109 protein-coding genes (2 of these 109 running past the window's edge) are annotated in these 115,343 nt (G+C 35.8%); 50 read left to right on the top strand and 59 right to left on the bottom strand.

The features are described from left to right. Window positions 1–561, bottom strand: the beginning of a protein-coding gene (locus tag FLAVO9AF_RS12890; RefSeq protein ID WP_159689518.1) for an 8-amino-7-oxononanoate synthase. Its footprint begins 594 nt before the window's first position; the window shows 561 of its 1,155 coding nt (coding positions 1–561); the start codon lies at window positions 559–561; its stop codon lies beyond the left edge, outside the window. Window positions 562–759: 198 nt separating this feature from the next. On the opposite strand from FLAVO9AF_RS12890, the gene FLAVO9AF_RS12885 reads away from it, so the two are divergent. From FLAVO9AF_RS12885 to FLAVO9AF_RS12865, 5 genes are all read left to right on the top strand, one after another. Continuing rightward, window positions 760–1,302, top strand: coding sequence for a hypothetical protein (locus tag FLAVO9AF_RS12885; RefSeq protein ID WP_159689515.1), 543 nt, complete (start codon window positions 760–762; stop codon window positions 1,300–1,302). Window positions 1,303–1,558: 256 nt separating this feature from the next. After that, complete coding sequence (locus tag FLAVO9AF_RS12880) at window positions 1,559–2,761, top strand: hypothetical protein (protein WP_159689511.1); 1,203 nt, start codon at window positions 1,559–1,561, stop codon at window positions 2,759–2,761. 59 nt (window positions 2,762–2,820) lie between these two features. Next, the gene (locus FLAVO9AF_RS12875; protein WP_236552322.1) at window positions 2,821–3,717 is read left to right on the top strand and encodes a hypothetical protein; all 897 of its coding nucleotides are present in this window, start codon (window positions 2,821–2,823) and stop codon (window positions 3,715–3,717) included. Beyond that, entirely contained in the window at window positions 3,707–5,263 is a 1,557-nt protein-coding gene (locus FLAVO9AF_RS12870; RefSeq protein ID WP_159689504.1) for a phosphatase PAP2 family protein, read from the top strand. The genes FLAVO9AF_RS12875 and FLAVO9AF_RS12870 overlap by 11 nt, the downstream gene beginning before the upstream one ends. Window positions 5,264–5,370: 107 nt before the next feature. Then, a complete protein-coding gene (locus FLAVO9AF_RS12865; RefSeq protein ID WP_159689498.1) occupies window positions 5,371–5,814 on the top strand; it encodes a DoxX family membrane protein in 444 nt (147 codons plus the stop codon). A 50-nt stretch (window positions 5,815–5,864) separates the two neighbouring features. Here FLAVO9AF_RS12865 and FLAVO9AF_RS12860 read toward each other — a convergent pair whose 3' ends face one another. The 7 genes from FLAVO9AF_RS12860 to FLAVO9AF_RS12830 form a co-directional block, all read right to left on the bottom strand. Further along, on the bottom strand, window positions 5,865–6,146 hold the full coding sequence (locus FLAVO9AF_RS12860) for a F0F1 ATP synthase subunit epsilon (RefSeq protein WP_024979835.1): 282 nt from the start codon (window positions 6,144–6,146) through the stop codon (window positions 5,865–5,867). Window positions 6,147–6,222: 76 nt separating this feature from the next. Then, on the bottom strand, window positions 6,223–7,734 hold the full coding sequence (gene atpD / locus FLAVO9AF_RS12855) for a F0F1 ATP synthase subunit beta (protein ID WP_159689493.1): 1,512 nt from the start codon (window positions 7,732–7,734) through the stop codon (window positions 6,223–6,225). A 255-nt stretch (window positions 7,735–7,989) separates the two neighbouring features. Beyond that, on the bottom strand, window positions 7,990–9,543 hold the full coding sequence (locus tag FLAVO9AF_RS12850; RefSeq protein WP_159689489.1) for a G-D-S-L family lipolytic protein: 1,554 nt from the start codon (window positions 9,541–9,543) through the stop codon (window positions 7,990–7,992). A gap of 29 nt (window positions 9,544–9,572) precedes the next feature. Continuing rightward, on the bottom strand, window positions 9,573–12,392 hold the full coding sequence (locus tag FLAVO9AF_RS12845) for a TonB-dependent receptor (RefSeq protein WP_159689486.1): 2,820 nt from the start codon (window positions 12,390–12,392) through the stop codon (window positions 9,573–9,575). Window positions 12,393–12,727: 335 nt separating this feature from the next. Beyond that, window positions 12,728–14,575, bottom strand: coding sequence for a glutamine--fructose-6-phosphate transaminase (isomerizing) (gene glmS / locus FLAVO9AF_RS12840; protein ID WP_159689479.1), 1,848 nt, complete (start codon window positions 14,573–14,575; stop codon window positions 12,728–12,730). Between the two features lie 13 nt (window positions 14,576–14,588). Next, window positions 14,589–16,202, bottom strand: coding sequence for a DUF4270 domain-containing protein (locus FLAVO9AF_RS12835; protein ID WP_159689476.1), 1,614 nt, complete (start codon window positions 16,200–16,202; stop codon window positions 14,589–14,591). Between the two features lie 18 nt (window positions 16,203–16,220). Next, a complete protein-coding gene (locus FLAVO9AF_RS12830; protein ID WP_159689473.1) occupies window positions 16,221–17,027 on the bottom strand; it encodes a glycogen/starch synthase in 807 nt (268 codons plus the stop codon). 108 nt (window positions 17,028–17,135) lie between these two features. Between FLAVO9AF_RS12830 and panC the strand changes: the two genes are divergently transcribed. The 4 genes from panC (at window position 17,136) to radA (ending at window position 21,018) form a co-directional block, all read left to right on the top strand. Next, a complete protein-coding gene (panC, locus tag FLAVO9AF_RS12825; RefSeq protein WP_159689470.1) occupies window positions 17,136–17,984 on the top strand; it encodes a pantoate--beta-alanine ligase in 849 nt (282 codons plus the stop codon). Between the two features lie 13 nt (window positions 17,985–17,997). After that, a complete protein-coding gene (gene panD, locus FLAVO9AF_RS12820; protein ID WP_159689466.1) occupies window positions 17,998–18,348 on the top strand; it encodes an aspartate 1-decarboxylase in 351 nt (116 codons plus the stop codon). Window positions 18,349–18,505: 157 nt separating this feature from the next. Further along, a complete protein-coding gene (locus tag FLAVO9AF_RS12815; protein WP_159689463.1) occupies window positions 18,506–19,657 on the top strand; it encodes an alpha/beta hydrolase in 1,152 nt (383 codons plus the stop codon). After that, window positions 19,657–21,018, top strand: coding sequence for a DNA repair protein RadA (radA, locus tag FLAVO9AF_RS12810; protein WP_159689460.1), 1,362 nt, complete (start codon window positions 19,657–19,659; stop codon window positions 21,016–21,018). Before FLAVO9AF_RS12815 ends, radA begins: the two co-directional genes overlap by 1 nt. Window positions 21,019–21,140: 122 nt before the next feature. Here the strand turns inward: radA and FLAVO9AF_RS12805 are convergent, their stop codons facing one another. The 6 genes from FLAVO9AF_RS12805 to gdhA form a co-directional block, all read right to left on the bottom strand. After that, window positions 21,141–21,749 (bottom strand): lipoprotein signal peptidase, encoded by a 609-nt coding sequence (locus FLAVO9AF_RS12805; RefSeq protein WP_159689457.1) that lies wholly within the window; start codon window positions 21,747–21,749, stop codon window positions 21,141–21,143. Window positions 21,750–21,889: 140 nt separating this feature from the next. After that, window positions 21,890–22,270: a TraR/DksA C4-type zinc finger protein gene (locus FLAVO9AF_RS12800; protein ID WP_159689452.1), complete on the bottom strand. Its 381-nt coding sequence runs from the start codon at window positions 22,268–22,270 to the stop codon at window positions 21,890–21,892. 45 nt (window positions 22,271–22,315) lie between these two features. Further along, window positions 22,316–25,717 carry an isoleucine--tRNA ligase gene (gene ileS, locus FLAVO9AF_RS12795; protein WP_159689449.1) on the bottom strand — a complete coding sequence of 1,134 codons (3,402 nt, stop codon included), beginning with the start codon at window positions 25,715–25,717 and terminating at the stop codon, window positions 22,316–22,318. A gap of 90 nt (window positions 25,718–25,807) precedes the next feature. Next, the gene (gene recO, locus FLAVO9AF_RS12790; protein ID WP_159689447.1) at window positions 25,808–26,521 is read right to left on the bottom strand and encodes a DNA repair protein RecO; all 714 of its coding nucleotides are present in this window, start codon (window positions 26,519–26,521) and stop codon (window positions 25,808–25,810) included. A 94-nt stretch (window positions 26,522–26,615) separates the two neighbouring features. Next, window positions 26,616–28,916: a two-component regulator propeller domain-containing protein gene (locus FLAVO9AF_RS12785; protein ID WP_159689444.1), complete on the bottom strand. Its 2,301-nt coding sequence runs from the start codon at window positions 28,914–28,916 to the stop codon at window positions 26,616–26,618. A 122-nt stretch (window positions 28,917–29,038) separates the two neighbouring features. Further along, window positions 29,039–30,382, bottom strand: a complete 1,344-nt coding sequence (gene gdhA / locus FLAVO9AF_RS12780; protein WP_159689440.1) for an NADP-specific glutamate dehydrogenase — start codon at window positions 30,380–30,382, stop codon at window positions 29,039–29,041. Window positions 30,383–30,660: 278 nt separating this feature from the next. Here gdhA and FLAVO9AF_RS12775 point away from each other — a divergent pair, with 278 nt between their 5' ends. After that, entirely contained in the window at window positions 30,661–31,452 is a 792-nt protein-coding gene (locus FLAVO9AF_RS12775) for a glutamate dehydrogenase (RefSeq protein WP_159689437.1), read from the top strand. A gap of 72 nt (window positions 31,453–31,524) precedes the next feature. Here FLAVO9AF_RS12775 and FLAVO9AF_RS12770 read toward each other — a convergent pair whose 3' ends face one another. Further along, window positions 31,525–32,670 (bottom strand): cystathionine gamma-synthase, encoded by a 1,146-nt coding sequence (locus FLAVO9AF_RS12770; protein WP_159689433.1) that lies wholly within the window; start codon window positions 32,668–32,670, stop codon window positions 31,525–31,527. A 113-nt stretch (window positions 32,671–32,783) separates the two neighbouring features. Here FLAVO9AF_RS12770 and FLAVO9AF_RS12765 point away from each other — a divergent pair, with 113 nt between their 5' ends. Beyond that, window positions 32,784–33,527, top strand: a complete 744-nt coding sequence (locus tag FLAVO9AF_RS12765; protein ID WP_159689430.1) for a DUF3298 and DUF4163 domain-containing protein — start codon at window positions 32,784–32,786, stop codon at window positions 33,525–33,527. 59 nt (window positions 33,528–33,586) lie between these two features. Here the strand turns inward: FLAVO9AF_RS12765 and FLAVO9AF_RS12760 are convergent, their stop codons facing one another. Then, complete coding sequence (locus tag FLAVO9AF_RS12760; RefSeq protein ID WP_159689428.1) at window positions 33,587–34,042, bottom strand: DinB family protein; 456 nt, start codon at window positions 34,040–34,042, stop codon at window positions 33,587–33,589. 76 nt (window positions 34,043–34,118) lie between these two features. Between FLAVO9AF_RS12760 and FLAVO9AF_RS12755 the strand changes: the two genes are divergently transcribed. The 6 genes from FLAVO9AF_RS12755 to nadD all read left to right on the top strand — a co-directional run bounded on the left by FLAVO9AF_RS12755 (window position 34,119) and on the right by nadD (window position 37,964). Next, window positions 34,119–34,475: an arsenate reductase family protein gene (locus tag FLAVO9AF_RS12755; RefSeq protein WP_159689425.1), complete on the top strand. Its 357-nt coding sequence runs from the start codon at window positions 34,119–34,121 to the stop codon at window positions 34,473–34,475. Beyond that, window positions 34,468–35,361, top strand: coding sequence for a DMT family transporter (locus FLAVO9AF_RS12750; protein ID WP_159689422.1), 894 nt, complete (start codon window positions 34,468–34,470; stop codon window positions 35,359–35,361). Before FLAVO9AF_RS12755 ends, FLAVO9AF_RS12750 begins: the two co-directional genes overlap by 8 nt. Before the next feature lie 85 nt (window positions 35,362–35,446). Further along, window positions 35,447–36,307: a YicC/YloC family endoribonuclease gene (locus FLAVO9AF_RS12745; RefSeq protein WP_159689420.1), complete on the top strand. Its 861-nt coding sequence runs from the start codon at window positions 35,447–35,449 to the stop codon at window positions 36,305–36,307. 25 nt (window positions 36,308–36,332) lie between these two features. Further along, window positions 36,333–36,905 carry a guanylate kinase gene (gene gmk / locus FLAVO9AF_RS12740; RefSeq protein WP_159689417.1) on the top strand — a complete coding sequence of 191 codons (573 nt, stop codon included), beginning with the start codon at window positions 36,333–36,335 and terminating at the stop codon, window positions 36,903–36,905. 48 nt (window positions 36,906–36,953) lie between these two features. Further along, the gene (locus FLAVO9AF_RS12735; protein WP_159689414.1) at window positions 36,954–37,319 is read left to right on the top strand and encodes a four helix bundle protein; all 366 of its coding nucleotides are present in this window, start codon (window positions 36,954–36,956) and stop codon (window positions 37,317–37,319) included. 33 nt (window positions 37,320–37,352) lie between these two features. After that, window positions 37,353–37,964, top strand: a complete 612-nt coding sequence (gene nadD / locus FLAVO9AF_RS12730) for a nicotinate (nicotinamide) nucleotide adenylyltransferase (RefSeq protein WP_159689412.1) — start codon at window positions 37,353–37,355, stop codon at window positions 37,962–37,964. Here nadD and FLAVO9AF_RS12725 read toward each other — a convergent pair whose 3' ends face one another. Further along, window positions 37,965–38,861 (bottom strand): LysR family transcriptional regulator, encoded by an 897-nt coding sequence (locus FLAVO9AF_RS12725; protein ID WP_159689409.1) that lies wholly within the window; start codon window positions 38,859–38,861, stop codon window positions 37,965–37,967. Window positions 38,862–38,953: 92 nt separating this feature from the next. On the opposite strand from FLAVO9AF_RS12725, the gene FLAVO9AF_RS12720 reads away from it, so the two are divergent. The 4 genes from FLAVO9AF_RS12720 to FLAVO9AF_RS12705 all read left to right on the top strand — a co-directional run bounded on the left by FLAVO9AF_RS12720 (window position 38,954) and on the right by FLAVO9AF_RS12705 (window position 42,910). Then, window positions 38,954–39,721 carry a type 1 glutamine amidotransferase domain-containing protein gene (locus tag FLAVO9AF_RS12720; RefSeq protein WP_201296296.1) on the top strand — a complete coding sequence of 256 codons (768 nt, stop codon included), beginning with the start codon at window positions 38,954–38,956 and terminating at the stop codon, window positions 39,719–39,721. Window positions 39,722–39,825: 104 nt separating this feature from the next. Next, window positions 39,826–40,989: an iron-containing alcohol dehydrogenase gene (locus FLAVO9AF_RS12715; protein WP_159689404.1), complete on the top strand. Its 1,164-nt coding sequence runs from the start codon at window positions 39,826–39,828 to the stop codon at window positions 40,987–40,989. A gap of 291 nt (window positions 40,990–41,280) precedes the next feature. Beyond that, window positions 41,281–42,276, top strand: a complete 996-nt coding sequence (locus FLAVO9AF_RS12710; RefSeq protein ID WP_159689402.1) for an NAD(P)H-dependent glycerol-3-phosphate dehydrogenase — start codon at window positions 41,281–41,283, stop codon at window positions 42,274–42,276. Window positions 42,277–42,343: 67 nt separating this feature from the next. Next, the gene (locus FLAVO9AF_RS12705; RefSeq protein WP_159689398.1) at window positions 42,344–42,910 is read left to right on the top strand and encodes a hypothetical protein; all 567 of its coding nucleotides are present in this window, start codon (window positions 42,344–42,346) and stop codon (window positions 42,908–42,910) included. Between the two features lie 273 nt (window positions 42,911–43,183). Here the strand turns inward: FLAVO9AF_RS12705 and FLAVO9AF_RS12700 are convergent, their stop codons facing one another. Further along, window positions 43,184–43,591, bottom strand: a complete 408-nt coding sequence (locus tag FLAVO9AF_RS12700) for a hypothetical protein (RefSeq protein ID WP_159689396.1) — start codon at window positions 43,589–43,591, stop codon at window positions 43,184–43,186. 90 nt (window positions 43,592–43,681) lie between these two features. Further along, window positions 43,682–44,701, bottom strand: coding sequence for a phenylalanine--tRNA ligase subunit alpha (gene pheS, locus FLAVO9AF_RS12695; protein WP_159689393.1), 1,020 nt, complete (start codon window positions 44,699–44,701; stop codon window positions 43,682–43,684). An 862-nt stretch (window positions 44,702–45,563) separates the two neighbouring features. Here pheS and FLAVO9AF_RS12690 point away from each other — a divergent pair. Further along, window positions 45,564–46,202 carry a hypothetical protein gene (locus FLAVO9AF_RS12690; protein ID WP_159689391.1) on the top strand — a complete coding sequence of 213 codons (639 nt, stop codon included), beginning with the start codon at window positions 45,564–45,566 and terminating at the stop codon, window positions 46,200–46,202. Between the two features lie 273 nt (window positions 46,203–46,475). Here the strand turns inward: FLAVO9AF_RS12690 and FLAVO9AF_RS12685 are convergent, their stop codons facing one another. The 3 genes from FLAVO9AF_RS12685 to FLAVO9AF_RS12675 form a co-directional block, all read right to left on the bottom strand. After that, entirely contained in the window at window positions 46,476–47,513 is a 1,038-nt protein-coding gene (locus FLAVO9AF_RS12685; RefSeq protein WP_159689387.1) for an aldo/keto reductase, read from the bottom strand. Between the two features lie 424 nt (window positions 47,514–47,937). Beyond that, entirely contained in the window at window positions 47,938–48,876 is a 939-nt protein-coding gene (locus FLAVO9AF_RS12680) for an OmpA family protein (protein ID WP_159689384.1), read from the bottom strand. 140 nt (window positions 48,877–49,016) lie between these two features. Beyond that, window positions 49,017–49,778, bottom strand: coding sequence for an exodeoxyribonuclease III (locus FLAVO9AF_RS12675; protein WP_159689381.1), 762 nt, complete (start codon window positions 49,776–49,778; stop codon window positions 49,017–49,019). A gap of 198 nt (window positions 49,779–49,976) precedes the next feature. On the opposite strand from FLAVO9AF_RS12675, the gene FLAVO9AF_RS12670 reads away from it, so the two are divergent. After that, on the top strand, window positions 49,977–51,779 hold the full coding sequence (locus FLAVO9AF_RS12670) for a lysophospholipid acyltransferase family protein (RefSeq protein WP_159689378.1): 1,803 nt from the start codon (window positions 49,977–49,979) through the stop codon (window positions 51,777–51,779). A gap of 52 nt (window positions 51,780–51,831) precedes the next feature. Here the strand turns inward: FLAVO9AF_RS12670 and FLAVO9AF_RS12665 are convergent, their stop codons facing one another. The 4 genes from FLAVO9AF_RS12665 to FLAVO9AF_RS12650 form a co-directional block, all read right to left on the bottom strand. Next, window positions 51,832–52,518, bottom strand: coding sequence for a response regulator (locus tag FLAVO9AF_RS12665; protein ID WP_159689375.1), 687 nt, complete (start codon window positions 52,516–52,518; stop codon window positions 51,832–51,834). Between the two features lie 12 nt (window positions 52,519–52,530). Next, complete coding sequence (locus tag FLAVO9AF_RS12660; RefSeq protein WP_236552321.1) at window positions 52,531–54,465, bottom strand: tetratricopeptide repeat-containing sensor histidine kinase; 1,935 nt, start codon at window positions 54,463–54,465, stop codon at window positions 52,531–52,533. 209 nt (window positions 54,466–54,674) lie between these two features. Then, entirely contained in the window at window positions 54,675–54,911 is a 237-nt protein-coding gene (locus tag FLAVO9AF_RS12655) for a 3-oxoacyl-ACP reductase (protein WP_159689369.1), read from the bottom strand. A gap of 175 nt (window positions 54,912–55,086) precedes the next feature. Further along, the gene (locus tag FLAVO9AF_RS12650) at window positions 55,087–55,890 is read right to left on the bottom strand and encodes a LytTR family DNA-binding domain-containing protein (protein ID WP_159689366.1); all 804 of its coding nucleotides are present in this window, start codon (window positions 55,888–55,890) and stop codon (window positions 55,087–55,089) included. A 294-nt stretch (window positions 55,891–56,184) separates the two neighbouring features. Here FLAVO9AF_RS12650 and FLAVO9AF_RS12645 point away from each other — a divergent pair, with 294 nt between their 5' ends. The 4 genes from FLAVO9AF_RS12645 (at window position 56,185) to FLAVO9AF_RS12630 (ending at window position 60,169) form a co-directional block, all read left to right on the top strand. Continuing rightward, window positions 56,185–56,712, top strand: a complete 528-nt coding sequence (locus tag FLAVO9AF_RS12645; RefSeq protein WP_159689363.1) for a DUF3575 domain-containing protein — start codon at window positions 56,185–56,187, stop codon at window positions 56,710–56,712. A gap of 25 nt (window positions 56,713–56,737) precedes the next feature. Beyond that, entirely contained in the window at window positions 56,738–57,619 is an 882-nt protein-coding gene (locus tag FLAVO9AF_RS12640) for a sugar phosphate nucleotidyltransferase (RefSeq protein ID WP_159689360.1), read from the top strand. Next, a complete protein-coding gene (locus FLAVO9AF_RS12635; RefSeq protein WP_159689357.1) occupies window positions 57,607–58,644 on the top strand; it encodes a phosphotransferase enzyme family protein in 1,038 nt (345 codons plus the stop codon). Before FLAVO9AF_RS12640 ends, FLAVO9AF_RS12635 begins: the two co-directional genes overlap by 13 nt. A gap of 190 nt (window positions 58,645–58,834) precedes the next feature. Further along, a complete protein-coding gene (locus tag FLAVO9AF_RS12630; RefSeq protein ID WP_236552343.1) occupies window positions 58,835–60,169 on the top strand; it encodes a Gfo/Idh/MocA family protein in 1,335 nt (444 codons plus the stop codon). A gap of 56 nt (window positions 60,170–60,225) precedes the next feature. Here FLAVO9AF_RS12630 and FLAVO9AF_RS12625 read toward each other — a convergent pair whose 3' ends face one another. From FLAVO9AF_RS12625 to FLAVO9AF_RS12590, 8 genes are all read right to left on the bottom strand, one after another. Next, window positions 60,226–60,882, bottom strand: a complete 657-nt coding sequence (locus FLAVO9AF_RS12625) for a CoA transferase subunit B (RefSeq protein WP_159689351.1) — start codon at window positions 60,880–60,882, stop codon at window positions 60,226–60,228. Window positions 60,883–60,998: 116 nt separating this feature from the next. Continuing rightward, window positions 60,999–61,697 (bottom strand): CoA transferase subunit A, encoded by a 699-nt coding sequence (locus tag FLAVO9AF_RS12620; RefSeq protein WP_159689348.1) that lies wholly within the window; start codon window positions 61,695–61,697, stop codon window positions 60,999–61,001. Window positions 61,698–61,914: 217 nt separating this feature from the next. Beyond that, on the bottom strand, window positions 61,915–64,230 hold the full coding sequence (locus tag FLAVO9AF_RS12615) for a penicillin-binding protein 1A (RefSeq protein ID WP_159689344.1): 2,316 nt from the start codon (window positions 64,228–64,230) through the stop codon (window positions 61,915–61,917). 4 nt (window positions 64,231–64,234) lie between these two features. Continuing rightward, window positions 64,235–64,714, bottom strand: a complete 480-nt coding sequence (locus tag FLAVO9AF_RS12610) for a gliding motility lipoprotein GldH (protein ID WP_159689341.1) — start codon at window positions 64,712–64,714, stop codon at window positions 64,235–64,237. Next, window positions 64,698–66,020 carry a regulatory iron-sulfur-containing complex subunit RicT gene (locus tag FLAVO9AF_RS12605; protein WP_159689338.1) on the bottom strand — a complete coding sequence of 441 codons (1,323 nt, stop codon included), beginning with the start codon at window positions 66,018–66,020 and terminating at the stop codon, window positions 64,698–64,700. Before FLAVO9AF_RS12605 ends, FLAVO9AF_RS12610 begins: the two co-directional genes overlap by 17 nt. A gap of 505 nt (window positions 66,021–66,525) precedes the next feature. Further along, on the bottom strand, window positions 66,526–66,756 hold the full coding sequence (locus tag FLAVO9AF_RS12600) for a ferredoxin (RefSeq protein WP_024980634.1): 231 nt from the start codon (window positions 66,754–66,756) through the stop codon (window positions 66,526–66,528). Continuing rightward, on the bottom strand, window positions 66,756–67,997 hold the full coding sequence (locus FLAVO9AF_RS12595; protein ID WP_159689335.1) for a peptidase U32 family protein: 1,242 nt from the start codon (window positions 67,995–67,997) through the stop codon (window positions 66,756–66,758). The genes FLAVO9AF_RS12600 and FLAVO9AF_RS12595 overlap by 1 nt, the downstream gene beginning before the upstream one ends. Before the next feature lie 127 nt (window positions 67,998–68,124). Beyond that, window positions 68,125–69,483, bottom strand: a complete 1,359-nt coding sequence (locus FLAVO9AF_RS12590) for a rhodanese-related sulfurtransferase (protein ID WP_159689332.1) — start codon at window positions 69,481–69,483, stop codon at window positions 68,125–68,127. Between the two features lie 202 nt (window positions 69,484–69,685). Here FLAVO9AF_RS12590 and FLAVO9AF_RS12585 point away from each other — a divergent pair, with 202 nt between their 5' ends. The 3 genes from FLAVO9AF_RS12585 to FLAVO9AF_RS12575 are packed head-to-tail and all read left to right on the top strand — an operon-like array spanning window position 69,686 to window position 75,340. Then, window positions 69,686–70,825: an efflux RND transporter periplasmic adaptor subunit gene (locus FLAVO9AF_RS12585; RefSeq protein WP_159689329.1), complete on the top strand. Its 1,140-nt coding sequence runs from the start codon at window positions 69,686–69,688 to the stop codon at window positions 70,823–70,825. 2 nt (window positions 70,826–70,827) lie between these two features. Continuing rightward, entirely contained in the window at window positions 70,828–73,986 is a 3,159-nt protein-coding gene (locus FLAVO9AF_RS12580; protein WP_159689326.1) for an efflux RND transporter permease subunit, read from the top strand. Beyond that, window positions 73,976–75,340 carry an efflux transporter outer membrane subunit gene (locus tag FLAVO9AF_RS12575; protein ID WP_159689323.1) on the top strand — a complete coding sequence of 455 codons (1,365 nt, stop codon included), beginning with the start codon at window positions 73,976–73,978 and terminating at the stop codon, window positions 75,338–75,340. The genes FLAVO9AF_RS12580 and FLAVO9AF_RS12575 overlap by 11 nt, the downstream gene beginning before the upstream one ends. Window positions 75,341–75,405: 65 nt before the next feature. Here FLAVO9AF_RS12575 and FLAVO9AF_RS12570 read toward each other — a convergent pair whose 3' ends face one another. Together FLAVO9AF_RS12570 and metG are read right to left on the bottom strand one after the other, a co-directional pair. Then, the gene (locus FLAVO9AF_RS12570; RefSeq protein WP_159689320.1) at window positions 75,406–75,816 is read right to left on the bottom strand and encodes a BrxA/BrxB family bacilliredoxin; all 411 of its coding nucleotides are present in this window, start codon (window positions 75,814–75,816) and stop codon (window positions 75,406–75,408) included. 99 nt (window positions 75,817–75,915) lie between these two features. Continuing rightward, a complete protein-coding gene (gene metG, locus FLAVO9AF_RS12565; protein WP_159689317.1) occupies window positions 75,916–77,970 on the bottom strand; it encodes a methionine--tRNA ligase in 2,055 nt (684 codons plus the stop codon). A gap of 154 nt (window positions 77,971–78,124) precedes the next feature. Between metG and FLAVO9AF_RS12560 the strand changes: the two genes are divergently transcribed. The 3 genes from FLAVO9AF_RS12560 (at window position 78,125) to FLAVO9AF_RS12550 (ending at window position 79,169) form a co-directional block, all read left to right on the top strand. After that, on the top strand, window positions 78,125–78,352 hold the full coding sequence (locus FLAVO9AF_RS12560; protein WP_159689314.1) for a CDGSH iron-sulfur domain-containing protein: 228 nt from the start codon (window positions 78,125–78,127) through the stop codon (window positions 78,350–78,352). A gap of 20 nt (window positions 78,353–78,372) precedes the next feature. Beyond that, window positions 78,373–78,552, top strand: a complete 180-nt coding sequence (locus FLAVO9AF_RS12555; protein ID WP_159689311.1) for a hypothetical protein — start codon at window positions 78,373–78,375, stop codon at window positions 78,550–78,552. 77 nt (window positions 78,553–78,629) lie between these two features. Continuing rightward, window positions 78,630–79,169, top strand: coding sequence for a DUF4375 domain-containing protein (locus FLAVO9AF_RS12550; protein WP_159689308.1), 540 nt, complete (start codon window positions 78,630–78,632; stop codon window positions 79,167–79,169). Between the two features lie 53 nt (window positions 79,170–79,222). Here FLAVO9AF_RS12550 and FLAVO9AF_RS12545 read toward each other — a convergent pair whose 3' ends face one another. Next, a complete protein-coding gene (locus tag FLAVO9AF_RS12545) occupies window positions 79,223–79,726 on the bottom strand; it encodes an outer membrane beta-barrel protein (protein ID WP_159689305.1) in 504 nt (167 codons plus the stop codon). 309 nt (window positions 79,727–80,035) lie between these two features. On the opposite strand from FLAVO9AF_RS12545, the gene FLAVO9AF_RS12540 reads away from it, so the two are divergent. The 8 genes from FLAVO9AF_RS12540 (at window position 80,036) to FLAVO9AF_RS12505 (ending at window position 88,894) form a co-directional block, all read left to right on the top strand. Beyond that, entirely contained in the window at window positions 80,036–81,166 is a 1,131-nt protein-coding gene (locus FLAVO9AF_RS12540) for a DinB family protein (protein ID WP_159689302.1), read from the top strand. Window positions 81,167–81,339: 173 nt separating this feature from the next. Next, window positions 81,340–82,611: a serine--tRNA ligase gene (gene serS, locus FLAVO9AF_RS12535; RefSeq protein ID WP_159689299.1), complete on the top strand. Its 1,272-nt coding sequence runs from the start codon at window positions 81,340–81,342 to the stop codon at window positions 82,609–82,611. Between the two features lie 124 nt (window positions 82,612–82,735). Next, window positions 82,736–84,514 (top strand): tetratricopeptide repeat protein, encoded by a 1,779-nt coding sequence (locus FLAVO9AF_RS12530; protein ID WP_159689296.1) that lies wholly within the window; start codon window positions 82,736–82,738, stop codon window positions 84,512–84,514. Window positions 84,515–84,586: 72 nt separating this feature from the next. Next, window positions 84,587–84,898 carry a DUF4286 family protein gene (locus FLAVO9AF_RS12525; RefSeq protein WP_159689293.1) on the top strand — a complete coding sequence of 104 codons (312 nt, stop codon included), beginning with the start codon at window positions 84,587–84,589 and terminating at the stop codon, window positions 84,896–84,898. A gap of 132 nt (window positions 84,899–85,030) precedes the next feature. Next, on the top strand, window positions 85,031–85,810 hold the full coding sequence (gene rsmA / locus FLAVO9AF_RS12520) for a 16S rRNA (adenine(1518)-N(6)/adenine(1519)-N(6))-dimethyltransferase RsmA (protein WP_159689290.1): 780 nt from the start codon (window positions 85,031–85,033) through the stop codon (window positions 85,808–85,810). Continuing rightward, complete coding sequence (mgtE, locus tag FLAVO9AF_RS12515) at window positions 85,800–87,152, top strand: magnesium transporter (RefSeq protein ID WP_159689287.1); 1,353 nt, start codon at window positions 85,800–85,802, stop codon at window positions 87,150–87,152. The genes rsmA and mgtE overlap by 11 nt, the downstream gene beginning before the upstream one ends. 42 nt (window positions 87,153–87,194) lie before the next feature. Further along, window positions 87,195–87,971 (top strand): pyrroline-5-carboxylate reductase, encoded by a 777-nt coding sequence (proC, locus tag FLAVO9AF_RS12510; protein ID WP_159689284.1) that lies wholly within the window; start codon window positions 87,195–87,197, stop codon window positions 87,969–87,971. 257 nt (window positions 87,972–88,228) lie between these two features. Further along, entirely contained in the window at window positions 88,229–88,894 is a 666-nt protein-coding gene (locus tag FLAVO9AF_RS12505) for a PEGA domain-containing protein (protein ID WP_159689281.1), read from the top strand. Between the two features lie 36 nt (window positions 88,895–88,930). Here the strand turns inward: FLAVO9AF_RS12505 and nhaA are convergent, their stop codons facing one another. Then, window positions 88,931–90,100, bottom strand: a complete 1,170-nt coding sequence (gene nhaA, locus FLAVO9AF_RS12500; protein ID WP_159691100.1) for a Na+/H+ antiporter NhaA — start codon at window positions 90,098–90,100, stop codon at window positions 88,931–88,933. Window positions 90,101–90,216: 116 nt separating this feature from the next. Here nhaA and FLAVO9AF_RS12495 point away from each other — a divergent pair, with 116 nt between their 5' ends. Continuing rightward, window positions 90,217–91,164: a 2-hydroxyacid dehydrogenase gene (locus FLAVO9AF_RS12495; protein ID WP_201296295.1), complete on the top strand. Its 948-nt coding sequence runs from the start codon at window positions 90,217–90,219 to the stop codon at window positions 91,162–91,164. A 79-nt stretch (window positions 91,165–91,243) separates the two neighbouring features. Beyond that, complete coding sequence (locus FLAVO9AF_RS12490; protein ID WP_159689278.1) at window positions 91,244–91,519, top strand: TM2 domain-containing protein; 276 nt, start codon at window positions 91,244–91,246, stop codon at window positions 91,517–91,519. A 65-nt stretch (window positions 91,520–91,584) separates the two neighbouring features. On the opposite strand, the gene FLAVO9AF_RS12485 is transcribed toward FLAVO9AF_RS12490, so the two are convergent. Both FLAVO9AF_RS12485 and FLAVO9AF_RS12480 read right to left on the bottom strand, forming a co-directional pair. After that, window positions 91,585–92,193: a superoxide dismutase gene (locus FLAVO9AF_RS12485; protein WP_159689273.1), complete on the bottom strand. Its 609-nt coding sequence runs from the start codon at window positions 92,191–92,193 to the stop codon at window positions 91,585–91,587. A 171-nt stretch (window positions 92,194–92,364) separates the two neighbouring features. Further along, the gene (locus FLAVO9AF_RS12480) at window positions 92,365–93,048 is read right to left on the bottom strand and encodes a ComF family protein (protein ID WP_159689269.1); all 684 of its coding nucleotides are present in this window, start codon (window positions 93,046–93,048) and stop codon (window positions 92,365–92,367) included. 97 nt (window positions 93,049–93,145) lie between these two features. On the opposite strand from FLAVO9AF_RS12480, the gene FLAVO9AF_RS12475 reads away from it, so the two are divergent. Then, on the top strand, window positions 93,146–94,687 hold the full coding sequence (locus FLAVO9AF_RS12475) for a glycine--tRNA ligase (RefSeq protein WP_159689264.1): 1,542 nt from the start codon (window positions 93,146–93,148) through the stop codon (window positions 94,685–94,687). 222 nt (window positions 94,688–94,909) lie between these two features. Here FLAVO9AF_RS12475 and FLAVO9AF_RS12470 read toward each other — a convergent pair whose 3' ends face one another. From FLAVO9AF_RS12470 to FLAVO9AF_RS12450, 5 genes are all read right to left on the bottom strand, one after another. Then, window positions 94,910–96,511, bottom strand: coding sequence for a fumarate hydratase (locus tag FLAVO9AF_RS12470; RefSeq protein ID WP_159689259.1), 1,602 nt, complete (start codon window positions 96,509–96,511; stop codon window positions 94,910–94,912). A 266-nt stretch (window positions 96,512–96,777) separates the two neighbouring features. Further along, window positions 96,778–98,217: a nucleoside recognition domain-containing protein gene (locus FLAVO9AF_RS12465; protein ID WP_024980599.1), complete on the bottom strand. Its 1,440-nt coding sequence runs from the start codon at window positions 98,215–98,217 to the stop codon at window positions 96,778–96,780. Between the two features lie 71 nt (window positions 98,218–98,288). After that, window positions 98,289–98,765 (bottom strand): four helix bundle protein, encoded by a 477-nt coding sequence (locus tag FLAVO9AF_RS12460; protein WP_236552320.1) that lies wholly within the window; start codon window positions 98,763–98,765, stop codon window positions 98,289–98,291. Beyond that, window positions 98,758–99,471, bottom strand: a complete 714-nt coding sequence (locus FLAVO9AF_RS12455; protein WP_159689255.1) for a 3'-5' exonuclease — start codon at window positions 99,469–99,471, stop codon at window positions 98,758–98,760. Before FLAVO9AF_RS12455 ends, FLAVO9AF_RS12460 begins: the two co-directional genes overlap by 8 nt. Before the next feature lie 66 nt (window positions 99,472–99,537). Further along, complete coding sequence (locus FLAVO9AF_RS12450) at window positions 99,538–100,008, bottom strand: methylated-DNA--[protein]-cysteine S-methyltransferase (RefSeq protein WP_159689252.1); 471 nt, start codon at window positions 100,006–100,008, stop codon at window positions 99,538–99,540. 42 nt (window positions 100,009–100,050) lie between these two features. Between FLAVO9AF_RS12450 and FLAVO9AF_RS15725 the strand changes: the two genes are divergently transcribed. After that, entirely contained in the window at window positions 100,051–100,185 is a 135-nt protein-coding gene (locus FLAVO9AF_RS15725; protein WP_255478101.1) for a hypothetical protein, read from the top strand. A gap of 286 nt (window positions 100,186–100,471) precedes the next feature. On the opposite strand, the gene FLAVO9AF_RS12445 is transcribed toward FLAVO9AF_RS15725, so the two are convergent. From FLAVO9AF_RS12445 to FLAVO9AF_RS12380, 14 genes are all read right to left on the bottom strand, one after another. Further along, on the bottom strand, window positions 100,472–100,876 hold the full coding sequence (locus tag FLAVO9AF_RS12445) for a c-type cytochrome (protein WP_159689248.1): 405 nt from the start codon (window positions 100,874–100,876) through the stop codon (window positions 100,472–100,474). Window positions 100,877–100,888: 12 nt separating this feature from the next. After that, complete coding sequence (locus tag FLAVO9AF_RS12440; RefSeq protein WP_159689245.1) at window positions 100,889–101,398, bottom strand: DinB family protein; 510 nt, start codon at window positions 101,396–101,398, stop codon at window positions 100,889–100,891. A 3-nt stretch (window positions 101,399–101,401) separates the two neighbouring features. Further along, a complete protein-coding gene (gene hemB / locus FLAVO9AF_RS12435) occupies window positions 101,402–102,397 on the bottom strand; it encodes a porphobilinogen synthase (protein WP_159689242.1) in 996 nt (331 codons plus the stop codon). A 33-nt stretch (window positions 102,398–102,430) separates the two neighbouring features. Continuing rightward, a complete protein-coding gene (locus tag FLAVO9AF_RS12430) occupies window positions 102,431–103,372 on the bottom strand; it encodes a DUF4421 family protein (RefSeq protein ID WP_159689237.1) in 942 nt (313 codons plus the stop codon). Further along, entirely contained in the window at window positions 103,363–104,265 is a 903-nt protein-coding gene (hemF, locus tag FLAVO9AF_RS12425; protein ID WP_159689234.1) for an oxygen-dependent coproporphyrinogen oxidase, read from the bottom strand. Before hemF ends, FLAVO9AF_RS12430 begins: the two co-directional genes overlap by 10 nt. 46 nt (window positions 104,266–104,311) lie before the next feature. Then, window positions 104,312–104,704 (bottom strand): hypothetical protein, encoded by a 393-nt coding sequence (locus FLAVO9AF_RS12420; RefSeq protein WP_159689231.1) that lies wholly within the window; start codon window positions 104,702–104,704, stop codon window positions 104,312–104,314. A 123-nt stretch (window positions 104,705–104,827) separates the two neighbouring features. After that, complete coding sequence (hemE, locus tag FLAVO9AF_RS12415; protein ID WP_159689228.1) at window positions 104,828–105,856, bottom strand: uroporphyrinogen decarboxylase; 1,029 nt, start codon at window positions 105,854–105,856, stop codon at window positions 104,828–104,830. An 83-nt stretch (window positions 105,857–105,939) separates the two neighbouring features. Next, window positions 105,940–106,611, bottom strand: a complete 672-nt coding sequence (locus FLAVO9AF_RS12410) for a uroporphyrinogen-III synthase (RefSeq protein WP_159689224.1) — start codon at window positions 106,609–106,611, stop codon at window positions 105,940–105,942. A 148-nt stretch (window positions 106,612–106,759) separates the two neighbouring features. Beyond that, window positions 106,760–107,686 (bottom strand): hydroxymethylbilane synthase, encoded by a 927-nt coding sequence (hemC, locus tag FLAVO9AF_RS12405; protein ID WP_159689221.1) that lies wholly within the window; start codon window positions 107,684–107,686, stop codon window positions 106,760–106,762. A gap of 48 nt (window positions 107,687–107,734) precedes the next feature. Then, window positions 107,735–109,039, bottom strand: coding sequence for a glutamyl-tRNA reductase (gene hemA, locus FLAVO9AF_RS12400; protein WP_159689218.1), 1,305 nt, complete (start codon window positions 109,037–109,039; stop codon window positions 107,735–107,737). Between the two features lie 304 nt (window positions 109,040–109,343). Then, window positions 109,344–109,934: a hypothetical protein gene (locus FLAVO9AF_RS12395; RefSeq protein WP_159689213.1), complete on the bottom strand. Its 591-nt coding sequence runs from the start codon at window positions 109,932–109,934 to the stop codon at window positions 109,344–109,346. Between the two features lie 17 nt (window positions 109,935–109,951). Then, complete coding sequence (locus FLAVO9AF_RS12390) at window positions 109,952–110,386, bottom strand: hypothetical protein (protein WP_159689210.1); 435 nt, start codon at window positions 110,384–110,386, stop codon at window positions 109,952–109,954. Between the two features lie 147 nt (window positions 110,387–110,533). Further along, a complete protein-coding gene (locus FLAVO9AF_RS12385; protein ID WP_159689207.1) occupies window positions 110,534–111,373 on the bottom strand; it encodes a DUF5777 family beta-barrel protein in 840 nt (279 codons plus the stop codon). Window positions 111,374–111,399: 26 nt separating this feature from the next. Then, window positions 111,400–111,765 (bottom strand): hypothetical protein, encoded by a 366-nt coding sequence (locus FLAVO9AF_RS12380; RefSeq protein WP_159689202.1) that lies wholly within the window; start codon window positions 111,763–111,765, stop codon window positions 111,400–111,402. A 180-nt stretch (window positions 111,766–111,945) separates the two neighbouring features. Between FLAVO9AF_RS12380 and FLAVO9AF_RS12375 the strand changes: the two genes are divergently transcribed. From FLAVO9AF_RS12375 to hemH, 5 genes are all read left to right on the top strand, one after another. Next, entirely contained in the window at window positions 111,946–112,314 is a 369-nt protein-coding gene (locus FLAVO9AF_RS12375; RefSeq protein WP_159689199.1) for a hypothetical protein, read from the top strand. A gap of 14 nt (window positions 112,315–112,328) precedes the next feature. Continuing rightward, entirely contained in the window at window positions 112,329–112,880 is a 552-nt protein-coding gene (locus tag FLAVO9AF_RS12370; RefSeq protein ID WP_159689195.1) for a YceI family protein, read from the top strand. A gap of 16 nt (window positions 112,881–112,896) precedes the next feature. Beyond that, the gene (locus FLAVO9AF_RS12365) at window positions 112,897–113,436 is read left to right on the top strand and encodes a YceI family protein (protein ID WP_159689189.1); all 540 of its coding nucleotides are present in this window, start codon (window positions 112,897–112,899) and stop codon (window positions 113,434–113,436) included. Window positions 113,437–113,572: 136 nt separating this feature from the next. Then, window positions 113,573–114,442 (top strand): AraC family transcriptional regulator, encoded by an 870-nt coding sequence (locus tag FLAVO9AF_RS12360; protein WP_159689186.1) that lies wholly within the window; start codon window positions 113,573–113,575, stop codon window positions 114,440–114,442. Between the two features lie 139 nt (window positions 114,443–114,581). Further along, window positions 114,582–115,343: the 5' portion of a ferrochelatase gene (hemH, locus tag FLAVO9AF_RS12355; protein WP_159689184.1), read on the top strand. It continues 255 nt past the right edge of the window; only the first 762 of its 1,017 coding nucleotides appear in the window; it begins with the start codon at window positions 114,582–114,584; the stop codon falls past the right edge of the window.

Below are 115,343 nucleotides of genomic sequence, written 5' to 3'. Positions count from 1 at the left end.
TTCTTCTAAATTTGGACAGTCTCCATCCATAGAAAAAACACTTTCCGTAACTACATAAATGGTAGTGGAATGCTGATTTTCCGGAGACTGGAACTTCAAAATAAGTCGTTCCAAATCTTCAAAATCATTATGTTTGAATTTATACCTTTTGGCATGAGATAATTGAATTCCATCTCGTATAGAAGCATGGCACAATTCATCATACAAAATATAATCTCCTTTTTGAGGTACAGCACTAAAAAAACCAACATTGGCATCATAGCCTGAGTTAAAAAGTAAAGCAGATGGTGCTTGATGAAAAGCGGCTACAAAAGTTTCTGTAGTAGGATACAAAGTATGATTCCCAGAAAGCAATCGCGAACCTGTTGCTCCATTAATTATGCAATTATGATTAACTAAATATTGGTGAGTGGCAGTAAAAATAGCTTCCGATTTTGCAAAACCTAAATAATCATTTGATGCAAAATCGATTAATTGGTTAGCCAAAGGCAATTTTCTAAGCGCATTTTGCTCTTGTCTGGCGGCTAACTTTTGTTCAAGAGGCTGAGGAAGCTGTTTCATAGTCAACAAAAATAAGGACTTTTTTAAAAACACAATTCGCTTTGGTCATTTAATAAAAACAAGTAATTAGAAAAAATTACTGAAATATTCTTAACTTTTTAATAATAAAAATTTACTATAAATTTTTTTAATGTTAAAAAAAACTTAAAAAACACTAAACAACACGAAATCAATCATTTTGTTTTTTACTTTCGGAGCATGATGAAACGCTTGGCATCGGTATTTCTAATTGCCTCCTTATTTTACAATGTAATAGGGTACTATCTTCTATTTCATCAAAAAGAAGAACACCAATGGGTCTCAAGTATGCAAGAAAAAGCAACTACTGAATACCAAGTTCTTGAAGTAAACGCTTCCATTTATTCTTTTGTACAAGACACAGACTTTGAATACGTAAACCAAAACATAGAAATCAACAATACATATTATCATGTTTTTAAAAAACGTATAAAAAACAACATCCTGTACTTGTATTATTTACCAAACACGCATCAAGACAAGATAAGTTCTGAGCTCACAAACCTTGTAAATCAACAATTATTTGATGATTCCCCTTCAAAAGAATCGCCTGCAAAAAAACTATTAAAAACGGTTGTAACTGATTATTTGGTTACAAAACCTTTATCAATTAGTACACCTTCTACGCATCAGATAGCCAAAGTTTCTTTTCAAAAAACACAAATCACGAAACCAGTTTGTGGCTATTTCAATTTACCTTTTTCTCCTCCAGACTTAGTTTAATTCGTTTTATTTTATTCGATTCAAAACAAATTAAGATTACTCGATAGTGGTCATAATCTCACTGGCTACAACTTATTCAGTGCCGTGTTTTGACATCAATAAATAAAAAAGAGCTCTTCAGTTCAAAACATTTCAAATTAAACTAATCCAATCTCTATTTTCAAAAAAGTAGAGCACAGAAAACGAGACTATTATGAAAATTGTTCTTTCAAGAATGATTGCATAAAAGTTATGTTTTGCTGTAAAACAAATCATTATGCCAATACTATTACGCAAATTACATAGCTACATAACCATAATCAGTTTATTGCTGATTTCTAAAGTCGCTGCACAAGGCTGTGTTGCCGTAAGACAAATGGGGGGACAAAATATGAATGCTACCAATTCATATAACCTTGAAGAAGGAGAATTTCAAGTAGGTACGAACTATAGGTATTTTCATTCTTGGCGCCATTTTGTTGGAAAGGAAGAACAACTAGAGAGACAAACTACCGGTGGCGGACACGATGCTAACGGCAAAGAACTTGGAAACGCTGTAAACATTTATTCGCACGCCATAGATTTGAATTTTTCGTATGGACTAACCAATAGAATCCAATTAAACGCAACAATTCCATACGTACACAACGAACGATCACAAGTTTTGAGACAAACCGCTCCAACAAAAGACACCCTAAGATATAGTGTTTTTGCTGATGGTTTAGCCGATGTACGTTTAAGCGCCAATTTTTGGGCATTCGACCCTACCAAAGTAACCAAAGGAAATGTTATGATTGGATTAGGGATAAAACTTAACAACGGCAGTCACGACCGCAGAGATGATGCCCCACAAGCCAACGGCACTACTCAAAACGTAGTCATGGACCAAGCCATTCAACCTGGTGATGGCGGAGTAGGGTATACCGTTGAAATACAAGCATTCCGAAAACTATCGGGAAGACTTTATGGCTTTTTGAACGGCTATTACTTATTCAATCCTCAAGAATCAAATGGCACGTTCAAATCTGCACCAAAAGTAGGACTAGAAGGCTACGAAATTTACGCCTCACCCGATCAATATTTTGGCCGTTTAGGAGTAGTAGCTGCCGTAGATAAGAAAGAAAATCTATCCATTTCATTAGCAGGAAGATTTGAAGGAATACCTGCCTATGATGCCTTTGGAGGTCAAGTAGCTTATAGAAGACCTGGTTATGTTATTGCCATTGAATACGGAATTTCCTATCGCCTAGGAAAGCACGGCTTTAGTTTATTTATACCTTATAACATAGTTAAAAACCGCATTCAAAGTGCGGCAGACATCGCTAGTCAAAACTTACAAAATTCGGTAATCACGGACCCAAGTAAATATGTTCACGTTCAAGGAGATGCAGCATTTGCAGATTACTCCATTAACATTGGCTATTCGTATCGTTTTAATTTGAACAAAAAGTTTAGTGTTACACCCACTCCCCACTCGTAAAAATAGTACTAACCCTTTTGATTATTTAAATGAAAAAAATCATTTTAAGTTGTCTCTTAATGACATTCTTACACATAAAAGCTCAAACCGAAATTGACGGGATAATGATGAGTAAAAACAACTTTTGCACAGGAGCAATATACCAATACAGCAGTTGGGATAACTACTGGGAAGGTAATTTCAAAAGAACCAATTTAAATCTTGGAACTGTAAGCACAAAATCATTAGCAGTAATGGGTAATTACGGAATTTCGGACAAATTGAATCTATTGTTTAGTTTGCCATATGTAAAAACAAATACTTCTGAAGGAACAATGAAAGGTCAAAAAGGAATACAAGACCTTACTTTAACTTTAAAATACATGCCAATTGAAAAAACAATTGGAAAAAACACCTATTCCATTTATTTTATTGGGAGCTATTCTACTCCACTATCCAATTATGCTGTCGATTATTTACCCTTGAGCTTGGGCCTTGGAAGCAAAACAGGGACATTACGAGTTATGGGAGATTTTCAAAGAGGTAATTTTTTCAGTACCCTTTCTGGAGCTTATATAAAAAGAGCAAACGTTACAATTGAAAGAAATTCCTATTTAACGAATGACGAAATCATCTATTCAAATAAAGTGAATATGCCAGATGCTATTTCGGTTAATTTTAGAACAGGCTATCGCTCTAATCGATTAATAGCCGAATTTATAATTGATAACTGGGTAACACAAAAAGGAGGTTTTGACATTACCAAAAACAATATGCCTTTCCCAAGCAACACTATGAATGCCATACGATATGGCATAAACACAAAATACACACTCAAAAACATACCCGAGTTATCCTTTATAGGAGGCTATAATTATGTAGCTGAAGGTAAAAATGTTGGACAATCCAAAACCGTTTATGGAGGCTTATTTTATATTATCAATTTTGAAAAAAAATCTACGGAAAATGAAAACTAAACTATACCACTCTCTTTTAAATAGTCTTATTATCTGTCTGTCTTTATTTGTTTTTTCTTGTAGTGAAGAGGTTACAGAACATAATGATAATTTTCAGGCTTTAAACCCAACCAATATCGATGCAAACGGCGGCACTTGGAAACCAATTTTACTAACAGCGCCTGATGAATTCTCTATCGATGTTCCAGCAGCAACAAATACAGCTGCCTACACTCGAGAAATTAACGAAATCAAAAGCTACCAAGCAGCTATAACCGAAGAACAAAAAAAGATCATTGCCTATTGGCGAGTGGGCGGTGTTTTACGCTGGAATGAAATTATGCGCACCTTGGTTGCTAGGTACAATCGTCCACCCTATCAAAACGAAGACGGAACGTATCCTGCGCCTTCTGCTGCAAATCCATTCGGGTACCCGCAATTTCCCTTTTCAAATCCACCTTATGCAGCAAGAGCCTATGCGTATGTAAGTGCCGCACAATATGACGCATTAATTTCAGCTTGGCATTACAAAAAATTATACAATAGAGCCGCTCCCTACACTGTAGATGCAACCTTACAAGTATTAGTTCCTAAAAGTACTTTACCCGCCTACCCTTCCGAAGACGGTGTACTGTCTGGAGTAACCGTAGAATTACTAAAATTGCTATTCCCAACAGAGATCGCTTACATACAAGAAAAAGCAGATGAAGAAAAACTATACCGAATCATTAGCGGAGCCAACGTTCGAAGTGATGTGGAAGCTGGAATTGCTCTAGGAAGAAAAATTGCTGCCAAATTCATAACAAGAGCCGCTGGCGATGGAGCAGGTGTAGCAATAGGAACACCAGCAATATGGGCTCAATTAGAATCCAATACTATTGCGAAAGGAGAAACGCCTTGGATCTCTCTTGATGCTCCAAAACGTCCACCGATGCTTCCATTGTTTGGAAATGTAAAATCGTTCTTAATGACGTCAGCTGATGTAGTAGCGAGCCGTCCTGTACCACCTCCATCCACAAAATCTGAGGCTTTTGCAAAAGAACTGGCCGAGATAAAAAAATTTAGCACCAGCAGCACTAAAGAACAACAACGAATTGTGACTTTTTGGGCAGATGGGGTTGGTACTTACACGCCTCCAGGACATTGGAATGCCATTGCAACAGAACATTTTGCACAACAGAATTACAGTGAAATCCGCTGGGCAAGAAATATGGCATTACTTAATCTTGCTATGATGGATGCCGCCATTAGTTGTTGGGATGCCAAGTACTTCTATTTTAACCCAAGACCTTCACAAATGGACACATCGATAAAAACTACAACAGGAATACCTAATTTCCCTGCTTACGTTTCTGGTCATTCTACCTTTAGCGCAGCTGCAGCAACAGTATTGTCACATCTCTTACCTGAATCAAAAGAAAAATTCAATGCCTTCGCCAAAGAGGCATCTAATTCAAGACTATATGGAGCCATTCACTATAGAAGCGATTGTGAAAAAGGATTACTACTAGGTGAAACTGTTGGTGCATTCGCAGTTTCAAGAGCCAAAACAGATGGTGCTGAATAAAGAACAAAAATAAAAAGTTGGTAATATAACAATTGGTTATTGCTTTTATTATCAATGCAGCCTAACAGGATTGAGCCCCTGTTAGGTTTTTAATTCAATCAAATACTATGGAAACACAACTCAACACCTTTTATAGTCAATTCAGTAGAAAAATAGACATTTACAGCGCAATACTACTGAGAGTATCATTAGCTATTGTATACATATGGTTTGGCGCTTTAAAAGTCTTCGAAACAAGCCCTGCAGAACAATTAGTTCAAGAAACCGTATATTGGTTTGAACCCTCCATTTTTGTGCCTATATTAGGAATAGCAGAAATGATGATTGGGGTTGGCCTTTTAATAAAAAAATGGACGCCAATAGTGATACTACTTTTGTTGCTACATATGCTCGTAACCTTTTTTCCAATAGTTATCGTTCCAAAATTATGCTTTGACACCACGCTTTTTTGCCCAACATTAATTGGACAATATATTGTCAAGAATTTAGTGCTAATAGCAGCGGCCTTGACCATAATTGGGAAACATCACCAACAGCAATCAAGCATATAAAACAAGAAAGCCCAACAATTGTTGGGCTTTCTTTTCTATTCTATATTCTCTTAGTCTGCTAAAAGAATTAATTTATTGTCTTTCATTTCAATTGTTCCAGACTCGATATCAAGTGTGTATAATTGATTAGAAACTTTTTTAAATTTAGTTTCTCCTTCGCTTATAAAATCAAAACTATTTGCTGCAATTTTTACAGTTCCTTGTTTTAGTAACGAGACAATTGGCGCGTGATTATTTAAGATTTGAAAACTTCCGTCTACACCTGGAAGGGTGATAGAAGTAATTTCCCCATTAAATAATTTTGCTTCTGCTGATACAATTTCTAAAATCATTTTTTTAGTGATTAGTAATTAGTAATTAGTAATTAGCACCATTTGCATACTGCCACCTTCTAATTGCTAACTGATTTTATGCTTCGGCTAACATTTTCTCTCCTGCTTCGATCGCTTGCTCGATAGTACCTTTAAGGTTGAAAGCAGATTCTGGCAAGTGATCCAATTCACCATCAATAATCATATTAAATCCTTTGATGGTATCTTTAATATCAACCAAAACTCCAGGAATACCCGTAAATTGCTCCGCTACGTGGAAAGGTTGAGATAAGAAACGTTGTACACGACGTGCTCTTGCAACTGCTAATTTATCATCTTCTGACAACTCTTCCATACCAAGGATAGCGATGATATCTTGTAATTGTTTGTATTTTTGAAGAATTTCTTTAACTCTTTGTGCACAATCGTAATGCTCATTTCCTAAGATATGAGGAGTCAAAATTCTTGAAGTAGAATCCAATGGATCTACCGCAGGATAAATACCTAACTCAGCAATTTTACGAGACAATACTGTTGTAGCATCTAAGTGAGCAAATGTAGTTGCGGGAGCAGGGTCAGTTAAGTCATCCGCAGGAACGTAAACCGCTTGTACAGATGTAATAGATCCTTTGTTTGTAGAAGTAATACGCTCTTGCATCGCACCCATCTCAGTTGCCAATGTTGGTTGGTAACCTACCGCAGATGGCATACGTCCTAAAAGTGCTGACACCTCAGAACCTGCTTGCGTAAAACGGAAGATGTTATCCACGAAGAACAATACATCTTTTCCTTGATCAGATCCAGCTCCATCACGGAAATACTCAGCGATAGATAATCCAGAAAGTGCCACACGTGCACGAGCTCCTGGAGGCTCATTCATTTGTCCGAAAACGAAAGTAGCTTTAGACTCTCTCATTCCTGGCATATCAACTTTAGATAAATCCCATCCTCCATTTTCCATAGAGTGCATGAAATCTTCACCATATTTAATAATTCCTGACTCTAACATCTCACGAAGCAAGTCATTTCCTTCACGAGTTCTTTCTCCTACTCCTGCGAATACAGAAAGACCACCGTGACCTTTTGCAATATTGTTAATCAACTCCTGAATCAATACTGTCTTACCAACACCAGCACCACCAAACAATCCAATTTTACCACCTTTTGCATAAGGCTCAATCAAATCGATTACTTTAATACCTGTGAATAAAACTTCAGAAGAAGTAGATAAATCTTCGAATTTCGGAGCTGGTCTGTGGATTGGCAATCCGTTTTCACCTGTTTTAGGCAATTCACCTAAACCATCAATTGCATCTCCAACCACATTAAACAAACGTCCGTAAACGTCTGGACCAATTGGCATTTGAATTGGACTTCCTGTACCAACTACTTCATAACCTCTGCTTAAACCATCTGTAGAGTCCATCGAAATGGTACGAACGGTATTTTCACCAATGTGAGATTGCACTTCTAGTACCAATAAAGTACCATCTTTTCTAGTGACTTCTAATGAGTCATAAATTTTTGGAAGTTCAACATCCTTACCGTTGAAAACTACGTCCACTACTGGGCCAATGATTTGGGCAACTTTTCCTATTACTTTAGACATTACTTATGTATTTATTAAATAGCTATTTAGGTTTGTGAAATTCATCTTCAAAAATCAGGTCTTTCAGATGCTTTTTTCCGTGTGCAAAGATATATTTTTTAAAATACATAATCAACACCTTTTTTTTAAAAAAAATGATATTTTTTATCAAAGTCACAAAAGCCCCCCTCCACTTTCATCAAATTCATTTTTCAAAACAAAAAAACCACCTGCATTATATACAGGTGGTTCATTTGGTTATTGTCCATTTGGTTTTTATAGTGATGCTGGATATAAAATACGATATTGACCGGCATTTACATCTTTAAAGTTCGAACCATATTTTGCATTAATAGCTTGTGCAAAATAATTAGATATGATAGCATAACCTCGAGGGCTTGGATGCACACCATCTAATGAAAACATACCACCAAATATAAAGGCTGAAGTTGTATTGTAACCATTAAACACTAATCCAGGTCCTGCGATTTGATCCATAATTGGGCGCAAATCTACAAAAGCCAATCCCTTTGCATCCGCTACAGCCTTAATGGTAGCATTATATGAATCGGTTGCTGCTTTAATTTCCAAAAACTCTGTAGCAGTTAACGCTGTGCCATCACCCATTGGAAACGTTACACCAATAGTATTAAAACCAGCAGGCGCTCCAGCTTGAGGGGTACCAATAACTCCTCTTGCCGTTAATAGAATGAAATCTTGTTTACCGACAGCACTACTTGCGTGTCTTGCTTGACCATAAAGACCTCCTAAAGCAGCTGCAGTTCCAGCTCCTAAACTAGGAGTTAAGGCAGCTGTAATTTGTGCAGATATATTTGGTAAAGATTCATCCAAAATAAGCAAAGGATTACTTTCTGTCGTCTTTGGATTACCATCATCAGCAACAATTGTAGCAAAACGAGCAGGCAAACTTGCTCCAGCTAATGCCATATTTATTCCTCCAAACAACTGATTAAGTTGACCAGCTTGCGAGGGACTCAATCCAGGAATTGCATTTGTAGGCACCGTTGTGAAAAATGGCAAAGCAGTTACGTATGGCAAATTAGCCACAATACCTTTTGCACCTTTGGCTGTCATTGCATTAACGATATTAGAATATACATTTGCAAAAACAGATGGATCCGTAATATCATTCGCTGCATATGTAGCAGGATTTAAATTCCCTTTTTGATCTTTACCAGTCCCTCCAGAAGTTGCATAACCCAAAACATCATTACCTCCAATCCACAAAGAAAAGAAAGTAGGATCTTGAGCAACAGCATCAGCAACTACGGTTGTTGAGGCAGTTGTTGCAAATCTTGCAAAGTAAGGATTAGCTGAACCAGCAGCTACTCCAGCTACATTTCCATAACCAGGAGCTACCAAATGGTAACTTTTGGCACCTGGAACACTTAAATTATTGAATGGTCCAGTTAATTTAGTCGTTACTTCAGTAGTTGGTTTTCCTGAAACCGGAGCCGGACCAGCTCCGTTAAAAAACAACCTAGGTCCCGAAATCACGTTTCCACCCAAAAGTAAACCTCCAACATTATCTGCCATAAATGGCGTTTTAAAATCGCCTCCACCTGCTAATGCAAATTGGTTGGCCAACAAATTGGCATACGATCCTTCTTGAGCTAATTTAAACAAAGCATTATCACTAAAACCAGCCCCGTAAGAATCTCCTAAAGCAACATATTTTGTTACCACAGCAGTACCTGCTGTTAAAGGCTTTCCATCTGATGAATTCGAATCAATCGTTACTTCATCATCATTATTACAAGCTACAAATGCCAAAGAAGCAATAAGTAACCATTTGAAATTTTTTATCATTGTTCTAATTTTTTTTGATTAATGAATAATTACGGGTTGATTGTCCAAGAAGCAAAGTACTGTTGCCCGATTAATCCAGCCCCCAATACTTGACCATACTCTCTACTACCAATATTAGAAGCTCCAATCTTAATAGTAGATCTCAATGATGGGATTAAATAGTTCAATTGAGCATCAATTACTGTTGCAGCTTCAATTACACCGTCAGCAAAAGAAGATTGCCATAAGTATTCACTGTTCCATCTACCGCTAACATTAAATCCGAAGTTTTTGAATAATTTTTCGTTACCAATAGTCGCTTTAACACGATGCTTCGGTGTATTGAAACCAGCTTCAAAACTTGGGTCCTGAGCTTGATCGAAACTAAACTCTGCATAGTTGTAGTTTACGCCTACTTCGAAATCTTGGTATACTTTTCTAGATAATCCAATTCCAAATCCTAATGATTTGATCTCTAAAGCTGTATTAGTATACAATTGAAATGTTCTAGTATTTCCTGTTCCTAAAGCATGAACTGACTGCCATCCAAGATCAGCTGGATTAGGAGTAGCATTTGGCGTATCTTGAGCAGTACCATACAATGGCGCTACTACATTTAAATTCCCAATAAAATTATTATAGATATTATAATATCCATTAATATCAATAGAAGTATTATTAACAAAAGAACGGTATCCTAATTCAAACGCTTTCACTTCCTCAGGCTTAACAAAGTCAACATTCGTTTTTCTTAATAAAGCAGTATTACCACCCGCTGCAGCAAAAGCAAGTACAGATGAAGCTGTGTAAGAATTGTTGTAGGCATTCAACCCATTAATAGTGGCTGATGTTCCGCCTGCAAATGATTGTCCAAGTGCAGTAGCAACAGGCAAAGTTTCAGAATATCTAGTTAAGTTATCTGGAGCAGATCCTAATAAAATAGCACTACCTACGTTAAATCCGATATATTGATCTTGTGTAGATGGGTTTCTGAAACCTGTTTGAAAAGACCCTCTAAAATTATGATTCTTATTTTGACCTGCAGAATACACTAAGGAAACTCTAGGAGAGTAATTTCCTTTAAAATTTTGTGACTTATCATAACGAATAGATCCAGTAAACTTCAAACGGTCGTCCATCATCTTTTTAGTCGCTTGTGTGTATAATCCATATTCGTTGTAATATATAGGACCATCTGCATCAGTGTAAATACGCCCACCAGAATCCAATTGGTATTGTCTGAATGAGCCACCAACTTGTATTTCAGCAAAAGAAATTAAATCTTTTAGATTATAATTGGCATCAGAGTGATAAATTCTTGAATTGTCAAACAATTTTGAACCTGTTAAAACATCAGGATCCGCAATAACTTGATTAAATGCATTTTTAAAAGCAGCAGTTCCAGGAATTAGTCTACCTGTATCCGCAATTTTTCTTGCGTTGGTATGCGCTTGATCTGGTGTCAAACCTCCTAAGGTACCGGAAACATATGCTCCAGCATATTGACCAAACCAAGTTGTATCGCTTTTCCATTTTCTGTTTACATTAATACCTGTAAACAACATGTCATAAGAAGAACCACCATCCTCAGTAGTAAAATAACCTCTTACAAAGAAATTTTTTCCTTTAAACTCAATTTTATGCTGTTGCATAAAGAAATTATTCAAATAATAACGATTTGCTCCCTGGTATATGGTGTTACCAAAACCAAATTTACTTTGCCAAATCACTTCTAATTTTTCATCACCAAATGGGCGGTAATGTAAAGAGAAATCTATCTTAGTATTCGCAACTTTATTATCGGTCAAATCCACCTCATTGTAACCCGTTCTACTTACAGTAGTGTTTGGCAACAAATTCACTGCAGATGCAGGAATCAATCCTTGTGCAGCTAATGCAGTACCTACATTTCTAATATTGGTCGCTACTTCATCACCATACACATTGATACCATCATAATTTATAGTATTTCTATCTATACCAGCTCTCGTCTTATCATCATAATTTACCGCATGCCACTCTGTACCTCTCATAACTGAGAAATTAGCCTTTGCTGCAAAATAAGGACTAAACACTCCTGCCATTCTCACACCATAATCATAATAATCATTAGTCCCCGCAGCTTGTTGGCTTGTTTGACCAAACTTAGCATAGGCAGTAATTCCAGGAGAAGAAAACGGATTTTTACTATTCATAAACAAAATTCCATTGAAAGCATTAGCTCCATATAATGCAGAAGATGCTCCTGGCAATAGCTCAACACTTTGTACATCAATCTCCGAAAGACCTATAAGGTTACCCAATGGAAAGTTTAACAGCGGTGAAGAGTTATCCATTCCATCTACCAACTGCATAAATCTTGTATTTGCAACAGAAGCAAATCCACGAGTATTGATAGACTTAAATGACATACTTGAAGTATTCATTTGCACTTCTTTCATATTCTCTAATCCATCATAAAAAGATGGCGATGCTGTTTTCTTAACATCAGCAATACCCATTCTTTCAATAGTTACCGGAGATTCTAAAACTCGCTCTGGAGTTCTTGAGGCAGAAACTACAATTTCATCCAATTTAGTTTCTTCATCTAATAATTTTACTGTTATCTTTTCACTATAAGATTTTACAGTCAGAATTTGAGTTGTAAAACCCAAACTTGAAATTTCAATCTTTGCAGGCAGAGATTGAACAGACTTCAAGATAAACTTACCGTCAAAATCGGTAGCAGTACTTGCATCTTGCCCGATGACTTTAACATTGACACCAGGAATTGGCTGGCCATTACGGTCGGAAACAGACCCTGAAATTGAATTTTGAGCAAAAGTTAAGCCACAAAAAAACAATGACAAAAAAAGTAAATAAATTCTCATTAGGTTCGAGTTAATTGGTTTAGGTCGTAAATGTAAAAATATTTTTGATATTAATAAAAATAGGCATAAAAAACTGCCGAAATAGCATTAAAAAGGGCTTAAAAAAACCAATTTATTGTTGCGTACTTTTTAATAAAAACAGATTTTTAGGTTAAATGGATAAATAAAAAATTATGCATGCATAATAAATTGTATTAATCGTACTTTTTATGGTGTTTTTTTAAATTTTTAATAAAAATGATTTTATCAACGAAATCGATTGAAAAAAGCAACAAAAAAGCATAAAAAAACCCCAAATACCTACGTATTTGGGGTCTTTATTATGGTCAAAAAAATTATTCTACCGTAACGGATTTAGCTAAATTTCTAGGTTGATCTACATTACAACCTCTCAATACAGCTATATGATACGACAATAACTGAAGCGGGATTGTAGTAATTAGAGGCGATAACGCATCTGACGTCTCTGGAATTTCAATTACAAAATCAGCCAAATCTCTAACTTGCGTATCACCTTTTGTAACAACAGCGATAATACGACCACTTCTGGATTTTATTTCTTGAATATTACTTACAATCTTATCATAATGCCCTTGCTTAGGTGCAATAACGATAACTGGCATTTGCTCATCAATCAAAGCAATTGGACCATGTTTCATCTCAGCCGCAGGATATCCCTCAGCATGAATATATGATATTTCCTTTAACTTTAAAGCGCCTTCTAATGCTACAGGAAAATTATAACCACGACCTAAATACAAACAATTTGGAGCATCTTTAAACGTAGCAGCGATAACTTTTGCCTGTTCGTTAGTTTCTAAAGCTTCTAAGACTTTGCTTGGAATAAACTCCAATTCTTGCAAATACGTTCTATAGTCAGACTGCGTTAAAGTTCCTTTCGCTTTTGCCAAACGCAAGGCGATCATATTTAAAACTGTAATTTGAGTGGTAAACGCTTTAGTAGAAGCAACCCCAATTTCAGGTCCTGCATGCGTGTAAGCTCCTGCATGTGTCTCTCTCGAAATTGAAGATCCAACAACATTACAAACACCAAAAACGAAAGCTCCGTGCTCTTTGGCTAATTTAATAGCCGCCATCGTGTCTGCAGTTTCTCCAGATTGCGAAATAGCAATCACAACATCTTTACTTGTAATAATTGGATTACGGTATCTAAATTCAGATGCATACTCTACCTCTACAGGTATCCTAGTAAACTCTTCAAATACATATTCAGCAACCAAACCAGCATGCCAAGAAGTACCACAAGCGACAATAATAATACGATCTGCATTTAAAAATTTTTCTAAATTATCTTCAACACCAGCCATTTGAATAATACCATCATTAGCATGAAGTCTTCCTCTATAGGTATCTTTTATAACACTAGGTTGCTCATAAATTTCTTTTAGCATAAAATGCTCATAACCTCCTTTTTCAATTTGCTCCAAATTCATTTGAAGCTCTTGAATATAAGGATCAACCAAAGAATCGTCCATTATTTTTCGAACTTTCATTGGCCTATGCAAACGAATATTAGCCATCTCACCATCTTCTAAATAAACAGCATTAGAAGTGTATTCAATAAATGGTGAAGCGTCAGATGCAATAAAGTACTCTCCTTCACCAACACCAATAGCCAAAGGACTACCTAAACGCGCTGCAACAATTTCATTAGGATTTTTTTTGTCAAAAACAGCAATAGCATAAGCACCTACAACTTGATTTAAAGCCAATTGAACTGCTTTTCCAAGTTTTAATTTTTCCTTTTTTTGAACTTCTTCAATTAGATTTACTAAAACTTCGGTATCTGTATCTGAGTGAAAAACATACCCTCTTTTAATTAACTCTTGTTTTAAAGGAGCATAATTTTCAATAATACCATTGTGAATTATTGTAAGATCACCAGAATTAGAAACATGTGGATGCGAATTCACATCATTTGGAACACCATGAGTAGCCCAACGTGTATGCCCCATACCAATAGTCCCATTTACAGCAATCTCTGAATTCGATTTAATCTCTAAATCAGATACTTTACCCTTAGTCTTACTAAGCTTGATATCATGCCCATCATATACCATGATTCCAGCACTATCATAACCTCTATACTCTAAACGCTTTAACCCTTTTATAACTATCGGGTAAGCCTCTCTGTAGCCTATATATCCAACAATTCCACACATACTATATTTTATATTAATTAGGTTTGGTATAAATTATCTCTAAACGTAGGCGTTTGTTTTCTGGCACAGCAGGATTCGAACCAAAAAGAACAGTACCTAAAGGATTAAAAATTGATGCTGTTGGTACTACAGAAAAAAGACTATTAGGCGTCTTTAGCTTGTTGAATGATGCAACAGCAATATTTTCTGTAACAACAACACCTAATTTAACATTCGTAGAATCCGCATTCTTTATCAAGTTTTTTATTTGATTCGTAATACGAACTTTATAAGTCAAACCTCTACCATTAGTAATCGCTTCCTTCCTTAAGATACCATCAAAAATAAATTTATTGAATTTTTCTTTACCGCCACCTGCCGTAGTATTATCTGTTAAATAATCTAAAACAGCAGTTTTATTGGTCAAATTGTATACATAAATCCTATTGGGCTCTACAGAGTTTTTCATCGCATCAGTATCTATATTAAATACTAAATTTGCTTCATTGATTAACCATCCACTTTTTCTTAATGTTTCAAGTTCATCTGCAACTCCATTATTATTGTTGTCTGGTCCAAACAATTCAATAACGGCATTTGAACCTACTCCACCTTTTAAGTATAATTTAGAGTCCCCTAAAGTACTATTTGGACTGCTTATCGCTGATAAATAAGCAGCATTTGTATTTGATTCTTCGAAAAAATTAACTGTATTCCCTTTTAAATTAAGGTCTAACGTTTTATTGACTCTCTTTACAGTAGTAACACCATTTGCAGTAGTCGACTGATCTTCTTTGTAATACAATCTAATAACTCCTTTTGCAAAGTTGATACTAGCCATATTTTCAGCTGCTGCTGTCTTTTCTACTTTAAAATACAAACCTCTAAAGTAGTCCTTCAATGCTGAATTTGTAGTTAACTTACCACTAGGAGCATTCAAAATTTTAGAAGTAAAAAAAGAGTTATTCAACTTCAATCGCATTGCTGGAGCTGTACGAGTAGTGGTTGTTTTTTTGGTATCCTCGTCAGTTGTCTTTTCAGCAATTTCTGTTGGATCAAAATAAAAAGCATCATTCTCTTTGGCGTCAGCAGCATCGTTTAGTCTGCTACCTATTTTCAAGCCATCAAAATCATTTTTTTGATTACTGTAATAAGCTTGTTTTTCTTTAAAATTAGTTGCAGGATCTAAATCTCGCATAAAATAACCGGATTCATAAATACTTAATCTAAAAGGCGCTTTGGAGGTTCCATAAATAGAATCTAATTCATAGGTTTTAATGCCGTTTGTAGTATTGGTATTTGTAACGGTATTGAAGTAAGGAATATTCAAAACAACACTGTCCATAACTGCATTTGCACCAATAGTAGGATCTACAGATGCTAACTCTAATTGAGTCGCAAAACTTGCGGTAGTGGTACCAAAAGCGGCATTCGTATAAATCCCTAAAGTATTAATAGGTAAATTGTCTGATTGAATAGCACCTGTACTTTGATTATATGCTTTTACAGCATAATATTCTTTCCCTAATTCAAAATTATTATCACCAATCAAATCTTCTCCAACAACATTGTAGTCTTTGTCACAAGAAAAAAACATAAAAAAACTACAAATAAAAATTAACTTCTTTAAGAAAGCCGTATTGTACATAAATTGCGTAAAGTTAAATTAAATCACCTCATTTGAATAGAAATTGGTGTACGCCTCAGCGAAACCATCTTTCGGTGCGAAAGGTAAAAAAGGTTTATTGGAAGATTCTATAAATTTTGTTAAACTTGGAGACAAACTATCTGAAGCAATTATTACAGCATCTGAGTTAAGAATTGCTGTCTTTAAAATATTTTCATAATTTGGAAGTTCTAAATCTGCTATGGCTTCGTGCGGAACCCCATCAAACTTCACTTTATTAATCATTTCAACATCTAAAGTCTCAGAAAAAGATTCAGCATAAACCGAAGTAACGATTTTTGTCTCAGAAAATAACGCCTCGTTTTTATAATAGTGTTTCATATAAACCGGCAACATTGATGCCAACCAACCGTGAACATGGATAATATCTGGAACCCAATTTAATTTCTTAACGGTTTCTACAACGCCTTTGGCAAAAAAGATTGCGCGTTCATCATTATCAGGATACATCACACCATCTTCATCAGCAAAAGTTGCTTTTCGCTTGAAGTATTCATCATTATCAATAAAATAAACCTGAATTCTCTCTTTTGGTATAGACGCAACTTTTATAATCAATGGCATATCGAGATCGTTGACCACTAAATTCATCCCAGAGAGACGAATTACCTCATGCAATTGATGTCTTCTCTCATTAATATTTCCATATCTCGGCATGAATATTCTTATCTGTCCACCCTGATCATTAATCATTTTTGGAACGTCGTAAGACATTAAAGAGACCTCATTCTCAGCAAGATAAGGAACAACTTCAGATGACACGTATAATATCCTCTTATCTTTCATAGTAGTATTTACTTTTTGTATTGGCAATAAAAACGTTGCAAAATTACAAAATTTTATGCAGTTATGGACTAAAATATTAAGTTTGCACCTAATTTTAATAAAATAACCATGCAAATCTTCAATAAAAACATCGCTTTAAGAGAATTCTTGGCAACAGTTAAGACCAACAATTCTACTATTGGTTTTGTACCAACGATGGGAGCATTGCATGATGGCCATTTGGCGCTAATGAAACAGTCTTTGCTAGAAAACGATTTTACCGTTGTTAGTATTTTTGTAAATCCAACACAATTCAATAATCCAGAAGACTTAGCCAAATACCCAAGAACACTTGAGGCTGATGTTAAAAAAATGAGTGCTTTGAACGATAACATAATTGTCTTCGCACCAACAGTTGAGGATATTTATGAAGGAAAAACAACCTCACAATCATTTGATTATGATGGATTAGAACATCAAATGGAAGGACAGTTTAGACCTGGTCATTTTGATGGTGTAGGAACTATTGTAAAACGACTGTTTGATATAGTTTCACCAACAAGAGCTTATTTTGGAGAGAAGGATTTTCAACAACTTCAGATAGTAAAAAAATTAGTGGCTAAATACCACATTCCCGTTGAAATTGTTGGATGTCCAATACACAGAGAACCAAGTGGTTTAGCCATGAGTTCTCGTAACGAGAGGTTAAGCAGTAATGAAAGAAAAGAAGCAGCCATAATTTACGCTATTTTAAAAGAGGCCAAAGAAAGATTTCAAACACAAGAAGCTGATTTAGTGGAAGATTGGGTAAAAAAAGAATTCAAAAAACACCCTTTATTCGAATTAGAATATTTCGTAATTGCTGACGAATCGACACTTTTACCTATCACTTTTAGAGAAAAATCCAAAAATTATCGCGCTTTTATCGCAGTTTTTGTTAACAACATCCGTTTGATTGACACAATTACATTAAATTAATTACCTTTGCCGCATGCAAATTCAAGTAGTAAAATCTAAGATTCATCGTGTAAAAGTTACAGGCGCCGATTTAAATTATATCGGTAGCATTACTATTGATGAAGCCTTGTTAGACGCCTCCAACATTATTGAAGGCGAAAAAGTTTCAATTGTAAACATCAATAACGGCGAGCGTTTTGAGACCTATGCCATCAAAGGTGAAAGAAACTCTGGAACCATCACTCTAAATGGTCCAGCTGCCAGAAAAGTTCAAAAAGACGATATCATCATTATCATCTCTTACGCAACTTTAGAATTTGAAGAAGCCAAAACTTTTAAACCTTGGATTGTTTTCCCTAACGAAAACGACAATTCTCTTACCTAGTTCCTTTTTTATTTGTCTAAAGACTAACTTTCAAGACGCTATTGCATTTGCTTTTATGACTTTAAAAGCAACTAATCTATGCTATTTATTCATAAAATAAATTAAAATAGTATCTTGCTCTGTTTTTAATTCAAACCTAATTTAGACTCCCCAAATCATGAAAAAGGTCCTTTTTATGCTATTCTTTTCGATAGCCCTTTATGCTCAAAACAAAACCGAATCTTTTGATTCTGAAAAGTTAGCCGAAAAACGAGAAATCACCATAAGTTTATCTCCTTCTTACGAAAAAAATACGGCTAAAAAATATCCACTTTTGATATTATTAGATGGCGATTTTTTGTTCGATCCCTTTTATGGCGCACTTTCTTATGGTAGTTATTGGGATGATTTTCCTGAGACAATAATCGTTGGTATTCATCAAAATCATAACGATGAGCGGGTTGACGATAGCGAATTTGAAGATGCACAAGGTCTTCCTGCCGAAAAAGGTGCTGCATTTTATGAGTTTATAGGTCAAGAATTGCTTCCTTATATTGAAAAAAAATACCGCGTAGCCCCATTCCGAATGATTGCTGGACTTGATACTACGGCTGGTTATTTGAACTTTTTTCTGTACAAAGAAAATCCGCTTTTTAACGCTTACATTTCATTAAATCCCGAACTAGCACCACTAATGGAAAAAAGAGTGGCTGAGCAATTAAGCGCAGCAAAAGGCCCCGTTTTTTATTACTTATCAACTAGTGAAGACGAGATAAAACAATTGTCAGAACCTATCAAAATGCTGAATGAAAACATCAAAAAAGACAACAATCCATTAGTCAATTACAAATTTGAATCATTCAAAGGTGCGGGACATTATTCACAAACCTTATATGCTATTCCAAGTGCCTTGCATCAAATTTTTGAATCTTACAAGCCCATTACTTCTTTAGAGTTTAGTAATAAAATCGCCTTATTACCTTCTGGCTACGTAGATTATTTAGAAAAAAAATATAGCACTTTAAACGAAGCTTTACATCTTGAAATTCCGATTAGAATTAATGATTTCAAAGCTATTGAAGCTGCTATTTTAAAAAACAATGCTTTTAGCGAATTGGATCAATTGGCAATTTTGGCCGATAAGTATTATCCAAAATCAATGCTTGCGGAATATGAATTAGGCTTAATGTATGAAAAGCAAGAAGACTTCAAAAAAGCGATGAAGCGCTACCAAAATGCCTCACAAATGCAAGAAATAGGAGCATTAACAAAAACAATGATGCTAGAGAAATACGACTTAATGTTGAGTAAAATTGCACCTAAAAAATAATGACCAAAGTAAAAACTACCTTTTTTTGTCAAAATTGTGGCGCTCAATATGCCAAATGGCAAGGACAATGTAATTCCTGCAAAGAATGGAACACCATTGCAGAAGAAATTATACAAAAACAAGAAAAAGTAGCTTGGAAAAGCGAACCTGTTTCTTTGAGTAAAGCGCCACGTCCATTGCGCATAAACGAAATTGATTCAACAGCTGAAATTAGACTAGACACCACCGATGCCGAACTGAATCGTGTTTTAGGAGGTGGAATTGTTCCTGGTTCACTGATTTTGTTAGGCGGAGAACCGGGGATTGGAAAAAGTACACTGCTACTCCAAATTTCGTTAAAACTGCCTTACAAAACCTTGTATGTTTCTGGGGAAGAAAGTCAAAAGCAAATCAAGATGCGTGCAGAACGCATTACTCCCAATGGAGACAATTGCTATATTTTGACCGAAACCAAAACACAAAACATCTTTAAGCAAATCGAAACGATGCAGCCTGAGATTGTAATCATCGATTCGATTCAAACACTGCATACGGATTATATTGAATCAACTGCTGGAAGCATTTCTCAAATTAGAGAAACCACCGCAGAGTTGATTAAATTTGCCAAAGAAACCAACGTTCCCGTGATTCTTATTGGCCACATCACCAAAGATGGCACAATTGCCGGCCCAAAGATTCTGGAACATATGGTGGACACTGTTTTGCAATTTGAAGGCGACCGAAACCACGTGTACCGCATTCTTCGTTCACTTAAAAACCGTTTTGGCTCCACTGCTGAAATAGGTATTTATGAAATGTTGGGCAGCGGCTTACGCGAAGTTTCAAATCCGTCTGAAATATTGATTTCGCATAAAGACGAACAACTCTCAGGAACTGCTATTGCCACTACATTAGAAGGTATGCGACCTTTAATGATAGAAATACAAGCGCTTGTAAGTACCGCTGTTTACGGAACACCTCAACGAAGCACAACAGGTTACAACGCCAAACGACTAAATATGATTTTGGCTGTTTTAGAAAAAAGGGCTGGTTTCCGATTAGGGGCCAAAGATGTCTTCTTGAACGTAACAGGTGGTCTATCAGTGGATGACCCAGCGATTGATTTGGCTGTCGTTGCCGCCATCTTATCTTCAAACGAAGACATTCCTATCCATAAAGATTTTTGTTTTGCTGGAGAAGTTGGACTTTCAGGAGAAATTCGTCCTGTGAATCGAGTTGACCAACGCATACAAGAAGCCGAAAAACTGGGTTTCTCTACCATATTCGTTTCAAAATACAACAAGATTGCAATTAAAAATACCGGGATTCAAATTCGGTTAGTCACAAAAATTGAAGATGTAGCAGCCGAACTCTTTGGGTAACTCAAACCCCTAGCCCTGATGGGAGCGGCATCCTTTTATACTAGAAACCCTTTCAGTTTTACTAACTGAAAGGGTTTCTAGTATAAAAGATATAGCGTACAGCAGGAAAAAGCTCCTAAAAATTAAGCATCTCCTTTATGAAAAGCTTTTTTATTGAAAACAATTAAGATTCCCACTCCCGTTGAAATCGCCACATCTGCTACGTTGAAAATAGCATTGAAGAAAGTGAAAGGTCTCCCTCCGATGAAAGGCACCCATTCTGGCATTGGAAAATCTTTGATGATAGGAAAGTAAAACATATCGACCACTTGTCCGTGAAACCAAGTTCCGTAAGGCTCTTCAGAGAACATAACGGCCAATTGCTGATAACTGTCGTTAAAAATAACACCGTAAAAAACAGAATCTATAATATTTCCTAATGCTCCCGCAAAAATCAAGGCAATCGCCACGATAAGATAATTAGAGCTTTTGTGATTACGCACGGAATCCCATAACCAATAACCAATTCCTGCAACTGCAAAAATGCGAAAAACGGTTAAAAACAACTTGCCATATTCGCCTGGAAGTTTGGTCCCCCAAGCCATTCCTTCGTTTTCTATAAAATGAATTTTGAACCAATTGAAAACGGTGACCTCTTGACCTAATTCAAAATTTGTTTTGACATATATTTTAGAAACTTGGTCAACAAGTAACAGAATAAAAATAAGGAAATAAGCTTTGCGTAATGACATTATAGTATTTTTAGTGGGGCAAAAATAGACAAATTCAAAAAAAGAACTCTAAAATAAAAATTAAATTCCAAAAAAAAGAAATTCCAAATTCCAAAAGATAAACTTGGAATTTGGAATTTGAAATTTACTATTTTAAATAATTATCGTTGCAAATTCTTAGCTTCGATACTCATAGTTGCATGAGGAACGATTTTTAGTCTTTCTTTGCCAATTAATTTTCCTGTTACTCTACAAATACCGTAGGTTTTGTTTTCAACACGGAAAAGAGCATTTTTTAAATCACGCAAGAACTTTTCTTGACGAATGGCCAATTGTGAATTGGCTTCTTTAGACATTGTTTCGCTTCCTTCTTCAAAAGCTTTGAAAGTAGGCGAAGTGTCATCAGTACCATTATTTAAATCATTCATATAGGCACTTTTTATCAAGTCAAGATCAGCTTGTGCTTTTTCTATCTTTTCTTTGATTATCTGTTTGAACTCTGCTAAATCAGCGTCTGAGTATCGTGTCATTTCCTCGATCATAGCCTAAATTAATTTAATGGGTTGGTTAATTCTTTTTTGGTTGGTTTATTTTGTTATCGTTAATTTTGTTTTAATGTCGTCGAATTCAATTTCTGTGCCATTTTCTAAGTTTTCTGCAAATAGCAATTGTTCTGTCAATGTTTCTGACTTAATGTAGCTTTCATTGGCTAGAATTGCTTCTTGTAAAACAGCGTGATTTTGAACGTAAACCTTCACTTTATCAGTAACCTCGAAACCAGAATCTTTACGGATATTCTGAATACGATTTACTAGCTCCCTAGCAATTCCTTCTTTTCTTAACTCTTCAGAGATGGTGATGTCTAATGCTACCGTAATTCCGTTAGCATTGGCCACTAGCCAACCTTCAATGTCTTGCGAAGAAATTTCTACATCCTCTAATGATAAAATTACATCTTTTCCTGAAATTACCATACTTAAGCTTCCTTCCTTGTCTAATTGATTGATTTGATCAGGCGTAAAAGACTGTATCTCTTTGGAAATCAGACCCATATCTTTTCCGAAACGTGGTCCAAGAGCCTTAAAATTAGGTTTAATTTGTTTAACCAATATGCCTGAAGCATCGTCTAAAAGCTCGATTTCTTTGACGTTAACTTCGGCTTTTATGAGGTCGGCAACAGCTTCGATTTCAGCCTTCTGAACCGCGTCAAGTACTGGAATCATTACCTTTTGCAGAGGTTGACGCACTTTGATCATTTCCTTTTTACGTAGTGACAAAACCAATGAAGATATTGTCTGCGCCTTCTGCATTTTACTCTCTAGCGATTTATCAACAAACTTTTCAACTGAAACGGGGAATTGTGCCAAGTGTACTGACTCGAAATTCTCTGTTCCTGTTGCTTGAGTCAAGTCTTTATACAACTTATCCATAAAGAAAGGAGCGATAGGTGCACTCAATTTTGCTATGCTTAACAAACAAGTATAAAGCGTTTGATAAGCAGCAATTTTATCTTGAGCATACTCGCCTTTCCAGAAACGACGTCTACACAAACGCACGTACCAGTTACTCAGATTTTCTTGAACAAAATCAGAAATAGCACGAGCGGCACGAGTTGGTTCATATTCGGCATAAAATACATCCACTTCTTTGACCAACGTGTTCAACTCTGAAATAATCCATTGATCAATCTCTGGGCGTTCTTCTAGAGGTACCTCAGCTTCTGCATAACTAAAGCCATCGATATTCGCATATAATGCAAAGAAAGAATACGTATTGTACAACGTTCCAAAGAACTTACGACGCACCTCAGCAATTCCTTCAATGTCAAACTTCAAGTTATCCCAAGGATTGGCATTCGAAATCATATACCAACGCGTTGCATCAGGACCATACTCTTCTAATGTAGTAAAAGGATCAACCGCATTACCTAAACGCTTGGACATTTTTTGTCCATTTTTATCCAAAACCAAACCGTTGGATACTACGTTTTTGTAAGCTATACGATCAAAAACCAAAGCACCAATAGCGTGTAAAGTATAAAACCATCCACGAGTTTGATCGACACCTTCAGCAATAAAATCAGCTGGAAAATCGGTATTTTGATCTATTTTTTCTTTATTTTCAAACGGATAATGCCATTGCGCATAAGGCATAGCACCTGAGTCAAACCAAACGTCAATCAAATCGGATTCGCGTTTCATTGGTTTTCCTGAAGCAGAAACTAAGGTGATTTGGTCTACCACATTTTTGTGTAAATCAATCAAATCGTAATTAGTTTCAGACATATTTCCAATTTCAAAACCAGCAAACGGATTATTGGTTTGAACACCAGCGGCAATAGCTTTTTCTATCTCGTTGTATAATTCTTCAACAGAACCAATTAAAATTTCCTCTTGTTTGTCTTCTGTTCTCCAAATAGGCAAAGGAATTCCCCAATAACGAGAGCGTGATAAGTTCCAATCATTAGCATTTTTCAACCAATTACCAAAACGTCCCTCACCAGTAGCTTTTGGCTTCCAGTTGATGCTGTCGTTCAGGTCGAACATACGGTCTCTCACCTCGGTAATTTTGATAAACCAAGAGTCTAATGGATAATACAATATTGGCTTATCCGTTCTCCAACAGTGTGGATAACTGTGCACGTATTTCTCTACTTTGAAGGCTTTGTTTTCTTCTTTTAAACGAATAGCGATTTCAACATCTACAGAACGCTCTGGTGCTTCTCCTTCGTTATAATATTCGTTTTTAACGTATTTCCCTGAATAATCTCCAAGACCTTGAATGAATCTTCCTTGCAAATCTACCAAAGGAACTGGAGTACCATTTTCATCTAAAACCAACATTGGCGGCACTTCTGGAGTAGCTTCTTTGGCTACTTTAGCATCATCTGCACCAAATGTAGGCGCAGTATGTACAATACCCGTACCGTCTTCAGTAGTTACAAAATCACCAGCAATCACTCTAAACGCATTTTCTGCATTTTGATATGGCAATACAAAAGGCAATAATTGTTCGTAACGAATATCCACTAAATCTTGACCTTTACATTCGGCTACGATTTGGTACGGTATTTTTTTATCACCTACTTTGAAATTTTCGAAATCAGTTGCATCTTCAGAAGCGAAAAATCCTTTTGCAAATTGTTTCCCTACTAAATTTTTGGCCAAAACCACAAAAATTGGCTCAAATGTATACTGATTGAAGGTTTTTACTAAAACATAATCGATTTTAGGTCCAACTGTCAAAGCGGTATTCGATGGCAAAGTCCAAGGTGTCGTCGTCCAAGCCAAAATGTGAATAGCTCCAAAACCTTGTAAAAATGAAGGTAATGTTTCTGGTAATGTCTTGAATTGAGCCACAATGGTCGTATCCGTTACATCACGGTAACTTCCTGGCTGATTCACTTCGTGAGAAGACAAACCTGTTCCTGCTTTTGGTGAATAGGGCTGTATGGTGTAGCCTTTGTACATCAAATCTTTGTTATAGATTTGTTTTAGCAACCACCAAACCGATTCCATATACTTGGGTTTATAGGTCACATAGGGGTCTTCCATATCTACCCAATAGCCCATTTTTTCAGTCAAATCGTTCCAAACATCGGTATAACGCATTACGGTTTTTTTACACGCTTCGTTATAATCCTCGATGGAAATGGTTTTTCCAATATCTTCTTTGGTAATTCCCAATTCTTTCTCAGTTCCCAATTCCACCGGTAGACCGTGAGTGTCCCAGCCCGCTTTACGCTTTACTTGGAAACCTTTTTGGGTTTTATAGCGGCAAAAAATATCTTTAATGGCACGTGCCATCACGTGGTGAATTCCTGGCAATCCGTTGGCCGAAGGAGGTCCTTCAAAAAACACAAAAGGCGTATTGCCTTCGCGCGTAGTTACACTCTTTTCAAATATATTTTCGTTCTTCCAAAAATCAAGCACTTCGGATGCCGCTTTTGGCAAGTCAAGTCCTTTGTATTCAGTAAATTTTGTACTCATTGTATCCTTTTCTTAATCGAGGTGCGAAAGTAATAAAATTAAGTCGAAAGTTGAAAGTTGAGCGTCAAAAGTTAGCAGAGAGCATAAAATTTAAGAAAAAACTTCTTTAAGAATCTCCAAAGACTTTGGTTTTTTAAAACCATCCAAATGAAAACTGTAATAATCAATTAGTATTTTGAGCAGAATTTGGCGTTCTATAACGTGAAAAACTTTTTGATCCGAGTCTAATCTCAAATCAATTAATTTTTTTAGCAAAAAAGATTCGTGTTCAGACAAACAACTAATTGCCTGAAAGAGGGAAAAAACCCCTTCGTTCATTTCAAAAAAAGGCAAATCTTGATCGGAAGTATCTGGATAAAACCCTAAGAACTTGGTAATTTCAAGCAGTAAAATCAGATGGAAGTTACTCGTTTCATTATGCGTGTCTAGCCATTGGAGCGCTGTTTCGAGGTACTGAAACAAATCATCGTTTTTTTCTTCTTCGTGAATAGCGTGATGTAAAATTTCAGAAAGAAACAACACCATAGTACTTTTTACAATATCCAAAGGAATGGTTTGAAACGGTATAGCCGTTTTGATTTCTTTAAAATGCTCTAAAGTTCCTTTATTTTTATGCACTGCTTCAATTTCTAAAATTGATAAAGGCTGAAAATAGGCGATTTTTTGATTGTTCTTTTTTCCAGAAAATGCGTCTCTGACAAAATAGGATTTTAGACCATGAGATTGCGTAAAGCACTTCACAATCAAGCTTTTTTCTTGAAATTTTAAAGTAGAAATTACGATGGCTTTGGTTTTTACCAACATGTGGATTGGAATTTGGGATTTAGAATTTTGAGATTTGGGATTTGGGATTTGGGATTTGGGATTTTTGAGATATGGCTTTTAAAAATTGAAATCTTTATCTAATAATCATCACCTTCTTCACCTTGGTTTCGATGCCATCTTCAGCAGAAATAAAAATCATATACACGCCTGAAGCAACTTTGTATTTTCCAAAAGCAGTAGTGTCCCACTCTATAGTTCCTCCTTCAGAAACTGCTTCGTGCACTAAATTGCCTTCGATATCGGTTATTTTTATATTCGCCCGATCCAAAAGACCCGCTATTTTTACCGTTCCACTAAATTCAGGGCGCACTGGATTGGGATAAACATAAACATTATTCAAAGAATCACTAGCTCCCGTAGCCACACCCTTAAACGAAATCATCCCTTTGGTCGTAGCAATATAGACTTCACCAGTAACCGAATTGATTCCAATATCGTTTATAGTGTTACTCGGTAATGGTGAATTATTGGTGGTAAAATGATACAGCGTTTTTTGCCCATTGGATGACAATAAAAAAACACCTGAATCTGCCGTTCCTACCCATTTATTGTTGGCTCCATCTACTACAATCGCATTGATAAATTGCTCAAAGAGCAACTCCTGAGCAACTTCATCCTCTAGAATGATAATTGGTTTGGTAGTAAGTGCTGTTGTATTTTGAAAATTATTCACATTCGACAACACTCGAAGTCCTTTGTTCGTTCCTATCCAAAGTTGATTATTTGTATCTATAGCCAAAGCTCGTACATCTGTTGTAGGCAGGTTTCCCTTGTCAGCTCCAAAAGTTATTTTCTTAAATGTGGGTGTACCCGATTCGTTAAAAGCGATTACTCCATCAGTATTAGAAGCAATCCATTTGGTATTGTTTTTATCGATGACCATTCTTCCCATGCTCACATCAATACTTTTTTCGGCGATGGAATTCAAGGAATAACTTTGCCATTGTCCATTACTTCTCAAGACTTTTAAGCCATTTTCGATTCGGGAATTGGTCACCCAAAGATTCCCTGATTTGTCAAACGCTGTTCCGTTGATACGAACATCGATATAAGTTGGTCCTAGAAAAGCAATCGATTCCAAACCCGAATTGGTTTGATTATACAACAAATTTGGCACTTCATTTTCTATGCGTAATAATCCCGAAAAGAAAGAACTCACATAAACTTTAGTCTCGTCATTTGGATTAATCGTTACTCTCGAAATAGATTTGGCTCCCAAAACCTCATTTGCAGGAATTGATAACCAACTCTGAGTGCTGAGTCGGCTTATACCATATAAATTAGGACCGCTGTTGTTATAAGAATAAGGATTATAGTCACCTGTATAACCTCCATAAACCGCCCAAAGCGCAGTTGGAGTAACTTGAAATGAAAAAATTGCATTTCTGAGTGGTCCTGGAGGTGTACTATCGGTTATTGGTGCGCCAACAGACAGTGTAGTTGTTAGCAAACCATTTTCTTTGGTGCCCAAAAACAAATTAGTATTGACAATAGTCGCACAAGTAAAAACTGGATTTTTATCCAAAATTTGATTGCTATTTATTTGTTTTATTAAAAGCAAGCCCGACCCAAAGACCGAAATTTGACTGGGAGTTGTAACTAGTAAATTGTTTGCATCAGAACGCAAATCAACTATAGGCGCACCAAAACTTTGAACGACAGAGAATGAACTCAGCCCATATTTGTAAATCGTACCAGCTGTGGTTGAAGCATACAAATCTGCCCCAAAAGCAGTAATTCCCGACCAATTATCAGACAAAAGCGTTGTCCATTGCTGATAATCGATTAAGTTTGGATTCGTAATAGCTGCTCTTCGAATTCCATTTTCTGTTGCAGCATAAAAATTTCCTTCAAAAACAGCCGTTTGCTTCACCGAAATCTCCTTTCCTAAATCGCCTATAAAGTAAGTATCTCCAAAAAGTTGCGTATTCAAATTGAATTGTACAATACCAAAATCACAAGAAACATAAAGAATGCCCTGATGTTCCAAAAAGTGATTGATTTTTTTGATATTGGCAGGCAATTGTTTGTTGATAATATCGACCACTTTCAGCAGGGAACCGTCAGCTTCATTAATCACAATTAAAAGGCCGTTTTCATAACCCACAATAGTTTTGTTGAAAGCGGTACTATGATACAAAGCTGATATCGTTAAACCCGAAAGACCATCGATAGTCGTGGTAGTTTTTAATGTGTTTGAAAGTGTATTTTTTGAGAACAAAGCATTCTCTGAAGCAGCAAAAAGATTGGAATTGGATTGCGCTACATCTTTAATTTCGTTATAAGAAAAATAACCTTGCCAAGACAATTGGCTTTGTGAAAAACCAACATTAAGGGCTAATAAACAACAAAAAAACAAGGCAATTCTCTTCATGGTTTTTTAAAATCAAATACAAATATAGTACAAACGAAAGTTTTTGATTTTTGTTCTTAAGGAATAAAAAAAAGCCTTCTTCTGTTTCCAGAAGAAGGCCTTTACTAATTAACTTACTACTACTATACTACTCCTTGAGCTAACATAGCATCCGCTACTTTAACAAATCCAGCAATATTAGCACCTTTAACATAATCAACATATCCTGTTTCATCTGTACCATATTGTACACAAGAAGCATGAATATTCAACATGATATTGTATAATTTCTCATCTACTTCTTCAGAAGTCCAGCTTAAACGCAATGAGTTTTGAGACATTTCTAAACCTGAAGTAGCTACACCACCTGCATTAGAAGCTTTTCCTGGTGCGAACAAAATTTTAGCTTTGTGGAACGCAATAACAGCTTCTGGTGTTGAAGGCATATTAGCACCCTCAGCCACAGCAATACAACCGTTAGCTAATAAAAGAGCCGCTTCTTCTCCGTTCAACTCATTTTGAGTTGCACAAGGCAATGCGATATCACATTTTACTTCCCATGGACGTTTACCTGCAACATATTTAGCATTTGGATACTTAGTAACATACTCACTAATTCTTCCACGTAATTCGTTTTTCAATTCCATTACGAAAGCTAATTTTTCAGCGTCAATTCCGTCTGCATCATAAATATACCCCGCAGAATCAGATAAAGTAACTACTTTACCACCTAATTGAGTCGCTTTTTGAGTAGCGTATTGTGCTACGTTTCCTGAACCTGAAATAACAACCGTTTTTCCTTCAAAAGAATCACCTTTTGTTTTCAACATACTTTGTGCGAAGTATACTGTTCCGTAACCAGTTGCTTCTGGGCGGATTAAAGAACCTCCGAAAGAAATTCCTTTACCAGTTAATACTCCTGTAAATTCATTTCTTAATCTTTTGTATTGACCAAATAAATAACCTACTTCTCTTCCTCCAACACCTATATCTCCCGCAGGAACATCCGTATCAGCACCAATATGCTTTGACAATTCGACCATAAAACTTTGGCAAAATTTCATGATTTCGTTATCTGATTTTCCTTTAGGATCAAAATCAGAACCTCCTTTTCCACCGCCCATTGGCAAAGTAGTTAAGCTATTTTTGAAAGTTTGTTCGAAAGCTAAGAATTTCAAAATACTTAGATTTACAGATGGATGAAAACGCAATCCACCTTTATATGGGCCTATAGCTGAGTTCATTTGTATACGGTATCCTCTATTTACTTGAGTTTGACCTTGATCGTCAATCCAAGTAACTCTAAACATGATAACGCGTTCTGGCTCTACCATACGCTCTAAAAGCATTTTGTTTTGGTATTTTTTATTTTCTTCTATAAAAGGAATTACCGTTTCGGCAACTTCTAATACTGCTTGCAAAAATTCTGTTTCGTTCGGATTTTTTTTAGTTACCGAATCAATAAAATTAGTAATACTTTGTGACATGATCTTAATGATTATAAAAACGTTAGAAACGCACTGTTAATTGCTCACAAATATACGTTTTAAACGTTAATTTGACCTATTTTTTTACAATAAAAAGAAAAATTATCTTTTATTTAACCATTTACAAAGAAATACCAACATTAAACAATAAAAGTTACGAAAACGTTATAGTATCTGTAATAAAATTCAATTTTGAATAATAATAATTGGATAAGCTTTTTGGGCATATTTTGTGTAATTTGTTTTTATATATTTGCGCGCAATAAATAGACACCCAAATGTTTAAAAAATTCTTACCTACCCTAATAGCATTGTTTTCTTTAATCAATGTTTCCAATGCCCAATTCAACCTAGCACATGAGATAGGAATTACCTTTGGTCCTTTGGCTTTTCAATCAGATTATGGCGAAAGACACGACATTGAAACAAACGCTGGTAATGCAGGATTTGGAGTTGGTCTCGTGCATTATATCAATTTTTCATCAAGGGCTAATTACGGTAATTATTTTAATGATCATTTTAAAGTTCGAACGGAGCTTTCTTATAACTCTACAAGTTTCAGGCACTTTGGGAAATGGGTTGAAGAAGGATCTACCTCATTAGGAAAGCAGCAATTACGTGCCATGAGAGGCTCTTCAAAAATGGTAAATCTAGGATTTCAAGGTGAATTTCACCTTGTAAAAATACATGATTTTGAGAACACTATAGGTGCATTTGGTCCTTATGCGAGTTTGGGTGTTCTTTACAGTTTTTATGACGCTCAAGCTACTTCAACTTTAGGTCCTTTGGGAACATCGGCAACCACAATACCTAAATACCTAACACCATCAGATGGTCGTCCAAATGGATTTTCAAATGAATCCAAAGGAGTGCTCTCTGTTGTTGCAGGATTTGGTACTAGATACAAGCTTACTACTATGAGTGATTTATTGGTGGATATGCGCTTTCAGTACTTTTCTTCGGACTGGGTAGATGGTTTAAATCCTAACAAGCAGATATATAAAGAAAATAAAGCTAATGATTGGATGGTATGGTTCAATATAGGCTACATTCAATATTTAGAGTTTTAATACTTTAGCTAAAATTCATAAAAAGGGCTCAATGTAAACTATTGAGCCCTTTTTTATGATTATACTTTTTTTCTAAGATAAAGCTTGTTCTAAGTCAGCTATCAAGTCGGCAGCGTCCTCTACTCCAACACTTAATCGCACTAAATCATCAGTAATTCCGACTTCTTTTCTTTTGTCTTCTGGGATAGAAGCGTGCGTCATCAAAGCAGGATGATTGGCTAAAGATTCTACTCCTCCTAAAGATTCAGCTAAAGTAAACACCTTTAACTTTTCTAAAAAAGCAATAGCATCCGCCTTTTCACCTGATTTAAAAGTAAAAGAAACCATTCCACCAAAACCACTCATTTGCTTTTTGGCAATTTCATGAAACGGATGTTCAGGCAATCCAGGATAATAAACAATTTGAATCTTTGGATGTGAATTTAAAAAAGCGACTACTTTCTCTCCATTTTCACAATGTCTTTGCACACGTAAATGCAAAGTTTTAATCCCTCTTAACACCAAAAAACTATCCATTGGGCCTAAGGTTGCACCGGTTGCAAATTGCTGAAAATGCAATTGATTACCTAATGCTTCGTCTTTTACAATTAAAGCCCCAGCAATAACATCAGAGTGACCACCTAAATACTTGGTTGCAGAATGCATTACAATATCAGCACCTAAATCTAAAGGTTTTTGCAAGTAGGGAGTGGCAAAAGTATTGTCTACCGCAAAAAGAATATTATTTGCTTTCGTTATTTGAGCAATAGCAGCAATATCAGCTAGTTTCATTAATGGATTCGTAGGTGTTTCAACCCAAACCAACTTAGTATTTTCGTTGATTAAAGATTGGAATTTTTCCAAATCATTCATATCAACAAAATGAAATTTAATGCCAGACTCTTTATAAATCCTAGTAAACATTCTATAAGTTCCTCCATACAAATCATCCATAGCGATAATTTCGTCACCAGCTTTAAAAGAACGCAAAACGCAATCTGTTGCCGCTAATCCAGACGAAAATGCCAATCCTCTGGTTCCATTTTCAATACTTGCTAAAGCATTTTCAAGCGCAGTTCGAGTTGGATTTGCAGCTCTGCTATATTCATAATCAGGATTCAAAGGCTGACCTGGACTCGTTTGTACAAAAGTGGATGTTTGATAAACAGGAGGCATTACAGCTCCAGTACTTGCATCATGGTGTTGTCCTCCATGGATAACTTTAGTATTAAATTTCATGTGTATCGTTTTTTTGAATGACTACATTTATTGGAAATGCAAATTTACCGTTAAATATTGATAAAGCAACGTTTGTCTAGGCTACCTTTGTATACAATTAACACATTTGAGTTATGAAACGATACATCCAAAGCCTATTTTTGCTCGTAGTATTGAGTAGTTGTTCCAATGAAATACGCTTTGAAAATAAAGAATTCAGTAAAAAAAGCAACTTACTTTGCAAAGAAAACTGTCCAGAAATAAAAGTGAGTATTCCTTATGCCACAAACAACAGTACTTCGGCAGATAGCATCAATAAAAAAGTGTTTTCTAGAATAAAAGAATTGGTCTATCTTGATGAAAAACCATTAGAAACCGAGGATTATCAAGTCCTTCTTTCATCATTTATAAACTCTTATGAAACTACCAAAGAAGAAATACCTGATGCCACTTTTGGATGGGAAGCTGCAATAGAAGGAACGGTTAAATATCAATCTGAACATATTATCAATTTAGAAATTGACCATTACACTTTTACTGGGGGCGCTCACGGTTATGAAGGCCTTCAATCCCTAATATTTGACTCAAAAACTGGAAAAAACATTTCGAATGAATCGCTTTTCAAAGATATTTCTGGGTTGAAAAAAATGCTAGAAATCAAGTTCCGAAAAAAATATCAAATACCACTAAAAGGCAATATCAATCAAACGGGTTATTTATTTGAAAATGATGAGTTCCAATTACCCAAAAACATCTTTTTTACCAATGACGGCCTTTTATTTTATTACAATCAATACGAAGCGGCTGCTTATGTAGAAGGGCCTAAAACTCTTTTTATTCCTTACGCTTCCCTAAAAAACTACCTTGTTTTGAAATAAAAAAGTGCTTCAAAATAAAATCAGATTTCGAAGCACTTTTTCTATTTGTATTATGTTTTTTAAACGAACTTACGAAGACTCATCAAAATCCCCATATGTAATCCTTCATGAAAAGCATTGAATTGGATTGCTTCTTCAACAGTATGCAATGTAAAACCTGTAGAAGTTGGGTATTCAGTAAAATTTTGAAAAACCTTATTATCGTAGTCGCTTTTCATTTGTTCTACCGTTGAAAAAAGCAAACTCTTAATCAAATCAACTTCTTCTTGTGTAGCATCTTGTTCAGGCTTGGTTCCTTTTCGGTATTTTTCTACCAAATCATCTGAAACCTGCATTGGTAGACCTGATAATTTGTATACTAATAACTGTTGCGTCACCACGATATGAGCAATGTTCCAAAATATAGTATTAGAAAAACCTTCAGGAATTGTATTCAATTGTTCTAGAGTATATTTTTCAAGATAAGGAGCGGCCATTTTTCGGCTTGTTGCTGTGAGTTCAAATATTGCGTTCATTATTTTTATTTTTTGGATAAAAATACTCATTTTCCGTCTAAATGAATTTTCTTTGCAGCACAAAAAAGCAATCCAAATGAACAAAATATATTACTTAGCTTCTTGCGATACCTGCAGAAAAATCATAAAAGGACTACCTTCCAACCATAATCTGGCTTTCCATGACATTAAACAAGACCCAATTACTGTTGATGAATTAGAAAAAATGGCAGAATTATCAGGAAGTTACGAAGCTCTGTTTAGCAAAAAAGCCCAATTGTACAAATCGATGGATTTAAAAAATCAATCGCTTACAGAAGCCGATTTTAAAAAATACATTTTGGAACATTACACCTTTTTGAGCCGACCTGTTTTTATCATTAATGACAAAATCTATATCGGTAATAGCCAACAAAACATTCATCAAGTTCATTTAGCATTGGCCCATGTCTAAAAGAAAGCTTGCCTTAATTGGTGCAACCATCGTTTCGATTATTTATGGTGTAACTTTTACCATTGCCAAAGACGTAATGCCTGCATACATTGATGCTTTCGGGTTTATCTTACTTCGAGTGGGCGGTTCAGTGCTGCTTTTTTGGCTAACGTGGCTTTTTATGCCCAAAGAAAAAATTGCCTTGGGAGATTTTCCTAGAATTATTGCTGCTGCTTTTTTTGGAGTAGCATTCAATATGCTCACTTTTTTTAAAGGATTAAGCCTAACTTCACCTATCTCTGCTGCAGTAATTATGGTTTCAACACCAATGATTGTGCTGGTTTTATCAGCAATAATAATGAAAGAGCGCCTGAAAAAAAGAAAGGTTTTTGGAATTATCCTAGGCCTGTTCGGTACTGCTTTATTGATTCTTTACGGCAAATCGATTGGTAGTGCTAGCAATGCTGGATTGGGTAATTTCTTAGTATTGGTCAATGCAATTTCTTATGGTTTTTATCTCATCATTGTAAAAAAATTAATGCATACCTATAATGCATTTACCTTTGTAAAATGGATTTATCTTTTTGGTTTCTTGATGGTTCTACCATTTGGATGGAGTGAGTTTAATGCTGTCAATTGGTCTTTAGTGCCTACTTTAATCTACTGGAAAATAAGTTTTGTTGTAGTTGTTTCGACTTTCTTAACTTATTTATTAAATTTACTTTCGATGAAAGAATTAAAACCTACTACGGTGGCGGTTTTTATTTATTTACAACCTCTTTTTGCGACGATTTTTGCTATTAGTTTAGGGAAAGACGAGCTGAATTGGGTCAAAATAGGAGCTGCTATTTTAATTTTTTCGGGCGTTTATTTGGTAACACAAAAAAGCCATAAAAGTCATAACTAATCATTGATATTCCACTTATTGCGTTAATTTGTATTCTTTAAGTACAAATTACTTTACTTATCTTTACAGCTTTTTATACAAACATATGATACAATCCATGACCGGTTTTGGTAAAGCAACACTTCAATTGCCAACCAAAAAAATAACAATAGAAGTAAAATCCCTAAACAGTAAGGGGTTAGATTTGAATGTAAGAATGCCCTCTTTATACCGCGAAATGGAATTGGGACTGCGCAATCTAATTGCTTCAAAATTGGAAAGAGGAAAAATTGATTTCTCGATTTACATTGAAAGTACAGCTGAGCAAACCTCTACTCGAGTGAATGTTCCAATTGTAAAAGCTTATATCAATCAATTACTTGAGGTATATCCTGACGCCGACACAACTGAATTGATGAAGATGGCCGTTCGTATGCCGGATACTATGAAAGTAGAACGCGAAGAAATTGACGAAAGTGAATGGGCTACTATACAAACTGTAATCGAAGAGGCACTTCAAAACATCTTGAATTTCCGTAAAGACGAAGGCGAGTCTCTCGAAAAAGAATTCCAATTGCGCATCGGAAATATTCGTCAATTCATGAACGAAGCTTTGGCCTTAGACCCTGAGCGTGTTCAAGCTATCAAAGAACGCTTACAAACCGCTATTGCTGAACTTCAAGTAAATATTGACGAAAATCGTTTTGAACAAGAACTCATTTACTATTTGGAAAAACTAGATATTACTGAAGAAAAAGTACGTTTAACCAACCATTTGGATTATTTCCTAGACACCATCAAAGGAACGGAAGCTAATGGTAGAAAACTAGGTTTTATTACTCAAGAAATGGGTAGAGAAATCAACACTATGGGTTCTAAATCCAATCATGCTCAAATGCAAAAGTTAGTCGTTCAAATGAAAGATGAATTGGAAAAAATTAAAGAGCAAGTGTTGAATGTATTGTAGCTCTTAGGAAAATTATAGTATAAAAATGAAAAAAGGAAAATTAATAGTTTTTTCAGCTCCATCTGGTTCGGGAAAAACAACAATCGTTAGGCATTTATTAGGAAAAGAAGATTTGAATTTAGAATTTTCTATTTCGGCAGCTACCCGTTTGCCTCGTGGTGAAGAAGTAGATGGCAAGGATTACTATTTTATGTCATTGGAACAATTCAAAAAACACATCAAAGCAGAAGAGTTTGTTGAATGGGAAGAAGTGTATCGCGATAATTTCTATGGCACACTAAAAAGCGAAGTGGAACGCATTTGGGCTATGGGCAAAAATGTGATTTTTGATATTGATGTGGCTGGAGGATTGCGTATTAAACACAAATTTCCAGAAGAAACCTTGGCTGTTTTTGTGAAACCTCCAAGCGTTGATGAATTGAAAAGAAGACTCAAAGAACGCTCAACCGAAAGCGAAGACAAAATCAACATGCGCATTGCCAAAGCCTCAGTAGAATTGGCTACCGCTCCACAATTTGATGTGATTATCAAAAATTACGATTTGCCTGTTGCACTTGAAGAAGCGTATCAATTGGTGAAGGATTTTGTTTCTAAATAGTGATTAGTAAAAAGTGATTAGTGATTAGTAAAAAGTAATTAGCTTGAAATGGGTGAAATAAAATCATATAAAGATTTATTGATTTGGCAAAAAGGCATTAAAATAGTCTGCTTAGTTTATCAGTTAGTAAAATCATTTCCTCAGGAAGAATTATATGCTCTGACAAGTCAGATAAAAAGAGCTTCGATATCTATTCCTTCTAATATTGCTGAAGGTTATGGAAGAAATACAGATAAATCATTTAGTCATTTTTTAGATATTTCAAGAGGCTCACTATTCGAAATTGAAACTCAATTACTAATTGCTAATGAACTTGGTTTTATAACAAATGAAACTTTGTACACAGAAATTCTAAGCCAAATAGAGGAAGAATCTAAAATGATTAATGCATTTTCAAAAACCCTCAAAAACTAATTACTTTTTACTAATCACTAGTTACTAAGTTAAATGAAAATCGGACTATATTTCGGTACTTTTAATCCCATTCATGTGGGCCATTTGATTATTGCCAATCATATGGCAGAACATACCGATTTGGACCAAATCTGGATGGTCGTAACGCCACACAACCCGTTAAAAAAGAAAAGTACGCTGCTTGATGATTATCATCGGTTACATATGGTGCATTTGGCTACTGATACTTATACAAAAATAAAGCCTTCGGATATCGAATTTAAATTACCGCAACCCAATTATACGATTACTACACTAGTACATTTACAAGAGAAATATCCAGAAAATGAGTTTGCTTTAATCATGGGCGAAGACAACTTAAAATCCTTGCACAAATGGAAAAACTACGAAGCCATTTTAGAACATTATTCCATTTATGTCTATCCGAGAATCGAAGCCATAGAAAACAATCAAAAAACAATTGATACTGGAGCAGAAAACACTTCTTTTGCCAACCATCCCAAAATCAAAATCATAGATGCCCCAGTAGTTGAAATATCAGCTACTTTTATTCGCAATAGCATCAAAAAAGGCAAAAACATTCGCCCTTTATTACCACATAATGTTTGGGAGTATTTGGATCATAATAATTTTTACAAAAAATAATTAGTACAATACCTCTTTTACAACAGCAACTATTTCTTCAGCAATAGCACTTAAATTATCATTCTTACCTGATAATAAAAACACTGGTGTTGCAGGCATTTTTGGGCTATCCCATACCAATTGTAACACTTTATTGCGAATCTTAGATGCAACATTACAATTCCAAACTACACTAATACCCGTGTTTTGAGCAAGAATTGCAATCATTTCATTTTCTGATGGAATGATATAATTGGCTATAATCGCTGGCCTTTTTTTATTAAAAACATGCAACCAAAATAACTTAATGTGGGGTATACCCGAATCATGACTGTACCACCGCTGATCGTTCATCCATTGTTCTATAGCAACTAAATCATTGGTAGAAATGTTTTCTTTTATGATTTGAAGATCAATATCTGGAGTAGCGACAACGACTTGTTTTATTTCACCAATTCGCTGCTGTAGGGTATCAAAAGTATCGTACTGTTTGGTTACTATCGCAAAATCTATTTTCTTGGAATTTACTAAATCAAATAACTCCTCGTTGGTCCCAAAAGTGAAGTCAATAAAATCAAATTTAGACACCAATGAACTACCAAAACATCCCATCAAATGCTTTGAAATCCCAATAGACAATAATCGATTAGTATTGAACGCCTTAGCTCTAAAACCGTTTTCTACATTTTCTAAACGATCCAAAGCATCAATGATTAAGTTATTGAGTAACTTTGCGTATTCCGTAGGCACCACCCCTTTTGATTTACGGTTGAATAATGTATATCCTACATGGGCTTCAAGCATAGCAATTTGCTGACTGACTGCAGGCTGACTAATGAACAACTCCTTAGCGGCTAACGAAAAATTTCCGTTTTTGTATACTGATTTAAAAGTGCGATACCATTCTAAATTTACCATTGCTATAAATATATTTATCACAAACATAATTTAAATTATTTTTACTAATACCATATTCGCCATAAATTTGCAGTCTCAAATTAAAACAAGCGATGAAAAAAACTTCCTTATTAACGATTCTAGTAATAACCTTGAGTTGCTTTGTTGCAACTGCACAAAAACAAAATAAAAAAATGAAAAAAGTATTATTTGTAGTTACCAGCCACGACCAATTAGGTAACACAGGAGAAAAAACAGGATTTTGGACAGAAGAATTTGCCGCTCCCTACTATGCTTTGGCCGACAAGGGAATTCAAATCGACATTGCATCACCTCTTGGAGGTCAGCCTCCAATCGATCCAAAAAGTGCTGATCCAGCATCAGCAACTGAGGATACTAAACGTTTTGATGCAGATACCGCATTGTTAGCAAAACTTAAAAACACCAAAAAAATATCAGAAGTTTCTCCATCTGATTACGATGCTGTTTTTTATCCTGGAGGTCACGGTCCATTATGGGATTTGGCCGAGGATACAACTTCTTCAGACTTAATTGCTACTTTTTACACACAAAATAAACCAGTAGCATTTGTATGTCATGCACCTGCTGCCTTAAAAAATGTAAAAGTAAATGGAGATTTCTTGGTTAAAGGTAAAAAAGTAACTGGTTTTACGAACTCCGAAGAAGCAGCTGTGGGATTGACCAATATCGTACCTTTTTTGGTGGAAGATATGTTGCAAAAAAATGGTGGTTTTTACAGTAAAGCTGGCGATTGGCAATCCTACGCCGTAGAAGATGGTTTATTGATTACAGGACAAAATCCTGCTTCATCAAAATTAGTTGCCGAAAAATTATTGGCTCAATTGCATTCAAAAAAATAAGAGAACGTCTCTAAAACGCTGAGAAGCTAAGTTGCTAAGGTTTAAATGTGCATTAAAAACTCAGAATCTTAGTATCTTAGTAACTCTTTTAAAAAAAAAACATCATGTTAAACTTCGAATTATACAATCCTACGAATTTAATTTTCGGAAAAGGACAAATAGAAAAAATAGCGACCTTGATTCCTGCAGAAGCAAAAATCCTGATTGCTTACGGAGGAGGCAGTATCTTCAAAAACGGTATTTATGATCAAGTAAAAGCAGCGCTTCCAGATCGTAATATTGTTGAATTTGGTGGTATTGAACCCAATCCTCATTACGAAACATTGATGAAAGCGGTAGCGGTAATCAAAGAACAAAATATCGATTTTATTTTGGCAGTAGGTGGCGGTAGCGTCATTGATGGCGTGAAATTCATATCGGCAGCTGTACATTTTGAAGGCAACCCAATGGATATTTTACAGAAACGCTTACTCATCAAAGACCTTAGCAAAGTAGTTCCTTTCGGTACGGTCCTAACAATTCCTGCTACAGGATCAGAAATGAATTCAGGATCTGTTGTAACTATTGAAGCTACACAAGAAAAATTGGCTTTTGGCGGAAGCGCTTTGTTTCCTAAATTTTCTATTTGTGATCCAACAGTTATTGTTTCATTGCCAAAGCGTCAATTACAAAACGGCGTTGTAGATGCTTACACACACGTATTGGAGCAATACTTGACCTATCCACATGAAGGTTATTTACAAGACCGAATTTCCGAAAGTATTTTGCAAACCCTAATCGAAATTGGACCAAAAGTAGTAGAGGATCCTACAAATTATGCTTTGGCTTCTAACTTTATGTGGAGCTGTACTATGGCGCTCAACGGACTAATCCAAAAAGGAGTTCCTAGTGACTGGGCTACACACATGATTGGACACGAATTAACGGCTTTGTATGGAATTGATCACGCTAGAACATTGGCGATAATTGGTCCTAACTTATACAAGGTAATGTTTGAAACGAAAAAAGCCAAATTGGCCCAATATGGTCAACGTATTTTTAATCTAACTGGAAGCGAAGACGAAATTGCAAAAGAAGCTATCAACAAAACTGTTGCCTTCTTTCATACAATGGGAATGCAAACCCAATTGTCTGACTACACCAAAGATTTCGAAAAAACAGCCGATTTTATTGCAAAAAGATTTGAAGAAAGAGGTTGGAAGGGCTTAGGAGAAAAACAAAACATAACTCCTGCGAAAGTTAGAGAAATAGTTGCTGCTAGTTATTAATTCAAAAAAGCATTCATAAAAAAAGGCGTTTTACCAATGGTAGAGCGCCTTTTTCAATTACTAAAAAACAAAACTAACTAAACCAAACATAATTTTTAATCAATAAAAATCTAATTATTAATAACTTACAACGTTCAGCTTACCTATTTATTGTGTAAAAAATATTTTTTTTTAATAATTTAAAAATGCCTTTAAAATCAATACTAGAAGCAGTAAAACTGACTCGACTATTGAAATTAATTTGTGTAATTACTAGTATTTTGAGTACTTTTGATGAAATTTAATAAAAAAATGGCCGATAAATTAAAATTTGCAGTAATTGGTGGAGGAAGCTGGGCAACTGCTATTGCTAAAATGTTATGTGTGAACCAAAAAGAAATTTGCTGGTACATGCGCAACGAAGTCGCTATCGATCACATTAAAACCTACAAACACAACCCGAATTACTTAAGTTCGGTTGAATTTGACACTAACAAGCTTATCCTAACTTCGGATATTAATGAAGCAGTAGAATATGCCGATTACCTAATTTTTGCGATTCCTTCGGCTTTTTTGGAGGGAGAATTGTCCAAAATAATTGTTCCGCTAAAAGACAAAATCATCTTTTCGGCCATCAAAGGTATTGTTCCAGAAACCAGTTTGATTGTTGGAGAACATTTTCATATTCAATACGACATCCCTTACTACAACATAGGCGTAATTACAGGTCCTTGCCACGCCGAAGAAGTAGCTTTAGAACGTTTATCCTATCTTACAATTGCTTGTGGTGATCCAGATAAAGCAAAAAAAGTAGCCGAAAATTTATCAGGAAATTATATAAAAGCCAAAATATCAGATGATATTATTGGAACAGAATATGCGGCCATGCTTAAGAACATTTACTCAATAGCAGCTGGTATTGCTCACGGTTTGGGTTATGGAGATAACTTCCAATCGGTAATTATGAGTAATGCGATTCGTGAGATGAAAAAATTCATCAAAAAAGTTCATAAAATGAAACGTAACATCAATGATTCTGCCTATTTAGGTGATTTATTGGTAACAGGATACTCGGTCTTTTCTAGAAATAGAATGTTTGGTAACATGATTGGAAAAGGTTATACTGTAAAATCAGCTATGATGGAAATGAGTATGGTAGCCGAAGGATATTATGCCGTAAAAAGCGCTTACAAACTCAATCAAGGCTACGGTGCCAAAACACCAATTATAGATGCCGTGTATCAAATTCTATATGAAGGAAAAGAAGCCAAAGCCGTCTTTAAAAAACTAACCGAAGAATTGGACTAGATCAGTATCCAAGACAAATTAGGTAGTACACTTTTTAACTTTAAATACGATGCCTTAAACAAAACCAATGAGATATATACTTTCATTCATTTTATTGAGTATTTTTTCAATTAGTTTTGGACAAGATAACTCTGGAGCCACACAATTTTGGAATCAATTAAAAACACATTGTGGGCAATCTTTTGAAGGACAAATTACTGCAGGTGCGACTCCTAACGACCCTTTTTCAGGAAAAAAATTAGTGATGAATGTCCGTAGTTGTGAAAACAATAGAATACGAATTCCTTTTTTTGTTGGAGAAGATAAATCAAGAACTTGGGTCTTAAGTTTAGAAAACAATAAAATTCAGCTCAAACACGATCACCGTCATGAAGACGGAACACCAGATAAAATCACACAATATGGTGGTATGTCTACCAACAGTGGCTTACCAACAATTCAATTTTTTCCAGCTGATCAAGAAACAGCCACTTTACTCCCTAATGCTTCTACTAACATTTGGTGGATTACTCTGGACGAAAAAACATTTAGTTACAACCTAAGACGTATTGGTTCAGACCGATTGTTTACTGTAACTTTTTACCTTACAAAACCAATTCAAAATCCATCTGCACCATGGGGATGGAAGGAATAAAAAAAGGCAACTGTAACATCAACAGTTGCCTTTTTCACAAAAAACACATCACTAACTAAATATAACAACCAAAAAACCTTTTCTTTATAATCATTTCTTTTTACTTAAATACAATTGGCGTGCCAAACTAAAAACCCACATATCTAAAGGGATTGTGTTTTAGGAAGTAACTTGAATCTGTCCAATTAATGGATTTTATTTCAAAATTTGGACAAAAAAAAGATGCCATTGGGAGTTCCAATGGCATCTTTTTTAGTATAAATTATCAATAGATTATCTTACAATTACTCCATCTACGAAAAGAATAGGCACTTCTTCCATTTCAGTTTCATTGATGCTATTGGCTTTGAAAATGAATTTTTTATCGTACAAAGTGCCATCAATAAAATAAGTCACCATAAACTCGTTATTGAGCGTAAGTACACTTTTCTCAATCATTTCTATTTTAACAACAGAAACAGCTGGTATTTCAACGAAAGCGTGACGCAAAAGCGACGTTTTCTTCATTTCGCCATCAATCGTTCCAAAAGCTTTAGAAACGACCATAACGCCTTCTATATTAAAATCGCTATCGTTTACCAAATAGGCGTACCACACTTTTTCCATAAAGTCGTCGCTCCATTCTTGAACGGCAGCAATAAATACATTTTCTACTACAGGTATGATGATGTCTTTTTTCATATTATAAAAAATGAGTCCCTAGTACTTAGTCCTCAGTCAATAGATGCTATGACTACAAAAGACTAATTGCTAAGGACTATTGACTTGTTACTAAATAATCGATTTAAATTGCTCTAAGAAACGCACATCGTTTTCATAAAACATACGGATATCTCCAATTTGATACAACAACATAGCGATACGCTCTACTCCCATTCCGAAAGCAAAACCATTATACTCATCTGGATTGATACCACAATTGGTCAAAACATTAGGGTCTACCATTCCGCAACCACCAATTTCTAACCAACCCGTACCTTTGGTAATACGATAATCCGTTTCGGTTTTTAAACCCCAATAAATATCTATTTCGGCACTTGGCTCCGTAAACGGAAAATAAGACGGTCTAAGACGAATTTTTGACTTACCGAACATTTCCTTCGTAAAATACAAAAGCGTTTGTTTTAAGTCCGCAAAAGACACATCCTTGTCGATATACAACCCTTCTACTTGATGAAAGATACAATGTGAACGAGACGAAATGGCTTCGTTACGAAATACACGCCCTGGAGAAATCGTACGAATAGGTGGTTTGTTGTTTTCCATATAACGCACCTGAACCGATGAAGTATGAGTACGCAACAACACATCAGGATTGGTTTGAATGAAAAAAGTATCTTGCATATCACGAGCCGGATGGTATTCTGGCAAGTTCAAGGCTGTAAAATTATGCCAATCGTCTTCGATTTCTGGTCCTTCAGAAACATTGAAACCAATGGTTGAGAAAATATCAATAATTTGATTTTTCACTAAGGATATTGGGTGACGTGAACCTATAGTGATTGGTTCGCCCGTTCTGGTTAAATCGCCATAAATACCTTTGCTTTCTTGCTGATTTTCTAAACCTTCCTGAATTGATTTTACTTTTTCTTCAGCAGTAGTTTTTAGTAAATTGATGACTTGTCCAAATTCTTTTTTTTGGTCATTCGGAACATTTTTGAATTCGGCGAACAACTCTTTCAAAAGTCCTTTACTGCCTAAAAATTTAATCCTGAAAGCTTCCAATTCAGCCCCATTTTGAGTAGAAAACACTTGTGCTTCTGCAATGTATTCTTTTATCTTGTCTATCATTTTCATTCCATAATTGAGGTGCAAATTTAAGCAAAAGTTAGAAGTAGGAAGTTAGAAGTAGGAAGTTTTTTTGAGATTCCTATAACTAAGAGCAGAAACAATAGGTTTTTTAGTGAGCATTATTCCCGCTGTACGTTATATCTGTAGCGCTGAACCCCAGCGCTACAGGATGCCACTTCCATCCTTTAGATTTGCTAAATAAATTTAAATTACTTTTAATCAACAACCAAACTGACAAAGTGAACCTTCTCTTCGATCAAAGTTAGCTACTTATGCCCCGATTAGGACTTTGTCAGTTTTATTGAATNAAAACGTTCATTTTTTACAGTTTTGCCTTGATTAGGCTAAGAGCAGACAGGTTTATTTGAAAAGAAACCTATCTTGATAAATTTATGATGTTTACGAATAAAAATAACTTATGAAAGGCACAACAAACCTTCGTGTAATTCTTATTCGAAGGCTTGTTATGTCTTTTTTTTAAACTAAAAAATAAATAAATTTTTAGTTTGTATATATCATAGTAATCGGGGCTAAAAAGTAAAAACTTGTTTTCTAGGAAAGATTTTAAAACCATAAAAAAAGCTGTAATCATAACAACGATTACAGCTTTTATTTATTGAATTTGAATTCCCCCCCAGCTGGTAAGAGCAAAAATAAGTTCAACCGCTAGCGCGATGCCTCAGGCTCGTGCCCATAAAGTTGAGCAGAAAACAAACTATAAGCTTGAAAAAGTTGCAATTTTTGTTTTTTAAATAGAAATAATAAATTGATTATAGTTGCGGGTACGAGCGAGACGCTCGCACTAGCGTGGGGGAATTTAAATACAACGTAGGTAATAAATAATTCTTTAAAGTTATAAATTATGCTAAAGACAAAAATGTTATTATTCTCATTCATCATATTTATGATTGGGTGTCAAAAAAATCAAACTACAAAAAATAATGAGAATACAAATATTATAAACATTAAACCAGGAGGAGTACCCGTTATTGCTAAAACAAAAGCAGAATTTAAAAAATCGAGTTACTTCAAAGAAGATCGAGTTAAAGATGATAAATATGATGTGATGCAAAATGGAAATGAGGTGTCATATAACGAATTATTACTATATTATGACTATAATATATCTAAAAGACACGAACTCTTACCCTATACGTTATTTATGATTGAGAAACACAAAAAATATAATTATTGTACAAATGCTTTTGAAAATTTATATGAATTTTATACGGATCAGGATATTCATTATTGTGATGGTACAGACGCAAGTTATATTCAATATTTCAAAAAGATTAATACTTTAGAACCGAGAGTAAGAAACTATTGTCTTTCTTTTATTGAATTAGGAAGTAAAAATGAGGACACTCTCAGTTTAAAATTTTTAGAAATATTTTATAGATATGGTTTTGGTTTCAATAAGGATATTCAAAAAGCTGATAGTTTAAAATTGGCTTATCAAAAGAAATCTGAAATTGATTTTAATAAATATAGAAAAAAATAACTTAAGCTAAATAGGGCACCGCTCCCCAAAGTGTTCTTATGAAAAGCTGCGCAAATTTCTCTGACTTTGCGCATTTTTTTTAATGTCTTACTAAACTCTAAATCTCTTAAAAGTTCCAGCAGATGCAAGTAGAGATAAGCAGAAAAGCGAATTATAACAATCGAGGCTATAGGTTAAAAAAACCTTTTTTCTAGGAAATATTTTAAATCCACAAAAAAAGCTGTAATCATAACAACGATTACAGCTTTTATTTATTCAATTTCTAGTTCTTTCTTAAGGCGCTGGGTCTGGAATTTTTGCCTGAACGCCATCTATCGCTTGCGGTAGTTCTTCGCTTAAAGTCACATTAATCGTATCGATGTTTTCTTTCAGTTGTTCCATTGTTGTGGCGCCAATAATCGTACTAGTTACAAAAGGTTGTTGCTCGATAAAAGCTAAGGCCAATTGCGTTAGCGTCAATCCGTTTTGCTGTGCAATTTCGTTGTACAAACGCGTAGCCGCAGCCGATTGTTCGCTATTGTATCTTGAAAATTGAGGAAACAAATTGATTCTTGCGTTAGGATGTGATTCGCCTGTTAAAAATTTACCCGACAACACCCCAAACGCCATTGGCGAATAGGCCAAAAGCCCCACGTTTTCTCTGATTCCAATCTCTGCTGAACCATTTTCGTACAAGCGATTCAACAACGAATAAGGATTTTGAACCGTTTTGATTCTTGGCAAATTATGGTATTTACTTTCTTCCAAAAAGCGCATAATTCCCCACGGCGTTTCATTCGACAATCCGATATGTTTTATTTTTCCTTGTTGGATAAAACCATTCAATGTTTCTAAAACTGCGTGAATGTTGTCTTCCCAAGCATCGTCTTGCACTTTAAAACCGCGTTGTCCAAAAAAATTGGTTTTACGTTCTGGCCAATGCAATTGGTACAAATCGATATAATCCGTTTGTAAACGCTCTAAACTTTTGTCTAAAGCATATTGAATACTCGCTGGAGAAAAATCATTCTTTTCGCGCATATAGGTAAAGTTAGGATTTGGCCCCGCAATTTTTGATGCCAAAACCACTTTGTCTCTATTGCCTGTTTTTTGGAACCAAGTTCCTAAAATGCGTTCGGTGCTGCCGTAAGTTTCTTTACGCGCTGGTACTGAGTACATCTCGGCCGTATCAAAAAAGTTAACACCTTGTTCTAAAGCATAGTCCATTTGAGTGTGTCCTTCGGCTTCTGTATTTTGTTGACCAAAAGTCATCGTGCCTAAACAAATTTTACTGACTTGAATATCAGTATTGGGTAAAGTGGTATATTTCATTGATGCTGAAAATTTATAAAATCTAAAAAGCCAAAGGTAAAAATTAGTTTTCCGATAAAAGTTGGACGTTCGTTAATTTTAACCCAAAAGCATTTAAGCTTGAATAAAGTTGATTCCATTCAATTTAAAAAATATATTATATTTACTTCAATTAAAATAATCGAATGGGAAAAATAAGTTCTATTGAAATTGCAATAGCAATTTTAGCATATGGTTTATTATTGTTATTTACTGCATCACAAATCGTAAAGAAAGAGAAAAAATATGGGCTTCCGTTTTGGCTCTTCATAATAATCTCATTCCCTATTTTAGGCATTATGAGTTACTATATTAAACGAATTTTGAACAAAAGATATATCTAAACAAAAGGCTCTCTAATAAAACGGAGAGCCTTTTGCACTTTTTCTATAAGACAAGCTTTTTTCTAAAACTCTTCTAACATTTTTGAGATTTCGTCCAAACGTGGCGTCAGAATGATTTCAATTCGGCGATTTTTGGCTTTTCCTTCGGCAGTGGCGTTGCTTTGCAATGGAGCATATTCGCTACGACCTGCAGCCGTTAAATTTTGTTTGTTTACTTTCTTGTTTTCGCTCAAAATAGCTACTATAGCTGTGGCTCTTTTGGTAGACAAATCCCAGTTATCCGCGATTGGTCCTGAACCTTTGAAACCGTCATCATCTGTATGCCCTTCGATTAAAACAGCAATATCTGGATTATCACCCAATACTTTAGCTACTTCTACCACTGCTTTTTTCCCTTCGGAACCTACAGCCCAACTACCTGAATTGAACAATAATTTGTTCTCCATAGAAACGTAAACTTTTCCATTTTTTTGCTCAACGGTCAAGCCTTTTCCTTCAAAACCATTCAAGGCTTTAGAGAGTGTATCTTTTAGTTTTTTCATCGCGGCTTCTTTGGCTGCAATCAAATCCTCTAGTTCTTGCAAACGTTGAGCACTTTTGCTTAAACGCTCTTTTTCGGTGGCTAAGGCTTTACTTTTTGCATCAAGTTCAGCAAGAAGTTCATGATTTTTTTTCAAGTTGGTTTGCAAAGCTTCTCCACTGTTTTTCTCTAGTGCTGCATACGAATCTTGAAGTACTTTGTACTTGTTTTGTGCAGCGGCATAGTCTGCTTTTAACTTTTCTAAATCGGATTTGGTTTTATTTAACTCAGATGTCAATCCTTCTTTATCGGATTCTAATTGTGTTTTTGCTTTTTGCAATTCGCCATTTTCGTTGGTTAAATCGGCGTGTTCTTTTTGAAGATTGGCTAATTTATTTTCTAGCTCGTTGTAGATTTTTTTGGACACGCAGGAACTGGCTAAAAGCAGTAATGTGAGTCCAAGGAAGGTTTTTTTAATCATGGGGTTGAATTTAAACTATATTAATTTTATGTAAGATGATTGTTTGATGTCCTATGCCCTAGCCCTGATGGGAACGGCATCCTTGCTTGGCGGGGTTCGCCAAGCAAGATATAGTGGACAGCAGGATTAGCTCCTAAAAATTATTCGATTTCTACCAAAATAGGGCAATGATCGGAGTGCATAGCATCTGGTAGAATAACGGCTCTTTTGAGTTTATGTTGTAAGGAGTCGCTCACCAAATTGTAATCGATGCGCCAGCCTTTGTTATTGCCGCGGGCTCCTGCTCTGTAACTCCACCACGAATACTGATGGGGCTCTTGATTGAAATGACGGAAACTGTCGATGAATCCTGAATTAATAAATTTATCTAACCACGCGCGCTCCTCAGGAAGGAAACCCGAAACGTTTTTGTTGCGAATGGGGTCGTGAATATCGATAGGCTTGTGACAAATGTTGTAATCGCCACAAATAATGAGGTTAGGAATGTCTTTTTTTAGTTGGTTGATGTAATCGTGAAAATCATCCATGTACTTAAATTTATGGTCCAATCTGTCGATGTTGGTTCCTGAAGGCAAGTACAAGCTCATCACAGAGCAATCATCGAAATCAACTCTGAGGTTGCGTCCTTCGTAATCCATGTGCTCAATTCCGGTTCCGTAAGTTATTGCATTGGGTTTTATTTTGGACAAAATGGCTACGCCAGAATAGCCTTTTTTGGTAGCCGAGAAATAATATTGGTAAGGATACCCTGCTTTTTCAATATCGGCTACGGGTATTTGGTCTTCGTTGGCTTTTATTTCTTGAAGGCAAATAACATCGGGATTGGCTTGTTGCAACCATTCTAAAAACCCTTTGGTGATGGCAGCGCGAATTCCGTTTACGTTGTAAGAGATGATTTTCATTGAGGTGACGTATTAAATTTCTTTATAAATAAATGAAAAAATAGCTGTTTTTCCCTTATTTTTAGTTCAATTTTCGGATAAAAAACTAAGATTTTTGCGGAATTCAAAAGTAGTAAAAAAGTGGAAGTTTGTTTGACAAAACCCAAATAAATTAGCCTTTTTTTCTATCTTTGCGTCTTGCTTTAAAACAATAAAGAAATGGGTTTAGTTACCGCAAAAGAAGTTGCAAAAGCAATAAATACGGATAAGTACGGCGTTTTTGGTACTTTCTCGGGTTGGTTGCTGATGAAAGTTTTAAAAATCTCTACGTTAAACAAAATCTACGACAGGAATAAACATTTGAGTGATGTTGTATTCTTAAATGCTATATTGGATGAGTTTCAAATTAAATTTGAAATTCCAAAAGAAGACTTCAAACGACTACCAAAGGATGGTGCATATATTACGATTTCGAATCATCCTCTTGGAGGAATTGATGGCATATTGCTATTGAAATTAATGCTCGAAAAAGAGCCTAATTTTAAAATTATTGCCAATTTTTTATTGCACCGCATTGACCCCATGAAGCCTTACATCATGCCGGTTAATCCTTTTGAAAACCACAAAGATGCCAAATCGAGTGTAGTTGGAATAAAAGAAACGTTGCGTCACTTGAAAGACGGAAAACCACTGGGAATGTTCCCAGCAGGTGAAGTTTCTACCTATAAAGATGGCAAATTGATGGTAGACAAACCATGGGAAGAAGGCGCATTAAAAGTGATTCGAAAAGCGCAAGTGCCAGTGGTACCTATTTACTTTCATGCCAAAAACAGTAAATTATTTTACTTCTTATCGAAGATAAACGACACCCTAAGAACGGCTAAATTGCCTTCGGAATTGTTAACTCAGAAAAAAAGAGTCATCAAAGTTCGTATTGGTAAACCGATATCAGTAGCCGAACAAAATGAGTACGAGTCTATTGAAGAATACTCAGAATTCTTGAGAAAGAAAACCTATATGTTGGCTAATCCTTTCGAAAAAGACAATAATTTCCTGAATACCAATCCGCTTAAAGGACACAAAAGCCCTAAGAAAATCGTTACGCCTGCTAGTAGTGAAAAAATGATTCGTGAGGTCGAAAATCTTAGAACTTTGGATTGCCGCTTGTTGCAAAGTAAAAACTATGAAGTCTTTTTTGCTAAGGCAAAAGACATTCCAAATATTCTACATGAAATAGGTCGATTAAGAGAAATCACTTTTAGAGAGGTAGGAGAAGGAACCAACGAATCTATAGATTTAGACAAATACGATCAATATTATCGTCACCTCTTTTTGTGGGATGATGAGACAAACAAAATTGCTGGTGCTTATCGTATGGGATTGGGTTGTGAGATTTACCCAAAATACGGCATGGACGGTTTTTACCTGAATGGATTGTTCCGTTTTGAGCCGGAATTGCATGATATGCTTCATAAATCAATCGAAATGGGGCGTGCTTTTATCATCAAAGAATACCAACAAAAACCAATGCCTTTGTTTTTGTTATGGCGCGGAATTATTCATACGACCTTGCATTATCCTGAGCACAAGTATTTACTTGGTGGGGTGAGTATAAGTAATCAATTTTCTGATTTTTCAAAATCGTTAATGATTGAGTTCATGAAATCCCACTATTATGACCCGTACATCGCACAATACGTGCATCCTAAAAAAGAATACAAAGTAAAACTAAAGGATGCTGATAAGGATTTTGTTTTTAATGAAACCGATGCTGATTTGAACAAATTTGATAAAATCATTGACGAACTAGAACCAGGCGTATTGCGTCTTCCTGTATTAATCAAAAAATATATCAAACAAAACGCAAGACTGGTAGCCTTTAACGTTGATCCGCTTTTTAACAATGCAATTGATGGATTAATTTATATTCGAATTGAAGATATTCCAGAAAGTACTATGAAACCAGTTATGGAAGAATACCAAGCTGAACTGGAACGAAAAATGAATGACAAAGAAGATTAATATCACAAAAAAAGACACCTAAGGTGTCTTTTTTTATGCAAGTGTTTTCAAACTATAGCAGTAAACCTTTGGACTTAGCCACTTTTACCAACTCTTCATCAGAACGATCTTTGAGTTCTAAAAGCACTTTCAAGTCTTCCATTCTCCTTTTTATAGCGCTTGAAGAAATAGGTACGTATTGTGGAATATCAGCAACCTTAGTTCCTTTTGACAATTGGAACAAAATCTTTTTATCAAACTGATCAATTTCGATAGGAACATGTTGCATTTGGCTTAGCATTTCCAAAACTGACTGACTGTAATACTTTTCATTTTTGATTACTCTATCAAATGCAAAAAGCAATTCATCAAAGGTTAAGTCATTTTTAATTATCAATCCATTTGGATTAATATTTTTTAGAATGGTATTGATTTTTAATTTTTCTGTAAACATGGTAAGCAAAACAATTTTGCATTTAGGCATACGTTCCATAAGTACAATTGCTAAATCTTCACCAGATAAAATTCCTTTTTCTACATAAGCAGGCATACTTATATCCAAAAAGGCGATATCAAAAGAAGGTGATTCCGGATTAACAATCACCTCATAGCCTGATTGACAATCTTTGGCTTGATCAATCAAAAACTCATATTCGGTAGGACGATATCGAGTTATGGCATTCTTATATCCTTGAATGATGAAAGGATGATCATCAACAATAAGGATATTTTTTTTAATTACTGTAAATTCTTGGGGCATTGTATGAATTGATTAAGTTTGGTTATTTGGGTTTTCAATGGGGACTTCAATAATAAGTTGCGTTCCTTCGCCTGGTTTTGTTTTTATTTCTAATTTACCCTTACACTCTTTGGTTCTAAATGCTATGTTTTGGAGACCAATTCCTTTCTTGGCTCTTTTCAAATTAAATCCTATTCCATCATCTGCAATACATAACTTTAGGTGCTCTGGATTACTTTCTTTTTTGAAATCAACAGCTATCAAAGAAGCTTTTGCATATTTATTACAGTTTTGCAAGGCTTCTTGAAGCATTCTGTATAAGTTAATTTTGACTTCATTTGAAACATTAGCCCAGTCAATATTCTTATCAAGAGTAAAATTTAATTTTGTTTTGAACGCTTTTCTTTGATTCTCAATAAGATTATTTAGAATCACTACGAAGTTATTAATTAATTCGGTGTTTTCTCTATTCAAATCATGGGAAATTTCTCGAATGTCTTGTTCAATCTGCTTTAATTCTGCTAAATATTCTAATCTGCTTTTAATCGCATGTTGATCTTGAGCAGTGTTCATCGTATCCAGATTCATTCGAACACCAAATATTTTGCCCAAAACGCCATCATGTAACTCCCTTGCAACTCGTTTTTTTTCTTTTGCTCTGTTTTCTTCTATTGTTTTTTGCTGAGATATCATCAGATTGTAAATTTCAGCATTAGCAATTTGTTGCTGTTCTTTAAACATTAACTCTCTATGTTTATTGCGTTGGGAGACAAAAACAAAAGTAAAAACCCCTATCAAGGTGAGAATACTAAAAACATAGAATAAATTTCGATTTTGAACGACCAAATCAGTGTTTTCGCTTTTTATAACATCCGTTTCATACTCAATTCGGGAGAATTTTTCACCCATTTTTCGTTCGGCTTTTTGAAGACTGTCATTGATGTGAATGTATTCTCTAGAATAAAGTGTCGCGTTTTGGGGTTCTACTACACCCATCTGTTTAAGAGCGACCAATACATTTCTGAAGTTTTTATCATTTCTCGCAGAAGTCAATGCCTCTCTTGCATACTGAACGGCCTTCGCATCGTCATTTTTGTAACTGTAGTATTCTGAAAGGTGGATTTTGTTCGCTACAATACCTGAAGTTAGTTTCAGACTATCTCTTAATTTTAAGGATTTTAAAAACAATCCTGGAAGTTCATCATCTTCCCTAAGCCTAAATCGGGAGTAAGCCAAATTATCCAAGAGCATGGCATACAAAGAAGGCTTATCGTATTTTAGATTTTTTTGTCTTAAACCTTCTTGATAGTATTCTTGAGCTTTTTGATAATTTTTTAAATTTTGATAAACATAACCGATGTTATTTAAAGAAGTAGCTCTTGATTGATAAACTGAAGGGATTTTATCATCAGTAGCATTAGCTAGTGCTTTAGTATGATAGTCAATAGATTTATCATATTCTTCTAAATCATTATATAAAATGCCTAATAAGTTGTATAACTCATACAATAAATCATTAGCTTTTTGATATTTTAAAATTCTTAAAGCATTAAAAACAGATTTTTCACTTCCTAACAAATCGCTTTCAGCATATTGTAAATTAGCTTTATTCAATCTTGTTCTTGCAACATTGTACAAATCATTTTTAATTAAATACAATTTTTCAGATTTGTAATAATTCAAAAATGCACTATCTGAAATTAATCTTGTTCCGAAATAGTCCCCTTTATATGCATATGCTTTCGCTAAACTCAATGTATCTTTAGCCTCTAAAGAATTCTTTAATACAAATTCAACTGTTTTTATGTAATTGAATGAATCATCCATATTATAGAATCTGTTTGCTACTTTAAACAAATTCATTCTTGCTAATGAATCATTTTGATAATCCGCTAGGATATCAAAGGCTTTCTTATTGTAACCTTGTTTAACAACAAAAGGGATTGTATCATTGTTAGCTAATTCCAATAAAACTTTGAGACTATCTATACTAAACTTATCATCAATGTATTCAATTTTTTTATTTTTTGAACAATTGACAAAAAAACAAACAAAAAAACAAACTATTAAGTTTTTGAATTTCAAAGTTTTTTGAATTTCATCAAAAATATAAAAAGATTTGACAAAAAAAAAGCTAACAAAAATTGTTAGCTTTTAAAATATTGTTTTTTGATGTTTTAGTCTACTTTTTTATTACCTCCCGTAGATTGTGACCCATTTATATCAACTTTCTTATTACCTCCTGTAGATTGAGACCCATTTATATCAACTTTCTTGTTACCTCCTGTAGATTGAGACCCGTTTATTTCAGCTGTAATTCCTTTTTCAATTGTAGCTTTTTGCTCTGGTGTAGTAAATGAAGTTAATCCCATTACTAATGTAAATAATCCGATAGTTAAGATTGCGTTTTTCATAATTTGTGGCTTTATGTTTTTGTATAGATTTTACTTTTTTTTCCACTTTCTTGCGGAAATGTTTTGTAAATCTAAGCAGCCACACCACTTTTTTCCCACACAAAAACCCTGTTTTTGGTAGAATATAGCCATTCGTTAGCAAGTACTATTCAATACAAAGCAAACTAACTGATTGTCAGATTTCCAGATAGTTGCCCTTTGAAAACTCCGAAATAATCAAGTCAATATTGGATTTATAGGACCTTGAAAAAGGTATTTTTTTTAAGCTATTTCTTATGAAACACAAAGAGTTACCCGCTTGAATTCGCGATATATAATTTCGATTTACGATGTAACTATTATGGATTCTGATGAAGGGAAAATCTAAAATAGACTCAAAATGTTTTAACGTTTTGAAAGCCGTTATCATTTCACCAGAATTCAAATGAATATCGGTAGAATTGTTATCGGCTTGAAAAAAACAAATATCATCTGCATTGATGTAACGATAATCCCCATAGGATTTAATACAAATGATTAGTGGTTTTGATGCAACAGTTGCTTGAATAGTCATTTTTTCAGTTAATCCATCTGATGGACTAAGTTCATTTGGCAAAACAAGAGCTGCTTTTTTACTTAACTTATGAATAGATTTAATCATTTGCTGAGGCTGAACGGGCTTTGTATAATAATCAAAAACTCCATAATTTATAGCGTCTAAAGCCCAATCTTTTTTGTTTGTAGTAATAATTATATCTGGTAAAATAGACAGAAAACGATGCAACTCACTGATAAAGCCTAACGATAATAAACTTTTTTTTTCGGTCGGGTCAATTTCTAAAAAAACAAGTTGAGGCTTTTTTTCCAATACTAAATCAATCCCATTCACATGTGTATTTGCCATTCCTAAGAATACCAATTCAGGAAACTCGTCTGCAATACCTTTAGTTTGCAAAGCGCCCTCTTTTGAATCATCAACAATTACATACGTAAAACTCATTTGGCAACCCTTGAAATATAATTAGAAAGTATAGTAAAAAAAACACCCTTTTACTATAGAGCATTTTAGAAAACCTAAAGTTATAGCAAACCTACTTTACCTTTATGTATTGTTAAAAGAAAGTTTCAATTTGTTAACAGAAAAAATAAAAATACAGAAAAATGTTATAAAATCATTCAAAACAACAAAACTAAACCATAGATACAATGAATTATCTACTTTGAATATTTTATTAACTTAACGATTCCTTCAATTAAAAATTAATTTCTTTCTTACATTTGAAAAAAACTATTTATGAAAAAACTATTACTTTTATGCACTATCGTCTTAAGTTTAACTAGCTATAGTCAAGAAAATGAAGTGTCAACTTTTAAAAAAAATGAGATTAAGGGAAACGCTTTATTCTTAGTTTTAGGTGCTGTTGAAGTAACCTACGAACGCATACTAACTGATGATTCCGCCCTAGGTGCTTCTGTTTTTTTTATTAACGAAAATGAATCGGATATTTCTTTTAGTTTCACCCCATTCTATCGTGCCTATTTTGGAAAAAAAACAGCTAGTGGTTTTTTTATTGAAGGATTTAGTATGATTAATACTGGAATAAATAGTAGAACGTACTATTATGATAACACTGGAAACTTAAGTTCAATAGATAAAAATCGTTTTACTGATTTCGCTCTTGGTTTTGGACTCGGTTCTAAATGGATTCACAAAAAAGGATTTGTTTTCGAAATAAATGCTGGAATAGGACGAAACTTATTCAGTGACAATAGTCCAGAAATAGTAGGCCGTGGTGGCATTACTTTGGGTTATCGATTTTAATTACAATAGTATTAAATACTTTAATTTGAAACCAACATTATTAGTTTTAGCTGCTGGATTGGGTTCTCGTTATGGAGGATTGAAACAGCTCGACGAATTAGGTCCAAATGGTGAAATCATAATGGATTATTCTATCAATGATGCCCTTAAAGCTGGTTTTGGAAGCGTGGTCTTGATTGTTCAAGAGGCAATGATTCCAATGCTCCATGAGCGATATGTGGTTCATTTAAAATGGCCTGTTTCATTTGTTATTCAGGACAAATTCATAGAAAGAAATAATATTGTTTATGAAAACTCCAAACCTTGGGGAACTGCGCATGCCCTTTGGTGTGCAAGAAATAGCATAAAAGGCAATTTTTTATTAATCAATGCGGATGATTTTTATGGTCAAAACTCCTTTGCTTTAGCTTTTAACCATTTGGTTCAATACAAAAATCCGTGTGCAGTCGTTTTCCCAATCTTGAAAACCTTATCTGAAAATGGCACTGTAAATCGAGCCGAAATTCATATTGAAAATGGGTTTTTGAAAGATTCTATCGAAAGAGAAAAAATTAGCAAAACCAATGAAGGTGTTTTTTATCCCAATCCAAATGGAGAAAACATACTACTCAGTGAAGACACTTTGGTCTCAATGAATATGTGGGGCTTTACTACTGAAATTTTTGATTTCTTAGACAATGACTTGGTTGACTTTATCCAAAAATGGCAGCAAAATATAAAGCTAGAATATCAGCTACCAAATGTTGTTACTGCTATAATTGAAAAAGGTATTTATCAAATAACTGTACTTACCACTGACGAAAAATGGATAGGAATAACCTACCAAGACGATAAGCAAAAAGCAGTATCTCAGTTGGAAGAATTACATAACTTAGGAGTTTACAGCAACCCATTATGGAAACACTAGTAACAAAAGTCGTATCTGAATTTTTAGGAGCAGTAAGCATTACTGATATTGTGACTCTTCAAAGTGGTTTGATTAATAGTACCTATAAAATTGCAACCAACAAGGGGATTTTTGTTTTACAAAAAATGAATCAAAAGGTCTTTCCTAACATCAATTCATTGTTGAACAATAAAACAAAAACAACTCAATTTTTAAGTGAAATTGGCTTCCCCACTGTTACATTTCTTGCTACTAAAGAAGGGTTATTGTATAGTAAACTCGGTGAAGATATCTGGCAAATGTCGGTTTACATTCCCTCATTTGTAAAAGAAAAAATTGAGTCGCCTGCTATGGCGGAAAAAGCAGGTATTCATTTAGCGCAATTTCATAAAATACTGCTTGATTTTCCAATTGAACAATTAGAATATACCCTCCCCGATTTTCATAACACTCCCAAACGATATACCGATTTTAAGAGCAAGCTCATTAGTGCTTCAAAAGAGCGTTTGCAAAATGCCAGTGAGGAAATAGAACAACTCAACTATTTTTATGCAAAAGTAGCTTCGGTGGCTTTAGCTATTCAAGAAGGAAAAATTCCTTTGCGTGTTGTGCATAATGATACCAAAATAAGCAACATGCTCTTTGATGCAAAAGGCAATATCATCTGCATAATTGATTTAGATACGATTATGCCAGGTAGCCTTCTTCATGACGTTGGCGATGCCTTAAGGTCAGGAACAAATACCGCCACAGAGGAAGAAAAGGATTTGACCAAAGTAAATTTTGATGCCAATATTTACGAATCGTTTATAAAAGGATATACGAAAGAAGCACATTCATTTATGACTACAAAAGAATTAGAATCGCTCCCTCTCAGTCTTCCTTTATTACTTTTTGAACAAGCTTGTCGTTTTCTGTCAGACTATTTAGATAACGATTCGTATTATGCTACCACTTATGAAGAACATAACTTGGTTCGAGCAAAAACTCAAATTCATCTATTAAAACAAGTCTTCTCTTATATAAAAAGCATTCATAATAACTGATTATAAACTGAAGTCAGCTTTGAAAAATCGGAATAAAATAGAAAACCCTATAATTTTACCCACAGTAAAAAAGGTAAAAGAATAAAATGTAACATTTAAAAAATTGCTTTTTTAAAACTATATTTGGTTAAACAGTTCAAAATAATATTCAATGAAAACTTGCATTACCCTCCTATCTTCTTTTGTATTTATGCTTGCAATAGCAACTGTAAATGCTCAAATTATTAAAGTCAAAACACCTTCGCGTAGTAAAAACCAAACAGATGTTTTGCGAATGGCTGCGCCAGCAATTCCAATTGTACGTATCGCTTTTGTCGGATTAGGAATGAGAGGTTCGGATGCAGTAGAAAGAATGACCAATATAAAAGGGGTAGAAATCGTAGCGCTTTGTGATGTTTTACAAGAAAGAACTCAAGCTTCAAATACTGCCTTACAAAAACTAGGATTTCCTAAAGCCAAAGAATTTTATGGAGAAAATGCATGGAAAGAAGTAACCAAATTACCCAATGTAGATTTGGTTTACATTGCTACAGATTGGCTTCATCATGCACCAATTGGCGTTCAGGCGATGAAAGATGGTAAACATGTAGCCATAGAAGTTCCTGGAGCATTAACAATGAAAGAAATTTGGGAATTAATAGACACTTCAGAAAAAACAAGAAAACATTGTATGCAACTTGAAAATTGTGTGTATGATTTTTTTGAATTAACTACTTTAACTATGGCACAACAAGGTGTCTTTGGAGAAATACTACATGCTGAAGGGTCATATATTCATGGTTTACAACCCTTTTGGGGTTCCTATTGGAATAACTGGCGTATGGATTACAACCGCAAGCATCGCGGTGACTTGTATGCTACACACGGTATGGGCCCTGCTTGTTTAGCATTGAATATTCATAGAGGAGATAAAATGAATTACTTAGTTTCAATGGATACAAAAGCCGTTGGAAATCCTGCTTTTATCGAACAAAAAACAGGCGAAAAAGTAAATGACTTTAGAAACGGTGACCATACAATGACAATGATTAAAACTGAGAATGGAAAAACGATTCATATTCAACACGATGTGACATCACCTAGACCTTACAGTAGAATGTATCAGTTAAGCGGCACAAAAGGATTTGCCAACAAATACCCTTTTGAAGGATACGCTTTAGATGAGGCACAGGTGGGTGATGCTATTGCTCCTGGACATAAAAAATTATCTGCACACAGTTACATGCCAGAAGAAGTCAAAAAAGCATTAATGCTAAAATATAAAAACCCTATTGTTGTTGATATAGAAGAAAAAGCCAAAGAAGTTGGCGGTCACGGAGGTATGGACTTTATAATGGATTATCGCTTGATTTATTGCTTACAAAAAGGACTTCCCTTAGATATGGATGTTTATGATTTGGCCGAATGGAGTAGTTTGGGCCCATTAACAGAACTGTCATTGGATAATAATTCTGCTCCAGTAGCAATTCCTGATTTCACAAGAGGAAGTTGGAATAAACTTAAAACCGTTGAATTTTCTAAATAATTTAAATATTCTAGTCCTAAAGCACAATTCGTTAGCTTTAGGACTAGAATTAATTATTAATCAATTAGCATTTCTGGAATTTCGCCTTCTATGATTAAATCGGCCTCCGTAGAAGCGATGATATGTTCTACCGATACGCCTGGCGCTCTTTCTAAAAGCTTAAATCCATTAGGAGTGATTTCCATAACCGCCAATTCGGTTACTACTTTTTTTACACAACCTACGCCAGTTAATGGCAAGGTGCATTTTTTTAAAATTTTACTTTCACCTGCTTTGTTTACGTGCATCATCGCCACGATAATATTATCCGCCGATGCTACTAAATCCATAGCGCCACCCATTCCTTTGACCATTTTTCCTGGAATTTTCCAGTTGGCAATATCGCCGTTTTCGGCGACTTCCATAGCTCCGAGAATAGTCAAATCTACATGTTGACCGCGAATCATTCCAAAACTCGTTGCGGAGTCAAAAAAACTAGCTCCTGGTAAGGTGGTAATGGTTTGTTTGCCGGCATTGATTAAATCGGCATCTTCTTCACCTTCAAAAGGAAAAGGACCCATACCTAAAACACCGTTTTCGCTTTGAAATTCAACTGAAATATCTTCTCTTACATAATTGGCTACCAAGGTTGGAATCCCGATACCTAGGTTCACAAAGTAACCGTCTTTTACTTCTTTTGCAATGCGTTTTGCTATATCTTCTTTTGTTAGCATAATTTTGTTTTTTGAAACATATAAATCCTATAAGTTTAGTTTTAGTATTGCCTACTAAATAGTTTTGAATCAGATAAGAAATCAGGAACATTTAAGTTTTAGCTTCAGACTGAATACTATCTTTTTCTAACTGTTCTTTGCTCTATTCGTTTTTCATATTTTTCGCCTTGAAAAATACGTTGTACTAAAATTCCAGGAATATGAATCTGATTCGGGTCCAACGTTCCAGCTTCTACTAATTCTTCTACTTCAGCAATGGTAATTTTTGCGGCACCGCACATACACGGATTAAAATTTCTGGCTGTTCCTTTGAATATTAAATTTCCAGCGGTATCGCCTTTCCAAGCTTTCACAATGGCAAAATCAGCTTTGAAAGCTTCTTCCATAATGTGCATTTTTCCATTGAATTCGCGTACTTCTTTGCCTGTGGCAACTTCAGTTCCATAACCAGCAGGAGTAAAAAAAGCAGGAATACCAGCTTGAGCCGCGCGACAACGTTCAGCTAAAGTACCTTGAGGAATCAAATCTACTTCGAGTTCGCCAGAGAGCATTTGGCGTTCAAATTCTGCATTTTCTCCCACATAAGAAGAAATCATTTTTTTGATTTGTTTTTTTTGTAAAAGCAAACCAAGTCCAAAATCATCTACACCAGCGTTATTTGAAATACAAGTTAAATCGTTAACGCCTTTTTGAACTAAAGCTGCAATGGAGTTTTCTGGTATTCCACAAAGGCCAAAGCCACCCAACATCAGTGTCATTCCGTTTTCGATACCTTGAAGGGCATCTTGAACATTGGAAACCGTTTTGTTTATCATATATGTAAAATTTATTTTAGGGATAATGTATTTATTCGATAAAACAACGACTTAAAATCTCTTTAATAATAGAAATTTCATCGCAGCCGCTAAAATACTTCAAAAAAAGAAGCAATAACGAAATCGATTGCGAAGATTGGATTTAAAAGTATCGTTTTTTGAAAAAAAGAAACCATAACGATAGTTAAAAAAGTTATCGTTATGGCCTATTGAATTTTTATAGTTCGAATTCCTCGGTAGTTTGCTCAGTAGCGGTAGTGTCAACCACAACGGCTCTTCTTGGAGTGTAACAATCTACTTTAATTGAAAGATTGGCGGGTCGTTCAAAAGGTTCTTTGGAAACTTGTAAACTAGGGTCCTCATAACATTTTTTCATAAAATACCCCCAAACTGGCAATGCTGAGGCTGCCCCCTGTCCGTAAGTTAAACTTTTGAATCGAGCAGAACGGTCTTCACAACCAACCCAAACACCAGTAACTAAATTTGGTACCATTCCCATAAACCATCCATCAGATTGATTTTGAGATGTTCCTGTTTTTCCGGCGATAGGGTTTCTAAACATATAAGGATAGCCTGTCCAGCGGTGGTCACCTGCTCCTCCTCCTTCTGTTCTTAATCTTGCTCCAGAACCACTTTCGGTTACACCTTCTAGTAATTTAATAACAGCAAAAGCAATGTCTTTATTCAACACATCATGCGATTCAGGAATTGGCTCGTAAATAACCACTCCGCTTTTATCTTCGATTTTGTTTAAAAACTGTGGTTTTACATAAACCCCTTGATTGGCAAAAGTACTGTAAGCAGCCACCATATCTTCAACTGTGATTTCAACCGCTCCTAAAGCAATAGAAGGTTGCGTAATAATCTCTGATTTTACACCCAATTTATGTGTTAATTCAATAACCGCTTCTGGTCCTACTTTGTCAATCAGTTTCGCTGAAATGGTGTTGATAGAATGCGCCAAAGCTTGTTTCAAGGTAACCATTCCTCGGTATTTGTTATCAGAGTTTCTCGGCTCCCAATCTTCGGTAACGTGATGACGTCCTTTATGAATCATAAAAGGAGAATCAATAATAGAATCACAAGGTGACATATTTAATTGTTCAATAGCAGTAGCGTATACAAAAGGTTTGAAAGTAGACCCTACTTGTCTCGCACCTTGTCCTACGTGGTCGTATTGAAAATATTTATAATTGATTCCACCCACCCAAGCTTTGATGCTTCCGGTTTGAGGCTCCATTGCCATTAAACCAGATTGCAAGAAGTGTTTGTAATAACGAATAGAATCCATTGGAGTCATTACGGTATCAATTTCTCCTTTCCAAGAGAAAATCTTCATTTTTGTTTTTTTCTTAAATGAAGCAATGATTTCGTCTTCGCTTTTTTCCATAGCTTTCATAACATTCCATCTGTTTGAAGTCTTCATTGCTTGGTTCAAAATACGTTGCGTTTCAGCTTCGGTAATGTTTACGAAAGGCGCATTTTTGTTGTCTTTTTGTTGCAAAAAGAATTCTTCTTGCATGTTCGCCATATGTGCCGCTACTGCTTCTTCAGCATAGGTTTGCATTCTGGAATCTATGGTGGTATAAATCTTTAAACCATCTTTGTAGATATCATAATCTGTACCGTCTGGTTTTTTGTTTTCTTCTACCCATTTCTTCATATAATCTCTTAGGTATTCTCTAAAATAAGTAGCAATACCATCTTTGTGAGTTTCTAATTTGAAGTTAAGTTTTATGGGTAAACCTTGTAGTTGTAATTTTTGTTGCTCGGTAATGATTTTTCCTTTTTCCATTTGGTGTAAAACCACATTTCGGCGGTTTTTTACTCCTTCTGGATTGCGAATTGGGTTGTAAAGTCCAGAGTTTTTGAACATTCCTACCAAAATAGCCGATTCGTCTATGGTTAAATCTTTTGGAGCTTTGGAGAAATAGGTTTTTGCTGCTGAACTAACACCTACAGAGTTGTTTCCAAAATCATAGACATTACAATACATGGCGATGATTTCATTTTTGGTGTACTGTCTTTCCAAACGGATAGCGATAATCCATTCTTTTATTTTTTGAACAATACGAAAAGGAAGGAATTTCGAACCTTCTCCGTGAAATAATTGTTTGGCTAATTGTTGGGTTAGTGTACTAGCACCACCACTGGTTCCTAAACTTACAATAGCTCGCATAGTTCCTCTACCATCGATACCAGAGTGCTCATAAAAACGAGCATCTTCGGTAGCTACTAAGGCATCTACCAAGTTTTTTGGTAAATCAGAATACTTTAGTTGCGAACGATTTTTTTGGAAATATTTTCCCAAAACCACTCCGTCAGAGGAAATGATTTCGGTAGCCAAATTAGAGTCTGGATTTTCTAAATCTTCAAAAGAGGGCATTGAACCAAAAAGTCCCCAAGAAGCAAAAAGGAAGAAAAGAGCCAAAATACCCAAACCATAAAAGTAGATTTTCCAAAACTTCTTTTTATAGTAATTGATGTCTTTATCAATTGCTTTAGACGATGTGTTATTTTTTCTAACTGCCATAATGTTACTCTATTGTTTCTATTCTAAAACCTACGTCGGTAATGCCATCCAAATTGGATACACCAGGCACTTTGCCGTTTTCTCTCAAAGCTTGCTTGATGTATACTTTGAATTGTCCGTTAAATCTAACTTTTTCTTTATAAAAAAGTTTGCTTTCTTTTAAATCCGTAAAGCCATTGCCTAACAAAGTCCCGTCAGGGTTGGCCATTTGGTATTCTAAAGTATCTACTTTGGTGAAGCCATTTTTTTGTTCCATAGCCACAATCAAAAAGATATTATTGAATTTATAATCGTCATTGGCTCTCAAATTCACAAACAAATTGTATTGTTTTGTTGAGTCCAATGCAGGCAAATCGAAGGAAACAATACTGTCTTTGTTCCAACCGCTGCCTACTGTTTTGTATTCGTCAAAAACTCTTTTTTTGTCGCAGGCCAAAAAGAGTAAGACAACAGCAAATAAGATGCAACTATTTTTTATCCCCATTTTTAGTAATTATTATAGGTTTTCTTGGCTCGTTGGTTGGAGCATTACCTTGCTTTTTATCATTGGCATTACCTCGATTTTTGTTGTTGTGAGGTCTTTTTTTGTTGCCATTTTGAGCAGCAGGTTTATTAGGTGCTATAGCTGGTGCAGCAGCTACATTTGCTGGTGCGGCAACGTTTGGCTTGCGTTTTTTCGAAGGTCTTTTCTTGGCTTTGGGCTGGTCAAAACGAGTTAAACTCTCTTGTCCCATAGCGTTATTAAAGTTTTTCTCTGGTTCGGCTACCACTTCTATAGCATAGTCCTCTAACGATGAAACTTTGTTTTTTAGTTTGTTTTCGGCAATGATTTCGTGTACTTGTTCAATTTTAAGCACGTGCCAATTGGCAAAATTATTCGTGTAAGCAAACCACATTAAGCCTTTGAAAATATCTTGTTTTTGACAGATAGCATCTCCTTTTTCGGTCACTAATTTGGTGTCGAAATTTGGAAAATGTTTCAAGGCATCCATATAGGTGTCGAGCTCATAATTCAAACAACACTTTAATTTCCCGCATTGTCCTGCTAGTTTTTGTGGATTCAAAGACAATTGTTGGTAACGTGCTGCTGAAGTATTCACACTTCTAAAATCGGTCAACCAAGTAGAACAACATAGTTCTCTTCCGCAAGAACCGATTCCTCCTAAACGAGCGGCTTCTTGACGGAAACCTACTTGTTTCATTTCGACTCTTGTGCTGAATTCTTTGGCAAAATCCTTAATCAACATTCTAAAATCTACACGGTCATTGGCTGTGTAATAAAAAGTTGCTTTGGAACCATCACCTTGAAATTCAATATCCGAAATTTTCATTTCTAATTTATGCTGAATGGCCAATTCACGAGCACGAACTTTCATTGGTTCTTCTTTATCTCGAGCGGCAGACCAAATATCGATGTCTTTTTGAGAGGCTTTTCTATAGATTTTTGGAATTTCAGTTCCGTTAGGATTGACTCCTTTTTTCTTCATTTGAATTTTTACCAACTCGCCAGTTAGCGTCACAATTCCGATATCGTGACCAGGTGAAGCTACCGTTGCCACGATGTCTCCCATGCTTAAAGTTAGTTTTTCGGTATTGCGGTAAAATTCTTTTCTGCCGTTTTTGAAACGTACTTCGACACAGTCAAAAGGCGCTTCGCCATTGGGTAAACTCATGTTCGAAAGCCAATCAAAAACGGTTAATTTGTTGCAGCTATCGGTGCCGCAAGTCCCATTATTTTTACACCCCTTTGGTGCGCCACCATCGGAAGTTGAACAACTTGTACAAGCCATAATTATATTGTAGTGTTGCCAAAAAAGCAACTTGAGTTCTTACTTAAATTTAATCGGTAAAGATAGTATTTTTTAATTGTATGTTACAACGGTAAAAAAACGCATTCCTTCTTAAAATTATACTAAAATAATTGGGTTTGTGGGCACTTTGATTTAATCTCAACAGAAATTCTAGAAGAATAAAAGGATTTAGCAGTAAAAAAGGTAAGAGACGGCAGAAGTTTTAATTGCAATTCTATTTGTGATTCCAAAATGATTATGTTTTTGAACCATTTTAGAAGATATAAATTTGGGTCAAAAATAAAAACCACCACAAGAAGGATTGTGATGGTTTAGGTTATTGCATTTATGATTGTTCTTAAAGAAGCGGATTGTGGCTCTTTAGCCCCGATAGTAGTGGAAATCCTTTGTGGGCTGGGGTTCAGCCCGCAAAGATTGCAACGGATAGCGGGACCATTGTTCCTTAAAAAAGCCTATTTTTTCTGCTCCTAAAAACAGTTAGAGGCTAGGTTTCTTTGACCGAAATAATTTTTACGGGACAAGCCTTTGCGGCGAGTTCGCAACTTTCTACGATGGTGTGATCGGGCGATTTTAGGGTGTAAAAACCTTTGGCATTGACACTTTTGATGAGCACCGATTTACCGTCTTTTTTGGACATTTGAAACTGAACGGGCGCCATTTCTACGCAGTAATTGCAACCGATGCATTTGTCTCTTTGCAGGGTGATGATGACCATTAGGCTTCTACTATTTTGTATAATTTGTCGGACATTCGGATTCTGAAAGGCAGTTTGAGGGTGCAATCGTCTCCTTTGGTAGCGCGCTCTGCCGAGGTATCGTTGACAAACATTTCTTCGATAACCATTTCTTGTGCGCCAGTGCTTGGACCCGTTACTAGAATTTTATCGCCCACTTTGATATCGTAGGCTTCGATTTTGAATTGACCAATTTCGGCTTTGGGGAAAAAATGGGTGCCTTTGCCTACATAGACTTTCTTTTGCGTAGCTACAGAACCTGAAACATCGCTCCATTCGCCTAATTCTTGTCCTAAATAATAACCCGACCAGAATCCGCGGTTGTACACGGTGTTCAAAGCTTCCATCCAAACGGCGATTTTGTCTTTGGAGAACGTGCCGTCATAGTAGGCATCAATTGCCTCTCGATAAGTTTTGATTACGGTAGCCACATATTCTGGAGCGCGGCCACGACCTTCGATTTTGAGGACTTGGATACCCGAATCAATGACTTGGTCTAGGAAATCTAGGGTGCATAAATCTTTGGGCGACATCATATACTCGTTGTCCAATTCGATTTCGAAACCCGTTTCTTGGTCGATTACGGTATATTTTTTACGGCAATTTTGTTTGCAAGCACCACGGTTGGCTGAGGAGTTATGCGAATGCAGACTCAAATAGCATTTACCCGAAACGGCCATACATAACGCTCCGTGACCAAAGATTTCAATCTCAACCAAATTTCCGTTAGGGCCTTTGATTTGTTCTTTTTCGATTTGTTCGGTGATTTTTTTTACTTGACGTAAACTCAATTCACGACTCAACACCATAGTATCGGCAAAAAGGCTGTAGAATTTGATGGTTTCGATATTGGTCACATTCAATTGTGTAGAAATATGAACTTCCATCCCCACGCTTCGAGCCATTGCAATTACGGCTTGGTCGGAAGCAATCACCGCAGTGATGTTAGCTTCTTTGGCTTTATTGATTAAAGTTTTGACCACAGATAAGTCGTGGTCATAAATGATGGTGTTTAAGGTCAAGTAACTTCGTACGTTTTTGGCTTCGCAGCGTTTGGCGATTTCGGCCAAATCATCCATAGTGAAGTTTACGGAGGCGCGGGCACGCATATTGAGTTGTTCTACTCCAAAATATACGGAATCACATCCATTATCTACGGCGGCTTGCAAGGATTCGAAATTCCCGGCAGGCGCCATTAATTCTATTTTGTTGTTTGTTGTCATTGTGTATATTATTTTGACACAAAATTCACAGATTAATTTGTGAAATCTGTGTCCAATTTATTTTGTAGAGTGAACCTTGTCAACGTTTTGAACTTTGACAAAGGTGATGGATGAAAGTTTGGAAAAACTATTTTAAAATTTTATACAATGTATCAGATAAACGTACTCTGAAAGGTACTTCAAATGTTACTTTGTCGCCAGGTTGTGCGACCGTTTTTTCGATGCCGTTGACTAACATTTTTTCGAGTACAAGTTGTTCGTTTCCTGTAGTAGGACCCGAAATTAAAATGGTATCGCCTAATTGTAGTTCATTATTTTCAATAACGAAAAGAGCAACTTGCGCTTTTACAAAGTAATGTTCGGCTTTGCCTAAAAGTGCTTTTTTGATTTTTATTCTTTGACGAATTTTGGCTGGAGTTGTGGCAACTGCCAATGGTGTGTCCGAAAGCTCGCCTGAATGCTTGAAGGGTAATTTATCTGATTTTCCTTTTCGGAAGACTTTGTTGCCAACTTGGATGCCTTTTCTCAACTTTACTTGCTCAACTAATGGCAACTTGATGATGTCTAAACATTCGTTTGAACAACAATTTTGCATAGCTTCTTTGCATTCATCACATTGAATGAACAACAAATGACAGCCAACATTTTCGCAGTTGGTATGATTGTCGCAAGGTTTTCCACATTGGTGGCATTGCGAAACGATATCGTCTGTGATGCGCTCACCCAAACGATGGTCAAAAACGAAATTCTTTCCGATAAATTTACTTTCTAGATTTTCTTCTTTGATTTGCTTGGCGTAGTTGATGATACCTCCTTCTAATTGGAAAACGTTTTTAAAACCTTGGTGCTTGAAGTAAGCCGAAGCTTTTTCGCAACGAATTCCTCCAGTGCAATACATCACTAGATTTTTATCTTCTTTAAAGTCTTGTAATTGTTCGTTGATGATAGGCAACGATTCGCGAAACGTTTCCACATCAGGAGTAATAGCGCCTTTAAAATGACCGATTTCACTTTCGTAATGGTTTCTAAAATCGACTACAATCGTATTGGGATCTTCTAAGATGTCATTAAATTCTTTGGCTTTTAGATGTACTCCAATATTGGTTACATCAAAGGTTTCGTCGTTTAATCCGTCGGCCACAATTTTGTCACGCACCTTTACAGTGAGTTTCAAAAACGAATGATCATCGTGTTCTACGGCTACATTCAAGCGAATGTTGCGCATAAATTCATAAGCTTCTAGCGTTTCACGAAAGGCTTCTAAATTTTCGGCAGGGACAGACATTTGCGCGTTGATTCCTTCTTTGGCTACATAGGTTCTACCTAGTGCATCCAGTTTATTCCATTCGATAAACAAATCGTCGCGAAATTTTTTGGGATCTTCAATTTTGGCATACGCATAGAAAGACAACGTGAGGCGTTGTTTTCCGGCTTGGTCAATAAGCTCGGCTCTTTCTTCTGCGCTTAAGGTGTTATACAGTTGCATGCTATAAACGTTAAGTGAGAAATAAATTAGGAACTCTAATTGGAAGAATTCGGGTGCAAATGTAATACTTTTTTATGGATATTAGTTTGACTAAATAGTATGTACTTGATAGTCAGTGTTTTTTTCTGATTTTTTTATCAGATAAATAAAAAGGTTTTATAAAAAATGTTAAATTTACTAGAAATCATTTAACATAAAAATTATGGATACCACATCTAAACCTAATTTTTTCTGGGTGCTTATTGTTTTTTTAAGTCTGTTTAGTTCTTGTAAAAAAGAAGAAAAGCAAGCGCCACCGCCTATTCCAGCTCCGTTTATTACAGTTGTCGCAAAAGATGTTCCTATTTACAAGGATTTTGCCGCGCAAACCTTTGGAGATTTAGACATTGTGCTGACCGCTAGAGTGGACGGAATTTTGACAGGTATTCATTTTAAAGAAGGAGAGAGAGTGCGAAAAGGGCAATTGTTGTACACCATTGACCCATTAGAATATGATACCAAAGTAGAACAAGTAAAAGGACAAGTGGCTACCTCACAAAGTAATCTCGTCAATGCAGAGGAAGAGCTGAAAAGAATTCGCCCGCTAGCTGATATGAACGCAGTTAGTAAACGTGAATTGGACGCCGCTGTTGCTAAAGCTAAGGCGGCACGTTCTAATTATGAAAGTACTCAAGCTTCGTTACGCAACCAACAATTGGAGCGTAGTTATTGCAATATACTTTCGCCAATTGATGGAGTTATAGGAATTAGTAATGCTAGAGTTGGTGATTATATTTCAAGAATCGGTAATTCTTCTAAACTAAATACGGTTTCTAGATTAGACAAAGTAAGGGTTAGATTTACCATCAGCGAAGCCGAGTTTTTAGATTATCGCAAGAAGAAAAGCTTAAGTAAAGATAATGCTGCCAACGATATTGAGCTTTTGCTTTCTGACGGAAGTGTTCATCCCTACAAAGGAGTTCTGAATTTTGCTGACGCCAAAATCGACCCTACCACAGGAACAATGACTATTGAAACAACTTTCCCTAATCCTGACAATAATTTGCGCTCTGGTCAATTTTCAAAAGTAAGAGCTTTGATTGAAAATCAAAAAGGAGCGATTGCCATTCCTCAAAAAGCAGTAACCGAATTACAAGGAATTTTTCAGGTATTCATTATCGATAATGAGAATAAAATTCAGGTTCGTATTGTTGAGGTTGGTGCCAAAGTGGGTCAAGATTGGGTAATCAACAAAGGCTTAAACGTGGGAGATAAAGTAGCCATTGTGGGTAGTTTGTTCATTCAGCCGGGCTCAGTAGTTACGCCAGTTCCTTATTCACCAGAAACTAAAAAAGCACAATAGTTATGGATAATTTTTTTGTAAGAAGACCCATCGTTGCAATTGTATTATCCATTTTTATGGTAATTATTGGAGGGCTCTCGATTCTCTCCACACCAATTGCTCAGTACCCAGAAATAGCGCCTCCAATTGTACAAATTCAAACGAGTTATAGAGGAGCAAATGCGCTAAATGTAGAGCAAGCCGTAGCTACTCCAATCGAACAAAAAGTAAACGGGGTAGAAAATATGCTGTATATGCAATCTACCAATACCGGTGATGGAAGTATGTCATTATCGGTTACTTTTGATATGGGAACCGATTTGGATAATGCCACAATGTTGACTCAAAACCGAGTAGCATCAGCGACTTCAACCTTGCCAGTTGATGTGAAAAACACAGGGGTAACGACCAAAAAATCCTTGTCAATGCCTTTGTTGTTGTTTTCTATTTATTCTCCCAATAACACGTATGATTCTAATTTTTTAACCAATTATGCTAACATCAACATTGTGGATGCGCTTTCAAGAATCAAGGGTGTTGGTGAAGTAGTAATTTTTGGAGGGAGTAATTATGCGATGAGAATTTGGGTGAAACCCGATATTTTGGCCAAATACAAATTGACGATTCCCGACATTATGAATGCCATCAAAGAGCAAAACTCAATTGCTCCAGGTGGAAAATTTGGCGCACCACCAGCCGAAGACGGAAATGAATTCACGTATAACGTTACTTTAAAAGACCGTTTAATCGACATTGAAGATTTTGAAAATATCATACTAAAGTCCAATATTGGCAATCAACAAGTCCGATTAAAAGACGTAGCAACTGTTGCTCTTGGTACAGAAAGCTATGCGTCAAAAGGTGGCTTAAATGGAAAACCAGCAGGAACTATCGGAGTAAAACAAATGCCAGGTTCTAATGCGCTCGAAGTAGCAGCGGAGTCAAAACGCGTAATGGACGAATTGAGCAAAAAGTTTCCGCAAGACCTTAAATATACTACATCTCTTGATACTACTTTGGCCATTACCGAAGGGATAAACGAAATTATGCACACGCTTTTAGAAGCTATCATTCTGGTAATTATAGTAGTGTTTATCTTTTTGCAAAATTGGAGAGCCACCATTATTCCTTTGCTTACAGTACCTGTTTCCTTAATTGGGGTATTTATGTTGTTCCCGCTTTTAGGGTTCTCTGTGAATGTACTTTCCTTGTTAGGTTTGGTACTAGCGATAGGTATTGTGGTCGATGATGCGATTGTCGTAGTCGAAGCTGTAATGCATCATATTGAGCACGGATTGTCGCCAAGAGAGGCTACCAACCGCGCGATGAAAGAAGTTTCGGGACCTGTAGTAGCTATAGCGGTGGTGTTGACGGCCGTTTTCATCCCAGTGGCGATGACACCCGGAATTACAGGTCGTTTGTACCAACAGTTTGCAATCACAATTGCTATCTCTGTGGTATTTTCAGCCATAAGTGCTTTAACTTTAAGTCCAGCTTTGTGTTCTATTTTATTAAAACCCAATCAAGAAGCTACAGGTTGGTTAGGTCGTTTTTTCAAGGCATTCAATCGAAAATTTGATGCTTTTACGGGCAAATACACCGGTCTCACAGGTTTTTTGATTAAGAAAACCGTTCGCAGTTTTATATTCATAGGGATAATTGTGGGAGCCATTATACTGCTTGGCAGTAAAATACCAGGTGGATTTGTTCCAGAAGAAGACCAAGGGTATATGTTTATCAATGTTGAATTACCAGGCGCTTCTTCTTTGCATCGAACCGAAGCAGTTTGTAAAAAAATCGAAGCCATTTTAGGAAAAACAGAAGGAATCGAATATTACACCACAGTAGCAGGATTTAGTTTGTTGAAAAACTCTATGGCTACCAATAATGGTTTTTTCTTTATCTCGTTGAAAGAATGGAAAGAGCGAGAGCAAGATGTGTTTCAAATCATAAAAGAGTTAAACGGAAAATTAGTGTATGCTGTACCAGAAGCCACCGCTTTTGCATTTGGTCCACCTCCTATTACGGGAATTGGAAATGCGGCTGGATTTACCATTATGTTACAAGATAAGGGAGGAAAAACGCCTCAATATTTGTTTGAAAATGCCCAACGTTTTATGGCCGAAGCTAGAAAACGTCCTGAAATAGGTAGTGTTCGAACTACGTTTAACCCGAATGTTCCTCAAATTAGTCTGGATATTGACCGAGAAAAAGTAACCGAACTCAATTTATCACTATCGGATGTGAATATCGCCATTGGAGCCAGTTTGGGAGGACAATACGTAAATGAGTTCAACAGATTTGGGCGACAATACATCGTTTTGATTCAGGCGGCTCCAAGCTTCACCTTGAATCCGGAAGACATCAACAAAATCTTTGTTCGTAACAGAGACAATATTATGATTCCTATTTCGAGTATTGCCACGATAAAAAAAGAGAGCGGACCCGAGTTTACTACTCGTTTCAATTTGTACCGAGCAGCTGAAATTGGAGGAACACCTGCCGAGGGTTATACTTCTGCAGAAGCTCGTCAAGCGTTGCAAGAAACTGCCGAAAAAATTCTTCCAGCAGATATGGGGTACGAATGGTCTGCGATGAGTTATCAAGAAAAACAAGCTGAAGGGAAAGGAGCCACTGTTTTTATTATGGCTATTTTGTTTGTGTTCTTAATCTTAGCGGCTCAATACGAAAGCTGGAAGCTGCCGTTTAGTGTATTGTTAGGTACACCTTTTGCTGTGTTTGGCGCCTTCTTGGGATTGTATTTGTGCAAGTTATTTAGTCCTGATTATGTGAACAATGTTTTTGCTCAAATTGGACTGGTAATGCTCATTGGACTGGCGGCCAAAAATGCCATTCTGATTGTCGAATTTGCGAAAGCTGAATATGAGAAAGGAGTTCCTTTAGTAGAGGCAGCTTTAACAGCTGCTAAGTTGCGATTCCGACCCATTTTAATGACGGCTTTTGCTTTCATTCTTGGTGTGGTTCCATTGTTAACTGCTTCAGGAGCGGGAGCTCAAGCCCGAAAGGTAATGGGAATGACCGTGTTTAGCGGAATGCTTGTAGCTACAATTTTAGGAGTCTGTTTTATTCCCGTTTTATTTGTGTTTATTGAAGGTTTCGGAAAAAAGAAGACCTCCGAATCAAATGTCGAACCTACTAAATCGATTAGCCATGAGGAATAAATATAAAATAGGATTACTGTTGCTTACGCTGTCTTTTTTGCCAATAAGTTGTTTGGTAGGGCCAAAATATAAAGCACCAGAATTGCAAGAATCAATGCAATATAGAATGGCACAAACAGCAGATACCACTGCTTCTATTCTAAATGTGAAATGGTTTGATATCTTTAATGATGAGGTTTTAAAAGGCTTGATTACCAAAGGAATTCAAAACAATTATGATTTAAAAATTGCCATTTCAAGATTGGACCAAGCCAAAGCCAATTTAGGATTTACCAAAGCCAATGTTTTACCCACTTTTCAATATTCTGGAGGCGTAAACACGGCAGAAACTATATTTCAGCCTTCTACTTTGGTGGCAAATATGTCTTGGGAAATCGATTTTTGGGGAAAACTAAGACACGAAAATAGAGCCGTTCAAAATGAGCTTTTGGCTACCGAGGAAGCGAGAAAGACTGTAATGGCAGGATTAGTAAGTGATATTGCCACCGCTTATTTTCAGTTGAGGGATTTAGACAATCAACTAGAAATCACGAAACAAACGTTGAAGACACGTCAGGATTCCTATGTAATCATTACCGACCGTTTTAAAAGTGGTTATACTTCAGAATTGGATAAAGTGCAAATAGAACAACAAGTTGCTATTGCCGAAGCTGCCATTCCAAATATCAAAAGACAAATCACCGTTTTAGAAAACACGATTTCCATTTTGATTGGACAAATGCCAGCACCTATAGAAAGAGGAAAATCCAACAAAGAGCAATTGATGGTAACCAATTTGCCTTTGTCGATTCCGTCGACTTTGTTGCAAAACAGACCTGATGTAAAAAGAGCAGAATTACAATACATAGCAGCTCACGAGCGCATTGGAGTAGCGCAAGCGATGCGTTTTCCTTCATTCAACATTGCGGCTTTTGCAGGATTTGCTAGCGCAAAAGTGGGTGACTTATACGATAGTGGTTCCTATAATCAAAATGCTTCGGCAGGAGTGGTCGGTCCTATTTTTCAATTTGGAAAAAACAGAAGACGTGTAGAAATTAACCGTCAAATAGCAGAGCAATCTAAACTCAATTATCAAAAAACATATCTAGTTGCAGTTGGAGAAGTTGAAAACGCTATTCAAAACGTTACCACCTTTAAGGAAGAATTTGAAGCAAGAAGCCGTCAAGTTGCCGCTGCAAAAAAGAATTATGAATTATCCTATGCACGTTATTACAATGGTTATGTTTCTTATCTGGAAGTTTTGGATGTGCAGCGTTCTTTGTTCGATGCAGAAATTAGTTTGTCACAATTGTCGCAACGTCAATTAACCGCTATGGTTCAGTTATACAAAGCCTTAGGCGGAGGTTGGAATTAAAAAATATAGAGCATAAAAAAACATCCGAATATGGATGTTTTTTTATGCTCTATAAAATGATACGATTAGCAATATTCGTTAAAAGCATCTTTTAAGTTGTCTGCAATCATTTCTGCTGGACGACCTTCGATGTGATGACGCTCTAACATATGCACTAATTCTCCGTTTTTGAACAAAGCCATAGAAGGCGATGATGGAGGAAAAGGAAACATATGTTGTCTAGCAGCATCAACAGCTTCTTTGTCAACACCAGCGAAAACAGTAATTAAATGGTCTGGTTTTTTTGCACCATCTAAACTCATTTTAGCTCCTGGACGTGCATTTCTTGCAGCACACCCGCATACAGAATTCACAACTACTAATGTTGTTCCTTCTGCTTTTATAGCAGCATCTACTTCTGCTGCATTATGTAAATCTTGGAAACCAGCAGCAGTTAATTCTGCTTGCATCGGTAAAACCATATCTTGTGGATACATATTTTTTATTTTTAGTTAACTGAATTAAGGCGCAAAGTTACAAAGTTTGCCAAAAAATTATAAGAACGAATTATAAAGTTTTGTTATAGTTACTGCTAATTAATTTATCGTTTCTCCGTTAGTAACTCCCTCCGCATCTGGATTAACGAAAACCAATTTCCCTTCTGCATTAGAAGTCATCAAAATCATACCTTGGCTTTCTACGCCACGTAAATTTCTTGGTGCTAAGTTTACCAAAACAGTTACTCGTTTTCCAATGATATCTTCGGGTTTAAAACTCTCTGCAATTCCTGAAACGATGGTGCGTACATCAATTCCTGTATCTACTTTTAGAATCAATAATTTATTCGCTTTTGGCATTTTTTCGGCTTCCAAAATAGTTCCTACACGAATATCCATTTTGGCAAAATCTTCAAACTGAATCAATTCTTTCTGTGGTTCAGCTTTTTTATTTTCAGCACTATTAGCCGTTTTCGTAGCTTCTAATTTGTCGATTTGCTTTTGAATCGCTTCGTCTTCAATTTTAGAGAAAAGCAATTCTGCTTCGCCAATTTGGTGACCTGCAGGTAGTAAATTCCAATTGTCAAAATCTAAATTCCAATTATTGACATCGATGTTTAGCATACGTAACAATTTTTGTGACGTAAACGGTAAGAATGGCTCACAAAGTGAACTCAAAGCAGCCGCAATTTGCAAGGCTACATACATTTGCGTTTTGGTACGTTCTGGATCGGTTTTGACCATTTTCCAAGGTTCTTCGTCTGCCAAATATTTATTTCCTAAACGCGCTACATTCATCATTTCGCCCAAGGCTTCTCTAAATCGGTATCTCTCGATAGAACTTGAAATCACCGCTGGATAAGCTTTCAATTCTTCTAAAGTTTGCTCGTCTACTTCAGACAATTCATTTGGCGTTGGAACAATTCCGTTGTAATATTTATTCGTCAACACTACCACACGATTGATGAAATTTCCAAAAATGGCTACCAATTCGTTGTTGTTTCTAGCCTGAAAATCTTTCCAAGTAAAATCGTTGTCTTTGGTTTCTGGAGCATTCGAAGTCAAGGCATAGCGCAACACATCCTGCTGATTTGGGAATTCTTCTAAATATTCGTGCAACCAAACAGCCCAGTTTTTTGAAGTTGATAATTTATTTCCTTCTAAGTTCAAAAACTCGTTTGCTGGAACATTATCAGGCAAGATAAAACTGCCTTCCGCTTTTAACATTGCTGGGAAAATCACACAGTGAAAAACGATATTGTCTTTTCCGATAAAATGTACCAATTTGGTGTCTTTGTCTTTCCAGTAAGGTTCCCAATCTTTACCTTCTCTGGCGGCCCATTCTTTGGTAGATGAAATGTAACCAATTGGGGCATCAAACCAAACGTATAATTTTTTTCCTTCGGCACCTTCTACAGGAACATCAATTCCCCAGTCTAAGTCACGAGTTACCGCACGAGGTTCTAATCCGCCGTCAATCCAAGATTTTACTTGACCGTATACGTTAGGTTTCCAATCATTTTTATGGCCTTCCAAAATCCATTCCCTCAAAAACGCATCATAACGATCTAGAGGCAAGAACCAGTGTTTGGTCGATTTCAAAATAGGTGTTTCTCCCGTAATGGTTGATTTCGGATTGATTAAGTCGGTAGCGTTTAATGTAGACCCACATTTTTCGCATTGATCACCGTAGGCTTCTTCGTTACCACATTTTGGACAAGTACCTACTACAAAACGATCGGCCAAAAACTGATTGGCTTTGGCATCGTATAATTGTTCGGTAATTTCTTCGATAAAATCACCTTTGTCGTATAATTTTTTGAAGAATTCAGAAGCCGTTTTGTGATGAATTTCCGCCGAAGTTCTAGAATAATTGTCAAATGAAATTCCGAAATCAGCAAATGATTTTCTAATGATTCCATCGTATTTATCAATCACTTCTTGAGGTGTAATCCCTTCTTTTTTGGCTTTCATCGATATAGCCACGCCGTGTTCATCACTTCCGCAAACAAACACAACATCCCTTCCTTGCAAACGCAAATAACGTGAATAAATGTCCGAAGGCACGTAAACTCCCGCCAAATGCCCAATATGGATGGGACCGTTAGTGTAAGGCAATGCTGCTGTAATGGTATATCTTTTTGGATTCTGCATCTTGATTCTATTTTATTGAGTGCAAAAATAAGATTTTTTATGATAGGACGTAGAGTCAAGTCGTGACTTGTCTGTGCTCTATGCAAAAAAGAAGATTTGAAAACCGAAAAACAATTTTAATTTTATGACCTTTGATGCCAAAACAAAACAAATTATGAGCAAGACGAAACTAACAATTAACAAAAACGGATCTATAAAAATTGAAGGGGATTTTGAAATAGTAGATCAAGACGGAAATGTTTACGGACTAGAAGGAAGAACTGCTTTAGGTTTATGCCGATGTGGTTTGTCATCGAATAAGCCTTTTTGTGACGGTTCCCACCGCAATAATTTTGAAGGCGAATCTAAAGCATTTGATTTACCTCCAATGAAGAAAAATTAGATTCAATAAACACTAAGGTTATGGCTAAGGGACCTGAAAAAAACACCAAAAACAAGGCGTTGCATACCAAATTGCTCAATCGGAAGAAAGCTAAATTGCAAGAAGAAAAAAGAGAAAAAGCCTTGCGATTAAAAGCTTTGGTCGCCAAAATGAATGCTCAAAAAAGAACAGACGAATCGGATAGCAATAATATCAAGTAACAGATGAATTTTTAATTACATTCAAAATCAACTTTTTATTCGAAATTTGTCGTCAATTGCTTTAAAAACTAATCCATATGGAATTCGGTAAAATCATTATTTCAGAAACCGCTGCAGCAAGCGAAAACCCTCAAGACGTTATCAACTCTAATATTTCAGTAATCAATTTGATGAGAGAAGAAAAAGTCGATGACGATTTAATTCACGAAGACGCCTTAATGAGTTATTATTTAGATTATTATACTTCACAATATACCGAAGGAAATTTTGCTCAATTCGTCTACAATTCACGATGGAATATAGAATTAAACGAACTTATTGAGGAAGGCCTGCAATTGTTAGGTGCTCACAATCATTTAGCACTATTTCAAAAGCAATGCAAAAAAGTACAATTAATGAGTAGCGTAAAGCGCGAAAAATTCTTCAAAAGCAAACTAGAAGGTGTAAATCCAATTAGAGACCTACTCAACAATGATACTTTTTTTGAAATAGAAGAAAACTTAGTGGCTTTAAATGCCCATTTTTTAAAATCTCATCCCAATACCGAAATACTTACAGTAGATGAAATGTTTGCTGTTTTAGAAGAATTTGTAGGACACGAAATCAAAAGGTCTTAATCCAAAAAAAGCCATTCTTTACGAATGGCTTTTATAAAATTGTTTAATAACAATTAGAATTTATAAGTGATTCCAATTTTGGCACCACTTGTAGCGTTACCTCCGCCACCTTCGATGTTAATTCCGAAATTTTTATTGAAGAAATACCTTCCTCCAATTTGTACGCCAAGTCCAATATCTGAATCTTCGGTACCATTATAATTTCTATCATCGTAGTTAAAAATATAATAGTTCAATCCCAATCCACCATAAAAATCCCATTGGCTAGGAATATTTAATACTTTATTGAAGTGGTAGTTAACATTTGCACCAAGACCAGTTACAGAATAGTCGTAATATGTTCCTGCATAACGCTCATTGTGCGTGCGGTAAGATAATTCTCCACCAACTGTAAAGTTACTACCTACACCATAGTCAAGACCTACATAAACTGGAGTTCCCCAACCAGAAGTTCCTATTCCGGCATTCAATTGTACTCTCCCATTTTCTAAAGGAGCTTGTGCAAAAATAGTAATTGCTGAAAAGCAGAAAACTGCTAAAAAAAGAATTTTTTTCATTGTAATGGTTTAAAAGTTCGCGGCAAAAATAGACTATTTAAGCTATTTTCTTAAGTTTCTTAATGTTTTGACTTTTTGAAATTTGTAATACATTTATTATGAGACTCTTGCATTTGTTAAAAAAAGTCAATGTTTTAATTGTAATTTAAAAACTACAAGACAATATTAATAACACCAACTATATTAAATCTTCTGTATGAATTTAATCATAAATTAGGCACTTTAAAAAATAGTATTATCTTTACATTCTTATTTAATTATTCATTATAAAATATTGTATTTCAGTTGTTTAATGTTAGTGATAGCAAAATGAAAAAATTTATAAACGCACTCTTTTGGTGTATTGTGGTTAGCACACAAGTAAAAGGACAAGGAGCTATATCTAATGATTGGGTGGCATTCCGTCAAACCATTGATATTCAAACCAAAGCAAAAAAGAAATTCAAAGTAGTTGCATCGGTCAAAGTTGAAACAAATGAACCGAAGGCATGGGCTGGAATTTGGTCAAGAGTTGATAACAAAAATGACGAAATGGGTTTCTTTGATAATATGGGAAATCGACCCATCAAATCCAATACTTGGCAATCTTATACTATAGAAGGAACCATTGAGGAGAATTCAAAAGCACTAAATTTTGGAGGCTTGTGTTCGTACAACGGTAAATTCTATTTTGACAAATTCGAACTTTTCATAGAAAATGCCAAAGGCGTATTAGAACCCTACACTATTATGAATGCTAGTTTTGAAATGCCTCTTAAAAATGGAGAAATTCAAAAATGGGAATTTGGAACTCGAAAAGGCAAGATTACAAAAGTCAAAGAATATAGCACAAAACTAGATAAAAGTGCCGCTGCTGGGAATACTAGCTTGCTTCTTGAAGGTACTGGAATTGTAATTAAAGAAACCGGTAAAATAGGAAATGTTGAAGGAGCATCACCTCAAATAGGTGCGATGATTTCTATGCTTGAGGATTTGAAAGACAGAGTCGAACGCACTGTAAAAAATATGAATCAGTACGAAATTGATTATTTGCACGATGAAAAAGCCAATAGAATAGGTTCGCTAATTATGCATTTGGCTGCTGCCGAAAAGTACTATCAAGTACTAACTTTTGAGAATAGAGATTTTACACCCGAAGAACAAGCTAAATGGGGTACTGCCTTAGACTTAGATAAAGGAGGTCGTGATGAATGGAAAGGACATGATGTGCAATACTATTTAGATATTTATACTCAAGTAAGAAATAAAACCATCGAGGAACTAAAGAAAAGAGATGATGCGTGGTTCAATCAGCAAGTGATGAAAGAAGAAGTAACCAATCATTACTGTTGGTTTCATGTAATGGAGCATCAATCCAGTCATTTGGGACAAATCTTGTTTCTAAAAAAACGAATTCCACCCCAAAAAGAAGTCATTTTAGAACAGAAGATTAAAAATTAAATCCCTGTCATTTTTTTAAAAAAGAAAACCTTCTTTGAACATAAATCAAAGAAGGTTTTTTTATGAATCCAAATCGAAAAACCTTTTCCTAAAACTTTGTCTATTACTTATCAAACATTTCCTTAAATTTGTGGGCGCAAATAGCCATAAATACAAGAGTTAAAAACAAAACTATGTTACAAATCGCATTTATTAGAGAGAATCAAGAAAAAGTAATCAACGCTTTAGCCAAAAGAAACATTGATGCTAACAGTATTATAAACGAAGTGGTACAATTAGACGAACAACGTCGCGCTACTCAAGTGGCTTTAGACAACACTTTATCTGAATCTAATAAATTGTCCAAAGATATTGGTGATTTGATGAAAAGTGGTGAGAAAGCAAAAGCTGCTATTCTTAAAGAAAAAACAGTTTCTTTAAAAGAACAAAGCAAAGAATTGGCAGAAAAAGCAGATGCTTTGGCTGAAGAACTGACTCAAAAATTATATACCTTACCTAACCTTCCTGCGGATATTGTTCCGAACGGAAAATCGGCAGATGATAACCTGAATGTTTTTCAAGAAGGTGACATTCCTACGTTGCACGAAGGGGCTTTGCCACATTGGGAATTGGTAAAAAAATACGACATCATCGATTTTGAATTGGGTGTAAAAATCACCGGTGCGGGATTCCCTGTTTACAAAGGAAAAGGAGCCCGCTTACAACGTGCTTTAATCAATTATTTTTTAGATAAAAACACAGCTGCAGGTTACAAGGAAATGCAGGTGCCACATTTAGTAAACGAAGCTTCAGGCTACGGAACAGGTCAGTTGCCAGACAAAGAAGGACAAATGTACCACGTTACTGTTGATGATTTGTACTTGATTCCAACAGCTGAGGTTCCTGTAACCAATTTATTTAGAGATGTTATCGTAAGTGAAAACGAATTGCCAATTTTATGTACCGCTTACACCCCTTGTTTCCGTCGTGAAGCAGGTTCTTATGGGGCACACGTACGTGGATTAAACCGTTTGCACCAATTTGATAAAGTAGAAATTGTTCGTATCGAACATCCAGAAAAATCATACGAAGCTTTGGATGGTATGGTAGAACATGTAAAAGATATTTTGCAGGAACTAAAATTACCGTACCGAATTTTGCGTTTGTGCGGAGGAGATATGGGATTCACTTCGGCATTGACCTATGATTTTGAAGTGTTTTCAACTGCACAAGACCGTTGGTTAGAAATTTCATCTGTATCTAACTTTGAAACCTTCCAAGCCAACCGTTTGAAATTACGTTTCAAAGACAAAGACGGAAAAAATCAATTGGCACATACCTTGAACGGAAGTTCTTTGGCTTTGCCAAGAGTTTTGGCTGGAATTTTAGAAAACTACCAAACTCCAGAAGGAATTGTAATCCCAGAAGTATTACGCCCGTATTGTGGTTTTGATATCATTGACTAGTACTGGTAATTTATTTTAACCACAAATTCGCAAATTTATTTTTTATTGTAATAATAGAATAATTTGCGAATTTGCGGTTATATAGTTTATCTTGGAGAAATTAATATTTAGTGAAAATCGAATAATGAAAAAACTCTTTCTACATATCGCGCTGTTTTTTTCATGGATTTGTTTTTCGCAAAACGAACAATTGGCTCAATATTTTTATGAAAAAGGAGATTTTGAAAAAGCCAAATTAGGGTACGAAGAATTACTCAAAAGTATCCCGCAAAACTCCCAATATTTTCTCAGAACGGTAGATTGTTACCAGCAATTACAACAATTTGAACTGGCAGAAAAAACAATTCAAACGCGTTATTCTAAATACAAACAAGCTTTTTTATTAGTCGAAATAGGCTATAATTGGCAGTTGCAAAAAAACGAAGCCAAAGCCAAAAGTTATTATGAACAAGCGCTAGAAAGCATTCGCAAAAATCCTAACGAAGTTTATGGTATAGCCAATGCCTTTGAAAAAAAAGTGATTTTAGAATACGCAGTAAAAGCTTACCAAACCGCGGCTCAATTAGACCCGACCTTTAACTTCAATTATCAAATGGCGTTACTTTATGGGCAATTGGGCAAAACCGATTTGATGATTACTACATTTTTGGATGAAGCTTTTATTAATCCGCAAAATTCGAATTTGATTCAGCATCAATTGTCTCGTTATATGTCGGATGAGAGCGATACCTCATTTTCTGATTCTTTAAAAAAAGCATTGATTTTGCGTACTCAAAAAGACCAAGACATTTTCTGGAATCAGTATTTGAGTTGGTTTTACGTACAACAGAAAGAATTTGGCAAAGCCTTTATTCAAGAAAAAGCCATTTACAAACGCAATCCAGAATCCTTAGCAGAAATTGTAAGCTTGGGACAAATGGCCATTGAGGAAGACCAAACCGAAGCGGCAACCGAAATTTTGGGCTTTGTTTTAGAAAACACCAAGGATTTGGAAACGTTGATACAAGCCAATACGTACTTAATCGAAATGAAATTGGCCAAAGCAAAACCTGCTGATTTTATTGCCATTGACACACAGCTAAAAGCCTTGTTACAAGAATTTGAAATCAATCCGTTTACACTGAAATTGCAATTAATACAAGCACATTTTACGGCTTTTAGTTTAAAAAAACCTGAAGAAGCAAAAGCAATTATTAATAAAGCACTGACGCTACCGTTAAACGATTACCAAATTGCCGACACCAAAATGGAGTTGGCCGATATTTTTTTATTTGAAGAAAAATACAACCAAGCTTTGCTGTATTATTCCCAAATTGAATTGGATTTGAAGAACGATGTAATGGCGCATGAAGCCAGTTTAAAAGCAGCAAAAACAAGTTATTTTAAAACCGATTTTGACTGGGCGTTGAAGCAATTTAAAGAATTAAAATCTGCCAATACACAATTGATTGCCAATGATGCTTTGGAATATTTTTTATTAATTAATGACAATACCGTTGCCGATTCTACTCAAACGGCTTTAAAGCAATTTGCCAAAGGAGACTACTTGATGTATCAAAAACGCAACGATGAGGCAATTGCTCATTTCCAAAAGATATTACAGCAGTTCAAAGGGCAAGAGATAGAAGCGGCCACCCTATTACGATTAGGTAAACTGTATGAGACAACTGGCAATTATACTCAGGCCTTACAGCAATATCAGGCGATAATTGCTCAACATAGTGATGGCATTTACATCGATGAAGCCTTGTTTTTTGCAGCGGAACTGTACGTGAAGTACCTAAACGACCCCGAAAAAGCGAAGCCACTTTATGAAAAAATGATTTTTAACCATCAAGACAGTATTTACTTCGTTGAGGCAAGGAAAAAATTCAGACAATTAAGAGGCGATAAGAATTTGTAAAAGAGTTTAATCGTTGATTCGGTTAACCGATTAAATCAACGATTAAACAATTAACCGATTAAACAACAAAAGATGATTATATACAACGTTACCATCAATATTCACGAAAGTGTACACGACAAATGGATGATTTGGATGCAGCACAAGCACATTCCAGAAATATTAGCGACAGGCAAATTTACAAATGCAAGAATGGTTCGCGTTTTGGTCGAAGAAGAAATGGGAGGACTTACTTATTCAGTGCAATACACCACAGATAGCAGAGAAACATTGCAAAAATATTATCAAGAAGATGCACCCGCTTTGCGTGAAGAAGGACTCAAATTATTCGGCGATAAAATGCTAGCATTCAGAACCGAATTAGAAGTGATTTCGGAACATTAAAAACGATAGCTCCATTGGTGCCAATAATATTGTAACAACAAATTTCAATCCGTTAACAATGTTATAAAAAAAGAATTTTAAAACGCATAAATACCCTAACGCCTTCCTGCCTTTGCGGTTAAAAAAATGATTATGGAAAAAGTAAAAGCCAAAAAACATCTCGGACAACACTTTCTAAAAGATGAAAGCATTGCCAAAGCCATTGCCGACACCTTGAGTTTAGAAGGTTACAACGATGTCTTAGAAATTGGACCAGGAATGGGTGTATTGACCAAGTATTTATTAGAAAAACCTATCGACACCTATGTTATAGAAATCGATACGGAATCTGTGGCTTATTTGGATGCCAATTATCCAAAGTTAAAGGATAAAATCATTTCTGAAGATTTCTTAAAATACAATATCAATTCCGTTTTCGAAGGGAAACAATTTGCTATCATTGGTAATTTCCCCTATAATATTTCAACGCAAATTGTATTCAGAACCTTGGAGTTTAGAGACCAAATTCCCGAGTTTTCGGGTATGTTTCAAAAAGAAGTTGCCGAACGCATTTGCGAGAAAAAAGGAAGCAAAACTTATGGCATACTTTCGGTTTTGGCACAAGCATTCTACGATACCGAATATTTGTTTACGGTTGATGAACACGTATTCAATCCGCCACCAAAAGTAAAATCGGGTGTGATGCGCATGCGTCGTAAAGAAAATTACACCTTGCCTTGTAGCGAAAAACTCTTGTTTACGGTGGTTAAAACTGCCTTTCAGCAGCGTAGAAAAACCTTGCGCAACAGTTTAAAAACCTTAAATTTGTCCGATAAACTAAGAGAAGACCCAGTATTTGATATTCGTCCAGAGCAATTAAGTGTTGAAGAATTTATTGCCTTGACCCAAAAAATAGAAGCCGATGGAGTTTAAAATCAGCAAAGAACTCATTCAAGAGTTAGAGCAACTCATTCAAAGCAAGAACGATGTTAAATTGGAATTGTTATTGAATGACATGCACCATGCTGATATTGCCGAAATTCTAGACGAACTAGAATTTGATGAAGCTACCTATATTTTTAAAGTTTTAGATAGCGAAAAAACAGCTGAAATCCTTCTAGAACTAGAAGACGATTTAAGAGAAAACATCTTGAGCCGTCTTTCCCCAAAAGAAATCGCTGAAGAGCTTGATGAATTAGAAACCAATGATGCGGCAGACATTATTGCCGAATTATCTCAAGACATCAAAGCTGAAGTAATCTCAGAATTGCAAGACGTTGAGCACGCCAAAGACATTGTCGAATTGTTGCGCTATGACGAAGATACAGCTGGGGGAATCATGCACAAAGAGTTAGTGAAAGTCAACGAAAACTGGAACGTGCTCACTTGCGTCAAAGAAATGCGAATTCAAGCCGAAAATATATCACGCGTACACTCCATTTATGTGGTAGATGATGATGAAAGACTCAAAGGACGTTTGTCGCTCAAAGACTTATTAACCACTTCTACACGAACTGCAATTAGTGATGTGTACATAAGAAAATTGAATTTTGTCAACGTAGATACCGAGGATGTTGAGGTCGCTCGTATCATGCAAAAATATGACTTAGAAGCCATTCCTGTAGTCGACGAATTAGGCCGTTTAGTGGGCAGAATCACCATCGATGATATCGTTGACGTAATCAAGGACGAAGCCGACAAAGATTACCAGTTAGCAGCGGGTATCTCCCAAGACGTAGAGGCCGATGATAGTATTATGGAATTGACCAAAGCTCGTTTGCCTTGGTTGGTTTTAGCGCTATTAGGTGGATTTATCACCGTTCGCGTGCTTGGTTTGTTTGAAGGCGCCATGCTCGAACACGGAAAATTATTCTTTTTCACTCCATTAATCGCCGCGATGGCTGGAAATGTTGGGGTACAATCCTCAGCAATCATCGTTCAAGGTTTAGCAAATAATACCTTAAGTGGTTCCCTGTTCAATCGTTTGGTCAAAGAAATTTCACTAAGCCTTTTGAACGGATTAATCTTAGCCAGTATCTTGTTTTTGGGAAGCCATTTTCTGCTGAATGTAGAGGTAATTATTGGCGTAATTGTAACAATTGCATTAGTATCCGTGATAATTATTGCCTCATTAATTGGTACTTTTATCCCGTTGTTATTAGATAAATTTGGTATCGACCCTGCATTAGCAACAGGGCCATTTATTACCACTAGCAACGACATTTGCGGAATTTTGATTTATTTTTCGATTGCCAAATTAGTGCTAGGATTCTAATTCAACAGCAACAACCCAATTAACCAACCAAAAAACCAAACCATGAAAGTACACATCATCGGAGGAGGAAACCTTGGCGTTTCTATTGCCTTAGGTTTAGCCAAGTTTTCACAAGGACATCAAATCACCATTACACGACGCAACACGGCTAGCATTTTATATTTACAAGAACTCGGAATCACCGTTGCAACAGACAATACCTTAGCTATTCAGGAAGCCGATTTAATTATCTTAACCATCAAACCTTATCAAGTAGATACGGTATTGACCGAAATCCTTCCAGTAATTACGAACAAAACCATTGCTTCAGCCGTTAGTGGTTTATCTATCGAAAATTTACAAAACAAAATAGGGGCTTCTCACAGCGCCATCCGAATTATGCCCAATATCGCTGCCCAATTTGGTGCATCAGCGACTTGTATCGCCTTCAACGAAAAAAACAAAGAAGCAGCTCAACCCGTAGTACAATTGTTTCAAGACTTAGGAACAGCGCCAATTATTGACGAAAAATTGATGGATGCAGCTACCGTTTTGGCCGCCAGCGGAACGGCTTTTGCCTTACGTTACATCCGTGCGTCTATGCAAGCGGGTATCGAAATTGGATTCGATTGGCAAACAGCTTTGGCCATTTCAGCACAAACCGTAAAAGGTGCCGCCGAAATGCTCCTAGAAGAAAAAGGCCATCCCGAACAATTAATCGACCGCGTAACTACACCACAAGGCTGTACCATCGCAGGACTCAACGAAATGGAAATGCACGGTTTCAGTTCCTCACTCATTCGAGGCATCAAAACGTCCTTAAAACAAATCAAAGGATAAATCATTTGGGCGTGCCACCCTAAAGAAAAGGGGCCAACTCATGCTAGTCGTGAGTCGGCCCCTTTCCTTTAGGCTGTCAGGCTATCCGCGCTACTTCGGTAGCCTGCTCCTATCCCTCACGCGGTAACCTTAATTCTATTCATTTTTTAAGATTTTTATTATTTATGTGTTAAAAACCAAAAAAAAAAGTTAAATTAGCTTCGTAACATATTACTAATTAGCGAGTTGTTTCTTAATTAATCTAAAATTAAATGCTTATGAAATCAAAAATTATGATTACTTCAATGTTTTTTATTTCCTTTTTGGTACATTCTCAAAAAGTAAAAATTAGTGCATCGGAGCCAGATGCAAACATAATTGTAAATGGAGCTAATGTTGGAACGGGGAGCTATACTCTATCTTTAGAGAAGAAAGATTGCTACAAAATTAAAGTAGAAAAAGCTGGTTTTTTGAAGTATGAATCAACGGTTTGTGGAAAAAAAGCAGGACCAGAACCACCATCATCATTGTATTTTGAAATGAAAAAGGATGATGCTGAAGAAGCTTCTGTTAAAACAGATCAAGCAAACGTAGATTTTCAAATAGAGGTTAATCCTGATTTAAATATTACTGAAGCTTGGAAATTAACCACACAAATTGTTACAGATCATTTTGACGCGATCGAAGTAAGTGACAAAGAAACTTCTTATCTAAGAACTGCTTGGAGCGTGCAATCATTTCAACAAAACACAATTCGAACCCGATTAATTATTAAATTGTCAAAATCTGATCCACTTACGTTTAAAGTTAAATTGAATAGCGAATATTCTGGATTAAGCGGAACAAGTGTAAAAGCCGATGAGCAATTTAAAGATTGGGATAGGATTTTGAGAAAATATAAAAATGTGATTTCAGATTTCTCTAATCGATTGATGAAAAAATAGAATAATTTTATAATTAAAAAAGAAAAGAAAAAGCGGTTATAACACCGCTTTTTTCTTTTTAGTTTTCTTTGCTTTCAAATTGATTTTTAGCCAAATAAAACCAAGGGTTCCTGCCAAAAACGAAGCAATTAGAATCGCAATTTTAGAATAATTGATAATTTCTTCCCCGTCATTTTTAAAGGCCAATAAGGTGATAAAAATGGACATCGTAAATCCAATTCCACCTAACATTCCTGCACCAATAATATCTTTCCAACGCAGTTCTTTCGGTAAAGCACAAACGCCAAAAGTCACGGCCAAAAATGAAAAGAGCCAAATGCCCAAAGGCTTCCCAATGACCAATCCAGCAATAATCCCGATAGAATTTTCATGTAATAATCCTTCGTGCCAATCTCCCGTGATTGGAATTCCAGTATTGGCAATTGCGAATAAAGGCAGAATAAAAAAGGCAACAGGATTGTGTAAAAAGTGTTGTAAACGGTAGGAAGATGTTTGTGGTCCACCATCCCCAAACGGAATAACAAAGGCCAAAATAACGCCTGTAATTGTAGCATGAATTCCCGAATTCAACATAAAATACCACATTCCTATTCCACCTAACAAGTAAGGAATCAAGTTGTGCACTTTTCGGCGATTCAAGATAAAAAGGAAACCCCAAATCGCTAAAGCATAAAATAAATTTAGAAAAGCAATGGAATCGGTATAAAAAACAGCGATGACGATAATGGCTCCCAAATCATCAATAACAGCCAATGCCGTTAAAAATATTTTTAAAGAAGCAGGAACCTTATTTCCTAACAAAGACAAAATTCCAATCGCAAAAGCAATATCAGTAGCCATAGGTATACCCGCTCCGTTTTGGGTAATCGTCCCAAAATTTAGCGCTAAAAAAATCCCAGCAGGAACAACCATTCCTCCCAATGCTCCAAAAATAGGTAGTGCAGCATTTTTGATATTGGCTAATTCGCCATCATACATTTCTCGTTCTAACTCCAAACCAATCATCAAGAAAAAGATAGCCATCAAGCCGTCGTTTATCCAATCCGTAATTGTATGATGTCCCAAAGGAGTTTTCCAAAAGGCAATATAGTCAGTTTGTATGCTCGAATTGGCTAGAAATAAAGAGAGTAACGTTACAAATAGAAGTAATAATCCTCCAGCTTTTTCACTTTCAAAGAAGGCTTTAAATGTTTTGGTCAATTTCATTGCTTTTAATATGTTTTCTATACTTTTGGCTAATTTAAGCATTTTTAAAGGATCTACCTTCCAGAAAGTAAAAACCGTATTTTTTTCGTTAATTTGAAGGATAAAAAATAGTAGTTATGGACATCAAAATCCTTCATATAGACAGCAACAATCCCTTGTTGTGGGAACAATTACAAGAAGCGGGTTTTCTCAACGAAGCCGACTTTATTTCTTCTAAAGAAGCCATTGAAGATAAAATTAAAGACTATCATGGCATCGTGATTCGTAGCCGATTTAAAATTGATAAAACTTTCATCGACAAAGCCACCAATTTACAGTTTATAGCCCGTGTGGGTGCTGGTCTCGAAAGCATTGATTGTGATTACGCTATAGCCAGAAACATTGCACTCATAGCCGCTCCCGAAGGCAATCAAAATGCGGTTGCCGAACATGCTCTAGGAATGATTTTATCGCTTTTTAACAAACTCAATCAAGCCGATGCTGAAATTAGAAAAGGGCAATGGAGTAGAGAAAGTAATCGCGGTCATGAACTAGACGGAAAGACCGTTGGTATTATTGGTTATGGCAATATGGGCAAAGCTTTCGCTAAAAAATTGCGAGGCTTTGATGTTGAAGTAATTTGCCACGATATTTTACCAAACGTAGGCGATGCCAACGCCAAACAAGTTACACTTGAAGAATTACAACAAAAAGCCGATGTGCTAAGTCTGCATATTCCATGGACACCTGAAACGGACAAAATGGTGAATGCTAATTTTATAGCATCGTTTTCCAATCCTTTTTGGTTGATTAATACCTCTAGAGGAAAAAATGTAGTTACTGCTGACTTGGTTCAAGCTTTAGAATCTGGAAAAATTTTAGGTGCAGGTTTGGATGTTTTGGAGTATGAGAAATTGTCTTTTGAAACTTTGTTTAATGACAATAACACTCCCGAAGCTTTTGATTACTTATTGAAAAGCCCTAAAGTTTTGCTTTCGCCACACATTGCTGGCTGGACTTTCGAGAGCCATGAACGATTGGCACAAGTAATTGTTGACAAAATAAAGCTACTTTACGGCAAATGATAATCTATTGGTTATGAAAAATATGTAACTTTTTTTATAGATTTACAACTAACTAAATCAATAATCAAATTTAACCATTATGGAAGAAACGAAACACGAAGCATGGAATACCCCTTATCCTAAAGCACAACCCGAAAACAAAAAAATTATTGCTGGTGTATTGGCAATCGTTTTAGGAGGATTAGGAATTCATAAATTTATTCTAGGCTACACTCAAGAAGGAATCATACAACTGCTAATTGGATTATGTGGAATTGGATACATAATCGGAATAATTGAAGGAATTATCTATTTGACCAAATCGGATGAAGAATTTTATCAAACATACCAAGTGGGCAAAAAAGGATGGTTTTAAAAAACCGTTTCAAAATAAAAAAGGCTGTCTAGAATTAGACAGCCTTTTTAGTATAGTAACTTATATTATTTTTCTAAAACGTAACGTCTAGTTACTTCAGTCCAATTGATTACATTGAAAAAAGCTTCAATATAGTCTGGTCTTCTGTTTTGGTAGTGCAAATAGTAAGCATGTTCCCAAACGTCCATTCCTAAGATTGGAGTTCCTCCACAACCTACACCTGGCATTAACGGATTATCTTGGTTTGGTGTACCACAAACTTCTAATTTACCGCCTTTTTGAACACACAACCAAGCCCATCCAGAACCAAATTGTGTTGCTCCAGCTTTAGCAAACTTAGCTTTGAATTCTTCAAACGTACCGAAAGAAGCTTCGATAGCATCTAATAATTCACCTGTTGGCAAACCTCCACCATTTGGAGACATTACAGTCCAAAACAAATTGTGATTGTAAAAACCTCCTCCGTTGTTACGAACAGCAGCATTAGTTTTATCTAAATTAATTAAAATGTTTTCGATTGTTTTGCCTTCCATATCCGTTCCTGCAATCGCTGCATTCAGGTTAGTTGTATAGGCATTATGATGTTTAGAATGATGAATTTCCATTGTTCTAGCATCAATATGTGGTTCTAATGCATCGTATGCATAAGGTAATTGTGGTAATTCAAATGCCATGATATCGTAATTTATAGATTGATAAAAATTTATCCAAATTTATACAATTAACTTTATACTTTAAAAAACATTTTTGTTATAATTCCTATTTTGTTTTTCAAATCCTTAATTTTTACTAGTTTAAATGTAATATGCTCATTTTTAGATTTTAATTTCAGGAAAAATATAATTTTAGGAATGCGCCATAGCCATACAAACAATACTAATTTTGGCTCCTGGTATTTCTAAAAGTGCTCTAGAACAAGCCTCTAGCGTAGCGCCAGTTGTCAAAACATCATCTAGTAATAAAAAATGTTTGTTGTGTTCTTCTTCTGAAAAATGAACATCAAAAACCCGATGTATTCCTTCGGTTCTTCCCAATAGATTTTTCTTAGATTGGGTTTTCGAATCAATTTTCCGAATTAAAACCTCTTTTTGTACAGGAATGTTCAATTCGTTCGATAATGCTTCCGCAAAAGTGTCTACTTGATTGTAACCTCTTTTTCTCCATCTTTTTTTATGAATTGGAACGGGTATGATTGCGTCTACATTTTTTAGAGCCAGATTATTTTTTAAATCTTCAGCATACCAATATCCCAATTGTGTACCAATTTCTTGATGCCCACGGTATTTTAAGTTATGAATCAATTCTTGCACCATTCCTTTTTTATGAAAATACAAAAAAGCAGAAGCATGAATTACAGGAATCCTGCCATAAAACTTCTTGAAAGCTTCATTCTCTGTATAAATATGATGATTTGTTTGTGGCAAATCGTGCCTACACTTAGTACAAATTACTGTTTCATTTGTCAATAAAAAAGAGTGACATCCAGAACAAACTGGTGGAAAAAATAAATTCACAAGGTTTTTGAGCATCTAATCCAAATTTTATTGATAAAAATAAGCAAATCAATGCTTCAAACTTTTGCTTTTTTGTTTTTTTTAAATCCACTTTTTATATTTTTGCATCACTATGGCAAAACAAGAAGATTTATTTAAGAATGTAGTTTCGCACGCAAAAGAGTACGGATTTATTTTTCCGTCAAGCGAAATATACGATGGTTTGAGTGCAGTATATGATTATGCACAAAACGGTGTAGAATTAAAAAAGAACATACGCGAATATTGGTGGAAATCGATGGTACAAATGAACGAGAACATTGTAGGTCTCGACGCTGCCATTTTGATGCATCCAACCACTTGGAAGGCTTCAGGCCACGTTGATGCTTTTAATGACCCATTGATTGACAACAAAGACTCTAAAAGAAGATATCGTGCTGATGTTTTGATTGAAGATTATGCCGAAAAACTAAATATTAAGGCTAAAAAAGAAATCGAAAAAGCAAAAGTTCGTTTTGGAGAAGCTTTTAATGAGCAAGAATTCATTACGACCAATCCAAGAGTAGTAGAATATTTAGCCAAAGAAAGAGAAATTCTTGAAAGAATGGGACGTTCTTTGGGTAATGGTGATTTAGAGGATGTAAAAGCCTTAATAGAAGAATTAGAAATTGCTTGTCCAGAATCAGGTTCTCGTAATTGGACCGAAGTGCGTCAATTCAACTTGATGTTTGGTACTAAATTAGGTGCTTCTGCTGATACGGCAATGGATTTATATTTGCGTCCAGAAACGGCTCAAGGAATTTTTGTAAATTTTTTGAATGTGCAAAAATCTGGGCGAATGAAAGTTCCTTTTGGAATTGCTCAAACAGGAAAAGCTTTCAGAAACGAAATCGTAGCGAGACAATTCATCTTCCGTATGCGTGAATTTGAACAAATGGAAATGCAATTTTTTGTACGTCCAGGAGAAGAAATGCAATGGTACGAACACTGGAAAGCTACTCGTTTGAAATGGCATTTATCGCTTGGTTTAGGAGCCGAAAGATACCGTTTTCACGACCACGAAAAATTAGCGCATTATGCCAATGCTGCTGCAGATATCGAATTTGAATTCCCATTTGGTTTCAAAGAATTAGAAGGAATTCATTCAAGAACCGATTTCGATTTGAAAGCGCACGAAGAATATTCCGGTAGAAAATTACAATATTTTGATGCCGAATTGAATCAAAATTATGTGCCTTACGTAGTTGAAACTTCAGTTGGTTTGGACAGAATGTTCTTGGCGGTTTTTGCTACTTCACTAAAAGAAGAAACTTTAGAAGATGGCTCAACAAGAACGGTATTGAAATTACCAGCGGTTTTAGCACCAACTAAAGCGGCTATTTTGCCTTTAGTGAAAAAAGACGGTTTACCAGAAATTGCTAAGCAAATTATTGAAGATTTACGTTGGGATTTCAATGTGTCTTACGATGAGAAAGATGCAGTAGGAAGACGTTATAGAAGACAAGATGCCTTAGGAACACCTTTCTGTATCACAGTAGACCATCAAACAGCAGAAGACCAAACGGTGACCATTCGTCATAGAGATACGATGAAACAAGACCGTGTAGCTATTGCAGATTTAAAAGCCATCATCGAAAATGAAGTATCGATGAAAAATTGGTTGATGAAGATGTAATACCAAAATACTTTAATTGTCATAAGTAGACAATTTTCACTCTATAAATGAAACAGTTGCAAGTCCTCTTGCAACTGTTTTTGTTTGATACATTGCCCAACAAATACATCTTTTTGAAATGTTCCTATAAAAAACCACCAATTCACAAATAATACACTTGTGAATTAGTGGTTCAATATTGGTTAGACCAATCTTCAAGACTTTACGTCTTTGTATCAAATACTAAAGATTGGCAAAAAAATCGTTTCCTTTATCATCTGTTATAATAAAAGCTGGGAAATCTTTGATGGTGATTTTACGAACGGCTTCCATTCCTAATTCTTCAAAATCTACTACCTCAACAGAAAGAATATTTTCTTTTGCCAAAATAGCTGCTGGTCCACCAATAGAACCCAAATAGAATCCTCCATAAGTTTTACAAGCGTTCATTACATCTTTGGTTCGGTTACCTTTGGCCAACATCACCATACTTCCGCCATTTTTTTGGAACTCCTCAACATACACATCCATACGACCTGCAGTTGTTGGTCCAAAACTTCCTGAAGGCATTCCTTCTGGTGTTTTGGCTGGTCCAGCATAATAAATAGGGTGGTTTTTAAAATATTCCGGCATCGGTTTTCCGGCATCTAACAACTCTTTGATTTTCGCATGTGCAATATCACGAGCTACAATTAAGGTTCCGTTTAGTTTTAATCGTGTTTTGATAGGATATTTAGACAACTCAGCCAAAATTTCTGGCATAGGCTTATTCAAATCAATCTCGACAGCCGCTTCCAAATGAGGAGGTGTTTCTGGCAACAATCGTTTTGGATTTACTTCCAATTGTTCTACAAAAATACCGTCTTTCGTAATTTTTCCTTTGATATTTCTATCCGCCGAACAAGAAACTCCTAGTCCTACTGGACAAGAAGCAGCATGACGCGGCAAACGAATGACACGAACATCGTGTGTGAAATATTTACCTCCAAATTGTGCTCCAATCTGGCTTTCTTGGCAAATGATTTGTACTCTTTTCTCCCACTCCAAATCACGGAAAGCTTGTCCTGCCATATTTCCAGAAGTAGGCAAATGGTCAAAATAACCTGCAGAAGCTTTTTTTACAGCTGCCAAATTAGCTTCGGCAGAAGTTCCTCCAATCACCAAAGCCAAGTGGTAAGGTGGGCAAGCAGATGTCCCCAAATCCATAATCTTAGCACGAATAAAAGCATCTAACGATTTCTCATTTAATAAAGATTTCGTTTGTTGGTATAAATACGTTTTATTCGCTGAGCCTCCACCTTTGGCTAAAAACAGAAATTCATATGAAGCTCCTTTTTTAGCATAAATATCAATTTGAGCCGGAAGGTTTGATCCTGAATTTTTTTCTTCAAACATGCTAATGGGCACAATTTGAGAATAACGAAGGTTTTTTTCTTGATAAGTATTAAAAATCCCTCTAGACAAATACTCTGCATCATCAACACCGGTGTATACATTCTCTCCTTTTTTGGCCATCACAATTGCTGTCCCTGTATCTTGGCAAGAAGGCAATTCGCCATCGATAGCTACTACGGCATTTTGCAATAAATTATACGCTACAAAACGATCATTATCGGTCGCTTCTGGGTCATCCAAAATGGCTCTTAACTTTTCTAAATGCGAAGTACGCAACATAAAAGAAACGTCTCTCATAGCTTCTTGAGCCAATAATTCCAGACCTTTCGGGTCAACGCTTAAAATCTCACGTTCCCCTAATTGTTCAACTTTTACAAAATCGGAAGTAATTTTTCGGTATTGGGTTTCGTCTTTTAAAATAGGATAAGGATCCTGGTATATAAAGTCCATATTGTATTGTTTTTTTATGAAAGGTAAAGATAAGAATTGTTGAAAGAATGAAAATCCATTTCTCATAACTTATCCTTTAGAATTGGTATAAATTAACAATCAGACACAAGGATTCTTTTATGAACTTTCATTTATTTATTCAGAAACGGATAATGGGTTATATTATAAATACGTTCGACCCAACGAATAAATATTTAATGAAATCTTGACATTCGACCAACATACTAAAACCCTTTGGGCGAATGTCATTATTTAATTACAATGATCTAAAAAAACCAGCTAGCCACGAAAATAGCCGTAATCACACAAATCACGTCTACCAACAACATTGTTCCTAAAGCATAACGGGTATTTTTGATATTTACCGAACCAAAATAAACTGCAATTACATAAAAAGTGCTTTCGGCGCTGCATTGAAAAATACTACTTAGTCTTCCGGTCATCGAATCGGCTCCAAAAGTATTCATGGAATCAATCAAAAAGCCGCGAGATCCTGCCGAGCTAAACGGTCTAAGTAAAGCTACTGGCAACGCATCGGTGATTTGTTTGTTAACTCCCATATTAGAAAATGCAAAAGCTACCCAATTGCTCACAATTTCGAATAAACCACTATTTCGGAACAAAGAGATAGCGACCAACATGCCCAAAACATAAGGGAAAATGGTTACTCCTGTTTTCACTCCATTATTGGCTCCCGTTACAAACGCTTCGTAAACGGTGGTGCCTGCCTCTGTAAATTTCTTTTCTTTTACAAAAGACAAAATCAGCGTAAAAGCAATAATAGCTACTAAAATTAAAGCTGAAAGATTAGAAGTAAAATAATTTTTTCCGATTAAATCCAAGTGATTCACATACATCAATAAACCTACGATAGCGGCGATTAAAACCATTAATCCTAGCACTAACGAAGCACTTTTAAAATTGATTTTTTGTTTTATACCTACAATTAAGAAAGCCGCAATGGTTCCAATGAAAGAAGTAATAATACAAGGCAACATTACATCGGCAGGATTGCTAGCTCCTGCTGCTGCACGATAACCAATGATAGAAGTAGCAATCAATGTAAGTCCTGATGCATGCAAACACATGAACATAATCTGTGCGTCACTGGCTTTATCTTTTTCGGGGTTGATGGTTTGCAAACTTTCCATCGCTTTTAATCCAAAAGGTGTTGCGGCTGAATCTAACCCTAAGAAATTTGCAGCAAAATTCAAGGTCATATAGGAAATCGAAGGATGATTTTTAGGAATACTAGGAAATACTTTTACGAACACCGGACTCAATACTTTGGCTAGTTTTTCGGAAGCTCCTGAAATGATTAATAATTCCATCAATCCACAGAAAAAAGCTAGGTACGCCATCAATGGCAAAATCAAATCGAGCAAGGTACTTTTACATGTTGGCAAGAGCCCATCAGATTTTTGAACGCCGCTAAATACTTTGACTACTTTGTTTTTATACACATAGGTAGTGTCGGCATTTAAGGTATCTCGGTTGATGACCATGGTTTGATCAGGTGCCTTTTTAAGACTGTCTTTGATAAAAACAGGCATTTGCTCTAGATAGTGTTCCGATAGTAAAATAGGATCGTCTTTTTTGCCATTCAAAACATGATCGATAGTATAACTATTGCCCGAAAACAAACTCACTACTACAAAAAGGATGGAAGAAATAAATATAACCAACCAAAATCTACTCAATACCATTTTTTTTATGTTTAAATTTCAAAAATCAAAATCAAAAATCAAAATCAAAAATTTGACCTTTGATTTACTTACTATTTTTTATTAATTATTATTTTAGATATAATTGCTATTAATTCTTCAACTTCAATTAAAAGAAGAGCTCTAAAATCTTGATTACCTTCATTTATATAATTTAATATTTTTAAAGAATTCCGAGATTCTTTTAGCTCTTTTACAACTAATGCTAGCTTGAAGATTAAATCTTTATCGGATGCAGCTCCTTGCGATTCGCCAAAGTTTAAAGCTGAACTCCAGGATGAACGGATAAGTTGATTCTTGTAATATTCGTTTTCATAGCTTTTTTCCAATTTTCGTGTAAAGAAAATACATTCTCCCGCAAAACGAACTAATCTGTCGTCTAAATTAAAAATTTTCCCTTTAAAAGGATTTGATTCCAGCATTATAAATTGACTTTTAATTTTAAATTTGATTTTGACCTTTGATTTTGACCTTTGATTTTGACCTTTGATTTTGACTTTTGATTTTTGATTTTGAAATTGTTTACACATGAATAATCTCTTCGTCAATCAGTAGATCTTCTCTGCGAAGGCGAAGGAAAATCTGCGCCACGGCAATAGTATCTTTTTCGCAATAGGTCACGATGCGATCGATGTCTTTCTCTACATAAAAAACATGTCCGACTTGGCTGCCGTCGATATCGCCTTTTGGTGAAGGAATGCCAAGTACTTTACACATTAATTTTAAGGAAGTAAAATGCTTATAATCGCCAAATTTCCATAATTCCAAAGTGTCCAAATGCGGAATCTCCCAAGGTTTTTTGCCAAATAAATTGAGTTTGTCGGGAATAGGCATTTGGTTGATGATCATTCTTCTTGCTAAAAACGGAATATCAAATTCTTTGGCATTATGACCACACAACACGTGTTGCGGCTGATTAAAATGATTGTTGATTAGATTACTGAAATCCTTCAATAGCTGCTTTTCTTCACCAAAAAAAGAGGTCACTCTAAAATTACGAATGTCCCCTTTGATAATAAAATAACCTACCGAAATGCATACAATTTTTCCAAACTCGGCCCAAATACCAGCGCGATCATAAAACTCTTCAGGTGTAAAATCGTCTTTGCGTTGGTATAGTGTTTTGTGATCCCAAAGCGCTTTCATTTCGTCATCCAAAGTATTGAAATCAGCAACTTCAGGAACGGTTTCTATGTCTAGAAAAAGAATATTATTGAGGTTTATTTTTTCGATCATTTGTAAGTGATTTATTCACGAATTTAAATAATTGAAAATAAAATTCGGGAATTTATGGCTATAATTTCAGAAAAGTGTTTGTTGGCCAGATGGACTTTCGTGTTCCAATAGCCATTTTTTGCACCACAATCCGCCAGCATAGCCCGTTAGTGAGCCATCAGTACCAATGACTCTGTGACAGGGTACTACAATCCATAGTGGGTTTTTTCCATTGGCCGAAGCTACTGCTCGAATGGCTTTGACATCGCCTAGTTTTTTGGACAAATCCATATAACTACAAGTTTTCCCGTACGGAATTTCGAGTAGGGCTTGCCACACTTTTTGTTGGAATTCGGTTCCTTTGGGATTAAGTTTGAAATCAAAATGGGTTCGTTTGCCTTGAAAATAGTCATTAAGTTGGGTAACCGCGTTTTGTAAGACCGATGGGATTTCAGAGGAAACCTCTCCCTCATCGATAACGGAAATTTGTTTAATACCGTTGGCGTCGCCTGTAATTTGGGCGATTCCTAGTGGTGTATTGATAGCAACGGTTTCCATAAGTTGGTGTGAATTGAACCGCAAAGTACTAAAAGTTTTTGGATGAATGGAGGTGATTCTGCTATGGATGAAGCGAATTTATATACCTTAAATGGTTTGAAATTTTTAGTAGTGTTTAAAAAAGGTAACCGCAAGGTTCGCAAAGATTTACGCAAAGTTCGCAATGAAAAAACTTAAATGACCTTATATGCCTTATATGGTTGAAAATGTAACCGCAAATTAAACGAATTAACGCAAATTTTTTTTTTGGAGTTTAATTGCGTTCCTCGCGTAGCCCTTTGCGAACTTTGCGGTTCATTATTAAACTGCGTTCAAAAAAAAAGAACCATTCGTTTGTACAAATGGTTCTTGTGTGGTTTAGCCCTGATCGTAACGGCATCCTTTGCCGCCGGGGTTCGGCGGGAAAGATATAGTGTAGAGCAGGAAATAGCTCCTAATTCTTCGCCTTCGCTCAGGATTATTTTTATTTCAAATTGGAATAGATGTAGGCTTCTAATCCTTTTAATTCTTCTTCGGACATGGCTTTGGTGATGGCAAAATTGGCCTTCATAATGTCGTATTGACTTGGGTCCATGATGGGTTTTGCTTCTTCTTTGAGGAAGGCAACTAGGTCTCCGTTTTTCTCTTTGTACGTTTTGGCAATGTCTTGCAAGCTTGGACCAATAAGTTTGGTGTCTACTTTATGGCAGGCAATGCAGGCTCCTTTGGTTTCAAAAAGTTCTTTGCCTAATGCCTCGGGCGTTGCAGCTGTTTCGGTTTTTGCTTCGGTTGCTGCATCGGTTGTTGCTGGAGTACCAAAGGGCTCGGCACTTTCTTTTTTGCAAGAGACAATTGCTATTAATGCTACTACTAAAATTATTTTTTTCATTTTAATTTATTTTTACCAACCCACATATTTTGGTGGTGGAATTTGACATAAGTTTAAATAAACGATAAGCTGTCCTCTGTGATGCGTAACATGATCTTGCATCAGGTTGAGAATTTGTAATTTTGATTTAGGTCCTGCAAAAAAATCCACTTTCTGGCTTAAATCTATGTTACTATTGGTTTCAATTCTGGTTTTGGCCAAATCGAAAACAGTATTGATCTCGGCTAAAACTTGCGCCTTTGTTGTAATTGGAGTAAACTCTCTTTTTTTATATTTATCCGTTGCGAAATAACTTCCACTAAGCCAGTCCATATTTCCTAGTATGTGCTCAATTTGCTCTTTAAAACTCATTTCACGTTCACTTGGCTTAAATCCGTACTTTTCTTCTGGCATAGCTTCTGCCATTTGTAGCAAATAAACTTTAGAATTTTCCCATTTATCAACAAAAGTTTCTGTAATTATAGCTTGTGCTGAAATAAAATTAGTAAAAAGTCCAACTAGCGTCAATGTGATTTTTTTCATGTTTCATTGATTTAAAAGTATCGCAGCTTCTTTGGCAAAATACGTCGAGATTAAACTAGCTCCAGCTCGCTTGATACACATTAATTGTTCCATCATAATCTTGTCATGATCGAGCCAACCTCTTTCTGCTGCGGCTTTAATCATAGCATATTCACCCGAAACATGGAAAACCGTTACGGGTACATTCACGGCATTTTTTACCTCACGCACGATATCCAAATAGGCGATTCCGGGTTTTACCATTACCATATCAGCACCTTCTTCCACATCAGACAAAGCTTCTTTAATGGCTTCGATGCGATTGGCATAATCCATTTGGTAGGTCTTTTTGTCTTTGGGCACTTCGATTTCAGCTTCTCTTGGGGCACTGTCTAACGCATCGCGAAACGGGCCATAAAATGCCGAAGCATACTTGGCTGAATAACTCATAATTCCCACGTGATGATAGCCCGCAGCATCCAATCCTTGACGCAAACGCAACACGCGTCCGTCCATCATATCGCTTGGTGCTACAAAATCGGCTCCTGCCTCCGCGTGTGAAACGGCCATTTTTACCAAAGCGTCGTTGGTGGAGTCATTTTCTACATCGCCATTGGCAATGATTCCGTCGTGACCATAAATAGAATAAGGGTCTAAAGCCACATCGGGCATAACAATCATTTCTGGACAAGCCGCTTTGATGGCACGAATGGCTTGTTGCATTAATCCGTTAGGATTCCAAGCTTCTTTACCGGTATTGTCTTTTAGCGTTTCGCTAACTTTTACATAAATATTGACCGCACGAATGCCTAATGCATAAATTTCTTTGACCTCAGCAACTGTTAAATCAATGGAACGGCGGTAGATTCCCGGCATAGAAGGAATTTCGACTTGTACATTTTCGCCCTCTGCTATAAACATTGGAAACATAAAATCGGTAGGACTTAAAGTGGTTTCTCTAACTAAGCTTCTTATGGATTCGTTCACTCTTAAGCGACGGTTTCTGTGTAGTGGAAACATATTTTGTTATTGTTTTATATTTTCAATAATTAACTAAAGACCAATAGCCTTAGCTCCTTTATCGTATAGTTGTTTTACTTTTTTTGGTGGGTCAAATCGATAGCCTGCGGTTACTCTAAAAGTGGCAATGTTTTCATTGAACCGAACAGGATTGTTGTTATCCTGAACAAAATTTGAATAATTTAAGTTTACAAAGGTAAAAAAAGAGTCTGAGTTATAGCCTAATTTTAGGTTAATAGTAGACTCAATAATTCCTGAAAAATCACCATCAATTGTATTAAAACCAGAACCAATAGCAATCCCCGAAGAGACTAGAACACGATTGCTGATGACCCAATTGTAGTAATAAGAGGGCGCCAAAGTTACCAGCCAAATTCTACTTTTATTATCCTCAATCCCATCATTCAAATTAAGATAGGTATTATAAATTGACAAGGTTGGGATAAAACTACCTGAACTTTTGGTTTGCCATTGGTTTTGATTGGCAATGGTTTTGAATGAAAATTTAGGGTTAAAAATATAGGACGTGGTTCCTCCGATTTTGATGGAACGCATCTTAGGAAAAGAAGCGCTAAAAGTATCATCTACCGCATAAAACCCTTTTTGATTTACGTACAGAAACGTCTGCATCCATTGTTTAACGATGAAACGCGTTCCAAAATTGACCAAACGAGAATTGGAATTGTCTTTATTTACATCAAAAAAAAGTGGAGAAACACCGTAACTAATATCAATAAGTTTATAACTCAAACTAAATCCGATTTGTTCTCTCCTATTGGGAATCAAATCCAAATAACTAGTTTTTCCATTGGCTGTGGAAGTAAATTGAAAATTATTTGATGTATTGAAAAAATAAATACTTCCAATTACTTTTTCGTCATAGGATTTAAAATAGTCTTTTTGCGCCAATGGCTCTTGTGCCTTGCAACACAAAAGTCCAACCAACCAAAAAAGTACTATTTTTTTTAAACCCATTCTTTTGGCTGCATTAAAGTAGTAATTAATTTTTCTTCTTCGCTACCCGCAATTGGATGATGGTCGTACACCCATTGCACGTGCGGTGGCAAAGACATCAAAATACTCTCAATTCTTCCGTTGGTTTTTAAACCAAACAAAGTGCCTTTGTCGTGCACCAAATTAAATTCAACATAACGTCCTCGGCGAATTTCTTGCCAAGTGCGTTGTTCTTGATTGTAGGGCAATTTTTTTCTTCTTTCCACAATGGGAACGTAAGCTTGAAGGAAACTATTGCCTACTTCGGTTACAAAATTGTACCAATCTTCCATACTCATCGCTTCAGAAGCTTTGCAATAATCAAAGAATAAACCTCCAATGCCTCGCGCTTCGTTGCGATGTGCATTCCAGAAATAGGCGTCGCACTGTTTTTTATATTTTGGATAAAACTCAGGATTGTGCTTGTCGCAAGCGGTTTTGCAGGTTTGATGAAAATGAACAGCATCTTCTTCAAACAGATAATAAGGCGTTAAATCCTGTCCTCCTCCAAACCATTGCTGAATTACTTTTCCGTTGTCATCATACATTTCAAAATAACGCCAATTGGCGTGTACTGTGGGAACCATTGGATTTTTGGGATGCAACACCAAACTCAATCCACAAGCAAAAAAATCGGCTTCACCAACTTTGAATAATTGCTGCATACTATCTGGCAATTTGCCGTGTACTGCCGAAATATTGACCCCGCCTTTTTCGAAAACAGCGCCGTTCTCGATTACGCGTGTTCTTCCGCCTCCCCCTTCTGGGCGATTCCAAAGGTCTTCTTTGAATTTGGCCTGACCATCAACCGCTTCTAATCCTGCTACGATTTGGTCTTGAAGGTTTTGTATATAGGTGTAAAATTTATTTTTCATAAGCCTCACCCCTAACCCCTCTCCAAAGGAAAGGGAAACTAGGAATTTATTTTGTGTTAGTATTGATGTCAGTTAAAGCCGCTATTTTAGCATTGATTCCAAACGAAAATACTTTACTTTCTTTTTGAATAAAACGATAAATAGCAAGTGCTTTTTCAGAAAAAGAAAAGGGACTTGCTTCAGAAAACGCTATTAAAAAATCGGCAAAGGATTCCATTTGATTCCAATCGAAATGAAGGCGTTGCAAATGAAGAACCAAATCCTCTGGAGTAAAATCATTCAGACTTTCCAAATCCATTGCGAAGTCTTTTAGCTCCAATTCGAGTGCCTCTTTTATGTCTAGATTCCAATCCAAAGGCGGCAATACTAGAGAATGTAACTGCTTTAGACAATTGTCTATTCGGGTACTTTCTTTATCTCGCAATCCTTTGCTTAGCATTTTAAGTATTTTGTGTTATCCTGCAAGGTCTTTTTCTAGACCTTGTAGGTATTCCTTTTTAGTTGAACTTCCAAATATACCTACAAGGTTAAAAAAAACCTTGCAGGAGAAGATATGAGCCAACTATTTCTTTCTATATTCCTTTACCGCATCGACAAACGCTTTGGCGTGGTCTACAGGGATGTTTGGTAAAATTCCGTGTCCTAAATTGGCGATGTATTTGTCGGTTCCAAATTCGTCAATCATTTCGTGTACCATTTTCTTGATGGTTGGAATAGGTGACAATAATCTGGATGGGTCGAAATTTCCTTGCAAAGTAATGTTTCCACCAGATAAATAACGAGCATTTCTTGGCGTGCACGTCCAATCTACTCCAAGTGCAGAAGCCTTGCTTTTTCCCATTTCGTTTAAAGCAAACCAACATCCTTTTCCGAAAACAATTACTGGAGTCACCTCAGCCAAAGCCTCAACGATTTGGTTGATGTATTTCCAAGAGAATTCTTGGTAATCCACAGGTGACAGCATTCCACCCCAAGAATCAAAAATTTGAACGGCGTTTACTCCTGCTTTTACTTTTTCTTTCAAGTATAAAATAGTGGTATCGGTGATTTTTTGCAATAAGGTATGCGCCGCAACTGGATTAGAGAAGCAAAAACCTTTGGCCGTATCAAAACTTTTAGAACCTTTTCCTTCTACGGCATAGCAGAAAATTGTCCAAGGTGAACCTGCAAAACCAATTAGAGGTACCTCATCATTTAGCATTTCTTTGGTCAATTTCACCGCATCCATTACGTAACCTAAGGTTTCTTCGATATTTGGAACAATCACTTGATTGACTTGCTCCATAGTTCGAATAGGATTTGGAATTATGGGACCTAAATTGTCTTTCAATTCAACGTGAATTCCCATAGCACGAGGCACTACCAAAATATCCGAAAACAAAATCGCTGCATCTGGTCCAACTATACGAATAGGTTGTACGGTAATTTCAGCAGCTAATTCTGGAGTTTCGCAACGCGTGAAGAAATCGTATTTGTCACGCAAAGCACGAAATTCTGGTAAATATCTTCCCGCTTGGCGCATCATCCAAACTGGTGGACGTTCTACTGTTTCTCCTCGTAATGCTTTTAAAAATAGGTCGTTCTTTAACATAGTAATCAGTGTTCAGTATTTTAGTGTTCAATCTGAACACCGTAAATTGTTATTTTTTTTGTTCTCTTTTTAAGTTTACCTCCTTAGGGATGGTATTCTTGAATTACATCATCTATCACGTCTTCTATAGACGGTTGATGAGCCACAATGATGTTCTTCATTTTATTTTTTTCTAATGCCTCGGCGGTGGTTTCGCCTATGCAAAAGCAAATTTCGTTTTTTATTTTGTTTGCTGCTAAATAACTTTCGACGGCAGATGGACTAAAAAATAAAATGCCATCTACTTTTTCCTGAATCGTTTGGGGAGACAAAGTGGTCGTGTATACTTGAATCTCGTTGAAAACAATACCTGCACTTTGTAAAGCTTCGGGTAGCGTATTTCTGCGAAGGTTACCACTAAAAAAAGTGTAGCTCGCCTTACCATAAATTAACGCAATAATCTCAGCCAAATCCTCGGCATAGCCTGTGTAGGCAACAACTTCAAATCCTGCTTCGGTGAGCATTATTTTGGTTTTTAAACCGACGCAAAAGACTTTTTTATGCTTAAATTCAGTTGCTTTGGGATGTTTCAAGAAATTTTTCACGGCATTTTGACTAGTAAAAATCAAATGCTCGTTTACCGAATCTAAAGAAAAATCCGTGGCGGTGGTTTGAATAAAATTGGTTTCGATTACTTCAAAATGAGCGTCCAGCAAGACTTGCTTTTGATTAGGCAAAAGTGTTTTTGTAGATAATATGCGGATGGATTGACTCATTTTTATGTTTTTTTCTGAAAAAGCCTTTTGTTATTCTCTAGCCCCGATGGGAGGGAATATCCTTTTTTGTTCCGATTTTTTTCGGGACAAAAAAGATAGGAAGGACAGCGGGAACCCATACTGGCAAAAAAGCCTTTTGTTTCGCTCCTTACTTTTTCAAGGTTTCTTTTATCGTTTTCATCAACTCGGTACCACCATTGTTGAGGATTTCTTCGGCTGAATGGTAGCCTAGGTTTTTCCACTCTTCGATAGGTACGACTTTGTTGATGGCTATTTTTTGTTGTCCGTCGATGGAAAAAAGGACGCCTTCGAAATGAATGGTGTCTTCTTCCTCGTTATATGTTGCCAAAGCTCCGATGGGTGCTGTACAACCTCCTTCGAGACGGCGTAAAAATTGACGCTCGATGTGGGTGCACACCTCGGTTTCGATATCATTCAATTCGGATACGGCTTCGCGACAAAACTCGTCTTCGGCCATTGCAACCACTACCATTGCTCCTTGCGCTGGTGCGGGAATCATCCAATCCAAATTGATAAAATCCGTTGGTTTTAAATTGATGCGCTCTAATCCTGCGGCGGCAAAAACGGCTCCACTCCAGTCACTGTCTTGCAATTTTTGCATACGAGTATTGACATTTCCACGAAGGTCTACCACTTGATGATTGGGATATTTGTTGAGCCATTGGGCTTGACGACGCAAACTTCCGGTGGCGATGGTGCCGCTACCTTCTAGAAAATCTAGATTGCCTTTGTGTACCAAAATATCTAGGGTATTCGCACGCTCTAAAACGGCTGCTTGCACAATGCCTTGTGGCAATGCGGTGGGCACATCTTTCATAGAATGTACCGCAATATCGACTTGACCGCTAATCATAGCGACATCAAGAGTTTTGGTGAAAATTCCGGTGATTCCTAATTCGTATAGTGGTTTGTCCAAAATGATATCGCCCTCTGATTTCACGGCAATAATCTCTGTTTTGTAACCTAAGTCGTTTAGTTTTTTCTCGACCGTGTGGGCTTGCCAAAGCGCGAGTTCGCTATCGCGGGTTCCTATTCTAATAACTTTTTGAGCCATATTCTTTTTTGGTCCTTACTAGTTAAGGAACTCTAGTTTTTTAACTATTTAAGACAAATTGATTTTGTATTTTTCTTCTATTTCTGAAGTAGTTTTTTTGGGAGCAAGTTGCCCAATTTGAAATATTTTTTCAATGAAATCGATACTTTCGTCTAACGAAGTATTTTCATCTTTTAGGTGAGTTGCGAATTGATTGGTGATTTTTTGAATAATTCTTGTACTGATGATATCCGCTTGCTCTTCATTGAAATTGGACGTTTTCTTTTTTTGAAAAGCCAATTCGGTAGCTACAATATCATTCAGTTTTGCTTTGAGTGCGTGAATGGTTGGCGCGTATTTACGACCGTTCATCCACGTATTAAATTCGAGTTTAATATCTTCAATAATAGCTTCGGCGGCTGGAATATGTTGTTTTCTTCGTTCTAGAGTATCGTCTGTTATTTGTGACAAATAATCTAAGTGAATTAGGGTTACTCCTTCAATTTGTTCTACATCGGGATTTACATTTCTAGGAATGGATAAATCTAGAATCAGAAGTGGTTTTTTTAAATTCAATAATGTTTTGTCAATCGTTGGATTTTTGGCGCCAGTTGCCACTACCAATACATCGGTTTGTTGTAATTCCTCTTGTAAATTGGCATAATCTTTTACAATAACATTGAGTTTTCCTGCTAGTTTTTCGGCTTTATTTTTGGTTCTGTTTACCAAAGTGATATGACCGTTTTTGGAATGTTTTACAAGGTTTTCACAAGTATTTCTTCCTATTTTTCCTGTTCCAAACAATAGGATATTTTTATCTCCAATATCTTCGACATTGCGAATAATATATTGTACTGATGCAAAGGATACTGAGGTAGCACCAGATGAAATTTCGGTTTCATTTTTGATTTTTTTACTTGCTTGAATCACGGAGTTCACCAATCTATCCAAGAAAGTATTGACTAAGTTTAACGCCTTACTTTGGTTAAACGCGTTTTTAATTTGGCTTATGATTTCAAAATCGCCCAATATTTGGCTGTCTAAACCCGTTCCCACTCGGAACATATGGTTTACCGCTTCTTGATTTTTGTAGATGAAAGCAACTTCTCTAAATTCTTCTACAGTACCATTACTGTTATCACAAAGTAATTTGATTAGCTCATATGGATGATTGGCAAAACCATAAATCTCTGTTCTATTACAAGTAGAAGTTACAATTAATGACTCGATGCCTTCCTCTTTGGCTTGGGCTAATAAATTGGATTGTGCATTAGTATCTAAACTAAATTTTCCTCTTATCGTTGCATCTGCTTTTTTGTAACTTAAACCTAAAGCATAAAAAGTGGTAGTTTTGGACATATTGAAATTTTCCATATTATACTTTCCTTAAAAAGTTTGACAAAATTATTACTAACAAATGTATAAAAACAACGCTAGAGGTTCTTTTTATATCGCTACGGCTTAAATTACTCAAAATAAGTCATTCTAAATAGAATTTATTGCCATTCATACTAAAATAGGGGTTTGAAAAGTAGTCTATGTAGATTTATTCTAAATAATACACTTGCAACTACATTCTTTTGTTTATTAAAAAACATCGCTAAGAGTTCTTTATAAATGTTAATTTTTATAAAAACGCCACCCCTTTAGAGTGGCGTTATTTTGTAACTACCAATTACTATTTCTGAACAATTGGCGCTCTCAATGATTCTAAAACTACAACGATATCATTGTAAAGTTCTGTATTTGAAGCCACGCCATTGGCATTGGCTGCTGCACCAACATAACCAACAAACTTGGTATAATCAGCCGAACTTGATTTTGTCCCCATACGACTGTTTATCGCAGGGTCGTGAGCCGCTACCATATTCAAACCTGAATAGGTATTGACCGCATTGGTTCCTCCAGTATTGAAGGAGAAAAAATCGGTCAAATTATCAGATAATTTGGCAATACTAGTAGCTTGGGTCGTTCCTGTTTCTGCCAAAACAGGAGCAAAATGAGCTTGTAAATTACCCGCAGCATTCGATTGAACATCTGCAACAATTAATCCAATGGTGGAGTTTACTACTTTACGGAAACTCAAACGACCTTGCTCAATCATTTGCCCTGAATTATCTGGGTCAGCAACCATTTTGGTTCCTCCCAATCGTTCATAGATTGACGCTTTTACAACTGGAGATGATGCGTCATCGTCGTTACTACAAGAAGTAAATGTTGCTGCCGTTAGCAGTACTACACCGAGTGTGATTTTCGAAAAATTTTTCATACTAAAAATATTAAAGGTTAATTAAAAATTTGATGTAATGATTTTGCCATTTTATAGCTAAAACTGTTTTGGTCTACTGGACAAACTTCTTTCGTTGCCATCCCTTCTGGCAGAATGTATCGCTGAGCATCATACGCTCCTTTTGTCATTAATTCGTCATAAACTCTTTTTGAATTAGTGACTTTGTTGTTGTGGAAATAGACCACCACATTTCTTTTTACGATAATAGAATCAGAGGTTATTCCCTTGATAGCTCTTAAATCTTTGCATATTTTTTGAGCTTGTTCTGGGGTTATAGTCGATTTAAAATCAATTCGACTCACTTGTAAATTGGGGCTTTCATATACCGCTGGCTTTGCTGTTACAATATGAAAAACAAGAATCCCAAAGAATACTACAATAAGGACTAGTACCGCAAAAAGTGCTTTTTTTAGTGTTTTATTAATTTTCATAGCTCTACTTTTTTTAAAATAAATTGCGTTTTTAGAATCATATACGAGCCTGTTGTCATCTTGGATTTAAATGGAAATAAAAAACTTCTATTTAGAATTATTTCAAATAAAAAATAAGCTTCAGGACGTTATTGATACTGCATTTTTCTAAAAAACTCTAGCGAGATTAAATCCAAAAAAAACATCGCCTTTGTTCCAACTTCCAGAGGTTCTCGCGAGATATCCCGCCTCGTCAATTCCTTGTGAATTGGTAAAGTGCATTTGAAAAACGTGTCCCCCCGTTTCTAAATCAAAACCTATAGACAAAGGATTTCTGTATAAAGAATTAGTAGCTCGATTTAAATGTGCCGCGTAGTCAATGTTTAATGACCATCTTTTAGAGAATTTATATCGCCCGCCAATTCCCATAGCATATTGTGTGTTGTTTTGCATTGGGTTTTCAACAAAGTTTTCGTGAAAAAAAGTGGGAGCAACTTGTAAAGAAAGTTTTTCTGAGAATTTTCTAGAAATTAATAGTTGCGCTACATAGGTCAACCTATTATCAAACTGGAGCTCAGGATAGGTACTTTCGTTTAAAGTATTGTTTATAGACACACTATTGAAACCTGTTATTGTAACAGGAAAACCTTCTTTTATTTGCGGAAACAAAGCATACTTCACTGCAAAATCATAGGCTAGCTGACTTCTAGCGGCACTTACGTGAACACCATTTGTCAGTCCGTAAATAAATTTGATTTGTGTATTCGCATTATCCAAACCATAGAACCCTTCAAATCCATCCTGAATAGAACCAAATCGATGGGCAACAACAAAATACAAATCGCCTTTTGCAGCCACTTTGGTAGATTCAAGATTTACAATTTTTAAAGCTTTGAAAGCAGAAGTTACTTTTTCTTTGGCAACAGGAACATCAACTCCCGATAATAGGTCATTTTGTGCATACGTTAGTAATGGAAATAAAAATAAAAAGAGTACAAGCTTTTTCATAAGATATAGTTTTAAGTTTTTTTGTTTTAGTTCATTATTGAACATTGGTCTATTTTAAATTCTCCTAATAATTCATCGTACCCTAAAAAGCGTCCTTTGATAGTTAGTTTTTCACCTGATGTCATACTTTTTAAGACGCTGTCTTTGAAGGTTACAAATACTTTATCTCCCAAAACAACTCCATTACTTTCTGAATCAATGGAAGTAATTTTAGCTGACAATTCAACGATTGTATTCTGATATTTCAAGGTAGCCGTGCGATCATCAGTAGTGAATTCTTTCTCAAGTCCCGAGATTGTCACCACATAATCTGTAGAGGATGAGCTTATCTCTCGATGTCCTTTATAAGCATAGAAGTAAGTTAGGCTTGCTATTAAAGCACAAAGCAACATCCCTATTAGTAATTTTTTTTTCATAAGTAGTTTTATTCTGTTTTCTCTACTTACGTTAAAAAGGAAGCTTTGGTTTTAAAAAAATAAAAATGCCCTTAAAAAAAACTGTACACTGCATTTTCTCGTATATGCATTAGAATGGCTTTTCAAATCATCTTAATTAATTTAAAACCAATCCTTATGAACACAAAAAAACTGTATACAGCCCTTGCACTTGCGATAACTCTGGTGAGCTGTACCAATGACAATCCGACCACCCTAATGGACGATTCTACAATGGTAGGATTAACAACCTATACCAAAAACGTAAAATCAATAATTGACAACAATTGTGTGGTCTGTCACGCAGCGGTGCCAAAAAACGGAGCTCCAATGCCTTTGGTAACCTATGACCAAGTAAAAGAAGCCGTTCTCAATCGTGGTTTGACTACTAGAATTTCGCTACAAAATGGCAATGGATTGTTAATGCCAAGTGGAGGACCAAGAATGCCTCAAGCCACGATTGATATTATTCTAAAATGGCAAAAAGAGGGATTAATAGAAAACTGATGCAAAACAGAATAATGAAAAAAATCATCCTCGTACCATTGCTATTTGCTTCGTTACTGGTCTTTGCCCAAGAAAAAATGATAACCAAATCTGGAATAATAACTTTTGATGCATCGTTTCCTTCTTATGATGAAGTGAAGGGAACCAATATTGGAGCGACAGTAGTTTTAAATCCTGAAACAGGAGAAATTGCAAGTCTAGTCTTAATGAAAGGGTTTCATTTTGAAATTGCGTTAATGGAAGAACATTTCAATGAAAATTATATGGAGACCGATCGCTATCCGAAAGCCATTTTTAGAGGCCAAATTGAAGCATTTGATCGGAAAACCCTAACCTCAAATCCAAAAGATTTTGTAATGAACGGGAAACTTGAAATACACGGCAAAGCAAAAGATATAAGTGTTATTGCCAAAATCAGTAAAGTTGGACCTAGGGTTGTATTGAATACGAGCTTCTCCGTAAACACTAGTGATTTTAGCATACCTATTCCAACACTCATTCAATACAAATTAGCTAGCAAAGTGAATATTCAACTAGCAGCTGTTTTGATAACAGATTACAAGTAACAAAAAGAAACGAACTATGAAAAAAATGATACTCTTAGTTATGCTAAACGTCATTCATTTGGGGTTTGCTCAGCAAAAAATGATTGACAAATCGGGAACAATAACCTTTGAGGCATCGGTTCCGACTTTTGAAGAAGTTAGGGCAGTAAACAAGAGTGTGACGTTTGTTTTCAATCCAAAAACCGGTGAAATTGCCAGTTTGGCTCTAATGAAAGGATTTCGGTTTAAAATTGCTTTAATGGAGGAGCATTTTAATGAAAATTATATGGAAACCGATGACTATCCAAAAGCAATTTTTAAAGGAAAAATTGAAGGGTTTGACGCAAATCAATTGACCACAAACTTTAAAGATTATCCAATAAAGGGGAATTTAGAACTTCACGGAAAATCCAATGCCATAGCATTTATTGCAAAAATCCGCAGAACACCCAATGGAATACAAATCGTGTCAAGTTTCTCAGTAAATGCGAGTGATTTTAATATTGCCATACCCAGCTTGGTCAAGAGTAAAATTGCCAATACAGTTACTATTCAGTCCACAACTTTTTTGAAATAAAAATCCAAAACACAAAGATTTTATAAAATCACATTCAAGTAAACAATAAACCATCAAAAAGATTTAATTTTGAAAAGATAAAGTATTCGTTTGATTATAAACGAAAATAACAACTTCACTAAAGGAAATCAACAAAATGGAAGAAGAAATAAAAATTGACGATGATTTTATTTTAATTCGTTTTCAAAACAATACCGATGTGATTACAACTTTTAAACGACCTGTACAATTGGGTTTGATTCAATTTCATTTTGGTTTAAAAGGAAACGCTAACTATATCTTTAATCAAGGGAATTATGGCTTAAAACTTAACGAGGAAAAAGCCTTGCTTTTTTACAATACCGAAAAAGAATTGCCTTTACACGTAGAAGTAGCACCAAAATCTTGGTTGATATCCATATTTGTCTCCATAAAAAAGTTTCACGGATTGTTTACTACAAATGCAGAACATATTCCGTTTTTAAGTAAAGAAAATCAAGACAAAAAGTACTATAACGAAAGTGATATTAGTCCATCAATGGCTATTGTTTTGAACCAAATGTTTCATTATAACTTGAATCCATCTATTAAAAATTTATACTACAAAGGCAAAGGGTATGAATTATTAAGTCTGTTTTTTAATAGAAATGAAGACCCAAATGCAGAGCAATGTCCGTTTTTAGTTGATGAAGAGAATGTTTTAAAAATCAAAAAAGCCAAAGAAATAATTATAGCCAATATGGCCGAACCTCCTGGACTTCAGGAATTAGCAGATACTATTGGTCTTAATTTAAAGAAACTAAAAATGGGTTTCAAACAAATATATGGCGATACAGTTTATGGCTTTTTATTTGATTACAAAATGGATTATGCTCGACAATTGCTTGATAGTGGCTCTTATAATGTAAATGAAGTAGGACTCAAAATTGGATACAGCACCGGAAGTCATTTTATAGCTGCTTTCAAGAAAAAATTTGGTACAACTCCTAAAAAATATTTAATGGCTATCAATACAACGATGTCATAAAACCATCAGTTTTACCTATCCCAACAATAAAAAAAAGAATACATAAGATACTAGATAAAGACGGAGTTTATTTACTTTTGACCTCAAATTTTAATGAAATTTCCCCCTTTGTCATCCAAAAACAATAAAAAAGAACAGAATGAAAGGCGTATTATTAGTTAACTTAGGTTCACCAGAAAGTCCCACTCCAAAAGATGTAAAGCCGTATTTAGATGAATTTTTAATGGATAAATACGTGATAGATGTTCCTTATCTATTGCGCGCTTTATTGGTTCGTGGTATCATATTACAAACCCGACCAAAAAAATCGGCCGAAGCTTACAGTCGAATTTGGACTAGTGAAGGTTCTCCTTTGATTGTGATTTCGAAAAAAATGCATCAAAAAGTGAAACAATTGGTAGATATACCTGTGGCTTTAGCGATGCGTTACGGAACGATGACCATTCAAAAAGGCTTGCAAGAACTTAAAGACCAAGGTGTAACTGAAGTAATGCTTTTGCCTTTGTATCCGCAACACGCTATGGCCTCAACAACTACTATTGTTGTTTTGGCTGAAGAATTACGTCAAAAGTATTTCCCAGAAATGACATTTACGAATGTTCCTGCATTCTACAATAAACCCGATTATATTCAAGCACTTTCTAATTCTATCAAAAAGCATTTGGAAGGATTTGAATATGACCATTTATTATTCTCCTATCACGGAATTCCAAAACGTCACATTCGCAAAACCGATGTAACGAATTCTCATTGTAAAATTGATGGTTCTTGCTGTAACACGCCTTCGCCTGCACACGAGTTTTGCTACCGTCATCAATGTTATGAAACGACCAAGCAAGTAGTAAAATTATTAGGTATTCCAGAAGGCAAATACAGCCAAACCTTCCAATCTCGTTTGGCA

Origin of the sequence: Flavobacterium sp. 9R, from assembly GCF_902506345.1 — a bacterium.
In the GTDB taxonomy this organism is placed as follows: domain Bacteria; phylum Bacteroidota; class Bacteroidia; order Flavobacteriales; family Flavobacteriaceae; genus Flavobacterium.
Note: the sequence above shows the minus strand (reverse complement) of the source record. Positions and strands in the feature narration are given on the sequence as shown.

Coding starts and splice junctions, on each gene's coding strand:
- FLAVO9AF_RS12885 (WP_159689515.1), top strand. CDS start 760: ATGATGAAACGCTTGGCATCGGTATTTCTAATTGCCTCCTTATTTTAC.
- FLAVO9AF_RS12880 (WP_159689511.1), top strand. CDS start 1,559: ATGCCAATACTATTACGCAAATTACATAGCTACATAACCATAATCAGT.
- FLAVO9AF_RS12875 (WP_236552322.1), top strand. CDS start 2,821: ATGACATTCTTACACATAAAAGCTCAAACCGAAATTGACGGGATAATG.
- FLAVO9AF_RS12870 (WP_159689504.1), top strand. CDS start 3,707: ATGAAAACTAAACTATACCACTCTCTTTTAAATAGTCTTATTATCTGT.
- FLAVO9AF_RS12865 (WP_159689498.1), top strand. CDS start 5,371: ATGGAAACACAACTCAACACCTTTTATAGTCAATTCAGTAGAAAAATA.
- FLAVO9AF_RS12860 (WP_024979835.1), bottom strand. CDS start 6,146: ATGATTTTAGAAATTGTATCAGCAGAAGCAAAATTATTTAATGGGGAA.
- atpD (WP_159689493.1), bottom strand. CDS start 7,734: ATGTCTAAAGTAATAGGAAAAGTTGCCCAAATCATTGGCCCAGTAGTG.
- FLAVO9AF_RS12850 (WP_159689489.1), bottom strand. CDS start 9,543: ATGATAAAAAATTTCAAATGGTTACTTATTGCTTCTTTGGCATTTGTA.
- FLAVO9AF_RS12845 (WP_159689486.1), bottom strand. CDS start 12,392: ATGAGAATTTATTTACTTTTTTTGTCATTGTTTTTTTGTGGCTTAACT.
- glmS (WP_159689479.1), bottom strand. CDS start 14,575: ATGTGTGGAATTGTTGGATATATAGGCTACAGAGAGGCTTACCCGATA.
- FLAVO9AF_RS12835 (WP_159689476.1), bottom strand. CDS start 16,202: ATGTACAATACGGCTTTCTTAAAGAAGTTAATTTTTATTTGTAGTTTT.
- FLAVO9AF_RS12830 (WP_159689473.1), bottom strand. CDS start 17,027: ATGAAAGATAAGAGGATATTATACGTGTCATCTGAAGTTGTTCCTTAT.
- panC (WP_159689470.1), top strand. CDS start 17,136: ATGCAAATCTTCAATAAAAACATCGCTTTAAGAGAATTCTTGGCAACA.
- panD (WP_159689466.1), top strand. CDS start 17,998: ATGCAAATTCAAGTAGTAAAATCTAAGATTCATCGTGTAAAAGTTACA.
- FLAVO9AF_RS12815 (WP_159689463.1), top strand. CDS start 18,506: ATGAAAAAGGTCCTTTTTATGCTATTCTTTTCGATAGCCCTTTATGCT.
- radA (WP_159689460.1), top strand. CDS start 19,657: ATGACCAAAGTAAAAACTACCTTTTTTTGTCAAAATTGTGGCGCTCAA.
- FLAVO9AF_RS12805 (WP_159689457.1), bottom strand. CDS start 21,749: ATGTCATTACGCAAAGCTTATTTCCTTATTTTTATTCTGTTACTTGTT.
- FLAVO9AF_RS12800 (WP_159689452.1), bottom strand. CDS start 22,270: ATGATCGAGGAAATGACACGATACTCAGACGCTGATTTAGCAGAGTTC.
- ileS (WP_159689449.1), bottom strand. CDS start 25,717: ATGAGTACAAAATTTACTGAATACAAAGGACTTGACTTGCCAAAAGCG.
- recO (WP_159689447.1), bottom strand. CDS start 26,521: ATGTTGGTAAAAACCAAAGCCATCGTAATTTCTACTTTAAAATTTCAA.
- FLAVO9AF_RS12785 (WP_159689444.1), bottom strand. CDS start 28,916: ATGAAGAGAATTGCCTTGTTTTTTTGTTGTTTATTAGCCCTTAATGTT.
- gdhA (WP_159689440.1), bottom strand. CDS start 30,382: ATGTCACAAAGTATTACTAATTTTATTGATTCGGTAACTAAAAAAAAT.
- FLAVO9AF_RS12775 (WP_159689437.1), top strand. CDS start 30,661: ATGTTTAAAAAATTCTTACCTACCCTAATAGCATTGTTTTCTTTAATC.
- FLAVO9AF_RS12770 (WP_159689433.1), bottom strand. CDS start 32,670: ATGAAATTTAATACTAAAGTTATCCATGGAGGACAACACCATGATGCA.
- FLAVO9AF_RS12765 (WP_159689430.1), top strand. CDS start 32,784: ATGAAACGATACATCCAAAGCCTATTTTTGCTCGTAGTATTGAGTAGT.
- FLAVO9AF_RS12760 (WP_159689428.1), bottom strand. CDS start 34,042: ATGAACGCAATATTTGAACTCACAGCAACAAGCCGAAAAATGGCCGCT.
- FLAVO9AF_RS12755 (WP_159689425.1), top strand. CDS start 34,119: ATGAACAAAATATATTACTTAGCTTCTTGCGATACCTGCAGAAAAATC.
- FLAVO9AF_RS12750 (WP_159689422.1), top strand. CDS start 34,468: ATGTCTAAAAGAAAGCTTGCCTTAATTGGTGCAACCATCGTTTCGATT.
- FLAVO9AF_RS12745 (WP_159689420.1), top strand. CDS start 35,447: ATGATACAATCCATGACCGGTTTTGGTAAAGCAACACTTCAATTGCCA.
- gmk (WP_159689417.1), top strand. CDS start 36,333: ATGAAAAAAGGAAAATTAATAGTTTTTTCAGCTCCATCTGGTTCGGGA.
- FLAVO9AF_RS12735 (WP_159689414.1), top strand. CDS start 36,954: ATGGGTGAAATAAAATCATATAAAGATTTATTGATTTGGCAAAAAGGC.
- nadD (WP_159689412.1), top strand. CDS start 37,353: ATGAAAATCGGACTATATTTCGGTACTTTTAATCCCATTCATGTGGGC.
- FLAVO9AF_RS12725 (WP_159689409.1), bottom strand. CDS start 38,861: ATGGTAAATTTAGAATGGTATCGCACTTTTAAATCAGTATACAAAAAC.
- FLAVO9AF_RS12720 (WP_201296296.1), top strand. CDS start 38,954: ATGAAAAAAACTTCCTTATTAACGATTCTAGTAATAACCTTGAGTTGC.
- FLAVO9AF_RS12715 (WP_159689404.1), top strand. CDS start 39,826: ATGTTAAACTTCGAATTATACAATCCTACGAATTTAATTTTCGGAAAA.
- FLAVO9AF_RS12710 (WP_159689402.1), top strand. CDS start 41,281: ATGGCCGATAAATTAAAATTTGCAGTAATTGGTGGAGGAAGCTGGGCA.
- FLAVO9AF_RS12705 (WP_159689398.1), top strand. CDS start 42,344: ATGAGATATATACTTTCATTCATTTTATTGAGTATTTTTTCAATTAGT.
- FLAVO9AF_RS12700 (WP_159689396.1), bottom strand. CDS start 43,591: ATGAAAAAAGACATCATCATACCTGTAGTAGAAAATGTATTTATTGCT.
- pheS (WP_159689393.1), bottom strand. CDS start 44,701: ATGATAGACAAGATAAAAGAATACATTGCAGAAGCACAAGTGTTTTCT.
- FLAVO9AF_RS12690 (WP_159689391.1), top strand. CDS start 45,564: ATGCTAAAGACAAAAATGTTATTATTCTCATTCATCATATTTATGATT.
- FLAVO9AF_RS12685 (WP_159689387.1), bottom strand. CDS start 47,513: ATGAAATATACCACTTTACCCAATACTGATATTCAAGTCAGTAAAATT.
- FLAVO9AF_RS12680 (WP_159689384.1), bottom strand. CDS start 48,876: ATGATTAAAAAAACCTTCCTTGGACTCACATTACTGCTTTTAGCCAGT.
- FLAVO9AF_RS12675 (WP_159689381.1), bottom strand. CDS start 49,778: ATGAAAATCATCTCTTACAACGTAAACGGAATTCGCGCTGCCATCACC.
- FLAVO9AF_RS12670 (WP_159689378.1), top strand. CDS start 49,977: ATGGGTTTAGTTACCGCAAAAGAAGTTGCAAAAGCAATAAATACGGAT.
- FLAVO9AF_RS12665 (WP_159689375.1), bottom strand. CDS start 52,518: ATGCCCCAAGAATTTACAGTAATTAAAAAAAATATCCTTATTGTTGAT.
- FLAVO9AF_RS12655 (WP_159689369.1), bottom strand. CDS start 54,911: ATGAAAAACGCAATCTTAACTATCGGATTATTTACATTAGTAATGGGA.
- FLAVO9AF_RS12650 (WP_159689366.1), bottom strand. CDS start 55,890: ATGAGTTTTACGTATGTAATTGTTGATGATTCAAAAGAGGGCGCTTTG.
- FLAVO9AF_RS12645 (WP_159689363.1), top strand. CDS start 56,185: ATGAAAAAACTATTACTTTTATGCACTATCGTCTTAAGTTTAACTAGC.
- FLAVO9AF_RS12635 (WP_159689357.1), top strand. CDS start 57,607: ATGGAAACACTAGTAACAAAAGTCGTATCTGAATTTTTAGGAGCAGTA.
- FLAVO9AF_RS12630 (WP_236552343.1), top strand. CDS start 58,835: ATGCTTGCAATAGCAACTGTAAATGCTCAAATTATTAAAGTCAAAACA.
- FLAVO9AF_RS12625 (WP_159689351.1), bottom strand. CDS start 60,882: ATGCTAACAAAAGAAGATATAGCAAAACGCATTGCAAAAGAAGTAAAA.
- FLAVO9AF_RS12620 (WP_159689348.1), bottom strand. CDS start 61,697: ATGATAAACAAAACGGTTTCCAATGTTCAAGATGCCCTTCAAGGTATC.
- FLAVO9AF_RS12615 (WP_159689344.1), bottom strand. CDS start 64,230: ATGGCAGTTAGAAAAAATAACACATCGTCTAAAGCAATTGATAAAGAC.
- FLAVO9AF_RS12610 (WP_159689341.1), bottom strand. CDS start 64,714: ATGGGGATAAAAAATAGTTGCATCTTATTTGCTGTTGTCTTACTCTTT.
- FLAVO9AF_RS12605 (WP_159689338.1), bottom strand. CDS start 66,020: ATGGCTTGTACAAGTTGTTCAACTTCCGATGGTGGCGCACCAAAGGGG.
- FLAVO9AF_RS12600 (WP_024980634.1), bottom strand. CDS start 66,756: ATGGTCATCATCACCCTGCAAAGAGACAAATGCATCGGTTGCAATTAC.
- FLAVO9AF_RS12595 (WP_159689335.1), bottom strand. CDS start 67,997: ATGACAACAAACAACAAAATAGAATTAATGGCGCCTGCCGGGAATTTC.
- FLAVO9AF_RS12590 (WP_159689332.1), bottom strand. CDS start 69,483: ATGCAACTGTATAACACCTTAAGCGCAGAAGAAAGAGCCGAGCTTATT.
- FLAVO9AF_RS12585 (WP_159689329.1), top strand. CDS start 69,686: ATGGATACCACATCTAAACCTAATTTTTTCTGGGTGCTTATTGTTTTT.
- FLAVO9AF_RS12580 (WP_159689326.1), top strand. CDS start 70,828: ATGGATAATTTTTTTGTAAGAAGACCCATCGTTGCAATTGTATTATCC.
- FLAVO9AF_RS12575 (WP_159689323.1), top strand. CDS start 73,976: ATGAGGAATAAATATAAAATAGGATTACTGTTGCTTACGCTGTCTTTT.
- FLAVO9AF_RS12570 (WP_159689320.1), bottom strand. CDS start 75,816: ATGTATCCACAAGATATGGTTTTACCGATGCAAGCAGAATTAACTGCT.
- metG (WP_159689317.1), bottom strand. CDS start 77,970: ATGCAGAATCCAAAAAGATATACCATTACAGCAGCATTGCCTTACACT.
- FLAVO9AF_RS12560 (WP_159689314.1), top strand. CDS start 78,125: ATGAGCAAGACGAAACTAACAATTAACAAAAACGGATCTATAAAAATT.
- FLAVO9AF_RS12555 (WP_159689311.1), top strand. CDS start 78,373: ATGGCTAAGGGACCTGAAAAAAACACCAAAAACAAGGCGTTGCATACC.
- FLAVO9AF_RS12550 (WP_159689308.1), top strand. CDS start 78,630: ATGGAATTCGGTAAAATCATTATTTCAGAAACCGCTGCAGCAAGCGAA.
- FLAVO9AF_RS12545 (WP_159689305.1), bottom strand. CDS start 79,726: ATGAAAAAAATTCTTTTTTTAGCAGTTTTCTGCTTTTCAGCAATTACT.
- FLAVO9AF_RS12540 (WP_159689302.1), top strand. CDS start 80,036: ATGAAAAAATTTATAAACGCACTCTTTTGGTGTATTGTGGTTAGCACA.
- serS (WP_159689299.1), top strand. CDS start 81,340: ATGTTACAAATCGCATTTATTAGAGAGAATCAAGAAAAAGTAATCAAC.
- FLAVO9AF_RS12530 (WP_159689296.1), top strand. CDS start 82,736: ATGAAAAAACTCTTTCTACATATCGCGCTGTTTTTTTCATGGATTTGT.
- FLAVO9AF_RS12525 (WP_159689293.1), top strand. CDS start 84,587: ATGATTATATACAACGTTACCATCAATATTCACGAAAGTGTACACGAC.
- rsmA (WP_159689290.1), top strand. CDS start 85,031: ATGGAAAAAGTAAAAGCCAAAAAACATCTCGGACAACACTTTCTAAAA.
- mgtE (WP_159689287.1), top strand. CDS start 85,800: ATGGAGTTTAAAATCAGCAAAGAACTCATTCAAGAGTTAGAGCAACTC.
- proC (WP_159689284.1), top strand. CDS start 87,195: ATGAAAGTACACATCATCGGAGGAGGAAACCTTGGCGTTTCTATTGCC.
- FLAVO9AF_RS12505 (WP_159689281.1), top strand. CDS start 88,229: ATGAAATCAAAAATTATGATTACTTCAATGTTTTTTATTTCCTTTTTG.
- nhaA (WP_159691100.1), bottom strand. CDS start 90,100: ATGAAATTGACCAAAACATTTAAAGCCTTCTTTGAAAGTGAAAAAGCT.
- FLAVO9AF_RS12495 (WP_201296295.1), top strand. CDS start 90,217: ATGGACATCAAAATCCTTCATATAGACAGCAACAATCCCTTGTTGTGG.
- FLAVO9AF_RS12490 (WP_159689278.1), top strand. CDS start 91,244: ATGGAAGAAACGAAACACGAAGCATGGAATACCCCTTATCCTAAAGCA.
- FLAVO9AF_RS12485 (WP_159689273.1), bottom strand. CDS start 92,193: ATGGCATTTGAATTACCACAATTACCTTATGCATACGATGCATTAGAA.
- FLAVO9AF_RS12480 (WP_159689269.1), bottom strand. CDS start 93,048: ATGCTCAAAAACCTTGTGAATTTATTTTTTCCACCAGTTTGTTCTGGA.
- FLAVO9AF_RS12475 (WP_159689264.1), top strand. CDS start 93,146: ATGGCAAAACAAGAAGATTTATTTAAGAATGTAGTTTCGCACGCAAAA.
- FLAVO9AF_RS12470 (WP_159689259.1), bottom strand. CDS start 96,511: ATGGACTTTATATACCAGGATCCTTATCCTATTTTAAAAGACGAAACC.
- FLAVO9AF_RS12465 (WP_024980599.1), bottom strand. CDS start 98,217: ATGGTATTGAGTAGATTTTGGTTGGTTATATTTATTTCTTCCATCCTT.
- FLAVO9AF_RS12460 (WP_236552320.1), bottom strand. CDS start 98,765: ATGTGTAAACAATTTCAAAATCAAAAATCAAAAGTCAAAATCAAAGGT.
- FLAVO9AF_RS12455 (WP_159689255.1), bottom strand. CDS start 99,471: ATGATCGAAAAAATAAACCTCAATAATATTCTTTTTCTAGACATAGAA.
- FLAVO9AF_RS12450 (WP_159689252.1), bottom strand. CDS start 100,008: ATGGAAACCGTTGCTATCAATACACCACTAGGAATCGCCCAAATTACA.
- FLAVO9AF_RS15725 (WP_255478101.1), top strand. CDS start 100,051: ATGAATGGAGGTGATTCTGCTATGGATGAAGCGAATTTATATACCTTA.
- FLAVO9AF_RS12445 (WP_159689248.1), bottom strand. CDS start 100,876: ATGAAAAAAATAATTTTAGTAGTAGCATTAATAGCAATTGTCTCTTGC.
- FLAVO9AF_RS12440 (WP_159689245.1), bottom strand. CDS start 101,398: ATGAAAAAAATCACATTGACGCTAGTTGGACTTTTTACTAATTTTATT.
- hemB (WP_159689242.1), bottom strand. CDS start 102,397: ATGTTTCCACTACACAGAAACCGTCGCTTAAGAGTGAACGAATCCATA.
- FLAVO9AF_RS12430 (WP_159689237.1), bottom strand. CDS start 103,372: ATGGGTTTAAAAAAAATAGTACTTTTTTGGTTGGTTGGACTTTTGTGT.
- hemF (WP_159689234.1), bottom strand. CDS start 104,265: ATGAAAAATAAATTTTACACCTATATACAAAACCTTCAAGACCAAATC.
- FLAVO9AF_RS12420 (WP_159689231.1), bottom strand. CDS start 104,704: ATGCTAAGCAAAGGATTGCGAGATAAAGAAAGTACCCGAATAGACAAT.
- hemE (WP_159689228.1), bottom strand. CDS start 105,856: ATGTTAAAGAACGACCTATTTTTAAAAGCATTACGAGGAGAAACAGTA.
- FLAVO9AF_RS12410 (WP_159689224.1), bottom strand. CDS start 106,611: ATGAGTCAATCCATCCGCATATTATCTACAAAAACACTTTTGCCTAAT.
- hemC (WP_159689221.1), bottom strand. CDS start 107,686: ATGGCTCAAAAAGTTATTAGAATAGGAACCCGCGATAGCGAACTCGCG.
- hemA (WP_159689218.1), bottom strand. CDS start 109,039: ATGGAAAATTTCAATATGTCCAAAACTACCACTTTTTATGCTTTAGGT.
- FLAVO9AF_RS12395 (WP_159689213.1), bottom strand. CDS start 109,934: ATGAAAAATTTTTCGAAAATCACACTCGGTGTAGTACTGCTAACGGCA.
- FLAVO9AF_RS12390 (WP_159689210.1), bottom strand. CDS start 110,386: ATGAAAATTAATAAAACACTAAAAAAAGCACTTTTTGCGGTACTAGTC.
- FLAVO9AF_RS12385 (WP_159689207.1), bottom strand. CDS start 111,373: ATGAAAAAGCTTGTACTCTTTTTATTTTTATTTCCATTACTAACGTAT.
- FLAVO9AF_RS12380 (WP_159689202.1), bottom strand. CDS start 111,765: ATGTTGCTTTGTGCTTTAATAGCAAGCCTAACTTACTTCTATGCTTAT.
- FLAVO9AF_RS12375 (WP_159689199.1), top strand. CDS start 111,946: ATGAACACAAAAAAACTGTATACAGCCCTTGCACTTGCGATAACTCTG.
- FLAVO9AF_RS12370 (WP_159689195.1), top strand. CDS start 112,329: ATGAAAAAAATCATCCTCGTACCATTGCTATTTGCTTCGTTACTGGTC.
- FLAVO9AF_RS12365 (WP_159689189.1), top strand. CDS start 112,897: ATGAAAAAAATGATACTCTTAGTTATGCTAAACGTCATTCATTTGGGG.
- FLAVO9AF_RS12360 (WP_159689186.1), top strand. CDS start 113,573: ATGGAAGAAGAAATAAAAATTGACGATGATTTTATTTTAATTCGTTTT.